The organism is Blastopirellula retiformator, from assembly GCF_007859755.1.
In the GTDB taxonomy this organism is placed as follows: Bacteria; Planctomycetota; Planctomycetia; order Pirellulales; family Pirellulaceae; genus Blastopirellula; species Blastopirellula retiformator.
On the sequence record NZ_SJPF01000001.1, the window covers coordinates 652,234 to 767,576 of the forward strand.

General features: G+C 56.1%; 72 protein-coding genes (1 of these 72 running past the window's edge). 37 read left to right on the plus strand and 35 right to left on the minus strand.

The window, feature by feature from the left end; genetic code table 11:
- Positions 1-545: 545 nt before the first annotated feature.
- Positions 546-1,304 carry a class I SAM-dependent methyltransferase gene (locus Enr8_RS02745; RefSeq protein WP_146429086.1) on the plus strand — a complete coding sequence of 253 codons (759 nt, stop codon included), beginning with the start codon at positions 546-548 and terminating at the stop codon, positions 1,302-1,304.
- Between the two features lie 604 nt (positions 1,305-1,908).
- Here Enr8_RS02745 and Enr8_RS02750 read toward each other — a convergent pair.
- The 5 genes from Enr8_RS02750 to Enr8_RS02770 form a co-directional block, all read right to left on the minus strand.
- Positions 1,909-5,034 (minus strand): plastocyanin/azurin family copper-binding protein, encoded by a 3,126-nt coding sequence (locus tag Enr8_RS02750; RefSeq protein WP_146429087.1) that lies wholly within the window; start codon positions 5,032-5,034, stop codon positions 1,909-1,911.
- A 119-nt stretch (positions 5,035-5,153) separates the two neighbouring features.
- Positions 5,154-5,513 carry a VOC family protein gene (locus Enr8_RS02755; protein WP_146429088.1) on the minus strand — a complete coding sequence of 120 codons (360 nt, stop codon included), beginning with the start codon at positions 5,511-5,513 and terminating at the stop codon, positions 5,154-5,156.
- Positions 5,514-5,583: 70 nt separating this feature from the next.
- The gene (locus Enr8_RS02760; RefSeq protein WP_146429089.1) at positions 5,584-6,399 is read right to left on the minus strand and encodes a sugar phosphate isomerase/epimerase family protein; all 816 of its coding nucleotides are present in this window, start codon (positions 6,397-6,399) and stop codon (positions 5,584-5,586) included.
- A gap of 49 nt (positions 6,400-6,448) precedes the next feature.
- Positions 6,449-6,727: a GlsB/YeaQ/YmgE family stress response membrane protein gene (locus Enr8_RS02765; RefSeq protein ID WP_146429090.1), complete on the minus strand. Its 279-nt coding sequence runs from the start codon at positions 6,725-6,727 to the stop codon at positions 6,449-6,451.
- Between the two features lie 3 nt (positions 6,728-6,730).
- On the minus strand, positions 6,731-8,074 hold the full coding sequence (locus Enr8_RS02770; protein WP_246119922.1) for a replication-associated recombination protein A: 1,344 nt from the start codon (positions 8,072-8,074) through the stop codon (positions 6,731-6,733).
- A gap of 196 nt (positions 8,075-8,270) precedes the next feature.
- Here Enr8_RS02770 and Enr8_RS02775 point away from each other — a divergent pair, with 196 nt between their 5' ends.
- The gene (locus Enr8_RS02775) at positions 8,271-8,759 is read left to right on the plus strand and encodes a DUF1499 domain-containing protein (RefSeq protein ID WP_186767399.1); all 489 of its coding nucleotides are present in this window, start codon (positions 8,271-8,273) and stop codon (positions 8,757-8,759) included.
- A gap of 65 nt (positions 8,760-8,824) precedes the next feature.
- Here the strand turns inward: Enr8_RS02775 and Enr8_RS02780 are convergent, their stop codons facing one another.
- The 4 genes from Enr8_RS02780 to Enr8_RS02795 all read right to left on the minus strand — a co-directional run bounded on the left by Enr8_RS02780 (position 8,825) and on the right by Enr8_RS02795 (position 12,199).
- Positions 8,825-9,679: a 3-keto-disaccharide hydrolase gene (locus Enr8_RS02780; protein WP_146429092.1), complete on the minus strand. Its 855-nt coding sequence runs from the start codon at positions 9,677-9,679 to the stop codon at positions 8,825-8,827.
- Between the two features lie 243 nt (positions 9,680-9,922).
- Entirely contained in the window at positions 9,923-10,207 is a 285-nt protein-coding gene (locus Enr8_RS25210; RefSeq protein WP_186767400.1) for an antitoxin Xre/MbcA/ParS toxin-binding domain-containing protein, read from the minus strand.
- A 252-nt stretch (positions 10,208-10,459) separates the two neighbouring features.
- The gene (locus Enr8_RS02790; RefSeq protein WP_146429094.1) at positions 10,460-11,068 is read right to left on the minus strand and encodes an RES family NAD+ phosphorylase; all 609 of its coding nucleotides are present in this window, start codon (positions 11,066-11,068) and stop codon (positions 10,460-10,462) included.
- Between the two features lie 117 nt (positions 11,069-11,185).
- Positions 11,186-12,199, minus strand: coding sequence for an exonuclease/endonuclease/phosphatase family protein (locus tag Enr8_RS02795; RefSeq protein ID WP_146429095.1), 1,014 nt, complete (start codon positions 12,197-12,199; stop codon positions 11,186-11,188).
- 174 nt (positions 12,200-12,373) lie between these two features.
- On the opposite strand from Enr8_RS02795, the gene Enr8_RS02800 reads away from it, so the two are divergent.
- Entirely contained in the window at positions 12,374-13,642 is a 1,269-nt protein-coding gene (locus tag Enr8_RS02800) for a hypothetical protein (RefSeq protein WP_146429096.1), read from the plus strand.
- Positions 13,643-13,734: 92 nt separating this feature from the next.
- The gene (locus Enr8_RS02805; RefSeq protein ID WP_146429097.1) at positions 13,735-14,121 is read left to right on the plus strand and encodes a CoA-binding protein; all 387 of its coding nucleotides are present in this window, start codon (positions 13,735-13,737) and stop codon (positions 14,119-14,121) included.
- 24 nt (positions 14,122-14,145) lie between these two features.
- On the opposite strand, the gene Enr8_RS02810 is transcribed toward Enr8_RS02805, so the two are convergent.
- Entirely contained in the window at positions 14,146-14,592 is a 447-nt protein-coding gene (locus Enr8_RS02810; protein WP_146429098.1) for a cyclic-phosphate processing receiver domain-containing protein, read from the minus strand.
- Between the two features lie 165 nt (positions 14,593-14,757).
- Between Enr8_RS02810 and Enr8_RS02815 the strand changes: the two genes are divergently transcribed.
- The 3 genes from Enr8_RS02815 to Enr8_RS02825 all read left to right on the plus strand — a co-directional run bounded on the left by Enr8_RS02815 (position 14,758) and on the right by Enr8_RS02825 (position 16,477).
- A complete protein-coding gene (locus tag Enr8_RS02815) occupies positions 14,758-15,819 on the plus strand; it encodes a tetratricopeptide repeat protein (protein ID WP_146429099.1) in 1,062 nt (353 codons plus the stop codon).
- A 108-nt stretch (positions 15,820-15,927) separates the two neighbouring features.
- Positions 15,928-16,107, plus strand: coding sequence for a hypothetical protein (locus Enr8_RS02820; protein WP_246119923.1), 180 nt, complete (start codon positions 15,928-15,930; stop codon positions 16,105-16,107).
- A gap of 181 nt (positions 16,108-16,288) precedes the next feature.
- Positions 16,289-16,477 (plus strand): hypothetical protein, encoded by a 189-nt coding sequence (locus Enr8_RS02825; protein ID WP_146429100.1) that lies wholly within the window; start codon positions 16,289-16,291, stop codon positions 16,475-16,477.
- Here Enr8_RS02825 and Enr8_RS02830 read toward each other — a convergent pair.
- The 7 genes from Enr8_RS02830 to Enr8_RS25215 all read right to left on the minus strand — a co-directional run bounded on the left by Enr8_RS02830 (position 16,447) and on the right by Enr8_RS25215 (position 25,412).
- Positions 16,447-18,192, minus strand: coding sequence for a TolC family protein (locus Enr8_RS02830; RefSeq protein ID WP_146429101.1), 1,746 nt, complete (start codon positions 18,190-18,192; stop codon positions 16,447-16,449). The two genes, Enr8_RS02825 and Enr8_RS02830, sit on opposite strands and share 31 nt — an antisense overlap.
- Complete coding sequence (locus tag Enr8_RS02835; protein WP_146429102.1) at positions 18,096-19,460, minus strand: HlyD family secretion protein; 1,365 nt, start codon at positions 19,458-19,460, stop codon at positions 18,096-18,098. Before Enr8_RS02835 ends, Enr8_RS02830 begins: the two co-directional genes overlap by 97 nt.
- A gap of 44 nt (positions 19,461-19,504) precedes the next feature.
- Positions 19,505-21,670, minus strand: a complete 2,166-nt coding sequence (locus Enr8_RS02840; protein ID WP_146429103.1) for a peptidase domain-containing ABC transporter — start codon at positions 21,668-21,670, stop codon at positions 19,505-19,507.
- A gap of 606 nt (positions 21,671-22,276) precedes the next feature.
- Complete coding sequence (locus Enr8_RS02850) at positions 22,277-23,335, minus strand: hypothetical protein (RefSeq protein ID WP_146429104.1); 1,059 nt, start codon at positions 23,333-23,335, stop codon at positions 22,277-22,279.
- A 100-nt stretch (positions 23,336-23,435) separates the two neighbouring features.
- Positions 23,436-23,645, minus strand: a complete 210-nt coding sequence (locus Enr8_RS02855) for a hypothetical protein (protein ID WP_146429105.1) — start codon at positions 23,643-23,645, stop codon at positions 23,436-23,438.
- A gap of 53 nt (positions 23,646-23,698) precedes the next feature.
- The gene (locus Enr8_RS02860) at positions 23,699-25,264 is read right to left on the minus strand and encodes a hypothetical protein (RefSeq protein ID WP_146429106.1); all 1,566 of its coding nucleotides are present in this window, start codon (positions 25,262-25,264) and stop codon (positions 23,699-23,701) included.
- Positions 25,257-25,412: a hypothetical protein gene (locus Enr8_RS25215; RefSeq protein ID WP_186767401.1), complete on the minus strand. Its 156-nt coding sequence runs from the start codon at positions 25,410-25,412 to the stop codon at positions 25,257-25,259. Before Enr8_RS25215 ends, Enr8_RS02860 begins: the two co-directional genes overlap by 8 nt.
- A gap of 263 nt (positions 25,413-25,675) precedes the next feature.
- Here Enr8_RS25215 and Enr8_RS02865 point away from each other — a divergent pair, with 263 nt between their 5' ends.
- A complete protein-coding gene (locus tag Enr8_RS02865; RefSeq protein ID WP_146429107.1) occupies positions 25,676-26,377 on the plus strand; it encodes a hypothetical protein in 702 nt (233 codons plus the stop codon).
- On the opposite strand, the gene Enr8_RS02870 is transcribed toward Enr8_RS02865, so the two are convergent.
- From Enr8_RS02870 to Enr8_RS02880, 3 genes are all read right to left on the minus strand, one after another.
- Positions 26,374-26,628: a hypothetical protein gene (locus Enr8_RS02870; RefSeq protein WP_146429108.1), complete on the minus strand. Its 255-nt coding sequence runs from the start codon at positions 26,626-26,628 to the stop codon at positions 26,374-26,376. The genes Enr8_RS02865 and Enr8_RS02870 overlap by 4 nt on opposite strands.
- A gap of 76 nt (positions 26,629-26,704) precedes the next feature.
- The gene (locus Enr8_RS02875) at positions 26,705-27,418 is read right to left on the minus strand and encodes a hypothetical protein (protein WP_146429109.1); all 714 of its coding nucleotides are present in this window, start codon (positions 27,416-27,418) and stop codon (positions 26,705-26,707) included.
- Between the two features lie 71 nt (positions 27,419-27,489).
- A complete protein-coding gene (locus tag Enr8_RS02880; RefSeq protein ID WP_146429110.1) occupies positions 27,490-28,653 on the minus strand; it encodes a serine hydrolase domain-containing protein in 1,164 nt (387 codons plus the stop codon).
- A gap of 226 nt (positions 28,654-28,879) precedes the next feature.
- Between Enr8_RS02880 and Enr8_RS02885 the strand changes: the two genes are divergently transcribed.
- Positions 28,880-29,275 carry a hypothetical protein gene (locus Enr8_RS02885; RefSeq protein WP_146429111.1) on the plus strand — a complete coding sequence of 132 codons (396 nt, stop codon included), beginning with the start codon at positions 28,880-28,882 and terminating at the stop codon, positions 29,273-29,275.
- A 13-nt stretch (positions 29,276-29,288) separates the two neighbouring features.
- Positions 29,289-30,350, plus strand: a complete 1,062-nt coding sequence (locus Enr8_RS02890; protein WP_246119924.1) for a DUF1559 domain-containing protein — start codon at positions 29,289-29,291, stop codon at positions 30,348-30,350.
- Between the two features lie 215 nt (positions 30,351-30,565).
- Here Enr8_RS02890 and Enr8_RS02895 read toward each other — a convergent pair whose 3' ends face one another.
- From Enr8_RS02895 to Enr8_RS02910, 4 genes are all read right to left on the minus strand, one after another.
- Positions 30,566-31,447: an alpha/beta hydrolase gene (locus Enr8_RS02895; protein WP_146429112.1), complete on the minus strand. Its 882-nt coding sequence runs from the start codon at positions 31,445-31,447 to the stop codon at positions 30,566-30,568.
- 92 nt (positions 31,448-31,539) lie between these two features.
- Complete coding sequence (locus Enr8_RS02900; protein ID WP_146429113.1) at positions 31,540-32,163, minus strand: DUF4272 domain-containing protein; 624 nt, start codon at positions 32,161-32,163, stop codon at positions 31,540-31,542.
- A gap of 13 nt (positions 32,164-32,176) precedes the next feature.
- Positions 32,177-32,728, minus strand: coding sequence for an ankyrin repeat domain-containing protein (locus Enr8_RS02905; RefSeq protein ID WP_146429114.1), 552 nt, complete (start codon positions 32,726-32,728; stop codon positions 32,177-32,179).
- A gap of 50 nt (positions 32,729-32,778) precedes the next feature.
- Positions 32,779-33,933: a site-2 protease family protein gene (locus Enr8_RS02910; RefSeq protein WP_146429115.1), complete on the minus strand. Its 1,155-nt coding sequence runs from the start codon at positions 33,931-33,933 to the stop codon at positions 32,779-32,781.
- A gap of 733 nt (positions 33,934-34,666) precedes the next feature.
- Here Enr8_RS02910 and Enr8_RS02915 point away from each other — a divergent pair.
- Complete coding sequence (locus Enr8_RS02915; protein ID WP_146429116.1) at positions 34,667-34,963, plus strand: hypothetical protein; 297 nt, start codon at positions 34,667-34,669, stop codon at positions 34,961-34,963.
- A 120-nt stretch (positions 34,964-35,083) separates the two neighbouring features.
- Here Enr8_RS02915 and Enr8_RS02920 read toward each other — a convergent pair whose 3' ends face one another.
- From Enr8_RS02920 to Enr8_RS02930, 3 genes are all read right to left on the minus strand, one after another.
- Entirely contained in the window at positions 35,084-36,529 is a 1,446-nt protein-coding gene (locus Enr8_RS02920) for a sigma-54-dependent transcriptional regulator (protein WP_146429117.1), read from the minus strand.
- A gap of 290 nt (positions 36,530-36,819) precedes the next feature.
- Positions 36,820-38,382, minus strand: coding sequence for a glycoside hydrolase family protein (locus Enr8_RS02925; RefSeq protein ID WP_146429118.1), 1,563 nt, complete (start codon positions 38,380-38,382; stop codon positions 36,820-36,822).
- Positions 38,383-38,792: 410 nt separating this feature from the next.
- On the minus strand, positions 38,793-41,225 hold the full coding sequence (locus Enr8_RS02930; protein ID WP_146429119.1) for a DUF4159 domain-containing protein: 2,433 nt from the start codon (positions 41,223-41,225) through the stop codon (positions 38,793-38,795).
- A 291-nt stretch (positions 41,226-41,516) separates the two neighbouring features.
- Here Enr8_RS02930 and Enr8_RS02935 point away from each other — a divergent pair, with 291 nt between their 5' ends.
- From Enr8_RS02935 to Enr8_RS02950, 4 genes are all read left to right on the plus strand, one after another.
- Positions 41,517-42,473, plus strand: coding sequence for an AAA family ATPase (locus tag Enr8_RS02935; protein WP_146429950.1), 957 nt, complete (start codon positions 41,517-41,519; stop codon positions 42,471-42,473).
- Positions 42,474-42,734: 261 nt separating this feature from the next.
- Positions 42,735-43,631, plus strand: a complete 897-nt coding sequence (locus Enr8_RS02940) for a DUF58 domain-containing protein (RefSeq protein ID WP_146429120.1) — start codon at positions 42,735-42,737, stop codon at positions 43,629-43,631.
- Between the two features lie 3 nt (positions 43,632-43,634).
- Entirely contained in the window at positions 43,635-45,986 is a 2,352-nt protein-coding gene (locus tag Enr8_RS02945) for a BatA domain-containing protein (RefSeq protein ID WP_146429121.1), read from the plus strand.
- Between the two features lie 2 nt (positions 45,987-45,988).
- Positions 45,989-48,256, plus strand: coding sequence for a glutamine amidotransferase (locus tag Enr8_RS02950; protein WP_146429122.1), 2,268 nt, complete (start codon positions 45,989-45,991; stop codon positions 48,254-48,256).
- A 131-nt stretch (positions 48,257-48,387) separates the two neighbouring features.
- On the opposite strand, the gene Enr8_RS25700 is transcribed toward Enr8_RS02950, so the two are convergent.
- Together Enr8_RS25700 and Enr8_RS02960 are read right to left on the minus strand one after the other, a co-directional pair.
- Entirely contained in the window at positions 48,388-49,503 is a 1,116-nt protein-coding gene (locus Enr8_RS25700) for a TlpA family protein disulfide reductase (protein WP_222434784.1), read from the minus strand.
- Between the two features lie 247 nt (positions 49,504-49,750).
- Positions 49,751-50,083 carry a hypothetical protein gene (locus tag Enr8_RS02960; protein ID WP_146429123.1) on the minus strand — a complete coding sequence of 111 codons (333 nt, stop codon included), beginning with the start codon at positions 50,081-50,083 and terminating at the stop codon, positions 49,751-49,753.
- A 240-nt stretch (positions 50,084-50,323) separates the two neighbouring features.
- Here Enr8_RS02960 and Enr8_RS02965 point away from each other — a divergent pair, with 240 nt between their 5' ends.
- Positions 50,324-51,775, plus strand: coding sequence for a catalase (locus Enr8_RS02965; RefSeq protein WP_146429124.1), 1,452 nt, complete (start codon positions 50,324-50,326; stop codon positions 51,773-51,775).
- Here the strand turns inward: Enr8_RS02965 and Enr8_RS02970 are convergent.
- Positions 51,772-52,398: a TetR/AcrR family transcriptional regulator gene (locus tag Enr8_RS02970; RefSeq protein WP_146429125.1), complete on the minus strand. Its 627-nt coding sequence runs from the start codon at positions 52,396-52,398 to the stop codon at positions 51,772-51,774. The genes Enr8_RS02965 and Enr8_RS02970 overlap by 4 nt on opposite strands.
- A 96-nt stretch (positions 52,399-52,494) precedes the next feature.
- On the opposite strand from Enr8_RS02970, the gene Enr8_RS02975 reads away from it, so the two are divergent.
- Together Enr8_RS02975 and Enr8_RS02980 are read left to right on the plus strand one after the other, a co-directional pair.
- Entirely contained in the window at positions 52,495-54,231 is a 1,737-nt protein-coding gene (locus Enr8_RS02975; RefSeq protein ID WP_146429126.1) for an HlyD family secretion protein, read from the plus strand.
- Entirely contained in the window at positions 54,228-57,551 is a 3,324-nt protein-coding gene (locus tag Enr8_RS02980) for an efflux RND transporter permease subunit (protein ID WP_146429127.1), read from the plus strand. Before Enr8_RS02975 ends, Enr8_RS02980 begins: the two co-directional genes overlap by 4 nt.
- A 181-nt stretch (positions 57,552-57,732) precedes the next feature.
- On the opposite strand, the gene Enr8_RS02985 is transcribed toward Enr8_RS02980, so the two are convergent.
- Positions 57,733-58,857 (minus strand): prenyltransferase/squalene oxidase repeat-containing protein, encoded by a 1,125-nt coding sequence (locus Enr8_RS02985; RefSeq protein ID WP_246119926.1) that lies wholly within the window; start codon positions 58,855-58,857, stop codon positions 57,733-57,735.
- 292 nt (positions 58,858-59,149) lie between these two features.
- Between Enr8_RS02985 and Enr8_RS02990 the strand changes: the two genes are divergently transcribed.
- The 13 genes from Enr8_RS02990 to Enr8_RS03050 all read left to right on the plus strand — a co-directional run bounded on the left by Enr8_RS02990 (position 59,150) and on the right by Enr8_RS03050 (position 88,715).
- Positions 59,150-59,767 carry a hypothetical protein gene (locus Enr8_RS02990; RefSeq protein ID WP_146429129.1) on the plus strand — a complete coding sequence of 206 codons (618 nt, stop codon included), beginning with the start codon at positions 59,150-59,152 and terminating at the stop codon, positions 59,765-59,767.
- Positions 59,768-59,986: 219 nt separating this feature from the next.
- Positions 59,987-61,120: a formylglycine-generating enzyme family protein gene (locus Enr8_RS02995; protein WP_146429130.1), complete on the plus strand. Its 1,134-nt coding sequence runs from the start codon at positions 59,987-59,989 to the stop codon at positions 61,118-61,120.
- A 327-nt stretch (positions 61,121-61,447) separates the two neighbouring features.
- The gene (locus Enr8_RS03000) at positions 61,448-62,854 is read left to right on the plus strand and encodes a carbohydrate porin (RefSeq protein WP_146429131.1); all 1,407 of its coding nucleotides are present in this window, start codon (positions 61,448-61,450) and stop codon (positions 62,852-62,854) included.
- A 340-nt stretch (positions 62,855-63,194) separates the two neighbouring features.
- Positions 63,195-63,326: a hypothetical protein gene (locus Enr8_RS26385; protein WP_261342413.1), complete on the plus strand. Its 132-nt coding sequence runs from the start codon at positions 63,195-63,197 to the stop codon at positions 63,324-63,326.
- Between the two features lie 362 nt (positions 63,327-63,688).
- Positions 63,689-63,916 carry an MbtH family protein gene (locus Enr8_RS26545; protein WP_146429132.1) on the plus strand — a complete coding sequence of 76 codons (228 nt, stop codon included), beginning with the start codon at positions 63,689-63,691 and terminating at the stop codon, positions 63,914-63,916.
- 146 nt (positions 63,917-64,062) lie between these two features.
- A complete protein-coding gene (locus Enr8_RS03015) occupies positions 64,063-65,190 on the plus strand; it encodes an ISAs1 family transposase (protein WP_146429134.1) in 1,128 nt (375 codons plus the stop codon).
- A 93-nt stretch (positions 65,191-65,283) separates the two neighbouring features.
- Entirely contained in the window at positions 65,284-65,574 is a 291-nt protein-coding gene (locus Enr8_RS03020) for a hypothetical protein (protein ID WP_146429135.1), read from the plus strand.
- Positions 65,575-65,601: 27 nt separating this feature from the next.
- The gene (locus Enr8_RS03025; RefSeq protein ID WP_146429136.1) at positions 65,602-65,886 is read left to right on the plus strand and encodes a hypothetical protein; all 285 of its coding nucleotides are present in this window, start codon (positions 65,602-65,604) and stop codon (positions 65,884-65,886) included.
- Between the two features lie 105 nt (positions 65,887-65,991).
- Complete coding sequence (locus Enr8_RS03030; RefSeq protein WP_146429137.1) at positions 65,992-68,541, plus strand: penicillin acylase family protein; 2,550 nt, start codon at positions 65,992-65,994, stop codon at positions 68,539-68,541.
- A 16-nt stretch (positions 68,542-68,557) separates the two neighbouring features.
- The gene (locus tag Enr8_RS03035) at positions 68,558-78,319 is read left to right on the plus strand and encodes a non-ribosomal peptide synthetase (protein ID WP_146429138.1); all 9,762 of its coding nucleotides are present in this window, start codon (positions 68,558-68,560) and stop codon (positions 78,317-78,319) included.
- Complete coding sequence (gene asnB / locus Enr8_RS03040; protein WP_146429139.1) at positions 78,319-80,163, plus strand: asparagine synthase (glutamine-hydrolyzing); 1,845 nt, start codon at positions 78,319-78,321, stop codon at positions 80,161-80,163. The genes Enr8_RS03035 and asnB overlap by 1 nt, the downstream gene beginning before the upstream one ends.
- A gap of 67 nt (positions 80,164-80,230) precedes the next feature.
- Complete coding sequence (locus Enr8_RS03045) at positions 80,231-87,724, plus strand: non-ribosomal peptide synthetase (protein WP_146429140.1); 7,494 nt, start codon at positions 80,231-80,233, stop codon at positions 87,722-87,724.
- Positions 87,708-88,715 carry a TauD/TfdA family dioxygenase gene (locus Enr8_RS03050; protein WP_186767402.1) on the plus strand — a complete coding sequence of 336 codons (1,008 nt, stop codon included), beginning with the start codon at positions 87,708-87,710 and terminating at the stop codon, positions 88,713-88,715. Before Enr8_RS03045 ends, Enr8_RS03050 begins: the two co-directional genes overlap by 17 nt.
- Before the next feature lie 7 nt (positions 88,716-88,722).
- Here Enr8_RS03050 and Enr8_RS03055 read toward each other — a convergent pair whose 3' ends face one another.
- Positions 88,723-93,276 carry a non-ribosomal peptide synthetase gene (locus Enr8_RS03055; RefSeq protein ID WP_146429142.1) on the minus strand — a complete coding sequence of 1,518 codons (4,554 nt, stop codon included), beginning with the start codon at positions 93,274-93,276 and terminating at the stop codon, positions 88,723-88,725.
- Position 93,277: 1 nt separating this feature from the next.
- Positions 93,278-93,952: a class I SAM-dependent methyltransferase gene (locus Enr8_RS03060; RefSeq protein WP_186767403.1), complete on the minus strand. Its 675-nt coding sequence runs from the start codon at positions 93,950-93,952 to the stop codon at positions 93,278-93,280.
- 638 nt (positions 93,953-94,590) lie between these two features.
- On the opposite strand from Enr8_RS03060, the gene Enr8_RS03065 reads away from it, so the two are divergent.
- The 6 genes from Enr8_RS03065 to Enr8_RS03090 all read left to right on the plus strand — a co-directional run bounded on the left by Enr8_RS03065 (position 94,591) and on the right by Enr8_RS03090 (position 104,478).
- On the plus strand, positions 94,591-96,018 hold the full coding sequence (locus tag Enr8_RS03065) for an IS1380 family transposase (RefSeq protein WP_186767404.1): 1,428 nt from the start codon (positions 94,591-94,593) through the stop codon (positions 96,016-96,018).
- Positions 96,019-96,513: 495 nt separating this feature from the next.
- On the plus strand, positions 96,514-97,161 hold the full coding sequence (locus Enr8_RS03070) for a hypothetical protein (RefSeq protein ID WP_146429145.1): 648 nt from the start codon (positions 96,514-96,516) through the stop codon (positions 97,159-97,161).
- A gap of 18 nt (positions 97,162-97,179) precedes the next feature.
- Positions 97,180-97,812, plus strand: a complete 633-nt coding sequence (locus tag Enr8_RS03075) for a hypothetical protein (protein ID WP_146429146.1) — start codon at positions 97,180-97,182, stop codon at positions 97,810-97,812.
- A gap of 901 nt (positions 97,813-98,713) precedes the next feature.
- Positions 98,714-99,355: an ankyrin repeat domain-containing protein gene (locus Enr8_RS03080; protein ID WP_146429147.1), complete on the plus strand. Its 642-nt coding sequence runs from the start codon at positions 98,714-98,716 to the stop codon at positions 99,353-99,355.
- A gap of 21 nt (positions 99,356-99,376) precedes the next feature.
- Complete coding sequence (locus Enr8_RS03085) at positions 99,377-103,321, plus strand: type I polyketide synthase (RefSeq protein WP_146429148.1); 3,945 nt, start codon at positions 99,377-99,379, stop codon at positions 103,319-103,321.
- Positions 103,318-104,478 carry a MupA/Atu3671 family FMN-dependent luciferase-like monooxygenase gene (locus tag Enr8_RS03090; protein ID WP_146429149.1) on the plus strand — a complete coding sequence of 387 codons (1,161 nt, stop codon included), beginning with the start codon at positions 103,318-103,320 and terminating at the stop codon, positions 104,476-104,478. The genes Enr8_RS03085 and Enr8_RS03090 overlap by 4 nt, the downstream gene beginning before the upstream one ends.
- On the opposite strand, the gene Enr8_RS03095 is transcribed toward Enr8_RS03090, so the two are convergent.
- Together Enr8_RS03095 and Enr8_RS03100 are read right to left on the minus strand one after the other, a co-directional pair.
- Positions 104,475-114,383, minus strand: coding sequence for a non-ribosomal peptide synthetase (locus tag Enr8_RS03095; RefSeq protein WP_146429150.1), 9,909 nt, complete (start codon positions 114,381-114,383; stop codon positions 104,475-104,477). The genes Enr8_RS03090 and Enr8_RS03095 overlap by 4 nt on opposite strands.
- An 899-nt stretch (positions 114,384-115,282) precedes the next feature.
- Positions 115,283-115,343 carry the 3' portion of a 4'-phosphopantetheinyl transferase family protein gene (locus Enr8_RS03100; protein WP_146429151.1) on the minus strand. It continues 749 nt past the right edge of the window, so 61 of the gene's 810 nt are visible here — the last part of the coding sequence; its start codon lies off the right edge, out of view; the stop codon is at positions 115,283-115,285.

Genomic DNA, 115,343 nt, shown 5'->3' on the forward strand with positions numbered 1-115,343 from the left:
GAACGGCAGCTTGCACGGTCCAGCAGCGGGGCGAAAATGCGTGAAGAGTTCGCGGCGGGATCAAATCTGTTTATGCCGACTGGGCGTGCCGAACAGTATTGCCACGAGGGCATTTTTCAACAGGCAGTTAGCCTGTTCTTCAAGACTTGCTGCTACATTGGATGAGTTTGTTGTCATAACATATGCCTTTCAAAAAGCAAGTTGCTGAAAATTGCCGGCGCCTCGAACCCACCTAATTACTGGGTACGTGCAGCCCTGCGGCATGTCGCTCAACGCCTACCGCAGGTATATTCATGGAATTTAACGAAACGCACACAGTTACATTCTGAGTGTTTGACACGTGATGAAAGTGCATTTCCAGATACAGTGTTTTCAAAGTCTTGAGAGCCGGTGAAGTGACTTGGCGACTGGGAATCGATCACTATCCCACGTGGTCAATCAGGTTCGTACAACAAGGCGGTCTGGGACAAGGGCACTACAAATGACGCCTTTCCAGCTTGGTCTCTCAAATTTTATACTCGCTCACCATCAACCCATCTCCCGACATGGCGGACCCGAACGAACCCACGATTGAGATGATGTTTTCGTTCTTTGAGGGACTCCATCGCAAGGGGCCGGGGAGCGAAGCCTCGACCTTGAAGGCGCTTGCGCTTTTGAATGACATGCCACCGAATCCCCGAGTTGTCGATTTCGGCTGTGGTACTGGCGCTGCTTCGATTCCTCTGGCACAGAATATCGACTGTGAAATTACAGCCGTTGAAATCCATCAGCCGTTTCTCAACGAACTTGATCACCTTGCAGCACAAGTCGGAGTTGGAGATCGAATCAAAACACTTCAAGTCGACATGGGCAAGCCAACCTTTTCAGAAGACTCGTTTGATGTCATCTGGTGCGAGGCTGCAATCTACAACGTCGGCTTTGAACATGCCCTGCGGATTTGGAAACCACTTCTGCGGTCTGGAGGATATGTCTCGGCGTCTGAAGTTGTGTGGCTGACACCTGAACCGCCACGCAAGGCACGAGAGTTCTGGGAAGCCGAGTATCCATCAATGGCCACCGTGGATGCCAATGTCTCGATGCTGAGTGAAGCTGGGTTTACGCCGGTCGATCACTTTGTTTTGCCATCGTCCGACTGGGAAAAATACTACGGCCCCCTGCAACAGCATGTCATTGATTATCGCTCGTCCCACGCAGATAGCCGGGCAGCGCAATCCTTGGCCGATTCTTTGCAGGAAGAGATCGACCTCTGGAAGGAATACGGCGACAGTTTCGGCTACTGCTTCTTCGTCGGCAGGGCGAATTGATCAGAGCGAAGGACAGAAGCACCAATGCGAACCGCCGTGACTGCGGCGATCCCTATCAGGCACTCGGATTTTCTGCCCGGCGATTTTTGAGATCGGATCGTCCAGAACTTTTATCAGATAGTTTCTTGTTCAACCCGTGGGCCAGATTCAGAAATTTTGCAACCAGATCGGCGGCCGGGTGGCACGGCTTTATGTTCACAATCTTGGGTGCCACTGTCGTCTGCGACAGTGCTCTTCAGCCGGTTCAAGTGATCGGATCAGCGTCGAAAGACGTTCAGTGAATTGCAATCGTGCTATTTTTTTGTCTTCCGACAGTCAATGCAATACGGTGTTGAATGGACGCTCTGGCAGAAGGTGAAGGCACGGTCGCTGGCGACCTTTGCTTTTCGAACCCGGGGGTTGATGACGCGGGCCTACCGCAGTTGAGCTGCCGGTTGCGTTTGGTTCATGAGCAAATCCGCTGAGGGGCGTCGATGCGGAAAAGTCTAGCGTCAACGATCATTCGGAGCATGCCGACCCAGGGCTAAGTCGCCGGTGGCGACACGCCCTGGGCTCGGTTAGTTAGGCCCGCTGGGTCAATAAAGAGACGTAAGAGGAGATTCGCTTACTCCACCACCAGCTCCCCATTCATTACCATCCAGTGTCCTGGGAACGTACACAGGTACGGATAACGCCCTGGCTCTTTGGGCGCCGGGAAGTAGATCGTGAACTCTTGCCCAGGGGAAACAATGTCGGTGTAGGCGAGGATGTCGTCCGACTCGGGGACGTATTGCCGCAGGACGGCGGCCGGATTGGCGACGAACTTGTTGGCCAGGTCGCCGACGGTGGAGAGCGTGTTCGGTTTGATCAGTACCCAGTTGTGTGGGACGACGTCGGGGTTTTTGAAGGTGAGGGCGATCGTCTGGCCAGGCTTCGCTTTCAGCGTCGGGGCAGAGTAGCTGAGGTTCGGGCCGGCGGCGATCGCCAACTGCTGTAGCGGCTGGTCTGCTGGTTTCTGCTGCCATGGGTTCGGCTCTTTCTTTTTCAGCAGTTCCAGGTCAGTCAGCAGCGGATGGGCGGCGATTGTTTTGGGCGTTGGCTGGTAGCCGGGGATTTTTTCGTACGGGGCGTCCAGCTGATGAACGGTGACGAAGATCTCCTGCGGCTCTTGGTTGTCGACTTGCAGCAGCAGATGCAATTGATTGACCGGCTGCAGCTCGGGGATCTCGACGAAGATTTGGTTGTCGCCGATTGGGTGCACGTCGGCGATGTTGACCGCCTCGTGGCCGACGATGCCGGGATGACTGGGGGCGAACTCGGGCGAACCGTAGCCTGGGCCGTAGCGATAGTTCCAGGCCTGGGCGAATTGGTGGGCCGATTGGCAAGCGGCGGCGTCGATCGGCTGGGCGAAGTCGATCAGCACGCCGTTTTGATGGACGTGAAACGCGGTCGGCGTTTGCAGCGGTTTGCCGGTCCAGCGAATGCGGTGCAGACAGCCATCGTCGGGCGTATAGCTGCCCCACGAGGCCATTCCGCTGATGTAGAGCTGGCCGTCATGCGGATTGTATTTGGCCCGGTGCGTTCCGCTGTGGAAGTTGCCTGGCAGCGGCACGACGGCGCCTTGCGGTTGGTCGTTTACTTTGTCTCGCAAGACCAGGAAATGCGATCCGCAGCCGAGCGAGGTGTGAATGATGTGACCGGCCAGGGGGCCGAATCGCGGATCAGGGTTGGTTGCCTGACCGCCGCTGCTGTTGTCGAGCCCGCGGGGGAGATAGACCAGCGGCAACGCAGGCGGCTGGTTGTTTCGGGGGCCAGGATAGCCGAAGTGGGGCGGCGTTTTCGCGTTCGGCTCAATCAGGCAGATCATCGACGCCGGAGTCCACGATCCTTCGCTGCATGGCGCCGTCACGGCGCCATCCGCACACAGACCGATACCGTCTGGATTGCGGAAGCCGGTCGCCAGCACGCTTACTTGTTTGCCATCGGGCGAAATGCGAATGACCCCTTGCTGACTCGAAGCGGTGTAGAAGTTTCCTTGTTTGTCGCGAACGAGATCGCAGATGAAGTCGTGCCCGCCGGCTGACGTTTTGTAGGCGTTGGAAAAGCACTCGTAGAAGTCAGCCTCGCGATCGTTGTTGAGGTCGACTAGCCGCGTGATCTGATCGCGGCCGAGGACATAGATTTGATCGTCGGCGACGACGACGCCGAGCGCTTGATGCAGGCCGGCGGCGAATCGTTTCCAGCGAACTGCTTTCAGCTGATCGTCGATGCCGGAGACGAGCCAAACGTCGCCGGTCATGGTGCTGACGACGGCGGTTCCGTCCGAGAGAAAGTCGTGCCCGCTGGGGAAGATCAGCGTGCCGTAGGGGTTGTTGGTCGGCATCGGAATGGAGTCGATCGCATAGGGGCCGTCGCTGTTGCCGAGCTTGCCTTCGACGACTAATTCCTCTGGCCATTGGGTCGGCGCCAGACGGAGCAGCCCGGCCATGGGATGATGGTCGATGGTGTTGACCTGTCGAGAGAGTTGGCCGAACTGGTCGACGGTCGGCATATCGAAGAATTTCGTTTCGCCAAGTCGATAGGCGAAGATGATCTTGGAACCGACGCGGTAGTAGCCGTAATACTCAAATGGCTGATCGGGCGCTTGGGCTTGAAAGTTGTTGGCGATTTCCCCGTCAGGACGGAGTCCATCGAGATAGCCATGCCGGACCGGCGACATCGTGACGAAGCCGCCGTTCCAGGTCGCTTCATACTTGAGCGTTTGCGGATTGAAGCAGGTCGATAGCTTGTTGGGGCCGCCGACATGCACGCAGACTCCCTTGGGAATCGCGCGGCCCGGCAAGTGGGTGACGCCGGCCAGGACCGGCGTCTTGTCGATCTTGCCCCAGCGGTCGTCGCGCCAGGTCGCTTCGGTTTGATTGCCCCAGTGTCCTTGCTGGCCCCCGTCGAGGCCGGGGAACGCCGGCAGCAGATGGGGCAGGTTGGCTTGCGCGCGAAAGTGGAGTCCCTCTTTGCGGTAGAAGTCGTAAATGCGATCGCGATTGATCGGGCGTCGCCAAAGGTCCCAGGCGACTTTGTCGAGCGGGGCGTTGTCGTAAACGAACTCGCCGGGTTGCTCAAAGTTCTTGAACCGCTGGGCCAAACCTTCCGTCTTGCCGAGCGCGGTCAGAAAGCGGACCAGATCGCGGCGCTCGGCGTCGGTCATGCTGTTGGCGACCCCGGCCGGCATCAGCGAGCCAAATGGCTTTTCCGCCGCCAGATCATCGAACGCGACTTTGGTTCCCTTTTGCGTTGTGGGATCGAAGATTTCGAGCGCATCGGCGGTTTCGTTTCGCTTGTAACCTTTCAGCACTTGCCCATCGGTCCGCTGAAACAGCCAGGTGTTGAACTCGGGCGGAACAGTGCGGCCGGGCCAGTAGATCGCCTCGACGATTTGCTGCGGCGTCAGTCGCTTGCCGACGTCCGATAGATCGGGGCCGATCGCGCCCCCGTGCCCAGCGATTTTGTGGCAAGAGACGCAGGCGAACTTCGCCGAGCGAAACGCATGAATGCCGCGATCGAGATTGCCTTGGGCTTGCGCCGACTCGACAAGTTCCGTGACCAGCTTCGCATCGAACGCCTCAGGAATCGGATCGCCCAGCGGCCCTGTGCCGGGGGCACAAACTTCGGCGGCCGGCTCTGCGGCCAGAGTGACAGATGCAGCGAAGAGCGACAGGCAGACAGCCGCCAGGCGGATTGAGGGCGCGATCATGGGGCAAGCGTCCGAGGAAGTGATGGGGCAGGGCGCAAGAGGTTATGCCCCAGGTATAGCGGGTTGGCCGGGGGGACGCAAATTTTTCACTTGGCGGCGAGCAGACGTCAGCGCCTTGCCTACGCGGTGATCTCGACGCGATGTCCGTCGGGATCGGCAACCACGGCGCGACGGCCCCAAGGAGAATCACGGGGAGAAGAAACCGAACTGCCGCCAGCTTCCAGCAGGGCGGTATAGGTCGCGTCGACATCCGCCACGGCGAAACCGACGCGGGCCGACGTGGTGGGCGAATCATCGCTGGAGAGCGGGTAGATTTCAAACACCTGGCCAGGCGTTTCGGTGGCCAGGTGGATTGGTCCGGCGCCGTGCGCGTGACGGTCAAACTGCAGGCCGAGAGCTTGATAGAAGATCTCGGCAGCGTCGAGATTGCTGGCGCGAATCACAAACAGGTTGCAGCGCGGAGGGAAGTCTGGCGGCATTCGGTTTGGTCCTTGCTCTGTTTGAATGGCCGGCCGCATTCCCTCGCTTGCGCTGCAGGCTAGTTTTGCGCTACGCGTTCAGGCAATCCTGCATGTACTTCAGGCTGCCGTCGACTAGCTTTTCGAGACCCGGCGTATAGTCGAACACTTCGACGCTGACCCAGCGGTCGTAGTTGATTTCTTTGAGGGCTGCGAAGATCGGGTGGAAGTCGATTTCGCCCATGCCGGGGCCCAGCTTGTTGGCGTCGTTGGCGTGGAAGTGGGCGATGTGGCCGGCACTCTCACGGATGATCTGCGGGATCGGTTTCGCTTCGCTCGACATCGCTTTCACGTCGAGGTGCAAGTCGACGTTCGGCGAGCCAATCAGCTCGCGCAGTTCCATGCCCTTTTCGGCGGTCAGCAGAAAGTCCCCTTCGGCCGGGCCGAGCGGCTCGAGGGCGAGCGTAACCCCGCACTCTTCGAGCGTCGGCATCGCGCGGCGGAGACAATCGGCCGCCAGCCGCATCGCTTCCGCTTCGCTGACGCCGGGCAATAGGTTCCGCTGCTGTGGACTGCCCAGCACCATCACTGTGCCGCCCAGGTCGCGGCAGAGCCGGGCCAGTTCGGCGAAGTAATCGCTGGTGCGGTTGCGGACTTCGTCGTCAGGCGTGGTGAGATAAAAGCCTTCGGTCTTGGCGAGTAGCCAGTGGAGGCCGATCACCGTGATGCCGGCCTCTTCGGCGGCGCGGCGGGTTTCTTCGCGCTGGGCTGGCGTAATGTCATACGCGCTGCTGGCCATGGTGAACGGGGCGATCTCGATGCCGGTGTAGCCAGCCTCTTGGGCGTATTGAAAACCGCGAGCCAGGGGCCAGTCGCCGAACGTCTCGTTGCAGATGCCGAATTTCATTGCACTCTTGGAAGGTTGGATAGGAACGGGGTGGGTGAGCCAGGTGTGGTTACGTTTTGGGGCTACCGGCAATTAGCCGCAGCGCGGCGACGAACAGCGCCCCGCCGATGATCGACCAGATGATCGGCAGTTGCGTATCGCCGATGGTGATCGGCAGCGGTTCGGGCATGCCGGTCAATTGGGCGAGCTTGCCGCCGAGCATCGACCCGACAAACGCGACCGCGATCGACACAAAACAGCCGCCGTTGGTGCCGCCAGCCAAGCTGCGGGCGACGCCGCCGCAGATCGCCGCAACGATCAGGAACAACAATATCTCGAAGAGGGTCATGCTTTACGGCTCCTGATCGGGCGAAGGGGATTTGGCGGTGCGCAGTTTGGCGCGAATCTTTTCTAGACGCTGTTGCAGTTCGGCCTCAAAGCCGCGGGGCACCGGGCGATAGTACTCGCGATCGATTCCCAGATAGTCTTGGGCGGCGACGCCATCCTCGGCGTTGTGGGCGTATTGGTAGTCGGCGCCATGGCCCAGTGCCTTCGCACCTTGATAATGGGCGTCTTTCAAATGGACGGGGACCGGGATCAAGCGACCTTCGCGGACGTCCGATAGCGCCTCGCCTATCGCCAGCGTGGCGGCGTTTGATTTGGGCGCACAGGCGAGATAGGCGACCGTTTGCGATAGGGTCAGCTGGCACTCGGGCAGGCCGATGAATTCGCAGGCCTGCATCGCGGCGACCGCCAGCGACAGTGCCTGGGGATCGGCGTTGCCGATATCTTCGCTGGCCGAGATGACCAGCCGCCGCGTAAGGAAGCGAACGTCTTCGCCCCCTTCCAACATGCGGGCCAGCCAATACAACGCGGCGTCCGGATCGCTGCCGCGGATGCTTTTGATCAACGCGCTGGCGGCGTCGTAGTGCGAGTCGCCATCGCGGTCGTATTGAACGGCCTTGCGCTGGACCGACTCGGCGGCCAGCTCTTGCGTGAACTCGACCGGCCGCTCTTTGCTCGACAGGACGCCGATCTCTAGTGCGTTCAGGGCGCGCCGGGCGTCGCCGTCGCTTACTTCGGCCAAGAAGTCGAGCGCCTCGTCATGGATATTGACCGGGATGGCGCCGAGCCCGACCGATTTGTCGGCTAGGGCGCGGCGGATCAGTCCCTTTACATCCTCCGGCGACAGCGGCTGAAACTGGAAGATCTGGCTACGGCTGACTAGCGCGCTATTGACGGCGAAGAAGGGATTGCTGGTCGTGGCGCCAACCAGGATGACGACGCCGTTTTCGACGTCAGGCAGCAGGGCGTCTTGCTGCGATTTGTTGAAGCGGTGGATCTCGTCGATGAACAGCAGCGTGCGCCGCCCGCCGACGGCGATTTCGTCTTTGGCCTTCTGCAGCACCTCACGCAGTTCTTTGACGCCGCTGGTGACGGCGTTCAGCTGCTCAAAGCGGCTACGGCACTCGCGGGCAAGTAGCTGCGCCAGGGTCGTTTTGCCGGTTCCGGGAGGGCCGTAAAATAAGACCGAGTTCAGCCGATCGGCCTGGATTAAGCGGCGGAGGAGCTTTCCTTCTCCCAGAAAGTGACGCTGGCCGGCGAACTCTTCGAGCGTGCGGGGGCGCATCCGCGCGGCCAAGGGCCGAATGCGATCGAAGTTTTTCGCTTCCGCTTTTTCGAATAAAGAGGACACGGTCGCCAGGCTCAGAGGAGAATGAATTCGTTCCCTTACTATTGGAATCGTCCGCCGCGATCGGGGCAACCGGGTTGGGAGGTTGTCATTCTGGGCCAGTGCGCAAGAATGAAGCGAAGAGTCGGCTAACTTTTCCGCGCTAGGCGGCTGACCTTTCGCTTTTCCTGGAAGTTTGTACCAAATGAAGATTCGCCACATGATTTGGATTGTACTGGGCGTCGTTGGGGCGATTTTCCTGTTTTTCGTCGTCGCGACCGTGATGACGGTCGACGATTGGTCGCGCGATTTGTCAACCAACGTCGCCGAAACGAAAATCAAAGCGTCTGATCCGTTGCTGCGGCCGATCTTTCGGAAGGGATCGGTCACGTGTGCCCGGTGGGTGGTCGAAAAAGAGATTGCCGAGATGCCCCGCTGGACGCTTGGCGACGTGACCGAAGGAGACGGCGAGGCGGTTCTGCACGCCACCCGCAAGACGCCGCTGTGGGGCTTTGTCGACGACATCCGCATCACGATCAAGCCAACCAACGAAGAAGGCGTATCGGTCGACGTCTACAGCAAGTCGCGGCTCGGCAAAGGAGACCTGGGGCAGAACCCGCGGAATATCAAAGAGCTGACCAGGCGACTGCAGGAAGTGGATGAGGCGGCCTGGGATTGTGATGAAGGTGGATCGCCAGAAGAAAAGTAGGTTGGGTGCAGCGAGGCGCTGCCCCAACAACGCGTCTCGCTTTACCCACCTTACGTTGATCGGTCCTACGGGATCTCTTTCGGCAACGGCCGCAGTTCCATCTTTCGCACAAACAGTTCCGCCCCTTCGGTTTGCAGCAACAACTTGCCGTGGTTGGGGAAGACCTTGTCAGCGCGATTCACGACGACGCCGTTAACGCGATAGACGAGCGAGTCTCCCTGGCAGAAGCATTCGACGGTGGTCCACTCTTGGCCGGGGCTTTCGACATCTTCTTTGCCGCGGAAGTCGACGACGTCTTTCCAGTCGGGATCGCGGCCGTACCAGTTGATGCGGCCCGCCTTGAACAGGGTTGGCTTTCCGGTCGGCGACCAAACCGCTTCGCCGTCCCGATCGCGGACGATACTGCACGTCGCTTCGGCCCGCATCACGGCGCCATCGGCGTCTTTGCCCGCCAGCACCAGGATGTCGCCGACGCCCCCTTCGATGATTTGGCACTCGAGCGACGTCATCCAGGGGCCCGGCTTTTCAGGCGTACCGCCAAAGCCGCCATCGGGACCTTGGCAGTGGAGCAGCACGCCGCTGTCGCGCGACTTCCCTTTGCGGCTCAGCAGCGTTTCGGTTCCCCAACGATACTCGAGTACCAAGTAATAGTTAGCGTACTCGTTACGGGTGATCAATCCCCCAAAGCCGTCGCCCGAGATGTGCAGGACGCCGTCTTTGCCCATGGTAAAGACGTTCCGTGGATCTTCGTGACCCCCGTCGGTCAGCCAGCTGTAAAAGTGCTGCTTCAAGTCGCCATCACCGAGCAGCGAAATTGTCTCGGTCGGTACGATCGGCTTGGCGTCAGGCTCAGCGGCCGATAGGGAACTAGCGGAAACAGCGAGAAGCAGCGCGAAGGCGCAGCGGCGGAGGGCGAACATAACCGGGCGAGACCTGTTTTAGAAGGGAAACGGCAGGGCGAACTCTCTTAATTGCGCAGAGATTTGTTGCATTTACGCGACGCGATAGGCTTAGCAGTCCGTTGATTTTCTCGACGGACTGCGTGATCGCATGGATGCGATCCCAAAATAGCGACGTAAGTCGATATTTTGCGAGCCGCGAAGAGCTACGCTCTGAGCCTGGCGAGGTTGGAAAATGCCACGATGGCATTTTTCAACAGGCAGTTAGCCAGGCATACCGCTACGCAAGCGATAGGCCATTTCCCAAAGTCGATCGATTTCTCCCCGTTCAATCACTTCGATCGGTTTTAGGCCGTCGAAGGCGGGGTTCGGATCGCTAAACCAAGATCCAAGCGCTGATGGGTCAACAACCTCGCTGAGCGTTTGATGGAGGCGATAGACTTCGTTGTAGGGGCGACGTAGCTTTTCGACCTGTTGCCCTTCCGACTCGACCTTGGCGAGCGTACGCACCGATACGTTCACGACTCGGCCGAACATGTCTCGGGACATTTTCAAACGGTCTCGAAGTTCCAATTTTGTTTCGCCGGCGAATCGTACCAGGCCAACGCCTTTGAGACCGTTGACGGAAACGACTTCGGGCTCAACTCTTTGTTTGGATCGCTTCGGCGGTGCGTGCTTCGGCGAAGGCTTCTTTTTGCTAATACGAGTTGTCATGGTATCGGTTCCTGTCCCGAGGCGGATTACTCAATTATAGCTTGCTAATCAGCAGCGTGAAGCATAAAAACATGCAAAAATGCATGACTAAGTTGGCCATTTGCTGGGATGTGGAGGGAATTCATCAGGCCTCAGAATCTGGAGCGAGCTTCCAGGATGAAGTTGGTCAGGAAAAACAACTAGGTTCGCGCCTTGTTTGTTCCGAGCAGACGGGACTCGTATCGCCTCGAAGCCTGCAAGACGGCTGCCGCGTCCGATGGCCTGCGTCCAGGACTCCTCCCCTTGGCTCTGCAGTGACTGCCAGTCCTCCTCGACAAGTTCACGCAAACTAAAGCCAATCCTTCGGCGCGTCGTCGTCGATGTAAGATCGAGGACGTTACGGAGCTTGGCTTGGATACCAGCCATGACGCGCGGCCGAACGCTCGACCCCGGTAAGCCATAGTCAAGAAAAGCCTGATACTCTTCGTGCGTCGCGGTGATCGCGTCTAGCGAGCCATAGACGGCAAGAATGCCTCGACGGTTCCAGCGGCCGCCAAAGTGCGATGCGCCGAATCCAGAAAGGAAATCTGTCGTGTTCGCATATCTAGTTCCAACGGAACGGTAGAGCGTCGCATCGATCGAATGCGCGTCAGGAAGGAGCTTTTTGATCGTGCCAAAAAGCTGCAAGACCTCAGGTGATTCTGAATGCGTCGACATGGCTGATAGGATCTCAGACCTAGAACTTGCGAGCGAAGTTCCGGGATTCTATCAGTGATTGCAGCCCGATTCACGGAATTATAGTTGCCGAACGCATAGTCGAAATTTGGGTTGCCTTTACCGCACATCCGCCGGCACGGTCGCCACTTTCCCGGGGACGCCCCCTTCGTAGATGCTGAACTCGCCCCAGACCGGTAGATGGTCCGAGATCTCCAGCGCCTCATCGATCGACAGGTTGAACTCGCGGACGAAGTCATGCACGCCGCCGCGGCCGGTGAACTCGCTGGTCGCTGGCAGCGTGAAGTAGAGGTTGTCGTACGACGCGGTGCCGCGGGTGTTGGTCATCATGCCGGTCACCGCCGCCGTCAGGCCGCTGACGGCGCCAAGTTCGCCCAGGTTGCGTTCGTCGGTGTTGAAGTCGCCCAGCAGGATGACGTCGTCTTCGCCGCGACCGTCGCCGCGCACGGCTCGCAGTACGTCGTCCATCACGTTGATTTCGGTATCGACTTCGTCGGGATCGGTGTGGACGGCGACCAGGGTGAAGGTAAACGCCTGATCGGGCTGAGGCCCGCGAACGCGGAACCAGGCGACCAGCGGCTCGCGGTGCAGCGCGTCGGCCGGGTCGTCGATCGTGTAGAGCTGCGAGCGATCGATCTCGATGCTGGCGGCGTCATAGATAAACGCGTATTGCTCTTTGCTGTCGGTGCGGCCGAGCCGGGGGCCGATCACATAGTCGTAATGCCGGCCGGCGGCGTTCACCTGGTCGATAAACTGCGGCAAGATCGACTGGTCGAGTGAACGGATCTCTTGAATCGCCACCACGTCGTATTGGCGGACGATCTGGGCCAGTCGAGCCACGACGTGCGGTTTTTCCATCTTACTGCGACCGAAGACCTGGATATTGAACGAGGCGATCCGGATCGTCTTGCCGCCGCGGGCGATCGGCACGGTGCGGTTGCTAGCCAGCATCCCGGCTCCGACGCCACCGCCGCCAGACGCATTGGTGGTCGCCGCTGCGTTGCGGGGAACGACTTTCAGCCCTTCGAGTCCTTCGATTCGATAGTTCTGAAAGAAGAACCAGCCTGCTCCACAGGCGATTGCGACCACGACTAGTCCGCTCGCTTTGTTCACCGCTTGCTCCAGGTTGGAAAAATAATCGGATCAGGCAGACTCGCCGCCCGTCAGGAAAGTCCCAGGAATTCGCCCAGAAAAAACGAAGGCCGAGCATCTCCTTTTCGTTGTATCGACCGCCGACAAGGTCTATCTTGGAAGGGCTATCGGAGGCTCTTACGTGCGGGAGAATCGATGCGGTTTACCTGGTTGCTAGCAGCGGCATGCTGGACCCTGGCGGTACAACCGGCATGGTCGGATAGGGTCGTGCTGGTGAGCGGCGGCAGCGTGAGCGGCGACTTGGAAGAGTCGCCGGGCGATCTTCATGCGCCGCGGCGGATCGTCTCGCCGCATGGCGTGATCGAACTGGCGCCAGAGGTGATCCTGGACGTCGAGCGCGAACCGCCGGCGCTGGCCGAGTATCGCGATCGGGCCCATCGCGCCGCGCTGAATCTGACCGACCAGTGGAGCCTGGTTCAGTGGTGCCGAGAGAACAGTCTGTATGACGAAGCGAACGCCCATTGCGAGCAGATCTTAAAGCTCAATCCCAATCACCTGCAGGCCCGGACTTTACTTGGGTATCAAAAGCGCAACGGCGAGTGGAAACAGCGGGAAGACTATATGCAGTCGCGGGGGTTCGTCCGCTACCAAGGTCGCTGGCGGATGCATCAGCAGGTCCAGCTGCTGGAGGAGCGGCGGCTGATCAAAGAGGCCCAGATCGAATGGTGGGTCCGACTGAAGCGGTGGCGAGAATCGCTTGGCACGCCGCACGAGCAGGAGAACGAGATCGACTTCTCGCAACTCCGCGATCCGATGGCGATGGACGGGCTGATTCGTCTATTAGGACGAGAGGGGAACCTCAAGCTGCAGCGACTTTATATCGGCACGCTTGGCAATTTAGAGCATGACGTGGCGCTCGGTTTTCTGATGAACCATTCGGTCTTTCAAAACAATCCCGATCATCGCGAGATGTGCATGCTCGAAGTGCTGCGGCACCGCCATCCGCTAATGGTCGAGCGCTATGCCCGCTTTCTCGATTGCTACGACGCCGGGATCGTCAATCGCGCGGCCGATTGCCTGGCGGCGCTTGATTATCAATCGGCAGTCATGCCGCTGGCCAGCGCGCTGAGTACGCGGTATATCGTCCGCGAGTTCCGCAACTCGGTCAGTAGAGGTCCGTACGAAGTGAACGCCGTCTATCACTATTCGCGCCAAGCGCCGTCGCCGTTCTTTGATGTGGTCGGCCCAACGCCGTCGTACCGCATGAAATCGATCGACGACGTGCTCGCGGCGTCGCAGCGCAACCACATCGTCGACTGGGGCAAGAACGAAAACGTCTACATGGCGCTCCGCAAACTGACCGGCGGGTGCGACTTCGGCTACCATACCGCCAACTGGAAAGCCTGGTACACGCAACAACAGGTCACCGCGACCCCGATCATCCAAGCCCGCCGGGGCGACTAGTTGCCTTGGCCCGGGGGATCGCGAAGAATGGAACGCGGAAGCGATCAGGCCTTCCCGTTCCAATCTGCCAGCACAACCTCAAGAGCAGCCCCATGTCCAAGCCAACCGTCGCCATCCTGGGCGCCAGCAAGAACCGCAACAAATATGGCAACAAGTCGGTCCGCGCCCACGCGGCCCAAGGTTACGAAGTCTTTCCGATCAACCCCGCCGCCGACGAGATCGAAGGGTTAACGGTTTACAAGAAACTAGCCGATATCCCGGTCGAGCGACTCGACCGCATCAGCGTCTATCTCTCGCCCGCGGTCGGCCTGCAACTGCTAGAAGAAATCGCCGCCGCGAATGCCAAAGAGGTTTTCTTCAACCCCGGCGCCGAAAGCGAAGAGCTGTTGGCGAAAGCCCGCGAACTGGGGATTGAGCCGATTCAGGCGTGTAGCATTGTGGATGTGGGGATGTTGCCGCGGGAGTTGCCGAGCGAGTAAGTGGTGCGAAAAGGCGCCGCAGGTTCATTCTTCGCGAAACGACTCGTCTTCGGGACGCTTGCCGGCGATCATTTCACTTGCGACGCCAAACCAATACGCTTCGATCCAGTCTTCGCCCAGCGGAGCGATTCGGTCGACGTTCCAGCCAGCGTCGCGGAGTGAAAACAGCATGGACTCGGCGGCTCGCGCGTTCGTCGAATGAATAAGGACGGGAGCGAGAGCAGGTTGACTGGCCAGGAACGCCGCGACGTCGCGACCATCGCCTGGGTCGGGGTCATCGACCGAGTCGGGGAATAGGTCATGGTCGAGGCAAATCAAGTCAGGCGTCGCCGTGAGGGTCTCGTAAGCGGCAATGAAGGCCGGCGCCGTGCGATGGATCGACAACTCGGCGTGCGGATAATTCTTGACGACGATCGCGAGAAATCGCTGGATGCGATCCGGATCGTCTTCTAGCATGAGAAGGCGTTTCATTCGCAGGTCTTGTCCTTCGCGCTGTTGGTCGGCTGCCTGACGATTACCACGTCGGATCCTCGATTGTATCGGACGGGGCAATAAGCCGTCCTGTTTTTGGCGCCAGAATGCACGTCGTGTCGAATCTGCGACTCCAGCGTGGCTCCAGATCGACGAAAGTAAGAGATGAAACTCCCAACCGTCTATGATGACAATATTCTGTGCCATGATGACCGCATCGCTCCGGACGGTTCGACCGTTCCCACAGCGGTCTACTCGGTCGTCTATCCGCCAATCGGCTTTTTTCCTTTCTACGATATTGGGAATGGCGACTATCACGGGCTCTATTGGCCGATCGGCAAAGAGGAGGAGCCTCCGTTGGTCGCGTTTAGCAGTCATGACGCCTGGTCCTTGATTCCCGAGTATTCGGATATGGAAGCGTTTTACGCCTGTTCGCTGGCGCGTGCGGCGGATGAAGACGACTCGTATTCGCTCGTCTCGTATCGAGAATTGGTAAAGACGGCGACCGGACGCCCGCCGGTCGAGCATGATCTACGTGGTTTGGCGGCCGATGACTATGAGCAACTGTTGTCGCTCGATTCGACTTCGCCGTTCTATTTGTGTGCCGCCGGCGACATCCATTTGGGCGGCAACGACGTCGAAGCGGCGGAGCAAAAATATCGAGCGGCCCTCGATGTTCTTCCCGAGTATGTCGCGGCCCACTTTGGCCTTGCTTCCGTCCTGCGCCGCCAACGACGACTGGAAGAGGCGACGGTTCATTTACGCTTAACGCTGATCGGGCCGATGTCCTTTTATGGAGGTTCGTTTTGGTCTGATACGGCATTGCCCGGCAATTTTCGGAACGACTGGAGCCGAAAGGCGGTCATGTGGATTCAGCGGTCCAAGACGCTGCACGAGTCGCTCGTCGACGATCCTTTCGCAACGCGCATCAATGAGTTGACGTTTGAGACAGGCCTCGCGGAAAATGCCGATATCGACGTGCTTCGGCTGATCGTGGAAAGCTATGCGGCCAGCGGATCGTTTGCCGATGCGGCTCGAATCTGGATGCTGATCGGCGAAAGAGCCGCGATGGAGACAACCAGTTTCCGCGAGCGCTATGACCTGACTCCCACGACGTATGGCGGACGGCTCGCGGAGCTGTTGGAACTTTCCGGAAACGAGCGTCGTGCGGCGCTGGTGCGAAATATGCTTGGGGCGATGAAAAAGCCCGCTGGGCTCTATCTGTAGTTGGATTGTCGGGGAGTCGGTTGCAAGGGTATTGATTCGCGAACTTGTCCCAGTATCGTGAAGCTAGCAAATTCACCCCGAGGCCTATCCCGTCCGAAAGAGCCTCTCATGCTTCGCCCCCGTTTGCTCACTCTGCTACTAATCTTCACCTCAATTCCCTTCGCCGCCGCCGCCGAGCCCGTTCCCGTCATCTTTGACACAGACATATCTGGCGACGTTGACGACGTATTAGCCTTGGCCATGTTGCACGCGCTGGCGGCGAATCTGGCGGAATCGCCCCGACGATAACTATTTTGGCCTATCTGCCTGTTGAAAAATGCCATCGTGGCATTTTTCAACCTCGCCAGGCTCAGAGCATAGCTCTTTGCGGCTCGCAAAATAACGACTTACGTCGTTATTTTGCGATCGCATCCGTGCGATCACGCAGTCCGTCGAGAAAATCAACGGACTGCTATCAGAGCCGGGCCTGGTGACGGTCGAGAAGGATGGCTTTACGCGGTTTGCACCCGCCGCCAAGGGACGAGATCGCTATCTGACGATGGACAAAAGTCAGGCGATTCGGGTGATCGAGGCGCAGCGCTGTTTGGCGAGTCAGCCCCAGTTGCGAAGTAGCCAATTCGACGCGGGCTACGGGGTGATGTTGAGCGCCGCCCGATAGTCGGCGACCGCTTTGAAGAAGTCGGCCTTCGACGAGATGTCGGTCAGTTGGGCGTCGGTCGCGGATTGCTCGAAGATGTTCAGTTCGACGACGTCGATGTCGCCGGCGTTGAATTGGATGCGGGCCAGGGCGAGCGCCTCTTCGGCCAGGCTCACGTTTTGTTCGGCCCGGTAGATTCGCTCTTTGGCGTTCTGTAGGGCCGAGATCGCATCTTGCACCGTGGCGACCGTCTTGTCGGTCGTAAATTGACGCTTGGCGTTCAATTGCTGCAGCTTGGCCTCGGTCGAGGTGATCTTGCCGAGCGCCGCCCGGCGCTGCAGGGGGACCTCGCCATAGAGGCCCAGTTCCAACTCAAAGGGGCTTTTGGTGCGATCCACGTTGGCCGGACCGCCGACATCTTTCGATGCGTAGAGCTGCGCGTCAAGCTTCGGCAGGATCGAGTTCTCGGCGTAGTCGAGTTCGATACGCAGTTGGCGGGCTTTCCATTCCAGTTCCGCCAACATCGGCGACGCGGCGATCGCGGCCGAAGGCGCCGCGTCCAGTTCTTCGACCGAAGGCAAGTGGGGCGGCGGAAAGTCGCCCGGCAACAGCGAATCGTGCGGCAACAGCGGCTCGCCGATCGGATCGCGGAAGAAGAGCGACAGCTTGATCGCGGCGCTTTGCAGTTTTCGTTCCGCCTCGATTAGCTTGGTTTCGCGCGATGCAATCAACTGCTCATTGGTGATTCGGGTGATCTGCTTCAGGTCGCCCAGTTCAATCCGCTTTTGAATGCTTTGCACCCGCTGCTCGGCCAACGACAGCAAGTCTTGTTGTGCCCGGCGAGACATTCCTGCGGCGACCCAGTCCCAGTAGTAGATCGACGCGACGCGACAGAACTCGATCACCTGAACGCGGATCTCGGGCTCGACGCGACGCCGTTCGAGTTCGGCTTGAAACAGTTCGGAGCGACGCTGATCGATCGCGCGACCTTTCAGCAGGGGAACGCCGACCCCGGCCGCGAATTCACCGCCGTCGTTGGTTTCTTCGTCACCATACCAGGGAGGAAAGTATCCGCGGCCGACGCGATAGCCGCCGTACAGATAACCGCCAGCCATCAGCGGTTTTTCGACCGACAGTTTGTTGTGATAGTTCTTGTAGTAGTTTTCTGGTTTCGAGACCGACTCGCCTTTCAGCTTCACGTCAAAGTCGCCCCACGCGGTGACGTTCTCGCCCAAGGCGACGTCGCGGCCGAGATAGGCGCTGGTGAGCAGCGGATACGACGATTGCACGGCGGTCAGCACATCTTGCATGCTGAGCGGCTTGGGCTGAATCTCTTCTAGCGGCGCTTCCAGCAGTCTGGCTGGCGCTTGAGTCGTGAGGGCGTCAGAGTCGAACGACACCGGATAGACGTCAGACTCGGTGTGGTTTGGCGCGGCGGCGTTGTTGGCGGTGGCGGTCATCTCGACTGGAGCAATCGCCGGCGACTGGCGATGCATAGACAGATGTTGTTGGGGTTGCGGAAGAGAGGCGTGAGCCCGTATTTTTTCTTCATAAACCGGGGGCGCCGGCGAAGAGGTGCGGCAACCCATTGGGGAGATGGCGGCGGCCAACGCCAGCAGCAGTAGGCCGCCGCAGCGGCTTACTTGGGAAGCTTGATCTTGGGCTTGGCCTTCTTCTTGTTGATGCCGGGCTTGCCGTCGGCGGCGGTAGGAGGAAAGCCATTGAGTTGTCGCCATATTTCGTAGCCTAGCGGAACCTGATTCAGCATGACCCAGCCGTTGGCCTGCACACCCTGTCGCAGGTGTCGGTCATCGGGCCAAGAAGATTTGTCGTCGGGCACTACGAGGACTCGAAAATTGCCCATTCCATCGTCGGTTGCGTCGACGGAGGCGACTTTGCCGCCAAAGGTGCCGACTGCGACCGAAGGCCAGCCGACGAACTGCACGGCGGGCCATCCTTCAAATTGCAAACGAACGTGATCGGCGGTTTGCACCAGCGGCACGTCGTTTCCCGAAACCCAAAGTTCCACCGCCCGTTGCGTCGTTTCCGGAACGATGGTGAACAGCGTGTCCCCTTCTTTCAGCATCTGTCCCCGTTCAAAGACCTCGACGCGGTATAAGGTCCCATCGCGGGGCGCGGTGATTTTCAGTCGCTCCAGCTCCGAGAGTTTGATCTCGATTTCGCGGCGTTCCTTGTTGGCGGTGGCGACTTGCCCTAGCGCCTCTTGTTGCATCGCTTTGGCGTAATCGACCTTGGTTTGCGCTTCGCGCTCTTTTTGGACTCGTTCGTTTTTCTTCGCTTCCAACTCGCCGAGGGCCGCATCGACTTCGAGGTGGGCCGACTCAAGTTCGGATTTGGCGACGCCGAGGTCTTTCCGCAGTTTTTCGATTTCCTTCTCCGACTGCAGGCCGCTCTCGAACAGCTCGGTCTGCCGTTCCAGGTTCAACTCGGCCTGCAGGCGTTTCGCTTCGTAGCTGGCAATCAGTTTTTGCTTGGCGTCACGTTTCGCTTGGGCGGCCTCGATCAGTTGTTCGGCGCCCAAAACGGCGGCGTTCTTCGCCTCGGTGTAGTCAATGACGTTGCGTCCATAGACCTCGACCTTGGTTTCGGCTGATTTGACCTTGGCGTCCAAGTCGCGCTTCGACGCTTCCAGTTGGCTCACCAGGTTGGCGGCGCCTGGCTCCATTTCCAGGATCAGCTCGCCTCGCTTTACTTGCGTCCCTTCGCGAAGCCCGGGTGCAATCATCGAAACGACTCCCTTGGTAGGAGCGGTTACCGTCTGCTGTCGCTCTTGGGGAGCGTAGGCGATGACCTGACCGGCGCCCCGGGCAGACTGCTGCCAGGGGACGAAGATCATTCCGAAGACGCACAGCATCAACAGGACGAACAGGGCGTTCGCCAGCCGCCAAACCCAACGAGACGACTGAACCAGCTTGAGGGCTGGCAAGCTGTCGTCGCGCGTTTTCGTCAGCATCTGCGGACTCTTCTTGATCAGTTGTCTCATCGGAACAATCTCATAAATATCGTTAGGATCGATTCGGTCGAGCGCTACTTTGTCCGAAATTTCCGCTGCGAGTTTTCCTGCTCAACGTTGAATTGCCGATTGCATTGCTCCGCCAGACGGCTACGCGACGTTGCGACGACCAGGGTCCAGTTCTTCGCCGCCTTGAGACGTGCTAGCAAGCGATCCGCCATTGCGTCGGACAGGCTGTCCAGCACCGAGTCGAGCAACAACACCCGCGGGCGGCCGACGATCGCTCTGGCGATCATCAGACGCGTCGCCTGACTACCGGTGAGGTTGCGGCCATGCGTCAGCAACTCGGTATTCAATCCATCAGGCAGTTTCTGAAAGTCTTCCATCAGTTCCACCGTCTCCAGCGCATCGCGAACATCCTTGGCGTTGATGTGAGCGCGGTTTAGGTGGATGTTCTCTTGGATCGAACCATGAAAGATTTCGATCTGTCCGGCCAACGCAATATGTTCGCGGAGCGAGTCGGGACGGAGTTCGCGAATGTCGATGCCGTCGATTTCGACGATCCCGCTGGTCGGCTGTCGCAGACCGCTCAGCAGGCTCAAAATCGACGACTTGCCTGCCCCAGAATCCCCATAGATCGCAGTCGACTCGCCTGGTTTGATCTCTAGTTCCAAACCGGAGAGGGGCGCATTCGGCCGATTGGCGACCGAGACTCCCTTCAGCCGCATATCGGCGGGCTCCCCTTCGCGAAGGTGAAACAACCGATCATGCTGTTCGATGCTCAGGTCGAATAGCTGGCCCAGTTTGTCGACCGAGGCCAGCAGGTCGTAATAACTTTCGAGGTGTTTGCCGAGCTTGGCGAACGAACCAAGCAGCATCATGACGATCAGCTCGGAAGCGACCAACTGACCAAGCGTCATTTCGCCAGAGATCACCAGCCACCCGCCCAAGCCCAACAGCGCCGTACCGGCAACCGCTTGCAAGCCGAGCACGAACAGAATCTGACGCAGAATGATCTGGAAGTGGGCTCGGCGGGCGTCGAGCCAATGCACCGCTAAATTATCGGCCCGCTCAAGGGCGTAGGCTTGGCCGCCGTTCATTTTAAAGGCGGTGGTGTGACGCGCCAGTTCCTGCAGCCAAGCGGCGACGGCGTACTTTGCTTTCGATTCCTTGATCGACGTCTTGACCGCTCCGCGCCCTAGCAAGAAGGTGGCGACGGTGATCAACAACAGCAGGACGATGTCGTAGCCCAGCAGGAAGGGATGATAGAACGCCAGGACCGACATGCCGATGATCGTCTGCAGCACAATCACCAAACCATCGAGCAAAAGCGTTGACGTCGCCTTTTGCACGGTGACGACGTCAAAGAAACGGTTGGTAAGCTCTGGGCCGTGATGGGCGTCGAACTCGGACTGCTGAACCCGCGGAAGTCGGTAAGCGAGATCTTCCACCACGCGAATAAAGATCCGCCGCTGCAGCACTTCCGCCACAAACGCAACCAAGCCGCGCATCGCCGCGGCGAAGGCGAGAAAGACAAACAGAAGCATCGCGAGAATAATGATCGGTTGCAGGTAGCGACCGAAGGCGACCGTGTTTACCAGCACTTCGACGGCGACCGGCGTCGCAAATGCCAGCAAGCCGACCAGCGACGAAAAAATAAGCAGGATCCACAGATCCTTGCGCTCGGGCATGAACAGCGAGATGACCCGTGCGAGCGGCTTCAGTCCGTTTTGCGAGGAAGGAGTGTCGGTCGGTCGCGCCGTCGACTGGCAACTGAGCGCCGGCTGTCCGACGATCCAGCGGCACTTGGCTTCTGGGTCGGTGAGGGCCAACTCTTTGCGAAGCACGCTGCGCGATACCCAACGCGTCTTCTGGGTCAGCGGCTCCATTACGAGCACTTTGGAGCCCTTGGCCTGAATCAGAACCGCCCAGGCGATTTCGTCCGCCTCGTCGCTCAGACCGTGGGCGACCGGCGTGCCATGTTCGACAAAGCCCAAGATCCGGTCCAGGCTGGAGTCGAGCATCCGCACCTTTAGGTGAATGCTCTCGCCAACTTCGACCAGGCGCCGCGACCAGGCGGCCGGATCATCTCCCGGGATCGCCCGTTTCGCCTCATGCAACAGTCGTCGGGCTTTTCCCCGATCGAACGTAACTCTCGCAGCTGTTGCGAATTGCGCCATGATCTCCATCGTGCCATGGAGCGAGCTGTCGTCTTGTGCTGGGGGCCGTCCCTGCGTCATTGGGCGGTACCTTTTTTGCGGATTACAGGTCTTCTGACGATCGCCGCGTCATCTACCCTTTATCGTAACTTAAGCGCAGCTAGATATAGTAGAAGTCTCGGCGGAAATGACCAGTTCCACGATTTGGCCAGGAAACAGGAAAGTGGCCCATTGGTTGAGCAATCGCCGCAGCCCCATAATTTTAGGCGGCTTGGGCGATTGGGGGGGCAGAATTGCCCGCTATATCATTGGCTGCAGATTGGACGCTTGGCTGGGGAGGGAATGGGCCGCCAGTAAAATCACTGCATACACGATGGCGGTTGTGTTGATTGCAGTGATTTTGGCGGGCTGGCGGGTGAAATGCCGTTCCCACGGATAGCGGTTTCCAGCGGTATTGCTGGGGGGACGACTTTCCCAGCCGTGCCGCCTCGATGGCGGCGACGTCGATCTTTTTCATGGTCATCATCGCGTTGAAAGTTCGCTGATCGCTTGCATCAGCACGGCCGGCGTGATCTACCACGCGAGGCCCCACTTGTCTTTGCAACAGTGGTTCTCGTAGAAGGGCGTAGGTCCAGCGAATGGACTATTTTGCTGTGCCAGTCAACGAGAAGCAACAGACCGCCAAGTCTACGGCGTCGCGTACTTGGCTTTCGTCGCGGCGTTAAACTTTTTGATCGCATCGTCGCAGGTGCGGTTCTCGAACTCGTAGTTCCACGGTTCGATGTAGCGCATCCTCAGCTCTTCGGCCTGCCGGAAGACGGCGGTGTAGTCGCCATTGGGAAAGCGTTGTTGCTGGTCGGAGCGGCCGATCACCTGGCCGTAGAGATCGCCTTGGTACTTCTTCAGCAGCGTGATCAGATCGCCTTGGTAGTTCGTCTTGCCCGAGATCCACCACATGGCGATGCCGACGCGGTCTTCGTATTCGGGTTTTTGGAACTCCTCGATCAAGCGAGCCGGAATCTTGGCGCTGCGGAACAGTTCGTGCACTTCAAAGGCGGCCGCTTTGTCGGGAAAGGCTTTCATGACGCTTTGAGTCGCACCGGAGGCCGCTTTCACCCACAGGTCGCCAAACTGCTGTTCGGCATTGCGATCACGCGGGTTGATGCCCGCGACCGTTAGTAGCGTTTCGGTCGCGACGCCGTTGAAATGCCCTTCGACGCCGTTGCTGGTCATCTGCGGCACGTAGACCAGTTTCAGACGTGGGTCGGCGTTGTACTTTTCGCCCACCGCTTTGAGCATCGCTTGCAGACGCTGCTGAACGACCGGATTCCAGTACTTGGGCATCTCGACCGGGTTAGCGCGAAATCTCATCGAGAAGGTTTCGACCCCGAGCTGCGAGACCAACCAGCTGGGCGACAGCGCTTCGCGTTGCGGAAAAGATCGGGGAGATCGCTCGGGCGCGACGGTCGAGGTCCAGCCGCCATGGATCGCCAAGGTCCAGTTCATGCCTGACTTCAGCATCGCGACCTGACGCTCGATCGGGGCGAAGTCAAACTTGCCGGGCTCCGGCTCGATCTCGCTCCACGTAACGCGCACCAATCCCCCTTGCATCAGCGGGTTGTCCACTGCCCGCGGCGTGATCTTGCTGGCATAGGCGCCGGTCGGTTTGTCGACCTCTTTGCCGGCAGCGGTGGTGACGGCGAACAGGGAAACGAGCAGGAGCCATAGCGAGGATGTAGTTTTCATGGTGGTTTTAATCCCGAAGTGCGCGAGAAGTTTCGGGATTTTGGATATTCAGTTCGAAAATGCCTCGCAATGTTCGCTTGGCGAACGGCATTTGAACGACTTACGGAGACTCGATTCCGTTCTTCGCACGAAATTGGCGATCGAATTCAGAGAAAGCCGTTACCTGTCCGGCGTCCATGGCGTCGATGCCAGCCTGCAACGCCAATCGTTCCCGTTCGTTCCTTATCAGTCCATTCACGAACTGTTCGACGTCGGCGTAGCCCGCTGCCAAAGAGCGCTCCAGCGCGTCATCGAGAATTTGAATTCGCATTCGACTGTTCCCCAAGCAGATCAGAACTTGCCCGGACAATCGCCCGCGCCTGCTTACGCCGCTTTCTTCTCTTCCTTCGCCACCGTCATGCGCCGCGGCAGCCAACCTTCGCCAATCACATGCAGGGCCACGCGGTCTTCCAGGTTGGGGCGGAAGACGGTCAGCAGCAGCAGCGGCATGTACCACGCCAGGTAGGTCGTACCGTCGTTGGCGTGCCAGAACTGAGCGGCCAGCATGATTGCGGCGCTGCAGCTGAGCATCGTGCCGAGGTTCTTCTGAGCCGGCCAGAACGCCAGCCCGCAGGCACAGATCACAAACGCCACCAAGATCGGAATTCGGAAGTCGTTCGAGTAGATGAAGTAATTCCAGAAGCCGGTAAAGCCTTCGCTGCGGGGACTCCACAGACCGAACATCGCGCTGAACTGGTTCAGGAAGGTCGTGACGTTGGGCGCCACAATCGCCAGCGTCAGCACCAGCAGCACCAACATCGCGGCGACGCCGAGCGCGAAGCGAACCACTCCGCGTTGCCAATAAAAGCTGACCCACAGCGGCAGCAGAAACAGCGGGTAATAAACGGTGCCGATCGCCAGGCCGAGGAAAATGCCGGCCCACATCGGGCGTCGATAACAGAGGATCGCCCAGACCAGCAGGGCGCCTGGCAAGACGTGATCGACGCGCCCCGTATAGAGGGCGGTGTACGGAAGCAGCAGATACAGGAACGCGGCGCCGATCCCCATTGAGAGATTCTCGAAGTGGCGATAGCCGATCAGCACCACGCCGACCAACAGCGCCAGATTCGACAGGATCGCGACCAGCTTGGTCAGGATGACGATGATCCGCTGGCTCTTCGCTTCTTCGTCGGTCGGCGCTTCGGCCTGGGCGAATTGCGAGGTCGGGATGCGCGGCAAGAAGCTGAGCAGGCGATAGCCGGGCCCAAAGTGCCGCAGCGACTTTTCGACTTCTTCCGAGTCGCCGCTCGCCAGCATAATCTCGGCGGCGCGAATGCCGCGGACGTCGGCGTCGCTGGGGCGACCGACGATGATGTTAGAAATCAAAAAGGTGAACAGCGCGATGCTCATGAACATCATGGCGCCGACGGTGACGTTCGGCTCCAGCATCGGCCGGCGGACCATCGTTGGATCGATGAAGAGCCGCACGACGATCAGCCCGCTGAGACAGAAGAGCCAGATGTAGCCATACTTCTCGAGTTGGCGACCTAGCTCTCGCGCCTTGATGCGATCTTCTTCCTGCTGGTCGAAGTCGGAAGGTTGTTCCGGCAGCGGCACCACTTCGGCCAGTTCCGGTTCTTTGTCGGGTTCAAGATCAAACGAGTCGGAGAGTTCGGCCGAAGGGGGAACCGGCAGTTCGCTCCCCGGGCCGTCGGGCGGCGCATCGGGATTGACCATTGCGATGACCGGCTGCGACGACTCTAGGATCTTCTGCTGGCCGAAGTGGACCATCAGCATGCCCGGTGCGAGCAGAATGATCAAAAAGATGTCGAGGTTGCGGACGCTCCAAACCCGGTTGAACTTAAAGTACAGACCAATCGCCAGCAGCGACGCGACATAAGCCCACGTCGAGGGATTGATGCTCTCGTACTGAAAGAGGATCTCACGCATCGTTACTTTCGGCGTGAGCCTGGCCGCACTTGCGCATATCGGTACCACCGCCTAGCGAAACGCGGAGGCCTTCCTGTCGGGAAAGGGAAGTCGGGTCAATCTCTTCAGCATATTCGTTTTCAGGCCAGTTGCAAGAACGAGCGGACATCTCCGCTGACCCTGGCGATGACGTAAGCCGTTATAAAAATTAGGCTTGCGCGAACAGGGCGAGCTGTGACGCCTAGCGCCTTCCGCAGCAGGATACCGCGGTACGGATCTCCCAAAAAACTGCTCCAATGGGGGCTTTGCTCGCCATCGGATCAGAAAAGCTTCATGAACCGAATGCGCCGACCTGTGCCCATTCTTCATTTTCCCCAGTTAGCCTAACGCGGTATTGCGCCAATTTGGGAACTGGGGAAAAACGGGGCCAGAATGTCGGACGAAGAGCGGATTCGCTTCAAATGCGACGCCTGTAATCAGACGCTCAAAGCGAAAATGAAGCACACCGGGCGTAGCTTTAACTGTCCGCACTGCAGCGCCAAGATCCGCGTTCCGAAGCTCGAAGGCCAGAAATCGGAGGCGGACGACAGCGGCTTACCGGTCGATTCCCAGCCGCCGGCCAGCGACAAGCAGGGCTCGCCCAAGATCAAAAGCGTGAAGCCAAAATCGCGCGATCGCTCGACCGTCATCCTCAAGCAAAGTCCCCCCGCCAAAGAAAAGCAGAAACGCTCGGCCCGCAAGTTGGGCGTTGAGTTTGAGCCCGATGTCAGCGAGCGCGAGCTGGAACAACTGATCCAGTGGGCCAAGCAGAATCGCAAAGAACGCATCAAAGCGGCGACTGACAAGTTCCAGGCGATCGTCAGCGAGATCACGCCGATTGAGTGGATGGAAGAAATGGTCGTCCGCCGCTATTCAGGATTGCTGATCCTATTTGACGAAGACGAAATGGAAGACAACGCCGACCAGGCGTCACAGGCCAACCCGCGACTCTTCACGACCGAGGATCTTTCGCCCGAAACGATCGAGCGGCTGCTCGAGCAACTGCCGCAGATTTTTGTGCGGGACGAAGAGGGGAAGTTCTCGGTCCGGCAGAGTACCTTGGCGACGTATCAGTTTGATGATGATGAGGACTAAATCGCCTTCTCATCCGGCAGCGTAATCTTCAAATCTCGCAGCATCTGCTCGTGCTTGCGACGTTGATCGTCCGAGACGGTCAACCCCAGGAAATCCTTTAGCCATTGCTCCAGTCGCGCCGTTTCCACCTGGTTGGAGCGGCAAATTTCCGTGAAACTTTGCAAGCGACTGGTCATGTGCTGCAGTTCTGCGGGGCTGGCGGTTGGCAAATGGCGTTCGTAGACCTCCAGGCCGCGATCGCAGATTCGCATTTTCGCTGCGCACTCGAAATGCATGTAGTCGTTGAGCCCGGTCCAATAGCTGAGCGCCAGTCGGTCGTTTTGGCGATCATGCGGATAGTTGTCGAGATAGAGACGCAGGATACCCTCGTTTAGCTTGTCGTTGTTGGAGTGAAGCAGATAGGTCCCCCAGTCGAATGCGATGATCTGAGGTTCCGGGGCTTTGCTCGCGGCGAGCGTCGCACCTGGCTAACATCTCGTCCGCCGCTTGCCCATGATCGGTCGTTTCGAGCAGACGCTTGATGCGATCAATTCGCTCCCGTTCGGCGCTGCTGGGGAGTTGTAGTTCTTTGCAATTCCAGGGCGTCGCTTCTTTTCGCCGGAACCGGGCGAACACCGAATCGCCCACTTTCGGCCTGCGATCGACCTCTTCCAAGTCGTAGTGTTCGATCAGCACTTCTTCGAGGTCGAGCGTATCAGCGGGCCCCTCTGGACCGAAGAGGCGTCGCGTTATCTTGAGTCGGATACGATAAATGGACTGTTGCCTGCCGGCGATTGCTCCCAACCCAAATCGAGCAACCGGAAGCTCACGCAACAATTCGACTTCGACAAGCTCTCCCTCGACCCAGGACCAATTGCGATCGGCGATGAGAACGCCGAAGAGGTTGTCGGTCACATCGATTACTTGCTTGGGAGCGGGGTCGCCAAGCCGGAATAGCGGTTGAGCCAGCGATGGCGAGGCCGTGAGCAGGATCGCGCTAAAACAGAGAATCAGCGCTGGCGTTGTAGAGAAGCTTAAGCGGAGGAGAAGACTTCGTTTCACGGGCGACAATCCTGCACGAAGCAAAGCCCTCGCCGCCGCCCATAACGCGGCGGCAAGGGGAGGTTCGCAGTTTACCGCTGCGCCGCTTCGACCGCCAACGTTTGAAACGCCTTTCGGACGTCGCTGTCATCGCCGTTGCCGAAGCCGCTGCGCTGGATCATCAGCACGAAGATCATCTTCTTTTCCGGATCGATCCAGCCTTGCGTGCCGAAGGCGCCGCCGTGGCCGAAGGCGCCGGGGCTGAGCATGCCGGTTACGCCCTGCGGCTCGCGAACCAGGTAGAAGCCGAGACCCCAACCGCAGCCGGCGGTAAAGCCGGTCTTTAGATCGCCCGTCTGTAGCTTGGTCATTTCGGCGACTGCCGATTCGGACAGATACCGCTTGCCGTCGGCTTGACCGCCGTCGAGCATCATTTGGTAGAACTTCACCAGGTCGGCGGCTGTGGTGACCAAGCCAGCGCTGGGGTTGGGGCCTTTGACTTTGCTCGGGTCGCTGTAGGCGTTGCCCGAGGCCTTAAGCGTGCCGGGCTGCTCGCCGGGCGAATAGATCTGGGCGGTCCGGGCCTGTTGCGTTTTGCTGGGGAAGAAGGTGGTGTCGTTCATCCCAAGCGGTTGGAAGAGGCGCGTTTCCAGGAACTTCTCGAGCGGTATTCCGCTCACCACTTCGACCGCGGCGCCAGCGACGGTCAGGCCCGGGCTGTACGACCATTTGCTGCCCGGCTCAAACAGCAGCGGGCGAGTGGCGACCTCTTTGGCGGCGTCGCGCAGCGAAGTCTGAAACGATTGGCTCCCCTGAAAACCGGCCGTGTGGGTCATGCAGTCGCGGAAAGTGATCGGCCGTGATGGCGACTTGCCATCTTTCAGCTTCACGTCGGCAAACTCGGGCAGGTATTTGGAGACCGGCTCGTCGAGCGATAGTTTCCCTTCGTCGACCAGCATCATCACGGCGGTGGCGGTGATCGGCTTGGTCATCGAGGCGATGGCGAACATCGTGTCGGTCGTCATTGGGCGGTCGGTCTCAAGCACCGCTTTGCCGTCGGCGGCGTGGTGGATGATCTGGCCATCCTTGGCGACCAGGGTGACCGCTCCGGCGATCTTGCCTTCGTCGGCGAACTTTTGCATCGCAGCCGAGATGGGGGCGATGTTGGGGGCAGTGGCTTTGGGGGGGGCGGCCTGGGCGAGCGGCGCCAGCAGCAGAACGCTGACCAGGGAGAGCAGGGTGGTGGGGCGACGCATCAGGGGGCTCCTGGGGGTGGAATATTTGGCTGGGAAACACCCAATTTAACTGAAAACTATGCGGTTTTCCTCCTTCTGAGGGCAGAATGCATGGTTTCGACGAGAAGTCCGTGAAGAATTGACGTTTGCCGTTGCCTTTGCGGCGGATCGGGTTAGGATAACTAGCAGCTTGAGTGCAACTGAGTTGCAAGTTTGGTCCGGATTTCAAATTCCCATGCAGAGCCTGATGGCCAAATTCGTCTTCCTCGCCTACGTCGCTTCGGTGACGCTGGCTCCGGGACTGCACGAACTGTCTGGCTGCCAGCATGCCCACGCACATTCGCACGCTCATGACCATTCGCACACTGGTCACGATCATCACCATCACGGGTATGATCATGACCATGTTCACTCGCACGCGGCCGGTTCGCCGCGGACGGTAGTCTGGGCCGATGTCGAACTACAGGGCGATTCGCACGAATGTGCGATCTGTCGTTTTCTGGATCAGAACCTGACGCACGCGTCGACCCCGCTGGTCGACGTGGCGGAAGGAGTCGCTCTGACCCGGGAGTCCTCGACTCCCGCTTCGCCGCAACTGGCGATTTTCTCTCCGGTTAGCCCTCGAGCTCCGCCGGTCGCGTAAGTAGTGCACAGCCATGGGCTGCGCACGCCAATCTTGCGACCTGATCTTGGGTTGCGGCGACAGCGCCGTGATCTTCCGCTCCGATCCCTGTTTCGATCGGGCCGGGACCTCGAGCCTATCCATCTTCACCGGAGAGCAGAACGTGCAGAAGCGCGACGCATTTACGTTGGTAGAACTGTTGGTTGTGATTGCGATTATCGGCATTTTGATCGCCCTGTTGTTGCCGGCGGTGCAGCAAGCCCGCGAGGCGGCTCGGCGCATGTCGTGCACCAACAACCTGAAACAGATCGGCCTGGCCAGCCACAACTATCACGACACGTTCAAGACGTTTCCGTCGGGCTGGATCGCGACGGTCGAAGGAACCAACACGCCGTTCGCTCATGGCGAGCCTGGCTGGGGTTGGGCGGCGCAGCTGTTGCCGATGATGGAACAGCAAAATCTCGTCGACAGCATGATCGATTTCCGGTTGTCGATTCGCGATTCGGCGCATGCGACGGTTCGCGTTCATCATGTGCAAGGCTATTCGTGTCCGTCCGATCGGGCGCCCTATACGTTCGAGGCGCATGAAGAAGACCACGGCCACGCCGACACCGGCAGCGGTTCGCACGACGAGTTAGAACTGGCTTCGGCCAGCTACATTGGCGTGTTCGGGTCGACCGACAATGGCGCCACGACGATCGAAGATTGCGAATCATTTGGCGCCGGCACGAAGTGCGCCGGCAACGGGGTCTTCCATCACAACAGCGGCACGAAGTTCGCCGCGATCACCGACGGCACGTCAAACACCTTCTTCTGCGGCGAGCGGAAGTTTACCGAAGAATCGCCGTCGACCTGGCTCGGTTCGCTCAGCGAATCGGAGTACGCGATCGAACGGATCTTGGGGATCGTCGACGATCACGCGCCGAACGACGACCACAACCATCCCGAAGATTTTCGCAGCCAACACCCGGCCGGCACCAACTTCGCCTTCTGCGACGGTTCGGTCCACTTGATCGTCGAGACGATCGACCTGCAGGTTTATCGCAACCAGGCCAATCGTCAGGACGGCCAGGTGATTCCGTCTGACGCTTTCTAGGCGATTGCGGAGATAGACAAACGAAAAGGGGAACCGATCGTTCGGTCCCCCTTTTCGTTTCTTGGGCGCCATTGCCAAGTCTTCGTGGCAATGAATGGATGCTGCTATTGGGGGTAGGATTGCTTGGCAATGCCACGCCGACAACGGGATGGAACCGCATTCCTTCGGCTTGCGACTCGGGCTACGATTGCCACCCGCGACCGATATTTTGGCGGCTACTTCTTCGCTTCCAGCACGCCTTGCTTTTCCATGAAGGTCGTCACCACCTTCGGCCAGTTGGTGACTTCATGCTCGGTCGGTCGCAATCCGTAGCCATGTCCGCCGGTCGGGTAGACGTGCAGTTCGGCCGGGGTCTTCAGACGCTTCAGGCCCATAAAGAAGGCGACGCTGTTGTTGCAGGGGACCGGATCGTTGGCGGCGTGGATCATGATCGCCGGCGGCGTGGTTTCGGTCACTTCGGCCCGGTCGTTCAGCTCGACGCTGTCGGGCTCGGTCGTCAGGTAAGCGGGATAGACCAGCACCAGGAAGTCGGGGCGAGCGCTTTGCTTGTCGGCTTCGTCGATTTCGTCGTACGTCTTCAGGTCGTGACCGACGCCAGTGATCGCGGTCAGATTGCCGCCGGCCGAAAAGCCGAGCAGGCCAATCCGATCAGGATCGATGCCCCACGCTTTGGCATTCTGGCGGGTCAGGCGAATCGCCCGCTGGGCGTCTTGCATCGGACCGGTTTGGTAGTCCCCCTTGGCCCGGGGAACGCGATAGTGAAGCACGACCGCGGTGACGCCGATGTCGTTGAGCCACTTGGCGACTTCGGTCCCTTCCAGGTCGTAGGCCAAGATGTTGTAACCGCCGCCGGGGCAGACGACGACCGCGGCGCCATTCTTTTTGTCGGCTGCCGGCTGATAGACGGTGATCATCGGCTTGGTGACCTTGGTCACTTTGCGGCCGCTCCGCTGATCGATCTCTTCGACGATTTCTTCTTTGACGCTCGGGTCTTGGCCAGGAACCTGGCCGGCCGGCCAGAGAATGACTTCGACATTCTCAGCAAACGCCGGAGCGGCGATCAGCGCCAACAGAGCGGCGGCAAGCAGCGATTTCATAGCAGAGTCCTTCAGAATGGGGCGGGGGGGATGCAGTGGCGAGAATAGTCGACGCCGCGCCGGGATGCAACTTGGGGAAGTCTCGCTTGCCGCTACGTATCGACCGTCACGTCATCCCAATGATCAGCGTCATAGATCCACTCAAACGCGTAGCAGCGTTGCCACAAGACCGGGTATTGCAGATCGCGCGGCAGCGGGCTGCGCCCTTTCACCGCTTGGCGAACGTAGCAATGCAAATTGTAGTGGCGATCGTGCTCGGCCAGGATCTCGCCGGCGGGGCGCAGCTGCGCCGATTGGACGAACGCGTCGATCGAACCTCCCAGCGGCGGGATCAGTTCGTCGACCAGCTTAGCCGTGTCGCATGTCTTGGTCGGCAAGCCGAGGGTCGTGATCTTGCCAATTGTCCAGAGCAACGCCCAGGCCGCTTCGGGGCGCCAGACGGCGATTGAGCAATTGCGCTCGGACGGTTCGTCCGCTTTCAGCAGCGCCAGTTCCCAGGGAGAAATGTCGCCGGTCAGACCTTGCGAGTCGAGCCATTCGAACACTTCGCCGCCGTCGACGCCATAACCGACCGCCGCGACGCCGTGCAAGATCAGGATGCGGCGGGCGATCTCGACCGCCGTTTCGGGCAACGCTTCTTCGCAGTCGGGAATCGCCGGCACGACCTCTTCGCTCCAGACCTTGTGAGCGATGGCGAACTGTTTGGTCGTCGTCATGAGGAACGCCTACTTAGACTTCTTCCCGCTCCGCTTCCAGTTCGTAGGCGGTTTTCGCCCCATGCTGGCGGAGCAACTCGATCACCGCCGGATCGTCGGTCCAGTCGATCGCGGCCAGGCGGCAGCCGGGGTCGTCGTACAGATTGTAGAGCCGGTTCAGTTCGACGCCGGCTTCGACCAGCAAAGTGGCGTACCGCAGGCGACGCTCTGGCGTCAGCTTCCAGTTCAGCGCCGAGACGAGCGAGCGATCGAGATTGGGATTGGCGCCGCGGGCGATCAGCAGTTCGACCACTTCGTCCTTTTCCGACAAGATCGCCGCATGCAACGGAGTATCGCTGGTCGGAATCGTCTGAACGTCGATATTGTAGCCAGCGTCGAGCATCGCCGCGACGATCTCGGCGCTGCCATGTTTGACGGCGACGCTTAGCCACGGACGCTTGAGGTCCTCGGTGGTGACGAAGTCTCGGACCAGCGAGGGGTTGGCGGCCAGGACTGCTTGAACCTGCTCTAGGTCTTGGGCGTAAATGGCGCGGCCCAAGGCTTGATTGGCGGACTTATCGAACAACGGACGACGCTTTCCTGCGAGCGGAACGGAAGGGGGGGAAAGCGTCTATTCTAACCCTGACTTTGCCGCAGCGCCGACCGGATGGCGATAAACTCGCCGACGTTTTCCAGGTCGAGCACGCCCACAATCTGGCCATTGGCGACGATCGGCATCGAGTTACAGGCGCCTTTTTGCAGCCGTTCGTAGGCGATTTGCAGCATTTCGCTGGGCGTAGCGACCTGAAAATCGGTCCGCATCACGCCGCTGATGGGCGCCTGATTGCCGTTCTCGGCCAGGGCTTTCAGCAGATCGTGCTTGGTCAGCATGCCAACCACTTGGCCGCCGTCGACCACCGGAAAGTCTTGCTGAAAGCCGGCCAGCACGTGACTGGCGGCGACGCCCAAGGTTTCGTCGGGGCGAACCGTCTCGAAATGGGTAATCATCACGCTGCGGATTGGGATGCCGGTTAGCGCGAATTTCCGCTGCACCATCGACGCTTCGGCGGTCGCTCCCATCCAGACGAACAGCGCAATAAAGACCAGGAGCGGATTGTAAAACAGGCCGAAGAAGCCGAACAGAAACGCCATCAACTGCCCGACGCCGGCGGCGACCTGCGTGGCCTGAACGTAGTCCATATTCATCGCCAGAAAGGCCCGCAGCACCCGTCCCCCGTCCATCGGAAAGGCGGGGAGCAAGTTGAAAATGACCATCACCACGTTAAAGCCGAACAGGATGAAGCAGACGGCCGCCGTCTGTTGCCAGAAGGTCAGGTCGGTCATCGTCTTCATCGACGCGTTCTCACCAAAAGCCGAACCAAGATACTGCAGGGCGAGATTGCGATCGGTGGCTAGGCTGCCGATTAGCAGCGCCAGGACGAAGAACAGAATTGCCAAGACCACGTTGACCATCGGGCCGGCGAGCGCCACGACCAGCTCTTGTTTCGGGTCTTCCGGCATCCGTTCCAGCCGAGCGACGCCGCCGATCGGCAGCAGCGTGATGTCTTTCGTACCGATTCCGTAGCGCCGCGCGGCCAGGGCGTGTCCCAACTCGTGCAGCACAACGATAAAAAAGATCGCTGCGACCATCGCCAGGCCAAACAGGGTATCGCTCAGATCATCGCCGCGCGTCCAATGGAGCGCCGCGAACCAGACCAGAATGATCAGGAAGGTGAAGTGGACGTACACGCCGATGCCGAACAGGGTGCCGATCCGTAACGACCATTTCATACTTCAAACGCCTTTCGATCCCAGGTTGCAAAAACTAGTTGAATTGTAGAGCAGAAACGACGCGGCGAACCAGATTGCGCATAAAAAAACGCCGCACCCAAATTTGGGTGCGGCATCTTGCTGAGCTTCAGCTATATCAATTTGTTACGACGCGGAACTAGTTGCCTGTTGAAAAATGCCACGAGGGCATTTTTCAACAGGCAGCTAGGGTTAGCCCCGATAGCGAGAGCTATCACGGCTGACCAGTTGTTGAAAGGTTCTGTAGAAGTGCGGAAGAAGATCGACCCAAGTGCGAAAGAGTTCGCGAGCAAGAAATAAAAAAGCCCGGCGCGCGATTGTTAGGAGTCATCGCGCGTCGGGTTCACGCTACGGGGTGCTTACCTAACGCTCCGTGTAGCGTCCCTGTCCGACCGCGGTCATCTGGAGCCAGATCACCGAAAGGGCCCATCAGCCGGACATTTGTAATCTAGGACGCAATTCCGAAAGACGCAAATTTATTTTTTGCGGCGTATTCGGCGCGCTAGAGCGGTTTTCCTTCATCTGTATCGTTCTGGCTGGTTGCGGCCGCGCTGGTCGGCGTTGACCTGCATCGACGAATCTTGAGGATTCGCCTGCTTCGGTCGCCTGGACCAGCTTGCCTCACTAACGCCAGAAACGCTACAGCTATCAGAAAAACGCTCAAGGGCCACCGCTAACCTCGCAGCACTTTAAATTGCTGCGCAATGAACATGACGTGCGCGCTCTCGCCCCACGTGTCGCTCTGCTGTCGGATCAGGCGAAACCTCGGATGTTTGGGGGTGCGGCGATCGGCGGCGGAATCGGAGCAATTGTCGCCGTCAGCTCGGCCTTGATCGTCGGAGGAGAAATGGCTGCCAGTACCGCTCCGCTCGGCTTGGCCCTTACCGGCGCCATTGTCGGGACGCTGCTCGGCGGTTTTACCGGTTGGGGAATTCCCCGTGACCAAGAGGCGGACGTGATGCGAATGTTAGCTGGCCGCCGTGGCAGTTCATTGCTTTGCCGAGTCGTCTGACCCGACCGATCGAATTGCCGAAGGGGTGAATATGGCCGAAGAAAGCCGACTCCATCATGCCAGCTGAGCTGGTTCGCTTCTTGCCAGCGGCGAATCGAAGCCAAGCGAAAGGGGACGAATCTACTCGTCCCCTTTGACCACCTGTTCGACCGTGATGCCAAGCGCCCGCATCTTGTGGCGAAGGCTGCCGCGGGTGATCCCCAACAGCGCCGCCGCTTTCGACTGATTGCCGGCCGTCTTGTCGAGCACGAACGACAGCAATCGCTGTTCCATCCATTCGAGCGATTCGGCGTACATATTTTCAGAGCCGCGCGATTCCAGTTGGGTGAGGAAGACGTCAAACGCATCTTCGTCGCTCCCCTGCGATTCGCCGCTCGGGCGAATCGGCGCCGCCCCACCAAACAGTTCCGGCGGCAGCCACTCTGGCGCAAGGACGGTCGACGTCGCCATCAGCATCGACTTCCGCAAAACTTCTTGCAGCTCGCGGATATTGCCGGGCCAGTCATACGCCTTCAACCGAGCCAGCGACTCGGCCGAAAGACCGGTGATCTCTTTGCCCAACTGCTTGTTGAACTGCTTCAGGAAGTACTGAACAAGTTGCTCCAGATCGCCGTCCCGATCGCGCAGCGGCGGGATCGCAATCTCAAACGACTTGAGCCGGTGGAATAGGTCCAAGCGGAAGTCGCCGTCGGCGATCATTTCTTCCAGGTCGCGGTTGGTGGCGGAGATGATCCGCACGTCGGTGGTGATCGTTTCGGCGCCGCCGAGCCGCTCCAACCGCTGATCCTGCAGCAAGCGCAGCACCTTGGCCTGGATCGTCAGGGACATGTCCCCCACTTCGTCCAGGAAGATCGTGCCGCCGTTGCACTGCTCGAACTTACCAATTCGCCGCGAGTCGGCCCCGGTGAAGGCGCCTTTTTCGTGACCGAACAATTCGCTTTCGAGCAACGTCTCGCGGAGGGCTGCACAGTTGACCGCCAGGAACGGTTCGCTGTTGCGATTGCTGTGTTGGTAAATTGCCCGGGCGATCAGCTCTTTGCCGCTGCCGCTTTCGCCCCGGACCAGGACGTTGACGTTCTGGGCGGCGACGCGGCCCACTTCTTTGTAGACCGCCAGCATCTGCGGGCTGCGACCAATCAGCAGGTCGCCGCTTTCGTTCTCTTCGGCTTGCTGCGACGTCAGGACGACCGGCTCGTGCATCAGGCGGCGGTTCTCGATCGCCCGCTCGACCAGTTCCTGGACCATGCCGACATCGAGCGGCTTAACCAGGTAGTCGTACGCGCCGAGCTTCATCGCCTCGATCGTCGTCTCGCTGTCATCGCGACCGGTGACGAAAATGATCGGCAGCTTGGAGTCGATCTGGCGGATCTGCCGAGCCAGGTCGAGACCATTGATCTCCGGCAGCATGATGTCGAGCAACAGCACGTCGATCGTGTGTTTTTCGATCAGGGGGATGACTTCGGCCGCGCGCTGCGAGGTTAGTACATCAACCTCGCTTCCTTCGAAGCAACGCTGGACTAAGCGCGCTACGGCACGATCGTCGTCAACGACAAGAATCTGCGTCATAGATGTCTTAGAGATGTGCGGGTCTTCCGCGTCCCTCCTCAAAGGTAAGTCCCGGCTATCGAAGTTTATAATGCAACGTATTGATCAGTCTAGCTGCCTGTTGAAAAATGCACTCGTGGCATTTTCCAACCTCGCCAGGCTCAGAGCGCATCCCTGCGATCACGCAGTCCGTCGAGAAAATCAACGGACTGCTAGTTGCGTCACGGCAAGACGAGGGGATTGGGCGAAAGTTCGCGACTCGCCCGCAATTCGTGGGGAATCTTCGGCAAGTTAGGTTAGAGGAATTGCGGTTATTGTGCGAGCGTCTCATCCGTCGACACCGGTCGATGCATCCGTTCGAGATGAATTTGATCGATATCCAGGCAGGCGCTTTCGACGTAAACGCCGATTTTACCCTCAGAAAAGGTCTGATCGGCCAGCGAAATCACGATGCGATGATCAATGGAAAACTCGATGTAACTGCCGTAGGCGACCAGGCGAATCTCGCACGGACGGTCCAAACGGCTCCGCCAATAGCCGGCCTGTAGCGTGTCAAAGCTCATCATATGCTCGCCGGTAGCCCCATTATCGGTCCGCCAAGAGCGCAATTGTGCGACGCCTCGATACATGTCGAGTGATAGAAAGTAGCCATCCTGCGAATCGGGATCGATCCGGAACACCAGCCCGCATTTGCCGTTGCCCTGCATGTCGAGCCGGGCCCTAAGGCGAAAACAGTTGACCGTCGCGCCGAATAGAAACGCCTGAAACCCATAGTCGTTGCGGAGACGAATCGAGCCGGCGTCATGGTTCACCTCGGCCGAGCCATCTTTGTCGGTCAGCATCTTCGAGATCTGAAACATCTGCGGCGTCGCATCGGCCTTGATCTCCTGATCGAAACCTTCAAACGACGCGACCTGCAATTGTCCATCCGAAAGCTGTCTGATTCGCTTCGGCGGCGGCAGCAGGTTTTTGACCGTGCGGCGGGTGATGTCGTGCGAGTAGAAGTTCCAGATCATCGGGCCATGGTCGTCAAAACAGATCCGCCCGGCGTAGTTCCCCTTCGGTAGCAGCACGTTGTCAAAGAAGTTCGCCCACGGCTTTTCGAGATCGGCGGCGTGCCAGTAGCGGATCTTGGCGTCTTCCCGAATACTGCCGATCAAGTAGCGTTCGCCCCGCAGTTTCATAAGGTTGGGGACTTCGATGTCGTCGTACAGGCCTGGGTGAAACAGGCTGGGGTGCGCTTCAAATTGGTTCTCGGCCGTCTCTTCCATCAGCGAGACGCAGCCCCGTCGGCAGACCGGGCCATCGGGAACCCGCGCCGCCGCCATCAACCAGCCGCGCCCTTCGTCGTAATAGTAGAAAGGATCGCGGAAACTGATCCAGCGGCGACCTTCCGACAGTTTGCTTTCGTAATAGGGCGCCGGGGACTCGAGCGGGAAATGGCTCTCTTCGTCGTACGGCGCATTGATCAGACTCGGCGGGGCGTCGGTGATGCGACAACGCTTGCACTGATTGACCCAGCGGACCGGCGATTTGACCCATTGGTAGAGGTCGTCGCTGGTCGCCATGCCCAGTCGCTGCACCAGGCCGTTGTCATGCTGCGACAGCCCGGTGTAGAACATCCGCCACGAGCCTGGCTTGTACGGATTGGGGGAGACGTGCATCGTCCACAGCATCGAGTCGTCCCACGCCCCGGGGTGCCCGATGAACAGCGCGTTTTCGACCCGATGCCACGCTAGCCCGTCATCGCTGACCGCATGGGCGATAAAGTCGTGATTCGGCAAAACGAGATGAAACAGATGGTACATCCCGTCGTGATACACGACGTCAACGTCCCCCATCGTTTTTCGGCCGCTATCCGACTCATGGTACATACGCGTTTTCGCTCCAGCTGCGAGATCAAGGATTTGCCTTCAATCTAGCATGTTTTGGCTTGCGTTCCGACCGCAATCCCCCCGGAGTAGCCGCCACGCAAGCTAAGGAATGCGGCCGCAAGCAAAATGACGAATGTCTAATGCCAAGAAGCGAAGTCTCTTTCTTCGATTAGACATTGGTGATTAGTCATTAGCAGTCCGTTGATTTTCTCATCGGGCTGCTGGATCGCAGGGATGCGATCCCAAAATAGCGACGTAAGTCGTTATTTTGCGAGCCGCGAAGAGCTATGCTCTGAGCCTGGCGAGGTTGGAAAATGCCACGAGGGCATTTTTCAACAGGCAGTTAGACATTTCCGGCCGCACTGCCTCGGTTCGCGCCTCGCGCTTCGTGTCAGACATGCGGCTGGATGCTATTGCTGCATCGCGTACAGCAAGATGTTGGCGGCGATCCGGGCGGCGTCTTCGCGGATGTAGCCTTCGCACTGCAGCGACGAGCCGTTCTCCATCGCGCAGCTCAAGTCGAGCGGTGAGAAGACCGCGACCAGGCGATCGTCGATCCACAGCCCCTCCAGTTTGGGCGACTGCCGGGTTTGCGTCGCCTGCAGGCCTTCTCCCTCTTGGCGTTCCTGTGGATCGTTGACCGAAACGGTGGTGATGTCGAAACCGTTGTACGCTTCGGAGAAGATCGGATGATCGAGCGGAATCTCTTTTAATTCGGCATCGGGAAACATCATTTTCATTTCGCGACGGAACGCCGTCGTGAAGGGAACGCTGGCGCAGATCGCGTCGGCGAACAGGAACCCGCCGCGATTCAAGTGATCATAGATCGCGGTTCGCTCTTTCGGCGTGAACTTGAAATCGCGACGACCATGCATGAACAGGATCGGAAATTCGTACAGCTTTTCGTTGCTCGCCGGAATCAAATGAGGCGACGCGTCAAAGCGGAAATCCAATTGACGCCCGGCTACCTTGACCATGTTCGAAAGCGCCGCCGGAGCGTCATCGGCCCCGCCGGTGTGTCGCACTTTGCCGACGATTAGCGTGTTGCGGGTCTGGCCATCTTCAACCCCCAACGAGTCGTCAATTTCGACTTCCTGCAGTTTTTCTTTCAGCTTGCGGCCGGTCGCGTAGGCCAGCACGTTGGCCCCGATCAAGTTGCCGGCTTCGATCCTGGCTCGCACTTTTTCGGGGTACTTGGCGACCGCTTCGCTGCGGTTCAGTTCCCAGAAGCAGCCGAGATCTTCGGGGCAATAGACGACGCTGGTGCGGCAGCAAGCGTCGATCCCCAACAGCGGCTTGGCATACTCGGCCTCGACCGGCGCTTCGGCAAACCAGATCGGATGGTCCGGCGGCAACAGCCGCAGCGGCGCTTCGGGGAAAAGCCGTTTCATCAGCGCGCGGAAGTCGGCGTCAAACTGGGCGCCGCCACACGCCGCTTCGGCAAAGACGAAACCTCCTTGCTCGATGTACAGCTTCAGGCTCTTTTCCTGTTCCGCCGTTAGCTTCAGGCCATCGCTGCCGCTGATCCACAAGACCGGCGTTTGCAGCAGGTCTTCGGTCGTCGCATGCTTGGCGTCGATTACCTGCCAGGTCATCCGCTGGTTGCCCCACCGCGGCTCGATGAAGTGGGTCAAGTTGGCGATGTCGCTGCGATGGCGATTCCAGTCGTGGCTGACGGTCCGGCGGGGGCCGTCGGCGTCATGCTTGTACTTGGCGATCAACACCGGGCGGCGTCCCTTGGCCAAAAACAGCAGGGCCAGCGAGGTCGCGACCGCCGGGTGCGAGACTTCGGCGTTGCCCGTCCCACGCCACGATCCGCTCAGCGAGTCCTGATTGTTGACCAGCATTTCGGCGCCTTCGCGATACCAATCGTGATCACCGATAAAGCGGCGACCGCCTAAGCGTCCTACGCGTTCGACTGCGTAGAGATAGTAAAGCAGATTGAGCGAATCGCCCCCGTCGGCCGGGTTGGTGTAGACGGTAAAGTTGCGGCCCAGCCAGTTGTAGCCATCCTCGATGGCGTCGTTGGGCGTTTGCTGGCCGCAGCACTGGATCGACTCGCCATTGACGACGGCGTCTCCCTCGGCCAGACGTTTGGTGGTGATGATCATCGACGAGATCCCGGCTGCGGTCATACTGCCGCGCCCCGGCGAGTTGGGCAAATAACCCCACGATCCATTCGGGTTCTGCGCTTTCTCCCAATAGTCGTGCGAAACCCGCCAGGTCGGTTCGTCGACTTTCGCCCCCACATGGGCCGCTTCGTCGAGGGCCAAAATGGCGAATTGCGTGTTCGAGTTATCGCCGCCGCCGCCGCCGCGCGGGTCGGAATAGGTCCACATGCCGCTGCGATCGCCGCCCCGAATTTGAATGCCCGACAGTTTTTGGGCGTCGGCGACGATCTTCGCCTTGCGACCGACGGGATCGGCCAGGCCATACGCCATGATCTGCAGACTAAGGGCGTAGGTGTGCTCGGGCTGGCCAATTTTCGCTTCGAGATAGCCGAGGGCTTTGACGATCGCCGGATCATCGGGGTCGACGCCACTTTCGATCATCGCCAACATCACCAGACTGGTGACGCCGCCAGGTTGACCTGGGTATTCGGCCCAACCTCCATCGGGTTGTTGTTGCTTGCGGAGGAAGTTGATGCCGCGGGAGATCGACTCGTTGACCAGCTGCGGCGTAACCGCCTGACCGCCGCGGCGCACGTGTTGCGCTGCAGCCGATGGCAAATTGATCGACAAAGTCGCCGCAATCGCCACAATCGCCAAGGGTGCATAGGCAAACTGCGTAAGCTTTTCAGAGATCGAAAACAGGCTAGCTGCGTCGCGACTGTTGGTCGACATAAATATCTAACTTTTCAATAGTTAACGCAGTTGATGAAGCGCCCGTACACGTTGCCGCCGACGGCTGGGATTTCTAGAATCACGCTGTCTGGACGCATCATCCCCATATTTTAGAGCCATTCGGCGTTTGGGGGCGACAAAATTGCAAATTCCATTCGCACTCCGAGTAATCGGCTTCGCCTCGACAACCCGTAGCCGGCCAGTGATTTCAGCCCAGTAGAGGATCGCTTCGTGGCAAAAACCCGCAACCTTGGCGAAGTACTACAAGAGTTTAAGCAACAGCGGCTGGTGATGCAGCAAGAGTTGCAGAAGGTCATCGTCGGCCAGGAAGACGTTATCGAGCAATTGTTCGCCGCCATCTTTACTCGCGGACATTGCCTGTTGGAAGGGGTGCCGGGCTTGGCCAAGACGTTGATGGTCAGCACTTTGGCCCGCGTTCTCGACATGCAGTTCAAGCGGGTGCAGTTTACGCCTGACCTGATGCCGTCCGACATTACCGGCACCAATGTGTTGGAAGAAGACGAGCATGGCCGCCGTAACTTCCGCTTTGTCGAAGGGCCGGTCTTCACCAACATTCTCTTGGCGGACGAAATCAATCGTACGCCTCCCAAGACGCAGGCCTCGCTGTTGCAAGCGATGCAGGAGCGCGAGGTGACCGTCGGCCGCGAGACGTACGATCTGCCTGATCCCTTCTTCACGATCGCCACCCAAAACCCGATCGAACAAGAAGGAACCTACCCGCTGCCGGAAGCGCAGCTCGACCGCTTCATGTTCAACATCATCATCGGCTATCCCACGCTCAATGAAGAAGAGCGAATCTTGTCGACCACTACGCGGCAAGAGAAGGTCGAAGTGCGCAAGATCTTCTCGGCCCGGGCGATCCTCAACATTCAAAAGCTGGTGCAGTCGGTCGCCGTCAGCGAGTACGTGGTGAAGTATGTCGCCCGACTGGTTCGCGCGACCCGGCCGAAAGATCCGGAGACGCCGAAGTTCGTCAAAGAACTGGTCGACTGGGGCGCTGGTCCCCGTGCCGGACAAAACCTGATCAACGGCGGCAAAGCGATCGCCGCGATGGAAGGCCGGTTCTCGGTCGCGATCGAAGACGTCAAGAAGATCGCGATCCCGGTACTCCGTCACCGCATCAGCACCAACTTTCAAGCCCAAGCCGAAGGAATGACCAACGAAGACGTCATCCGCAAACTGCTGGAAGAAATCCGCGAACCGGAAGTGGAGAAATTCGAGAAGTAAGTAGGTCAGGCCTCGGCCTGACGCCACCCCGCAAACCAACAATACGCGAGCCCGCAGCGCCAGCGAGGGAATGGAATCGGAAATGTCTAATGACTAGTCACTAATGTTTAATGCCAAGAAGCGAAGTCCTCTCCCTCATTAGGCATTAGTGATTAGGCATTAGTGATTAGGCATTAGTCATTTTGCTTGCAGCCACATTCCCTCGCTGGCGCTGCGGGCTCGTGTAAAGCTTGGCCATCCATCAACGCCCTACAAGATCCTATGTCCACCGTCGAGAGCTACCTCAAGCCTGAAGTGATCCGCCAGATATCGCGGCTCGACTTGCGCGCTCAGTTCGTCGTGCGGGGGTTCTTTCAGGGGTTGCACGCCAGTCCGTATCACGGCTTCTCGGTCGAGTTCAGCGAGCATCGTCGCTACGAACATGGCGATGATCCCAAAGACATCGACTGGCTCGTCTACGCCAAGACCGATCGCTACTACATCAAAAAGTTTGAAGCCGAAACCAATATCACCGGCTACCTGGCGATGGATCTCTCGAAGTCGATGGGCTACACCTATCGCCAAGAGATGACCAAGTTCGACTACTCGATCTCGCTGGCGGCGGCGCTATGCTACTTGATGGTGCATCAGCAAGACCCGGTTGGGTTGGTGACGTTCGATACCAAGATCCGCCAGAGTCTGCCGCCCAAGTCGAAGCGGAAGCATCTGGGGGACGTCCTTTCGTTGTTGGCCAACTTGCAGCCGACCGGCGAAACCGACATCGCCCACAGCTTGTCCCAACTGGCCGCGATGCTCAAACACCGGAGCGTCGTGATGATCTTCAGCGATCTGTTGTCGGATCCCGAAGAGGTATTCAAGGCGCTCTATCAACTTCGCCATCGCCAGCACGACGTGATCTTGTTTCACGTGCTGGACGAAGCGGAGGTGACGTTTCCGTTTGATGGGATGGTCGAACTGGAAGACCCCGAGTCGAACGAGACGCTCAAGCTGGACGCCAATAGCTATCGCGCCGACTATCGTAAAGAGGTGGAAGCGTTTCGCGAGCGCTATCGCCGCGACTGCGCCAAGGCGGGCGTCGACTACGTCGAGCTCGACACCAGCATGCCGTTTGACAAGGCGCTGACCGAATACCTGATTAACCGCCGCACGAGGTTTTAAGCCATGCAGTTGGCCAACCTCAGTTTGCTTGTCGGCGGCCTGTTGATCGGCGTGCCGATTCTGCTGCATCTGGTGATGCGGCAACAACCGAAGCGGATCGAGTTCCCCGCTTTGCGGTTCGTCCGTGCGCGGCAAGTGCAAAACCAACGCCGGCTCGAGCTGAAACATTGGATCCTGCTGCTGCTCCGCTGCTGCATCATCTTGCTGTTGGCGCTGGCGCTAGCTCGACCGAGCGTCAGTTCGGCCTCGGTTAGCAGCTGGGTGATGGTTGGGATCTTGGCGTTTGGCGCGGCGATCGCCGGCATTATTGCGGCGGCGACCTGGACGGTTGGCGCCAGTCGCGGTTTGGCGATCGGCATGACTGGACTGGCCGTGGCGCTGCTCATCGGTTTGGGGATCGTGACGCCGATGGCGCTGTCGGCCGGCGGCGGCGGTTCGCTGGGGGATCAAGAGGCGCCGGTGTCTGCGGTGTTCGTTTTCGACACTTCGCCGCGACTTCTCTATCAGCATGAGAATCAGACGCGGCTCGAAAAGGCGCAAGAGATGGCGGTTTGGCTGACCGGCCAGTTGCCGCCCGAGAGCGAAGTGGCGGTCGCCGATCGTCGCACCGGGGCGTCGATCTTTGCGGCCGATATTGGCGCCGCTCGCCAGGCGATTCAGCGGCTGGAAGTTTCGGCCGGCGGCGAGAGTATCGACCGCGTCGTGTCGCAGGCGATCGATCTGGCCGACTCGAGCGAGAAGAAGCGGAAAGAGATTTACGTTTTTACCGACCTGAGCGAGCCTGCCTGGAAAGGGGCCGCGCAGAGCGACTTGAAGCGGAAGCTGGCCGATCATCCCGACTATCCGCTCTACTTGATTGACGTCAGTGCGGTCGACGTTCGCAACACGGCGGTCGCCGATTTGCAACTGTCCGCCGATAGCGTCTCGAAGAACAGCGACGTGTTGCTGCAAGTCGACGTCGCTCATGATGGGCCGGAGGCTTCGCAGACGTTGGAGCTCTATCTGGAGCAACCGGATGACACGCTGCCGATCGTCGAAGATGGCAAGCTGCTATTGCCGAAGGCGGACCGCCGCGATCGCCGCAATCTACAGTTGGCCGATGGCGAGACGATGTCGGTCCAGTTTCGACTGGCCGATTTGCCGGTTGGCGTCCATAACGGCTGGGTCAGTTTGGCGGCGGTCGACGGGCTCGACGCCGACGACAAGCGGTGGTTTACGCTGGAAGTGCGGGAACCTTGGCCGCTGTTGATCGTCGAGTCGAAGCCTGGCGCTGGGCGAGACTTAATCAACGCCATCGCTCCGCCGGCGTTTCAAGAGTCAGGCCGGGCGCCCTTTGCCGTTGATGTGGTGACGCCGGACACGCTCGAGCGGCAAGAGCTGGACGGTTATCGCGGCGTCGTGCTGATCGACCCCGGCGCCTATACGAACAGCGTCTGGCGAAAGCTCGATGCGTATGTAGAGCGGGGCGGGGGACTGGCGATCTTTTTGGGGCCGAGCGCTACGCCAGCGCTGGCGCAGCTGAACGCTGAAGAGCCGCAGAAGCTGCTGCCGGGCAAACTGGCGCGACAATGGCGAGCCGGCGAACGACTCTGGTATCTCGAACCGAAAGACTATCAGCACAGCTTGCTGGCGCCATTTCGCGAGATCGGCGATAGCGTGCCGTGGCGTAGTTTTCCGATTGATCGCCACTGGTCGCTGGAAGACCTGGAGCCGGACGCCAACGTCGTGATTCCGTACAGCGACGGAATGCCGACCTTGATCGAACAGCGAGTCGGCGAGGGATTGGTGCTGACCTTTACTACGTCGATCGCGTCGGATGAGTCGCCGGCCTGGAACAACCTGTTCACCGGCTTCGACTCGTGGCCCTTCTTTGTGCTGTCGAATCAGATGGCCCGCTACGTGGTGCGGAGCGGCGAAGAGCGGTTGAACTATTTTGTCGGCGAACGAGCGTCGCTATTGACCGGCCCGCAGCAAGCTGAGCAGACGCATTTGCTGTTCACGCCGCGCGGAGGGGACCCACAAGAGGTGATACCGGATCGCGGCTTGATTTTGATTCCGTTCACCGATCAGATCGGCACGTATCGCTTGCGTCCGCTGGGTGGCGGTCCGCTGCTTGGTTTCAGCGTCAATTTGCCGCCATTTGCAACGCAGCTTTCGCCGCTGCCGCCGGAAGAGCTGAACGAGATCTTCGGCGCCGAACGCTATCAGCTGGCGAAAGAGCAGAGTGAGATCGAGCGCGAGCAAGGCAAAGCTCGCGTCGGCCGCGAGTTTTACTCGCCGTTGATCCTGCTGGTCGCCCTGATGCTGGCGATGGAATTCGCCTTGTCGCAGCGCTTCTATCGGCAGGAGGCGTAGCGATGTCGAGCTGGTACTTGCAACCGACATTCGGCAGCCTGGCCGTCGTCTTTATCACGGCGCTGGTCCTGGTCGCGCTGCTAGCGATCGCCCCGTCCTTCGCTTCGACCAGCGAACGGCGCCGCGGACTGATCGCGCTCTTACGATTTGGCGCGATCCTGCTACTGGTGCTGACGATGTTGCGGCCTACCTGGCTGACGACCACGACCCGGCCGCAGACGGCGACGCTGGTGGTGCTGTTCGACGCCAGTCAAAGCATGTCGATACCCGACTCCTCTAGCGGTAAGACGCGGTACGAGGCGGTCAAGGACGCGCTGCAAGGGGTGCAGTCCGATCTCGCTGCGCTCGGCCAGAACATCGAAGTCGCCGTTTACTCGTTTGACGACAAGGCGGAGCGGGCCGCGTTTGAGCGCGGCGCGATCACCTTTCCGCCCAAAGCGGACGGCCGCTTTACCGACATCGGGTCTTCTATGGACGATGTGCTGCGGCAGATGGCGGGGAAAAAGCTCGCGGGGGTCGTGCTGTTGTCGGACGGCGCCCAGCGGGTGTTTACTCCGCGGGTAGAGCTGCAGCGAGCCGCTCGCGACTTGGCTCGCTTGGATGTGCCGCTGCATACGCTCACCTTCGGCCAGGCGATCGATCCGTCGCAGGCTCGCGACGTGGCGGTCAAAACGCTGGCCGATCAGTTCACCGTCTTCGTTAAGAACGAATTGGTCGTTCAGGCGGCGGTCCACATTCAAGGGATGGCCAATCGCCCGGTTCCGGTCCAGTTGATCCTGGAGAACGAAAAGGGAGAAGCGACCGTCATCGAGACGAAGCGGATCCAGACCAGCAAAGACCAAGAGACGCTTGACGTCGGCTTTCGCTACACGCCGCAGACGCCAGGGCAATACAAGCTGACGGTCGCCGTCGAGCCGCAAGAGGGAGAGTTGATCTCGAAGAACAATCGGCTCGACGCCTATCTGAACGTGCTTTCGGGCGGGCTGAAGGTGCTTTACCTGGAAGGCCGCGTGCTCGATCGCCACGAGCAGAAGTTCCTCCGCCGCGCGATCGCCACTTCGGCCGACATGCAGATCGATTTCCAATGGATCGATCGTCGCCGCCGCAGCCAATGGCCGATCGACCTGACCAAGCAGATCGAAGCAGGGAAGTACGACGTCTTTTTGATCGGCGACCTCGACTCGACCGCCCTGACCGACGAAACCTGGACGCTGATCGCCAAGCAGGTTGAAGAGGGAAAAGGGCTGATGATGCAAGGCGGCTTCCATTCGTTTGGCGCTGGGCGTTATCAGCGGACGGCGCTGGCCGACGTGTTGCCGATCACGATCAACCGGTTTGAAGGGCAAGATTTCGACGCGCCGATTCGGGAAGACTTGCATATCTCGGGGCCTTTCTCGCTGAGGCCGGCCAAGCCGCACTACTTGACGACGATCGCGGTACTGAACGAGAACGACAACGTCTGGCGAACCTTGCCGCCGATGCATGGCGCCAATCACTTTGAAGCGGTGAAGCCGCGAGCGCAAGTCTTGCTAGAGTCGGACCGCAATGAGCCGATCTTGATTGCCGGCGAGTATGGCTTAGGCCGCGTGTTGGCCTTCGCCGTCGACGGCACGTGGCAATGGGCGATGCTGGGCAAGGCCGATCTGCACAAGCGTTTTTGGCGGCAGGCAATTCTTTGGCTCGCCAAGAAAGAAGAGCTCGAGCGCCGGGACGTCTACGTCGAACTGCCACAGCGACGCTTTCCGCCCCAGTCCGACTTCACCTTTAACGCCGGAGCACGCGACGCCGCAGGCGACGTGATTGCCGACGCCACCTTCCAGGCGTCGCTTATCGCACCGGACGGCAGCAAGAGCAGTCTGCGTCTCTCGCCGGGGGACGAAGGGGTGATTGGCGCCGTCGAGACGGGAGAAGCGGCCGGCGATTATCTGATCGAAGTGACGGCGCTGCGCGACGGCAAACCGCTGGGGACCGGCAAAGGACGCTTCTTTGTCGCCGATCAAGACTTGGAGCTGGCCGACCCCTCGGCCAAGCCATCACAAATGGCGAGCCTGGCCGCGATCACCTCGGCCGCCGGTGGACGAGCGTGGGCGGCGGAGCAATTGCCGGAGCTGATCGAACTGGTCAAGAAGTCGCCGCCCGAAACCGAAGTCGAGGTCCAAACCAAATGGACCTGGCCCGAGTCGACCCGCGACGCGTGGCTGAACCTGATCCTGGTCGTCGCGCTGTTAGGCGGCGAATGGTATCTGCGGAAGAAGTGGGGGATGGTTTAATCCGGGACACTAACCCCAGACGCAAGCCAAGGGAATGCGGCCGCAAGCAGAAGCAACAGAGCCGCAGCGCAAAAAAAACCATGCCGATAAATCGGCATGGCTCTTTAGTTTTCGATCTGTAATCGGGGAACTTAACCTTCGCCCAGCAGCTCTTTGACCTTGGCTTCGATCGCTTTGGCGTTGGCTTCGCCCGAGCCGACCTTCACCAGTTGGACGATTCCCGTTTGGTCGATCACGACGACTTGGGGAATGCCGCTGACGCCGTAGTACTTGAAGATGTCCTTCGACTCGTTGACGATCAGCGGGTAGGTCAGTTCGTGCGACTTGGCGAATTTGCCTAGCATCGCGACTTCGGCTTCGTGCGAAACGTCTTCGCCGCGGGCCGGCTTTTCGGTTTCTTCGTTCCAGTCGTAGCCGTAGTAGCTGGTGACGCCGATCACTTGTACCCCTTTGTCAGCCAAGTCGGCGTTCCAGTGGCGAACGTGCGGGAACGACGCAATGCAGGGACCGCACCAGATGGCGAAAAAGTCGAGCACAACCACTTTGCCTTTCACGTCGGCGTCGGTCAGCGACTCCGCGTTCACGCAGGTGTCGGCCGACAGCGGCATCGCCGGCTTGCCGATCAGCGCCGCCAATTTCTTCTGCGACTCGATCGAGCGCTGCAGACGACCGAGCTGCGACGCGGCTCGCTTAACCGCCGTCTGATAGGCTTCGTCTTCGCTCTCCTCCGCTAGTTTCTCGAGATAGGCCACCCCGGCATCGACCGGCTCTTTCGCCTTTTGCCAATCGCTGCGGACGAGCACCGCGTTGTCGGCGTACAGTTTCATCGTGTAGCGGTTCACCCAAGCCGGATCGGTCGGCGATTCGGCGATCTTGGCTTTCATGTCTTCCAGCGACCACAGCGAGTTCGCCAGATTGCGTTCGGTCATGCCGACTTGATTGCGAACGATCATCAGGGCGACCACCGCGGGGCGTTCGGTTGGCTTCACTTCGGCCAGGCCCGCTTGCAGTTTGGACAGCATTTCGACGGCGGCTTCGGGCTCTTTTTCACTCAGGGCCTTTGCTGCTTCCAACTGTTTTTCGCCAAAAGCCTTGATCGCGTCGGCGTCATCCGGGCTGGCTTGCAAGGTTTCGAGCGTCACCGATTCCGCCGGAGCGGTTTCGCTGGGCGTTTCTTCCGCACGAAGTAGGGCCGGAGCGATGATCGCCGAAGTCAGTAAGATGGCGGTCATCAGGGTCTTGGTCATTCTCATTAGGGCTCCTAGTAGTCCGTCTTGGTTGTTGGCGATCGCACGCGCAGGGCATGTAAAGACAAAGAGGCGCAGCGTTCAGCGCGACCTGCCGGCAAGCAAAGAGCACGAATGTTACGCTCGCAAAGAATGTTCTAGGAATTGAGCCTACCAGCCATGAGCAGGCGCACAAGATTCCTCAAGAAGTTTTCAAGGAATAGGCAACTGTCAGAGATTCTGACTTCTTCTTGGGAAAATCTCGCGGCTATTCGTCTTCGTCCTCATCCTCGTCGTTCCAAGTCACCATCTCCCCAAAGCAGACCTCGCCGGTATTGATCGCTTTCTGGCGTAGCTTGGTGTGAACGGTCTGATCCTCCGGCGTCCAGTCGAACGAGTCGTACAGCAGGCACCACTCGATGTTGATCAGTTCCAGATTCTGCGCGGCGATCGCCCCTTCAAACATCGTGACCGCTTCGTAGAAGTTGCCGCTCGGCACAAAGCAGTGAGTGAAGATGCCGGAGACTTCCGCAGGATTATATGCGCTCTCGGCGGTCGGCTTTAGTTCGACCATCAAAAAGTAGGTGGCAGGCTCAGACAACGGGCGGTTCCTAACAGAGATTGACGGGGTAATTTCGTCGCCGTCATCGTAGCAGCCAGCTGGGTGGTCTGCCTATCCGGCGTCGCACCGGCGCAACTGTCGCGCGAGGGGAAAAATCGTTCCCCCCCGCCTTTCTGCGAGAGAGACGCTCGTCTCGGTGACGACGATCCGCGGGAGACCTACAATAACGGTTTCCATACATGCCGGGCGACGAGACAACAAGCGAAGGGCCGCAAAAATATGAGTGACAAGAAACCGAAGCCAACCACCACCGACGCCGGCATTCCGGTCGCCAGTGACGAACATTCGCTGACCGTCGGCGCCGATGGGCCGATCTTGCTGCACGATAATTACCTGATCGAGCAGATGGCGAACTTCAATCGCGAGCGAATCGCCGAGCGACAGCCGCACGCCAAAGGCTCCGGCGCGTTCGGGCAATTTGAAGTGACCCACGACGTCAGCGCCTATACCAAGGCGGCCGTCTTTCAGCCTGGGACGAAGACTGACGCCCTGATGCGCTTTTCGACCGTAGCCGGAGAGCGTGGCAGCCCCGACACATGGCGCGATCCGCGGGGCTTTGCGCTGAAGCTCTACACCACCGAAGGCAACTACGACATGGTGGGGAACAACACGCCGGTCTTCTTCATCCGCGATCCAATGAAGTTTCAGCACTTCATCCGCTCGCAAAAGCGTCGCGCCGACAACGGCCTGCGTGATCATGATATGCAATGGGATTTCTGGACGCTCTCGCCTGAGTCGGCGCATCAGGTCACCTGGCTGATGGGCGATCGCGGCATTCCCAAAACCTGGCGAAACATGAACGGCTATTCGAGCCATACCTACATGTGGGTCAACGCCAAGGGAGAGCGGTTCTGGGTGAAGTATCACTTCAAGACCGATCAGGGAATCGAATGCCTGACGCAGGACGAAGCGGTTCGCATCGCCGGCGAAGACTCCGACTATCATCGCCGCGACTTGTTCAATTCGATTCAGCAGGGAGACTATCCCAGCTGGACGCTGCAGATGCAGATCATGCCGTACGAAGAGGCCGAAACCTACCGCTTCAATCCGTTCGACCTGACCAAGGTTTGGCCGCACAGCGACTATCCGCTGCAAGAGGTCGGCAAGCTGACGCTCAACCGCAACCCAACCGATTTCCATACCGAAATCGAACAGGCCGCCTTCGAGCCGAACAACCTGGTCCCCGGCATTGGCGCCAGTCCCGACAAGATGCTGCTCGGTCGAATGTTCGCCTATGCCGATGCCCACCGTGCCCGGATGGGAGTCAACTACAAGCAGATTCCGGTCAATCGTCCGCAGTGCCCCTTCCATAGCTATAGCAAGGATGGCGCCATGCGGACCGAGAACGTGACGGATCCAGTTTACGCGCCCAACTCCAAAGGAGGCCCGCAGGCCGATCCCGATCGATATCCGCAGAACGACGTCTGGGACGCCGGCGGCAGCTTCGTTCGCGAGGCCTACACGCTGCGAAAGGATGACGACGACTGGGGCCAGGCCGGCACGCTGGTTCGTGAAGTGATGGACGACGCGGCCCGTGATCGCCTGGTGTCGAACGTTGTCGGCCACTTAAGCGATGGCGTCTCGTCGCCGGTGCTCGAGCGAGCGATTCAATACTGGCGCAACATCGACAAGAAGATTGGCGATCGAATTGCGGAAGGGATCAAGAGTTAACTCGAGACTCCATACCGGCTCAGGAACATCTCCACCGTCGAGCGAACGATTCTGTCAAGTTCCGTTTTCGACGGTGGCGGTTCCAACCGGAACGCCTGCGGCCAAAAAGTGAACGTCTGCAACATGCCGCAGAACTGAGCCGCGGCGAATTCACAGTCGTCGATCTTCAGTTGTCCGGCGGCGACCACTTCTTCTAGCCAGCGAACCAGCCGCACGCGGAACCGCTTTTGATCGCCGATCGTTTGTTCGGCCAGTTGCGGCGCCATCAAGAATCGTGAAAGCGTTACCCGGACGACGCTTTGAAAGCTGTCAGAGGTAAACAGCTCGATGATCCGATTCGCCTTTTCAATCAGTTGCTCATCCAGCGGCTCGTCTGGCGCGTAGGGAGCGTCGGGCATCGCCTCGGTCGTGTCGAGCAGCTCCTGGACGATCGCCAGAAAGAGGGCGTCTTTGCTCTCAAAGTGGTTGTAGACCGTCCGTTTGCTTACCTCGGCCGTCTCCGCGATCTTGTTCATTCTGGTGTTGTCGAAGCCGCAGGCCTCGAATTCTTTCACCGCAGCCGCGACGATCGCCGCCCGTTTTCGATCGGTGAGACGGGACTCCGCAGGAAGCTCGACAGACAAAATTACACCTTGGGGTTTACTTTCGGGTGGGGTCGCCTAAACTGTACCGAGCGGTTTACTTTTCGGCAAGTTCTCTTTGCAGTCAAAGGCGTGGCTATGGCCTTTATCCGCATGTTATTGCATTTTCCGGCTTTCGTCGCCGTCGCTGGTCTCTTGGCTGGCGGGGTTTTCGGCTGTTCCCAACAGGCGGAAGTTGCGGATGTCCGCAAGCCGCCGCGGCCGGTCTCGACCATGACCCTGACTACGACGCGTCCTGGGGTCGGTTCCGAGGTAACCGGATCGGTCGTTTCTTGGAAAACGGAGCAAATTGGCTTCGAGGTCCCGGGTCGAGTCCGCCAGGTGATCGAGCCAAACGAGCAGATCGAAGGGCGAATCGTCGCCGAAAATGGTGAAACGCATCTGCTGTCGGAGGGGACTCCGCTGGCTCGGCTCGATGACGAGCGGCTGCGGATCGCGGTCGGATCGGCCAAGGCGGCTGTTGAAGTGAGCCGCCGTCAGATTGATGCGGTTCACGTCGATATCGAGCAGCGGATTCCGGCCAGCATCGCCGCCGCCGAAGCGGAAAAGAAACTGGCCGCGATCGAACTGGCTCGGACCGAAAAGCTGTTCAACAAGTCGGCCAGCACCCAGGCCAATCTTGATCAGGCGACCACCAACATGGCGACCGCCGAAGCGAACCTGGCCCGATCGAAGGCGGAGCTTGCCGCTCGGCAGGCAGAACTCCGTTCGCTCGAAGCGCAGACGCTGCAGGCCGAACAGCAACTGGCCGACGCCGAACGCGATCTGCAAGACGCGGTCCTCTACAGTTCTTTCCGCGGGCAGGTCGCCCAGACACATGTTTTGCCAGGCAGTTATGTCGGCGCCGGCGACCCAGTCGTGACGGTCCAGCTGATGGATCCGGTCTCGATCGAGTTTGAACTGTCGGCCGCCGCGTCACGCAAGTTTCAACATGGCGACTCGCTCCGCGTTTACACGATCAATCCGGCTCGACAGCGCAAGGACCTGTGTGGTTTCGTCTATCTGACCGACGCGGTCGCCGATCCGCAAACGCGAACCTTTACGGTTAGGTTGCTGGCGCGAAACGAAGAAGTGCAGATGACCCCGCCGAGCGAATTGCAGGGATATCCGATCGCCCGGACGATTGACCTGTGGCCGCTGAACATCGGCCCGGTTCTCAGCGGCGACGAGCGACTGTTTGTCGAGGAAGAGTCGATCCACTACGACGCCCAAGGCGCCTTCGTCTGGAAAGCGACCAATCGGCACATGGGCGAAATCTCCGACAACAAGAATCGCGTCTTGTCGGTCAAGAAGATCCGCGTATTGGCCCAGCCGGTTAAAGTGCCGTTTCTGGGCAATTGGCATTTTGTGCCGGTCACGATTCAAAGCGATCAAGACTTTGATCCCGAGCGTGATCTGATCGCCGGCAAGCTGATTGTTGAAGGACAACAGCCCGATGACTGGGACGGCGACAAATTGCTGTACGACCGGGGCGGCTGGCTATTGCGGCCAGGCGATCTGGTACGGGTCGAACTGTCGGATGAGTCGAACGAGGCGGGGCTCTACGTCCCGATGAAAGCTTTGCGGCACGCTGGCGAAGAGGCCTCGGTATTTGTCGTGGATCGCAGCAATCCCGATCAGCCGATCGCCCGCAAGGTGCTGGTCAACATCTTGACCGACGACGCCGCGCTGCGACAAGAAGCGACGCTGCAGCGAATTGAACCGATCGATCCGGAGAGTCTGGCGTCGGGCGCCGAGCTTGTCGTCGAAGGTACCCATTACCTGGTCGATGGAGATGAAATCGTCATCATCAAAAAGCCAGGAGCCGCCGAGTGAAATACCTGCCTGAATTCGCCGTACAGCGACCGACGGTGGTCGTTTCGATCGTGTTGATGACGGTCGCCTGGGGGCTCGTCAGCTTCATGACGATGCCGCGCCGGGAAGATCCCGAGTTCACGATCAAGGTCTGCGTCGTCGCCACTCGTTGGGACGGCGCGTCGGCCCAGAAAGTCGAAGAGCTGATTACCGATCCTCTGGAAGAAACGATCGACGGCCTGGAAGAGGTCAAGCTGATTCGCTCTACCTCTAGCAACGGGTTGTCGACGATCTTTGTCGAGCTGGAAGATGCGCTGCCGAGCGACAAGGTTGACGACATCTGGGACAAGGTCCGGGCTCGCGTGCGGAACGTGCAGATGCCGGAGCCGAACGTCACGCCGTACGTCAACGACGAGTTCACCGACACCAACATCATCCTGTTTGCGGTGCATCAGAAGCCGCTGGATGGCGCCAAGGTGATTGACCCGGCGTTCGCCTACACGCCGCGTGAGATCGATCTCTTTTCCGAGCAGATTCGTGACGAGTTGCGGCTCTTGCCGGGCGTCGCCAAGGTCGATCGCTTTGGCGTGCTGGAAGAGGCGATCTATATCGAAACCGATGCGGGCACCTGGTCGAAGTTGGGACTTACTTCGACGCAACTGCAGCAGTTGGTGGCTGCTCGTAATATCGTCGCCCCCGGCGGAACGATTGACGCTGATGACGGCCGTTTCTACGTGAAGCCAGGGGGCGAAATTGACGCGGTGCAAGAGCTCGATTCGATCATCGCCGGGCTCTCGCCGACCGATAGCGCCGCCAATCACGTCTATCTCGATAGCTTGGGGCTGAACGTGCGTCGCGACTATCTCGATCCGCCGCCGCTCATTTGTCGCTATGGCGATACCGAGCTCGAACAGCGGGCCGTGATCGTTGCCGTGACGATGAAGTCCGGCTCCAACATTATCGACATCTGCGATTCGGCCAAGGCGAAGGTCAACCAGATGCAGAACGTCACCGGCGTGTTGCCGCCCGACTTGGGCGTGACGATCATTTCGGACCAGTCCGATAGCGTCAAAGGCCGCATTCGCGACGTGCTCGTCAACATCATTGAGGCGATCCTGATCGTGATCGTCGTGGTCTACCTAGTGGTCGGCTTTCGCACGGCGACGGTGATGGCGGCCAACATTCCCTTCGTCGTGCTAGCGTCGATCGGCGTCATCACGCTGTTCAATGTGCAGCTCGAGCAGATGTCGTTGGCCTCGATGATCATCGCGCTGGGCCTCTTGGTCGACAACGCAGTGCAGATCTGCGACCAGGCCCGCACCAATCAGGCGGCCGGGATGTCGCCAACCGAAGCGGCGGTCTCCGGGGCCCAGATGCTGGGAGCGTCGATGCTCAACGGCACGCTCACCACCATCGCCGCCTTTGTGCCGATGCTGATCGCCCTGGATGGCGCCAATCGCGAGTTCATCTACGGCCTGCCGATCACGTTGTCGGTGATGCTGGCGATCAGTTGGATCTTGGCGATGACGTTTTGCGTCATCTTGGCGGCCGCGTTCATCCGGGCGCCTAAAGACCCGGCCAAGCCGACCGCGCCAATTCCATGGCTGATGGCCTGGTGCGCCAAGCGATTTCGTCGGGGAGGAAAGCCGCATGGCGAAGGGCACGGGTTCATCTACGAAACTTACGCGTTATTTGGGCGCGTGGCGCTGCGGTTCAAGTTCGCCACGATCGCCCTGGCAGTCTTGGTGTTGATCTTGGCGATGCGATTGCCGGTCGGTAGCGAGTTCTTTCCGCTTACCGAACGCGATCAATTTGTGGTCGAAGTCTGGTTGCCGGAGATCGCCACGATTGATCAGACCGACGAAGTCGCCAAACGGGTCGAAGAAATGATCCGTAAGCTTTCCCCCTACGTCGACGACGAAGGGAACCAGCGGCAGCGCCTGGCCGCGATGCGAACCTTGGTCGGCGGCGGCGGTTCGCGGTGGTACCTGTCTTGGGAACCAGAGCCGCGCAAGCCCAACTACGCCGAGATCCTGATTCACACGACTGATGGAAAACTAACGCACGAGTTTGCCGAAGAGCTGCGGGCCGTCGCGCAGCAAGGGGACGAGTCGCTGGGACTGCAGCCGATCGTGGGCGCCCGCGTCGTGCCGATCGAAATGTTCCTGGGTCCGCCGGCCGATCCGGTCGTGATGCGGGTTGTGGGAGATGGTTTCGCCGATATGAAACGTCTGCACGCGACGGCTGATCGCGTGAAGGCGATGGTCGAGGCCGATCCAGAAACGTGGGACGTCAACGACTCGTGGGGCGTCGAAGGCTATCAGCTGCGGGTCAATGTTGATCCCGACAAAGCGAGTTTGTCGCAGGTCGGCAACTCGCAGATCGCCGAAACGCTGAACGCCTATTATTCGGGTCGGCTGCTGACCATCTTCCGTGAAGGGGATCACCAGGTGCCGGTCTATTTCCGGCTCCGTCCAGAAGGACGACGGTCGATCGCCGACATTGAATCGGCCTACGTCGAGGGAGACATCGGCAAGATTCCGCTTTCGGCGGTGGCGAGCGTCTCGGCCACTTGGGAGCCCGCCATCATCGATCGCCGCGACATGAACCGCACGATCGAAGTTCGCTCACGCGTCGAGCCTGGCGCCTCGGGCAACGACATCACGATGAAAGTGATGAACTCGCCGGAGATGAAAGAGCTGCAAGAGCATCTGCCGCCCGGCTTCCGTGTGGAGATCGGGGGCGCCTTGGAAGAGTCGCTCAAGGCGCAAGGGAATATGATGAAGTCGTTCGGGCTGTCGTTCATCGTGATCATCTTGCTGCTGATCATTCAGTTCAACAGTCTCTCCAAAATGATGGTGATCGTCGGCACGTTGCCGTTGGCGATGATCGGATCGATCTTCGGGTTGTGGGTGACGTCCAATCCGCTTGGCTTTATGCCGCAGCTGGGTGTGTTGTCGCTGTTTGGCATCGTGCTGAACGCGGGCATTATCTACATGGAGTTCGCCGACATCGTGCTGCGAGAGCGGGCCGAAAAGAAGCAGGGGGACGGGCCGATTTTGGGCTTGTCGAAAGCAGAATTTCGCGCCGCCCTGGTCGAAGCGGGGCGCCAGCGACTGATGCCGATCTTCTTGACCACGGCGACCACGGTGGGCGGTTTATTCCCGTTGGCTTTGGCCGGCGGTCCGCTGTGGGAAGGGATGGCGTGGCTGATGATTTATGGGTTGATGGTGGCGACGCTGCTGACGTTGTTCGTAATACCCGCACTTTACGCCGTAGTTATCGAAACCTTCGGGATCAGACCATTTTCGATCAACGGAATTTCTGAGCCGGTCGAATAGCCAATCAGAACGAAGAAGGCGGAAGTTCGTCGTAAGACGAACCAAGCGAAAGAAGGCCCAAGTCACTGCCTCGGCGCGGGCCTTCTTTTTTCGAAACGGGCTTGCATTGGCATACCGCGCACAAAGAAACGCAACGAGTTAAACCCGTTGCGCCTCTTTGCAGCGTCAGCTTGGGGCAGCGCTAGTTGCTCTCTTTACAGTCGGCCAAGGCCAGCAGGGCGAATGCGGTCGCCAGGTTAGCGTCGCCTTCCATCCACTGAGTGTTGCTGTTGACCCACGAGCCATCTTCCTGTTGGCGTTTGGCCAGTTCGGCGATCAGTTCCTTGCGCCAATCATGGGCGACGCCGGCGGCATCGGTGATCGTCGGCTCGCCAAAGGCGTCGAGCGCCTTAGCGAACGTTTGGTAATAGTAGAAGACGCCGGCCTGGCCCATGCCGGGATTGGCCGAGACGTCAAAGTTGTCGCGGACGTACTTGAGGACCGCTTCGACCCGCGGATCGTCTTTGTCGACGCCGGCGTAGATCATGCTCTTCAGCCCAGCGTAGCCCATCGAACCATAGCTGCGCAAGCCGCCGTTGGGGGTGCCGCGGTCTCCCTGGTCGCCGCTGACGGCCGGGGTGTAGTAGAAGCCGCCGTCTTCCACCTTGTCCGCGAACTTGGTGGTGTTGTACTTGCTTTCGAGGTTCTGGCAGCGGCCGACGAAGATCAGCGCTTTTTGGATCGCTTCGTCATCTTCTTTGGCGCCGCTAGAAACGAGAGCGTCGACCATGAAGGCGGTGTTCGACAGGTCGGGACGCGTCTTGCCGCTATACCCAGAGCCGCCGTAGTTGACGTCTTCTTCCCCCACGCCGTCGGTGTCGGTGATCTGCACGCCGCGGACGAACTGCTCGGCGTTCTTCACCACTTCGTCGTACTTGCCGTCTTTGTTCGCCTTGTTGAAGCAGATCAGCGCGATGCAGGTTTCGTAGTTTTTCAGGCGACCGTTGGCGGCGTAAATGCCCCCGTCGTCCCGAACCGCTTTCTCTAGGTAAGCCAGGCTCTTGGCGACTTGCGGATCGTTGACGCCGCGGCCATGTTCCAGCAGGGCGAGCGTCGCCAGCGCGGTCGGACCGATGCCGATCTGTGCGCTGTACGAGCCGTCGGCCGCTTGCTTGCCGGCCAGGTAGTTCACCCCTTTGGAGACGACCGCCTCGTAATCGGCGTCAGCCGCAGCGGCGGTTTGCGGTAAGTGGCAGGCCAGCGTCAAAGCGACCAGCGGCAGTGCGGCCGCGAGAAACTTACGCCGATGGGTGGGGTTAAGCGTCATGAAGGTCTCCAGGTTCGTTCCAGGGGTGAGAGCAAGCCGGACTAGTTAGCAATTGCTGCGCCAGGCCGGATATTCGTTACAAAATGGCGGAAGCTCGATATAGCCTCTATTTATTAATACCGCGCTTACGGCGGTTGGTAACGGTTGTCGATGAAAACGACATTGCTGTTGCCTCATTCGACAGCCTCCCAGAGGCGTTTTTCCGTTTTTAGCGCCGGTCATGACCTAGACTAGAAGACCCCCTGGGGAAGTTTGTGCGCGTTTAACTGTCGCCGCTGAGGAAGAAAGAACCATGTCGCGTTACGTATTGGCCGTCGCTTTGATCGTCTCTGGTTTCGGCGTATGTCCCGTGTCGGCCGCGCAGCCGGTGGACGACGAAGTCGAACTGGTCGACGTCGATGAGCTGTACGAGTTTGGACAGTTGGCCGCGACGCTGGCGACCTATCGTCCCAATCCGTATCTCTATCGCGACGAAGCGATCAAGCTGCAGCAGATCGCCAACGAGCTGGTCGGGCGCGAAGTCGAGTTCACTGCGGGCGTCCGCAGCTTCAAATGCGACGAAGTGCTGATCAACGTTTCGTGGACCGGTCGCACCAACATTGCGATGCAACACAATTACGCGCCGATGTTCGGCAATAACGAGACCCTGGTCTACGAGCCGATGCCGCGCCGCAACCTGTTTGTGCAGCCGGTCGGACTTCGCATTGGCGAAGAGATTCCGCTGTCGCTGGTTCGCAAGTTGAACGTCGGCGATGGGCTGGTGTTCCGCGGCACGATCATCGCCGCCCCGACCTGGCTGACGTGCGACATGTTCGCCCCGCGGGTCGGCGTGGTGGTCGCCGATTGGAAGATTGTCGCGGCGAACAATAACGTCGTCGAGATTGATCTGGAAACCAGCAATCCGAACTAACGACTTCCCTTTCTTACCAAACCGCCCTCCGCCAAATCGCGCAATTATTTGCCGAGAGGGCGCGAAAAAGGGGGGATCGGTGCGCAATTTTGCGGATCTTTCGGCAACGCGTCGGTCGTTCCTGCCGCGGTCGTAGTGTAAAATGAAGAGCTTGGGCGGCCCTTGCGGACGCCCCATATACCAAGAAGAATTGTTCACTCTCAACCGGAACTGAGATTCATGCGTATTGCGTCCGCCTGTTTAGTTGCGCTGCTGATGGCCGTTTCGACCGCAGCGGCCGCCGACACGCTCGGCATCTCGAAGACCAAGCCGGCCGAAGGGCCTTTCGTCGAAATCGACGGCGGCTTTATGGTCCCCTACGAAATCACCGTCCCCGGCGCCGAAGTCAAACTGTCGATGGTTCCCGTCCCCGGCGGGACGCGCGTGATGGGCGAAGGCGACTCGGCCTACACCGTCAAGGTCGAACCGTTTTGGATGCAAAAAACCGAAACGACCTGGGCTCAGTACAAAGAGTTCATGGCGCTCTACGACCAGCTGAAAAAGATCGAAGGCGCCGGCGTCCGTCCGGTCACCGACGACAACAAGGTCGACGCGGTCACGATTCCGACGCCGCTGTACGAACCGAGTTTCACGTTTGAAAATGGTGAAGATCCGCAACAAGCGGCCGTCACCATGACGCAGTACTCGGCGATGCAGTACAGCAAGTGGATCAGCGGCGTGACCGGCGATCAGTATCGTCTGCCGAGCGAGGCCGAATGGGAATTCGCCGCCGCCGGTGGAGAGAAAGGTCCTTACTCGTTTGGCGACGTCGACAAGATTGGCGATTACGCTTGGTACGTCGACAACGCGGACGGCGCTCAAGCCAAGGTTGGCGAAAAGAAGCCGAATCAATATGGCCTGTACGACATGAACGGCAACGTCTGGGAATGGGTGCTGGACGCCTATACCGAAGAGACGCCTGAGGCGCTGGCCGGCAAGACGGTCACCGTCGCCGAAGCGATCCAATGGCCGACCGAACCGTTCCCGCTGTGCTCGAAGGGCGGATCGTGGGATGACGACGCCGAGAACTGCAAAGTCACCTCGAAGCTCGGTTCGCACGACGACGACTGGAAAGCGTCCGACCCCAACTTCCCGCTTAGCCCGTGGTGGTTCACCGAGTACCCGTCGACTTGCGTCGGGTTCCGCTTGATCCGTCCGCTGACCGAATTGCCGAAGACCGAAATGCGGAAGTACTGGGACTCGCTCCCCGAATCGCTGCAGTTTGACGTGACCGATCGTCTCGGCGGCGGCCGCGGAGTGTTGGGTCTGGTCGACGAAAAGTTGCCCGAAGCGATCAAGCAGGTTCAGGACTAATTGTCCGGCTGCCACGAATCGACAAATCAAGAAACGCCGAGGTATCGCGCCTCGGCGTTTTTTTGTGCACGTTGCGTGAAGAGGCGTGCTAGCACTCGCGCTGGGCGCCTCCGTACAACTGGCGCACCTTGAATATTGCGCACTTCGCCGGCCGCCATCAAGCCATCCACGCCAAGTAGCGGTAAACACGTTCCACTTGGGCGGACGATACGACGAAAGACGCTTTCGCGTCAGGAAGGTGCGGCAGGGCGTCAACGGCAAACGCGACCCGGATGGCGGATTCGGCGTCGCCCAGGTACGGATACCTCTTTCTGGAAAACCAAAGACATGAAGTTGATCGCCTCACTCGGTTTGTTCGTGATTGCGGCGGCATCGCTGTCTAGCGTCGTGCTCGCCGCAGCTCCTACGCCTGGTGCGATGGTCATTGACAGCGCCTGGCCAGCTGGCGACGTCGGGTTCGAGATGACCGATCCGCAAGTGGCGCCGGTCGGCTACTACGCCGATCATGGCGCTTCCCAGATGGGCGGCGGTCATGGCGCGGCGCGCGATTGTCTCTGCTGCCGCCCGACGCTTACCAATGGTCTATGGGGTTACGGCTATTGCCTGGCCGATCACGGCATCGGCATCAAGAGCTCGCTGACGCAGTTCTACCAAGGACCTTCCAGCGGCGGCGCTCAGCAGAACTTCAGCTACGGCGCCAAGTTCGATCTGTACGTCGACTTCAACACCGAGAAGATGGGGCTATGGGAAGGGGGCGACATCCTGATTCACGCCTCGGAATGGCAGTTTGGCGAGAACGCCAACGCCGACGCCGTCTTCGCTTCGCCGGTCAACGCCAACCTATTGTATCCGACCAACCAACCTTCGTACTCCGTCTCGCACTTGCTGTTGACGCAACAACTCGGCGGCGGACACTTGGCGATGGTGGGCCGCTACAGCATGCTCGACTTGTGGGAAGGTTTTTATCCGGACTATGGGCATGGTCTCGACGGCTTCATGAACGTCTCGATGATCATTCCCTTGAACATTATCGTGCCGACCGTCGCGCCGACCTCAAACATGGCCGGCCTGGTGAAAGCAGGCGAACGCGGTCTGGAGCGCGGCGTGATCGTCACCGAGACCACCAATCATGCGACCAACGTCGGTCTCGACTTCCAAAACGGGGTTACGATCCTTGGGTTTGATCGGCTCTATACCGACATCGGCGGGCTGGCCGGTTCGCATACTGTCGTCGCGACCTACGCCACCGGCACGTTCCGCGACTTCAATCCCAACGGCTGGATCACCGGTCCGGCTGGCCTGGTGCAAATTCCGATCTTGGGAGAGCAGAAAGGATCGTGGTCAGCCGGCTACATCGCCGAGCAACGACTGTGGCAAGATCCCTGTAGCGCCAATCGCTACGCCAAGGCGATGCTCACTCTGGGCGTCGCTGATCACGACACCAGTCCGTATGGCTTTGGCGCCAACGTTTCTTCCGAAGCGTTCGGCTGGTTCGCTTCTCGCCCAAGCGATCGCATGGGGATCGGTTACTTCTACTACGATTTGTCCAATGGCTTCCAGGAAGCGATCCAGGCCCTCGGCCCCGCGCAGAACGTCCAAGGTGGCGAAATCTACTACAATGCAGCGATCACGCCGTGGTTCCATCTGACCGCCGACATCCAGGCGATTCGCCCGATCTTCGAGGCGAACGACACGGCGATCGTGCTGGGCCTCCGCGGCCGGATCGACTTCTAGTCGTAAGTCGATTTGTCCCTGGTACATTAACCCGAGGCGCGAGCCGAGGGAATGTGTGCGCAAGTCTGGGCGCTGTTGCCACGTCTTCGTGGCAATGATTGCGTTCGCCAGTTCGTTGCGGCGCCGTCTGCCCGAAAACCGGGAGTCGCATTTAGCAGCTCCCCAATCAACCGGCAACCTCGCGTACATTCGTTGCCACGAAGACGTGGCAACGGCGCCCATCTATTAAGAACTTCACGATCCAACGAAAAGTTGACGCGCCCCTGCCGGTGGTTGATACTAGGGCCACACTCCATGCCCTCCCAGCTTGCGCCTCCACCCCCGACAGAAGGCCCTTCTCATGCACCTATTCCGCTCGTTTCGCAACTTGCTGACGGTCGCCGCTTGTTTGCTGCTGATTGGCTCCCCGGCCCTGGCCGCCGAAGAGGCGAAGCGCCCCAACGTCATCTTCATTCTGGCCGATGACAAGTAACAGCCTGTACGTGGGATACCGAAGAAACACAAGGAAAACGCAGAGAAGACAGCGTTTCCGATGGTAGTTGGGAATCACGGAGGATCGTGCCAAATTCAGGTGGATTCAACGGGATTAACTACACTTTGCTACAGCAGGGCAGAATTCGTGATGTGAAGGAAGATTCACCGAAACGGCGCAGAAGTAGAGGTGCACGCGGTTAAACGGACGAGCAACGTGAATTCGCGCGGGTGTTGGGTTACACTCTTCTCGCCCCCCGCACGATACTGATTGCGTTACGTCTTACGCGTTTGGTACAATCACGTAAACGTCATTCCAGACTAGGTTGGTTGAGAACGAGAGAATAGTCGGAGGAACACCGTATGTCGCAGGCTCACCCTGACGAATCGACTACCTACAAAGTTGTTGTCAATCACGAGGAACAATACTCGATCTGGCCATCTCATCGAGTAATTCCGCTTGGTTGGTCTGAGGAGGGGTTTGAGGGTCCAAAGCAAAACTGCCTTGAGCACATTAAAGTTGTATGGACCGACATGCGCCCGCTAAGTTTGCGAAAGGAAATGGAAAACTCCGAAGAGCACAACAATTGAATTGCGGCGTTGTTTTGGCGAGCAGGGTAGATGACACGGCGATTGCGCCATGATGGGCAATCTGCAATAATCCGGCAAGTACGTCTTGGCGTTTTTGCGACATTCGTTTCGCCGCCAGGCGTTCGCTTTGCAGGGAGGTCTTCCGCATGTCTTCTTCGGCCGCTTCGATTCAACAGCACTTTGCCGACCTGACCGATCCGCGCACGCGGAAGGTGACTTATCCGCTGGTCAACATCGTCACGATGTCGCTCTGCGCCGTGCTCGGCGGGGCGGATGATTTCGTCGCCATCGCCGATTGGGCGGAGGATAAGAAGGAGTGGCTTTCGAAGTTTCTCGACATGAGCACCGGCGTCCCTTCGCACGATCGATTCAACGCGATTCTCGGCGCGCTGAAGCCGGCAGAATTCGAGAAGTGTTTGCTCAGTTGGATCACTTCGCTGCAAGAGATCACCGACGGACAAATCATCGCGATCGACGGCAAGACGTTGCGGCGCAGTTTCGACGCCGCCAGCAGCAAGGCGGCCATTCACATGGTCAGCGCTTGGGCGACCGCCAACCATGTCAGCCTCGGTCAAGTCGCGACCGACGCCAAGAGTAACGAGATCACGGCGATTCCGAAATTGCTCGAAATCATCGAGGTTTCCGGCTGTTTGGTGACGATCGACGCGATGGGCTGTCAAAAGGAGATCGCTGCAAAGATCGTCGACGCAGGGGGCGATTATTGCCTGGCGATCAAGGGAAATCAGCGTTACCTGCACCAGTCGATTCGCGATCACTTCGTCGCCGCGATGGAAGTCGACTTCAAGAAGCTGAAAGTTCACCGTCACGAAACGCATGAGAAAGGGCATGGCCGCGAAGAGTCGCGTTACTATTATCTCTGCCCGATCGATGCGGATGACTTTCCGTACGCGAGCAAGTGGAAGAGCCTGAAGGCGATCGGCATGACGATCAACATCGTGACGCAAAACGGCAAAGAGACAAGCGACGTGCGTTACTATATTGTGAGCAAATACCTCACGGGCAAACGCTTCGCCGAAGCGGTCCGCGGTCACTGGAGCATCGAGAACAGTTTGCATTGGCAACTCGACGTAACGTTCGGCGAGGACCAAAGCCGCATCCGCAAAGGAGACGCAGATATCAACTTCAGCCTGCTGCGAAGAACGAGCTTGAGTCTCTTGAAGAACAACAAAACGGCGAAGGTGGGTGTGAAGAACAAGCGGCTAAAAGCGGGGCGGAACGACGCCTATCTGCTGGAAGTGTTGCTGGGGACGTGATATATGGTGCGATCGCCGTGGGGTAGATGAACTGCCTGCTGCTTCGCCTGATTGTGTAGATTTGAGACTAGCCCTTTCGATCAGGAGGTACCCATGGCGAAAGTTCCATTCGCATCATTTCCATCAGGTGACGTATCCGCTCCCGTCATACAAGTCAACAAGACAGATCGGCGTAAGAGCGTTTTTGGTTCCCCTCAATCACGTAGTGGATTTATGTCCATAATCGCAACTTCCCTGCCGGCTAAGGAAGTGAAAAGCCTGACCGTTGAAGAGTTTGAAGCCTTGGTCTTGGCAATGGCTAGCGAAGTGATCGCAAATCCGGAGATTCGTAAGATCTTGCAGGACGCGGTTGAGGATTCCTTGTCCGATCTCAATTCTGACTAATCAAATTTGCATGACGGAGGCATACTCATGGCAAAAGTTCCATTTGCTGTTACACCAACACGTTCTGTTGAATCCGTTGTCGTGGACTCTTCTGGTGATCCCAGGTCAAAGGTAATGGATACACCTGCGTCGAGCAGTCCCTTTACAACCGTACTTGCTTCACTTTTGAAAGCTAACCAATTACGGGATTTATCTGTTGCCGAGTATGACGTGTTGGTTGCACGGCTTTCTGGAGAGATTTTCACGAACGATAAGGTTCGCGAGATCCTCAAGGAGCGAGCAAAGAAGGCCATGAAAGAACTACGGGAGTGAAACCGTTGGTAATGGCTTGCCTACGAAAAGATGTTCGCGATTCCCATCGAAAGCTCGTCCAGTGGTTTCGATTCTGAATAGTTCCGCATGGAATCAACGTAGGGGATGGCTGTGTTCTGGAGAAGAAAACTCGAGCTTTTTCAGTCGTTGCTTCATAAGCAAGAGGGATTACAAACGCGGAATAACATCGACAGTTTTCTAGCGATTTCGGGACATCATCCCGATTTGGCCGATGTTGAAAAGAAGCTCAACAAGGAGACCCATAAGCGAATTAGTGAACTAGGACCTTCAGAGAGTCTTGTTCTTGACGAGATACCTCTTGACGAGGTACCGATAGATACTCCGCTACCACAAGTCGACGTTTCTCCCCCGTCGAAGACATCAAACACTTACGCATGTGAAATCTTGTGGGATCATTTCGGCGTTCCGCATGTATACAGCGAATCACCGACCTCTCTTTTTTTCGCGTTCGGGTGGTGCCAAGCCCATAGTCATGGAGATCTCTTGTTGGAGCTGTATGGGAGATCGCGCGGGAGAAACGCGGAGTACTGGGGAGCAGGCGAAGACGACTGGCGCATCACAACGGATCGTCACATCCGCCAGTTAGATGTCGTTGGGAATGCAACACGTTGGTACAACTCTCTTTTCAGAGATATCCGCGAAAACCTTGAAGCATTCTGCGATGGAATCAACCACTATGCGGACAAGTACGCGGATCGTCTAAGCGAGCGAGTTCGGCAAGTGCTTCCCGTCACACCTGTAGACGTTTTGGCTCACTTGCAAAACGCAATCCACTATCACTTCGTGTTTCGACCTGAACTTTTGTCTTTTGGATCCAACGCTTGGGCGGTTGCGCCAAGTCGGACCAAACACGGAAACTCACTGCTACTAATCAACCCTCATACACCATGGTCTGATTCGTACACATGGTACGAAGCCCATCTAACCGCTGAAGAAGCGGGAATCGATTGCTATGGGGCAACGCTTGTTGGATTGCCATTCTTGTCGGTTGGGTTCAACAAGTTTCTCGGCTGGGCGCATACGGTCAACACGATGGATGGCGCTGATCTGTACGCGTTAAAGCCGGTTAGCGGTGGATATGCCTGGGACAATGAAGCGGGTTTTCTTCCATGGGATGAATCGCGGCACACAATCAAGGTCAGGGAGTCCGATGGCTCTTTTCGTGAAGAGAGCTATACGGTGCGACGATCGATCCACGGTCCCGTAATCATTGAAGATCCAGACTTGCCGATAGCGCTGAGAGTCGTAGGTACGGATCAGCCGTACGTGATCAATCAATACTGGGACATGATGCGGTCTCGCGACATTACCGAGTTTGAAAACGCAGTGCAGCATCTGCAGAATCCCACCTTCATGATTCTCTATGCGGATCGTGATGGAAAGATATTGTCGTCGTTTAGTGGTCAAGTTCCCAAAAAACCTGTTAACGATTGGGCGTTTTGGGGAGGCGTAGTTCCCGGCAACTCCTCAAAGTTCTTGTGGACGGAAACATACGACTTTGCGGACCTGCCGCATGTTGTGAATCCACCGAGTGGTTGGCTTCAGAATGCTAACGATCCGCCCTGGAATACGACGATTCCAGGTGGTCCGTCATCAGAGGAGTTCCCGCTACATCTTGCTCCCAACTTCATGCACCTTCGCGCACAGTATTCCGCTCTGGCCTTGAAGGAGAATGACAATCTTACCCTCGAGGACTTCGTCAAGCTAAAGCATAATACAAGAGTGGAGCTTGCAGAACGTGTGTTGGAGGACTTGATTGTGGCTGCGCGCAATGTGAATTCACCACTCCTTAAGTCTGCTGCAAACGTGCTTGAGAACTGGGACCGTCGTGTTGAATCACATAGCCGAGGAGCCGTCTTGTTTAAACGCTGGGCCCAGTTGATGCCGTGGGATTCTGATGGATTTGCAGTGCCATGGGACCCCAATCGTCCGTTAGAAACCCCAAAGGGCCTTCGATCGCCCGAGGTGGCTATGGTTGCCTTGGAATCGGCTTCGCTTGATCTTATCAATACATACAAAGACATTGCCGATACATGTCCAAAATCGTTGGATTTAGAAGAGCCACATTACGCATTAGCCATCAAGTGGGGTACGGTGCATCGGCTACGTGTTGGTAGTTTTGATCATCCGGCATCCGGCGGAGGAGAGAATCTAGGCGTTTTTCGCACGATCGAGTTCCGGCCGATCGGCGGCGACAATGCTGGCAGGTTTGAAGCGGTTAGCGGCGAGTGTTTCGTAGCGGCGATTGAATTTGGCGACCGCGTACGGGCAAAAGTGGTATTGGGTTATGGGAATTCGTCGCAGCGTGGTTCCAAGCATGTGGGGGATCAACTCGCCCTTCTCGCAGCCAACCAACTCCGTGACGCTTTACTGACTCGTGCGGATGTCGAAGCGAATTTGCAGCATCGCGAAGTCCTTTCATTGAATGCTGGCCAATCCGCAGGTAAAGCAAATGTGCAAGACATGTTTGTGTCCGCTTTGCTGTCGCACCTTTCATCCTCCGATCTCTTGTCCTTAAACGAGGAAGAGCGTGACTGTATGATTGCAATACTGTCCGGCGAAGTGCGTACCAACTCAGACATTCACGAATTGTTGCGTGATTGTGCACTTGAGACTCTGAGCGAGCTTTCCTGATTCAGAAATCGATACCGTGGATAAAGAACTGTCAAGTGAAGATACTCTCGCTTCTCTAATTTGCGACGCGTCGAATCGATATCCCGATCGCGACGCTCTGATTTTTCTTGCTGATGGCCGACTTGAACAAGATCGCTGGACCTACCGAGAGCTCTATCTTCGGTCGGCGGTAGTAGCTGGCGCGATTCAGAGTTTTGGCGCACGGCCAGGTGATCGAGTCATGATTGCCTGCCCAAACAATTTGCATTTTGTCTCTTCGCTTTTTGGGTGCGCTCTCGCAGGCACGGTCGCTGTGCCCGTCGGTCAGCGACGCACATCATTGGCAAATGATTTTGCAACTGAGATTCAACGCGAGACCGCTGCGACGTGTGTGCTCACGACGAGCGATATCGATCCCAGTTTTATTTCAGGCCCCGCAAAGCGGGCAGCATGTATATTCGTAGATGAACTGCCCGAGTGCGGGCCTGCTCATTACGTCGAAACGTATGTAGCGTCCGGCGACCGTGCAATCATCCAATACACATCCGGGTCGACCATAGCTCCTCGCGGAGTCGTCTTAACACATGAGAACTTGTTCGAGAATCAACGCACGATCAAGCATGCCTTTGGTCATGATCACGAATCAACTTTCGTAAGTTGGCTTCCGCTATTTCACGATATGGGCTTGATGGGTAGCGTCCTGCAACCGATTTTTCTTGGTGCTCACGCAGTCATCATGCCACCGTCGGTTTTCATGACCACACCTCTTCTCTGGTTAAAGGCAATTGATCGATATGGCGGCAAGACCGCTGGCTCGCCGAATTTCGGCTACCAATGGTGTGTAGCAAGATATCACAGAGAATCCTGTGAAGATCTCGATTTGAGTGGTTGGCGAATTGCGTTTAATGGAGCGGAATCCGTTCGTTCCGAGACGCTTACCAGTTTCTGCGAGACATTTGCCCCTCATGGTTTTAAGGCCGAGTCCTTTTATCCTTGCTACGGACTCGCCGAGTCTACATTGTTCGTCACGGGAGGAGATATTGCCCATCGTCCTCGTGTCATTTCACTTTCCACCCAGCATATGAAGAAGAACTCTGCGAGAATTGCGGTCGGTAAAGAACATGCCACTTCTGTTGTGAGTTGTGGATTTCCTCACCGGAAGACCGCCATCTCTATCGTCAAGCCAGAGTCGAGTGCTTGTTGTCCCGAGGGTGAGATTGGTGAGATATGGGTCTCAAGTTCCGCATGTGCCAGCGAATACTGGCGTAATCCCGAGGCTACAAGAGAGGTGTTTGGTGCCGCGTTAACATCTCTCGATAGTCAAGATTACGTGAGGACAGGTGACCTAGGGTTCCTGCTCGACAACCATCTATATGTCGTTGGAAGACTGAAGGATGTCATCCTTCGAGCGGGAAACAACTACTACGCGGAAGACATTGAATGGGCCGCCTGCGCGAGTCACCCACTGATTCGTCCAAACGGATGTGCTGCATTTTCTGACAATGACAAGACTGTGATTGCGGCGGAATTGAAGCGAAATCCGAAGGATTTCGACGAAGTTATCCAGGCAATTTGGAGTGGCGTTCGAAAGGATACCGGAATCGCACCAGACCGAATCCAATTGTTCTTAAAGGAGCGCCTACCAAAAACATCCAGCGGCAAGATTCAACGATCGTTGTGCCGCAAACGGATCGCCCAATCTGTCTTGAATCCGGTTTGTACGTGGCATCCGAAAGTGCAAACGGAAGACGTTACCCCAGACGCAGACGGACAAGATATTCAAGAATGGCTACAGCAGCGATTAGCTGATTACAAAAACACTTCGGCGGACCAAGTAGCTATTGATGTTTCGATTTTTGATCTGGGCTTTGATTCACTGAAACTGATGGAGTTGTTGCATCAGCTTGAGCAGCGTTTCCAAGTTGTTATTCCTTTGTCGAATGCTATCGCAAATCCGTCAATCAAGGAAATCTCGGGAATGCTATTGCCGAATTCCGCCGCTACGACGATGGTGAATCAGCCGACGGAGGATTCCCTATTAACACCCGGTGAAAAGGCGCTCTGGATTGAATGTCATAAGAGTGGCGAATCTGCGCGTCACAACGTCGCATTCATGGTCGACATACCCACTGAGGTCGAGTTCCGAACGCTGGTACGAGCGATCAATCGTGTCGTGCGGCGGCATGACTCGTTAAGGTCTTCCTTTCTGCGATCCAGTCAGGGGCCAGTCCGAGTTACGTGCAGTGACTACGCGGTCGAAGTCGGATATGTGGACGCTGGCGGGTGGACCGAAGAAGATCTTGGTGCACGCTATCAAGAACTTACAGCGACTCCGTTTGATCTTGAGAAAGGCTCACTGTTTCGAGCGACTTATTTCGCTGGCGACCGACCGACCCTCTTGATTGTCGCTCACCATCTAATTTGCGATGCGTGGTCAAAGGACTGCTTTCTTCGCGAGTTGCAGGAGATTTGCGAATCAGAGGCTCGGAACGTTGCACCAAGTCTACCGGCGATCACGAAAGACTCGACAATGGCGTCTATCGCCATGCGTCAAATCAACGCTTTGGCCAGCCAGAGAAAGAGACTTGAGGAGTATTGGGCACGACAAGTGGATGGTGTGCCGACGACGTTGCAAATACCAACACGTCGTCCGTCTACCACTTCAAATCATCGACCTAATGGCCGTCATCAGCTCACGCTCCGAAGGAGCTTCTTGCGCGACGTTGAGCGACTAGCGCTCGAGTTGAGAGTCTCGGTGTCCTGCCTATTCCTTTCTGCATATCAGGCCTCCGTGCGAGCCGTTTGTGCGCAAGATTCATTCTTCGTTGGAGTTTCAATGGCTTGCCGTTTGGATTCCGTAACGGCCAACACGATCGGCTATTTGGTAAACATGCTGCCGATCAAAGCCGAGATTGATGACCAAGATGAGTTCGTAGCCCTTGTTCGAATGACACACAAAAGGTTGTGTGAGGGGATCCAGCACAGCGAGTTGCCGTTTCATGAAATCGCAAAGTTAGCGAACGCAAGACGCGATCAATCCCGTCCGTTGCTTGCACAAGCTGCGTACACAAACCACACTTCGCCAACGACGCGCATTTGGAAACATGTCGAGGTTTCTGCGCCGCAGTCGGATTTTGAGCTGCAGCTAACGACATTCTGCATGCCAGACAGAGTGGATTGCCAATTTCTGTTCGACGAGGGCGTATTCGATTCTCGCACAGTAACTTCGCTTGGACGGCTATTCCAAAGACAGCTTGAATGTGCCGTTGGCGACCCGACAATACGATTTGGAGCACTAAAAAATCGTGAAGATGGGATAGTGACGAGACCGTTTGTAAGTAATGAGTCCGGTTCTCCTAAGGTTTCTGCCGCCACATTTTCAAGCAATCATGCCCGCAGCTCTTGCACCATTCCCACGACAACAATTGGGGACAAATCATTCGCGACGCTGACAACGAGGTTTCAGTCCATCGCGCGTCGATTTCCGGAAAGAGTCGCAGTCGCAGACCAGTGTGAATCATTATCCTACACACAGCTCGACCGTCGCTCCAATCGTATTGCCGCGAAGCTTGCTGGAATTGGTTGTCGCCCGGAAACGCTCGTGGGCTTGCAGCTTGATCATTCGGTTAATGCAATCGCGGGCATCTTAGGCGTCTTAAAGACAGGGGCTGGTTACGTGCCGATTTCAGCAGACCTCCCCAATGCTCGCGTCAAGCACGTTCTGTCTCAATTGAATGTCACTCGAGTCATTGGGCATGCCGACAAGAATGTCGATTTTCGGAGTATTGAATTTGTTGACTTAGATTCAGCTAGTCGTTTTGAATCCAGCTCTTTTCCGGCAGCAGGAATCCACCCGGCGAATATCGCATATGTCATTTCGACATCAGGTTCCAGCGGGGAACCGAAGTTTGTTGGTGTCGAGCACCGTCAAGTATGTGCCTTACTGCAAGGACTATTTCATCTTAACGACGTCAGCGAGAACGATGTTTGGTGCAAGTTTCATTCTGTGTCTTTCGACTTCTCCGTCTGGGAGATATTCGGAGCTATTTGCAGTGGCGGAAAGCTTGTCATCGCAGACAAAGAGATTGTTCGTTGTCCGGCAAAGACCATTGATCTAATCAATGAGCAGAGAGTGACGGTGTTCAGCCAAGTGCCCTCCGCATTTAGTAATCTCGTCTCTGTTGCGAGTGAACCAAAACGCCTCGATAGCTTGAAGATGATCGTTTTGGGTGGCGAGAGAATCGATTCTTCATCAATTGAGGCTTGGGCAAGAACCTTTGGACTCACCGCTCCCAAGCTCATCAACATGTACGGGATCACTGAGACTACCGTTCACGTAACGCAAAAGGCACTTGCGCGCGACGACATTTTCCGACTCTCGCAGCAACCAATCGGAGTGCCGTTACCATCTGCGCGTGTTTACTTGCTGGACTCGGAACTTAATCCCCAAGCGGTTGGTCAGGAAGGCGAGATCTATGTCGGTGGTGAATGTATTAGCCGAGGTTATCTCTTTGATCCGGCTCGTACCGCGGAAAGGTTTGTACCCGATCATCTGTCAGCCAAGCCGGGTGCAAGGCTATATCGAACGGGGGACTTGGCGCGACAGGACGATTCCGGCGATCTGTATTACGCTGGCCGAATCGATAGACAGTTAAAGATTCGTGGGCATCGGATAGAGCCGGTCGAGATCGAGCAAAAATTGAAACAAATGTCCCACGTTCGCGACGCTGTCGTCTTTGCAAAAAACATCGACGACGAAAGCCCCCTCGCCAGAATGATCGCCGTTCTGGAGTGTGATCATGAATTTCGTTTGACTGTAGATGAAATTCGCGGAAACCTTTCGCTGCATCTTCCAGCATTTATGATTCCCGCCGTATTCAAGTTTGTAACCACATTCCCACGAACCGCGGGAGGAAAGATTGACAGGGGGGCGTTGGAAAGAGCGTTGGACTCCGGTCGTGAAAATCCAGTCCTGGTTAAGACTTTCAAAGACGATATCGAGGCAATGGTCGGCAGAGCGGTGATGGACGTATTGCGCTGTGATTTGGCACGCCCGGACGATGATTTCTTTTCGTTGGGCGGTGACTCCATGCTTGCGCTCAGGCTGGTTGCCCGGTGCCATGAAGAGGGGTACGAATTGCCGCTCGAACAGATCTTTCGGTCGCCCAAGATAAGCGACCTCGCGCGATGCGTTTCGGAAATCGGATCAGGCCAAACAGCGTTGGTGAAACGATTTAGCCTTATTTCACCGCAGCAACGGGCCCTGTTTTCAAGCGATGTTGAAGATGCGTATCCGGCGAGTGCGCTCCAGAGTGTATTAATTGAGCAACGACAACAGCGTCTCAACGAGTCGTACGTATCGGCGATCACTCTGCGAAGTCGCTTCGATGAGTCGATGCTGCGAAACGCTGTCGAATTCGTTGTGCAGCGACATCCGATGCTGAGAACCGGCTATCGCTTTGCGGACAGTGATCAATTGGTACAGGTTGTTCACCGCTCAAGCAGTCCGCCAATCCGTTTCTACGATTTACGACAGATGCAACCGGACACGCAGAAAGCGAAGCTTGAGGAGTTGCGAAATGAATTGAGATCACATGATGTTGAATTGACATCATGTGAGCAGGTTTCGTTCCATGTGATTCATCTTGGCCCCAATCTTTTTCAGATCATGGTGGCGGAGTCGATTCTGGATGGTTGGAGTGTTGCCATCGCCATTTCCGAAATGCTTCGGTACTACCATTCAGCCATCAACATGCTCGCGATTCCCTCGTTTACACACCCACTTCCGATTGCAGAATTCATCCAGCAGGAAATCACCCTCGTTGATTCTTCGAGTTACTGGAAGGAGCAACTTGCCAATATCGAGCACCAACCGATACCGTTCAGGAGAAAAGAATCCAGGTCGAATCGCGATCGTGAACGACTTACGCAGAGGCATTATTTTCAGTTGGGTTCGGACGCCACATCATCTCTGATCGATGTGGCGGAAAGACTTGGCGTTGGTCTGAAGTCTGTCTTGTTGGCAACGCATCTCCGAGCGATCAGCTGCATTACCGGTAAGAGTGCGGTCTTGACCGGTGTCATGACGCACGGAAGGCCGGGTCGCTGCGGGGCTGATCGCACGGTGGGTATGTTCCTCAATACACTGCCGTTTGTTCATGAAATCGGGACGGAGACTTGGGCCGAATTAGCACGAGTCTGTCAGTCATGGGAATCCCAAGCCTTTTCTCACCGGGCCTATCCGTTTGCCAAGATCCAGCGAGATCACGGTTCACGGATAACGGATTTCGCATTTAACTTCACGCGTTTTCACCCTTTGCGGGAACTGCAATCACTCGATCGAATGGAGATCGTGGATTGGACCGCATCGGATCAAACTCATTTTCCAGTGAATATCCAGATGAATTTGGATGACATTTCTGGTTCACTTCGAGTTGCTGTTGAGTTTGATCCAACAAGGCTTGACGAAGATGATGCGGAAGTCACGCTGCAAGTGCACGAGAGAGCGATTGGACAGTTTATCCGGAACCCGCAAACGCGTGTTCTGGCATCGTCGCTCTTGGCGGAAAGCCACTCGCAGTCGTGTGATGGACCCATCCAAAAAATTGATCAGGGTCTTAATGTTCCCGAGAGATTTCTAGCGACTGCACGCCGGCATCCCAACCTGGTCGCGGTCGTTTCGGGCGAAACGCGGCTTACGTACGGTGAGCTTGAGAAGTGGGCCGAAGCCATTGCTTCCAATCTGGGGTCAAATGGTGTTCGTGCGGAGTCTCGTGTCATGATCGCTTTGCCGCGATCGCCTGAAATGGTTGCTGCGATGTTGGGGACGATGATTGCGGGAGGTTGTGCAATCCCTGTTGACATTGAATTGCCGGCGAGCCGCCTGAGTCAAATGGCGTCTGTGACGCAAGCTGAATTTGTTGTCGGAATCGACCGCGCGTTAGGAGGGCAAATCTCTCCGGGAGCTCGATTCCTGCATATACAGGACATTCTGCAAGCGAGGGCTGCCGATCATCCGACCGTTCCAATGATTCATAGCGAGAAACAGCTTTCGTATATCATTTGCACGTCAGGTTCATCGGGAGAACCGAAGGCCGTTATGGCCACTCATCTAGCGCTAACAAACCGGCTGCTGTGGATGGAGCAGTATTTTCCCCATTCATCACAGGACGTTGTTGCCGCCAAGACATCCGTCGCATTTGTTGACTTTATCGCGGAAGTTCTTGGTCCGCTTTGTTCAGGAGCCTCGATCGTCATGCTGGACTATAAGGACGTCATCGACACTGAACGACTTGTTTCCCTGTTTGCGCGTTTTCGCATTTCTCGGATCACGGTCGTGCCGTCGCTATTGAGGGTGTTGATTGACCAAGTGTCATCTCCGGGGGAGGCCATGCCAAGATTTTGGATTTCGAGTGGCGAGCCCTTGCCGACAACACTCGTGCGTGATTTTAAGACGTGGCTTCCCGATGCAACGTTGATAAACCTCTATGGATCATCGGAGACCGGTGCTGATGTGACTTACCATGAATGTCAGCCAAGTGATGCCCAATCACTCGTGCAATGCGGCATGCCGATTTCGAACAATCGAGTATTTGTCATAGGTGATGATTTGTTCCCCGTGCCGTATCGGGTTTCCGGCGAAATATGCGTGTCCGGCTTCGGATTATCACTCGGTTACGCTGGGCAGCCCGATTTTACAGCCAGCCGATTCCTTCCTTGCCCGTTCGAATCGTTCGGCGAAGTGATGTTTCGGACGGGTGATCGCGGTTTTATTTCGGAAGATGGATCGCTTTGGTTTCAAGGCCGAAGCGACGATCAAATCAAGTTGCGGGGGCAACGCCTCGAGCTAGCCGATTTGTTGATCGCGCTCGAAAAACACCATTCGGTCTTGGAAGCCGCGTGCCGCGTTTGGCCTGGTTCCAATGGCGACGAGTTGCATGCTTACGTTGCATTAAGAACGGGGCATGCCGCGACCAGCAAAGAGCTGATGCGGCACCTGCGTGATTTGTTGCCGCAGGCAATCATCCCCACCGCAATTCATCAATTGTCGACGCTGCCTAAGACGGATACTGGCAAAGTATCGAAGCTGGACTTGCCGGCTCCGCACCGGAATCACCGTCTTGCTGGATTCAAATCTCCAATTACGGATACGCAGAAGCGACTGGCCGCTATTTGGAGCGAGATTCTTGAAGTCGAGGAAATCAGTCTCGACGAGTCGTTCATACAACTCGGTGGACACTCTTTGCTTGTCACGATGTTGGCGGGACGAATCGAGAGGGAGTTTGGTGTTGCCATTTCTCCCATGGATATCCTCGATTCGGAAGATCTGGAAGCGCTCGCTGCTGCTATCGATAGCGCGATGTCAAGTTCCTTCGTTGGAGTTCGTGAAATCGAGCCGGAGTTGTCGCCTCAAACAACCGAGATGTCGAGTACTCAACGCGCGCTATGGTTAGTGGATAAGATCTCACCCGGTTGGTCCGCTTACAACATGTCGGCGTCCGTGCTCTTGATAGGTAATGTGAATCTTGATGCTATCCGGGAATCGATCTCGGAAATTACGGCTCGCCACGAGTCATTAAGAACTGTCTTCATTGAAGGTTCCACATCACCCAAAGCACACATTAATCCAGACGGTTTGGCGACTGACCAGATAAGTGTGACGGACTCGCTCGATGCTAGTGACAAAGAAATTCGGGAGATCGTTGAAAAGGAAACCGCAAGGCCGTTCGATCTGGCCAATGGTCCGCTAGCCCGTTTCAATCTAGTCCAATTGCGAGAAGATAAAACTCTGTTGCTTTCAACCATTCACCACATTGTGTGCGACGAATGGTCGTTGGGAATCCTTGTCGACGAATTGAATCGTCTTTATGCCTCTCGCGTCAGCGGCAGCAGTCTGTACATGCCGCAACCCAAGCAAATGCGGGAGTATATAGCGAGCGAAATTAGACACACCGAGTCGACGAGATGGAAGAACAAGGTTGCGTACTGGGCCGATTACTTGGCGGGGAGTTCTCCCACACAATTTCCCCATCTTCAGCCTTGCACGGGATATCGAATCAGGTCAGGGCAACGAGCCGAAATGATCATCGACTCGACGACATCCGCGCGGGCGCGCGAGTATGCTCGGTCCCAGCAGGCAACTCCGTTTATGGTGCTTCTAGGCTGCTTTCAATTGGCATTGCGGTTGATCGCAGACGAACGTGAAATAGTCATTGGCACTGACTTTGCACAACGCGATTCATCCAATCATTCAATAGTCGGTCCTCTTGTTAACGAGGTGGTTCTTCGACAACGGATTGAAGATGATCGATCCTTCAGCGAACTCGTATCCGAAGTGCGCAAAAGCGTTGCAAACGCCTTGGCAAACCAAGGGGTGTCGTTATTGGATGTCAGAGAGCGTATGCGCGCAAAGGGCGACACGTTGAACTTGCCGTTCTTCTCGATAAAATTCGTTCTTCAAACGGCACCGCTACCCGCGTGGAACTTTGCCGATATTGACGTCATCCAATTTTCGCCAACTGCGATTGCTTCGCCATTTGATCTGCTCGTCAATACTCGGGACACTCCTGCGGGTTTTCACTGTACCGTTGACTTCAATCAGGAGGTTTACGACGAGTCGGTGGTAAACGAAATCATGGCGATGTTCGAGTCTGCCCTTAACGTCTTGACTGCTGCAAACGACGAACCAATACGCAATGCCTTCGAACGCATTGGAACGGAAGCGAATCGAAAGAAGAGTGATCGAGCAAGAATTGCCCTTCGGAATGCGAGACCTGGGAACTGTGGGGATGATTCTTGATGTGTGGAATATGTGCAGTATTCTCGAAAGACGCCGACGCATCGAACGAGCTCGTTAGCAAAGGCATTTCGGCGATACGACATCGAGGCACGGACGGAATCGGGATCTGGTCGTCAGATGATCAGGCGATCGCAATGGGGCATGTTCGGTTGAGCTTGATGGATCTGGCAAATGGTGCCCAGCCCTTGTTTAACGAAACCGGAGAGATTGCATCGGTCGTTTCCGGCGAATTTTACGACAGCGCGCTGTTGCGTGACCGACTGATCGCGACGGGGCATCACCTGCGAACATCTTCTGACAGTGAGATATTGATCCATCTGTACGAAGATCTCGGTACAAATTGCTTGGAGCATTTGGATGGTGAATTCGCATTTGTCTTGTGGGATTCGAAAAGGAAACGCATATTCGCAGCCCGCGATCGATTTGGTGTAAAGCCACTGTATTACGCTGAATCGAATAATCGCTTGTATCTCGCCTCCGAAGCTAAAGCACTCTTCGCCATGGGAATCAAACCTGCCTGGGACGAGCAATCGGTGTTTCAGCATCTCTTGGCGTGCATGGATAACGATCGAAGCTTGTTTCATTCGGTCAGGCAAGTACGACCAGGATCATATTTGACCGATTCCGGTGCGGGCATCGATCGCAAGTCCTACTGGGAACTCTCGTTTGACGCTGCGGAGACAGAAAGCGATCGCAGCGAAGCGGAGCTCTTGAACGAAGTGAGAACCGAGCTCCGAAGTTCGGTGTCAAGCCGGATGGTCGCAGATGTTCCAGTCGGATTCATGCTAAGCGGAGGGCTTGACTCCTCGATCGTTACAAGTCTCGGAATGCAGTCGAGACCGATCGGATCGTCCGCGTTTACGGTTCGCTTTGAGCATGCCGCGTACGATGAGTCCTTGCGCGCGAGGGCGGTTGCGGATCATTGCGGTACACCTCTTGTGGAAATCCGCGTCGGCTTGCGCGAAATCGCAGACCATTTTGCGAAGGCAGTTTGGCATGGTGAGACCGTTTGTTTCAATGGTCATGCTCAAGCACGATTCTTGCTTTCTCAGCAGATTTCCCGCCACGGGTTCAAGGCCGTTGTCGGCGGTGAAGGCGCCGACGAGCTTTTCGCGGGGTACCATTTTTTTGACAGCCCAAACCCTGAGCGAGGCGTCGACAAAACGAAGGTCAACGAACTCGCATCCGTCATTGATCAGCTTGGCTGCTTGCCTTCAATGATCCAAGGGTTTTGGCAGGCTCGTAAGCCGATCCGTGAATTACTTTCGCAAGACTGGAAAGCTCGTTCCCGCAATCCATTCGAATCGATGTTGGAGAATTTAGATATCAAAGAGATCTCAAAGTACCAGCCATTGACGCAATCGCAATCCATCTGGATACAGACGTTTCTTCCCAACTACGTATTGGCCGCCGAGAGACTGGATATGGCGCACAGCGTCGAAGTTCGCCAGCCTTTTCTGAGCCACAAGCTTTTTGACGTTGTCAAACATGTGCCGGCAAACCTGCTTAGAAACCGATTCGCTGACAAGCCTTTGTTGCGAAAGGCATCTTCGGATTGGCTGCCACACGAAATCTTGAAGTGTCCCAAGCATCCGTTCACAGCTCCGCCGGCGACGTTGAACGACAATCCACTTATGGAGTTCTTTTTCGATGTTTTTCACAGTAGGGACTTTCAGGACTTGCCGTTCTTTGACTGCGAAAAGGTGATACGATTGGTCGATGGCTTAGAGTCAATGACACCCAGCCAACGCATCGCTATGGATCAACCATTGTCCATCATCGCCTCATTGTGCGTGCTGCAACGCGAATTCATATCTGGATCCAAGCCCATTGCACTACACTAAATTCGCGACATACCGCATCTCACCGCAACAAAGACACCTCGCCGAGTTGTTACTTGGAGACGTGCCGATGCGTATGCGCATATTGGTTAACGGATTGCTTGATGGTGCTCGGCTAGAGGCGGCGGTTGACGCCGTTTGCCAGCGTCACGAGATTCTGACGTCAAGGTTTGACCTCGCCGAGTCTTCGGGATGGCCGCTGCAGACAGTCACGCAAGAACACCGTTGTATTACACTCACTTACCAGGAAGCAGAGTCTCACGACGGGATACACCGTGTGGATCTCGAGCTACCGGCGATCTGCTGTGACGCTGCCTCGCTGCGTGTTCTGTTTTCAGAGATTGTCGACGAATACGAGAGCCCAGGCCCCATTCCTCCTCCTGCCCTGCAGTACGCCCAATTCGCAGAGTGGCAGCTTGGAGGCGATCGGAAGGAATTCAGCAAATCATCTCGACGCACATTTCGCTTGCCGTTCGAAATAGAATCAAAGGGTGTGGGCGACGATCCGCAAACTTATTCGATCGGACTTGTTTGTCGTCGCGAAGATATCCAACATGTCGACGTCGAGGATATCCTTGTCTCGGCTTGGTGCGCAGCACTTTCAAGATTTGTCGAGACCGACCCGCTGATTTGTTCTGTATTTGATGATGGTCGGATATTTCCGGAGCTATTGGGCTGTGTTGGGCCGATAGCGCGCTACCTTAACGTGTCGGTTTCTTCTCCCGACAGCGATTTCTCTGATTATGTTGAGCGAGTGGCTCTTCAGCTTCAGAAGAAGTTCGACAATCCCATCTTTGAACTCCCCGGAAGCGATATCGGCTTTGCTTACCGAGAACGGACAGGAGAGGAAGTCGTCAAGTCGCGCAGGTGGCAACTTGAAGAATTGTCCGACTCGCCATCGCAATTCAAGATTGCTTTAAAGTGTGCCCAAAGCGAAAGCGGGATACTTGGCGCGATCCAATTCGATCGATCCAAGCTGGACGTTGGGCTGGTTGCATCAATTTCAGGTGTGTTTAAGACGTTCCTCGGAGCCAGTTTGAAATCACCGCTTCGCGCCGTGCAATCCATCGGCCTTTGCTCGCCCAATCAGTTCGATCAAGAGCATGCCCACCTAACCTCGAGCGACGGCGTCTCTTTGGGCGGACAATTTGTCACGAATGTCTACGACGCCTTTCATGCGCAAGTGCAACTTGGGGGACAACGTGTTGCATTGTCATCTGGCGATCAATCCATCAGCTTTGAGGAACTTGATGTTCGCGTGCGCTGTATCGCTGGGTGGTTAGTCGACAATGGATTGTGTTTGGAACAGTTTGTCGTACTTTGTCATTTGGATAGCGCGGAATTTGTTACCGCAGCCCTTGCTGTGATGTGTGCAGGTGGAGCATTTGTTCCGATATCTGACGAGTCACCGCCGAGCTTCATCAATGCGATCGAAAAACAACTCAAGCCTGCGTTCATCTTGACAAGCGATTCGGCATACGAGGGATTTTCTAACGCAGCAACGATTGTCCAATGTTTAAGTGACATTCCCAGCAGCGTCTTAGTGCGCGAGGTCGAGCAGAATGCAAAAGGAAGAAACCTGGCCTATTGTCTGTTCACCTCGGGATCGTCTGGTCGACCAAAAGGAGTTGGGGTCTCGCATCGAAGTCTGTTGCAGTACCTCGGAAACGCTGAACGCCATTACTTTGGTCACTCGAACAAGAGCTCCGTTCTCCATACATCGATATCCGCGGACCTGACCATTACCTCGTACCTAGGACCTTTGGTTACCGGAGGGTCAGTAGAGTGCCTGCCGAGTGGAACGGGGATCGATCGCTTAAACGCTCTCACTCGCTGTAAATCTAAATTCGGCGTTTTGAAAATGACCCCCAGTCATCTCCGAGCACTCACCGGAGCAATCGCAAACTGCCCTGCCTTCAAGTCGGTCCACACTTTGATACTTGGCGGTGAAGGGTTGCTTGGGGCAGATATCTCGGAGTGGCGGGCCGAGTATCCCAAATGCAAGATCATCAATGAGTATGGTCCTACCGAATCGACCGTTGGTTGTTCGCTCTTTGAGGTTTCGGCTCGACTCGAGAAAATACCAATCGGCACGGCGATGGATGGTTGCGAGATCTTCATTTTGGATCAGGATCTCAATCCACTTCCAGTGGGGATAACGGGAGACCTGTACATTGCCGGCAATGCGCTCGCGCGAGGGTACTTAGGAGATCCTGCGCTAACTGCGATTCGATTTGTACCGCACCCCAGGCGTAGCGGCCAGCGGATCTACAAGTCCGGCGACCTGGCTCGCAAGCGTCCTGACGGGCAGATCGAGTTTTGCGGTCGAATCGACGATCAGATGAAGGTGCGAGGGCATCGCGTCAGTGTTTCCGATGTTGAGTATTCAATTCGCCAACTCGATGCGATTGCAGATGTTGCAGTCGTTGCCAAAGGCAATGGAGAATCTGAAGTTTCATTGGCAGCCTACGTTGTTCTCAAACATCGTGAGGTCCATCGGGATGCGAAGCTTCGCGAGTTGCTCGGAGAAGTTCTGCTCGATTTCATGATTCCGAACGAATTGCACGTTGTTGATTCGATTCCTTACACCGTCAGTGGCAAAGTGAATCGGGCTCAACTCATCGAGCAGTCGGGTTCCGATGCACAGCGAAGCCATCCGCCGCGAGGTGTCGAAGAGGTACTTGCTTCTCTGTGGGCGCAAGTCCTGGGAACAGAAGAGATCGACTCTGGCGCGGACTTCTTTCGTCTGGGTGGTGACTCGATTCGCGCAGTACAGGTCGCGACACTCGCACGTAAACGCGGTCTAAGTCTTTCCACCGAAAACTTGTACCAAACGCCGGTCCTCCGTGAACTTGCGAGAACGCTACGAGCGGGGAACGAGCAAATTGAGTCGACGTTGCCGTTTGACCTGATCGACGCAAACGAGCATCCAAATTTGCCGGAGGAAATCGAGGATGCCTTTCCTGCCTCGTTCACTCAACAGGGAATGGTTTTTCACAATCGACTCGATCGCGACGAAGCCGTTTATCATGATATTTTTAGCTTTCACCTTGCCGCACCGTTTGACGAGCCAACATTTCGTCAGGCGCTCAACGGATTGATCTCGCGGCATCCGATATTGCGTGCTTCGTTTGACTTCGGCAACCACAATGCGCCGCTAGTGCTCATCCACAAAAACTCTCCTGACTCGCTTACTGTCGAAGACATTCGCTCTATTTCGCCCCAAAAGCAAGGTGTTGTCATCGACGGAGCCATCGCCGAAGAGAGAAAGACCGGCTTTGATGTCGATAAGTTGCCACTCATCCGTTTCAAGATTCATCGTCGAGGGGAGGATCAGTTTCAGTTCTTGCTCAGCTTCCATCATGCAATCATCGATGGTTGGAGCGATGCGACAATGCTGACGGAGTTGTTTTCCGATTATCTGAATCGACTGGAAGGCAAGCCACTTCGAATCTCGTCACCAGTATGTTCGTTTCGCGACTTTGTGAAGTTGGAGCTGGAAGCATCGAGGTCCGATACTGCGTTGGGCTACTGGAAAGGAGTCGTTGACGGTTGCGAGTACTTTCAGCTCAACCAGTACCATTTCATGCGTCCCCCAGCGGGTCGCAGATCCATCACGCGCAATTCGAAGTTGCCACGACAGCATACTATTCGACTTCGATCAATCGCCCGCGAAATGGCCGTTCCATTGAAGTCCGTGTTACTTAGCGCGCATTTTCGAGCCATGTCCGAGCTGTCGGGAAAGCGTGACGTCACGACCTTTGTGGTCGCTAGTGGACGTCAGGAGGTCGAAGACGGCGACCGTGTCCTGGGGCTCTTCATCAATAGCGTTCCCGTTCGATTGCAAGTCGATCGGTCTTGGAAACGGTTGATCGAGCAGGTCTATCGTGCCGAGTGCGACTTTCTTCCGCATCGTCGATGTCCAAACTCAATTATCAGGCAGTTCTGTCAGCATCCCATCTCGGACGTGCTATTCTATTTCACCGACTATCACATTTATCAACAGAGCCAATCTCTAAACCGCGTTGAACTCCTGGACTATAAGCCGCATGAAGTGACAAGCTTCCCATTGACCATCAGCTTTTCCGTTGATCCTAGATCTGATGACATTGAACTCGAGATCAATGCCAATGGATTCCAATTCAGTGAGTCGACGGTTCTTGAGATCGAATCATTGCTGCTGGCGAGTATCGAATCGGTTTCGCATTTTAAGGAGGGCCACCAGCCACCTCTTTCATGGACGTGTGAACCCGTGATTGATACAGGTGCCAACACCAGGTTTGATGGCTCCGACTTGTCGGTTGTTGAGCTGTTCGAGTCTCAGGCGGATCAAATCCCGCAGCATACTGCCGTCACGTGCGGGAATGCTACTCAGACGTTTGCGGACGTTCGGGAGATGGCAAATCACGTTTCTTCCAACTTGATTTCCTTGGAATTGAATCGCGAAGATCCTGTGATCGTGTGTATCCAGAGATGCCTGGAATTGCCGGCGATCATTCTTGGAATCATGCGAGCTGGTGGAGTCTACGTTCCGGTCAGCCCGGACACGCCTCCAGCTCGACTGCGCGAAATCGCATGTCGTCTGCGCCCGAGATTACTCGTCACTAACGCACAGGACGAGTTGTGCGGTATGAACTTGCATGATGGCAGCTTATCACCGGAAACCAAGATTATTGAGTTGGCAGACCTGTTGGCAGAGGGTGGAGCTTTCACGAAATCAACTACGATCACGCAGCAGTCACTTGCTTACACAATATTTACATCAGGCACGACCGGTCAGCCTAAGGGCGTCATGATCAACCATGAATCATTGACAAACCGCCTGCTGTGGATGAAGGCAGAGTACGTGGTCACAAGAGATGATCATATATTGCACAAGACACCCATGACGTTCGACGTATCCGTGTGGGAATTGCTTTTGCCGTTGATTAGCGGTGCGAGGTTAGTCATCGCATTGCCCGATGCGCACAAGAATCCTCGCGAACTCTGTTCTCTGATAGAGGCACAAGCCGTCTCGATTGTGCACTTTGTCCCTACACTTCTATCCGAGTTTCTCCACGACATTCCGGCTAGTTGTCGCTTGCCAAGGCTTCGCGTCCTGATCTGTAGTGGAGAAGAATTAACTAATCGAGCGTGTGAGTTGCTTCACGAAAGACTTCCAAGCGTCGACATCGTAAACTTGTATGGGCCAACCGAAGCTACTATTGACGTGTCTGCCCATCGCTATGTGTTTCCCGAACAACCGCCCATTCCGATCGGGCGCGCCATCGACAATGTAACCCTTTGCGTTCTGGACGATTTGGTTCCCGTCGCTCCGGGGGGCCATGGGGAACTGTGCATTGGCGGTGTTGCTGTTGCGCGTGGCTACTTCAACCAGCCCGATTTGACGGCTGAGCGATTCGTTCCCGATCCCTTCGGACGGCCCGGCTCTCGGATGTATCGAACCGGCGACATCGCTCGAACCTTGCCCAGCGGCGAGATTGCTTACCTTGGAAGGTCGGACCGGCAGGTGAAGGTCCTAGGTGTTCGAATCGAGCTCGAGGAGGTCGAACGAGTTTTGCGAAGTCACGTGGGCGTTTCGGATGTTGCGGCAGTCCTTTATCAAAACAAGGCCGGCGAACACCAGCAGATCGTCGTCTTTGTTGTGAAATCCGATCCATCATTATCGGTCAACGCAATCAACCATCACTATCGCGAGCACCTTACGTCGGTCGTACCCGCAGTCATCTTTCTCGATCAACTTCCAAGGCTTGCATCGGGGAAAATTGATCGTAGCAATCTACCGGACCCAACTAAGTTGTTGTCCGAGCGAACCGTTGCGCAGCCGGCGTCGGGGACTGAGCAGGTGGTGGCGCGCATCTGGAAAGAGGTGTTGGGACTTGAATTTGTGGGTCGTGAGGACAACTTCTTTCAACTCGGCGGTAATTCGCTCGAGTTGATGCGTGTGTCTGCTAGGTTGAAATCGGAATTGGGAGCCGACGTATCGATCAAAGACTTGTATGGGTGCAACGATCTTGCAGAATGCGCCTCCATTACACAGAAATCGGATAACTGGGATCAATATGATCCAGGGCATCAGATTCAAACGAAAGAGGGCGGGCGTTTTGAGGCCTCGTTGTCGCAAGAGGGAATTTGGATCGCCATCAATTCTGGGCGGGCCTCGAACAGCGGTTTTCAGATACCCGTGTTGTTGGAGTGCGAGGGTGAGTTGGACCTCACCTCCCTAGAACGTAGCGTGCAGCATCTTGACCGGCTTTATCCTGCGTTGCGTTCGCGCTTTTGCAATGATTCGGGCAGTCTTTCGTTTGAGATTATCGACAACCCAACTCCGAATCGAATTGTGATGTGTCGCGGTGAGGAGGTTGATTTTCGAGGATGGATCGACAACCAATTGGAAAGTCTGAATGATCTGGAGACAGGATGCCTGTTTGGTGTCTCGGTCGTTCAACATTCGCCCTCACGGTTTGACGTTCTGATCGTCGTGCATCACATCGTTGCTGACGGATGGTCGATGCAAGTGCTACTCAACGATCTCTGCGAAACGTATGAGTGTATAGTCAATGGCAGATCCACCCGAGCAACCTGCGAGCCCAACTACTGCGAGTTGGATCGATTGGCCGCTGATCGCAGGAAGTTTGAAAGAGGTGATTGGAATTCCGACCTAAATTGGTGGCAACAGAGACTAAGTGAATTTCGAGATATTCCGTTGGCGAAGAATCCGTGTCTGGCGGCGACGAATCGCGTTAGTGCCGAAACACAAGAAAGGCACGCTGATGCGGAATCGAACGGGGAGTATCGAACGCAAGAATTGAGTCTTTCGCTTAGTGCTCGCGCGACAGAATACGCTCAAGCAAATCACGCTTCTTCCTTCGCCGTGATGTTACACAGTTTCTTTCAACTACTTTCATTCTACACAGAAGAACGTGATCTTGTCGTAGGGACGGATGTTGCTCGTCAGCCGGGCAACCAGGATACAGTTGGATGTTTCACCAATCAGATGCCGATTCGACACGAGCTAGATTGGGAAGATACTTACGAGGATTCGTTCGGCAAGTTTCGGCGTTCATTGTCGAAGAGTATCGAACACGCGGAGGTTCCCTATGAATTGGTGCTCAGACACGTTGCTGCGTCGAGACCACAGGGCGCAACGCTCTTCAACGTCAAGTTCGTACAACAACCAATATCGATGTCGGTCCGACACGCTGCGGGAGTCTCGTTTCATCCTCGATTCGTATGCGTTGAACCGAAGTGGGACTTGCTCGTCGATGTATTCGACAATGGCGGTCAAACTCAACTGGTGGCAACATTCGACGCAGAGTTCCTTGAAGGCGATTTGGTCAGCGAATTGCTGGAGTCCTTTCGCTTCTTGTTGGAAACGAGTCTAGCCGATGTGGCGGCGACCGGTGAACGCCTTCGAAGTCTTGTGCTGGGTCATGTGCGCCGGCGAGAGCAGAAATCACTCGAACGTCTGGATTCTTGTGCTCGTGCCTTGTTACAAAAGCATGTTCAAAAGAGAGCCGGCGCCCCTCAATCCTCTGGTGCTGATCATGAAGAAGAACGTTAATCAAAGTCTCGCCTCGCCTGACGCTTTCCGACGACGTCCCTCGCAAGCTGAGCCAACCGAGCATCATTATCAGGAGTGCGACAGCCAGGGCTTCGTTTTCGTCGTCGAGTCCACGTTTCCCGGCGGTCTCGAGTGGTTTGCTTCGAATCGAAATTGGATTCATGCGAAATTGAAAGAACATGGTGCAATCATCTTTCGCGGCTTTACAAATCAGGCTGCTTCCGAATTTCATGATTGGATGATCACGGTTTGCAGTAGGACACTCAAGTATGAAGGCAGGTCATCCCCTCGAACGAAAGTATTTGAAAACGTCTACACGTCGACTGACTATCCGCCGGATCGACGCATTCCTTTCCACAACGAAAGCTCTTATCGAAGAGAGTTTCCAACGTTTATCGCATTTTATTGTGCGAGACCAGCCGAAGGCGGCGGACAGACGGGGCTCGTGCGTACCGACCAAATGTTAGGCCGAATACCGGAGTCAATCCGTTTGAGATTTGAAGAACGTAAATGGATGTACGTGCGAAACTTTCAGCCGGGGGTTGGGATGTCCTGGCAAGAGTCATTTTGTACGGACGACAAAGCGCAAATCGAAGCGCATTGCCGTCGCGAATCGATGACGTTTCAATGGTTGTCGAACGTGCATCTTCAAACAAGAGCGATTCGCGATCCAATCATTGTGCACCCAGTTACCGGCGAAAAGTGCTGGTTCAATCACGCGTGCTTTTTCCACAGGACAAGTCTTGATCCTGATATACGCGCAATGCTGGAGGAACAGTTGGGCGTCGAGTATCTTCCAACCAATTCGTTTTATGGCGATGGCGGTGAGATTGATGCGAAGACCATCGATCAGATTCGCCAGGCATATCTGGTCAACAGTGTTAACATCGAGTGGCAAACAGGCGACCTATTGCTTGTCGACAACATCATGACAGCCCACTGCAGAGCACCTTACCAGGGAAATCGGCTGATCTATGCTGCAATGGCGTGAGCGGTGGTTACGAATTTGGTATATTGCCTATCTCCGCGAGCAAATCTTCCAAGGAATGCTCCAGTGATTCCACAATTCGGCGTACACGAGAGTTCTCTAAATCGGCCGTTTTGTAGTCAACGATCAATTGAAGATCCGGTTTGAGATCGAGCACTTCAAACCAAATTTTTGTAAAAGTAGGCACGTAGCTTGGGACGTCGAGCGATTGGCCAGCCCATTCAGCATGCAACGATTCTTCTCGGAGTCCTCTTTCCCAATGCTCGAAACTTTGAAACACAAACATGATCGGAGCTAAGTTCTGTAAATCGAATCCCGCACTACCCTCCAAGCTCGAAGCAACCAAGCCAATTGGCGCAAGTTGATGCTCCTCCGCGCTCAGCATCTCCTCCCGAGTTCGCAAAACCAATTCGGAAGGGCCGCAATCATTAGTGTCAACCCGAAGGATGACTGGATTGGAGAATGGGCCGATAACGCGGTCTAATCCGGGAATCGTTCTGCCATCCATTACTGTTCCCACTGTGACAATTCCTTCTTCGGTGTAGTCACGTGTCGCGTGGCAGATGCCGGCGACAATCATCTGCGCCACCGTCCAACGTTTGCTCTTTGCTGTTCGTTGAATTCGGTCCGTCAATCCAGTACACAGCGAATGCACATGCCTGGAAACGGAAAACTGTTCGGCGACGTCAGATGGAACTCGGTTTCCAAATCGCATCGTGCAGAGGTTGTTTTCGAGCTTGTCGCGCCACCAGGATACATTTGGGAAAATGACCGTGTCAAAGTGTTCATGTTCCCAGGACGCGTAATCCGCATATTGGAAGGGAATTTTCGGAAGACGAACGCGTTCGTGATTCACCAAGGCCAGGTATGAATCGATCAGTTCCTGGCCGATGACGTTCAGTGACCAACCATCTGCCACGAAATGATGGACAACGAGGATAAATACATGCGTAATAGCGTCAATTTTGAGCAGGACAAACCGTATGGGCAACGAGTCCGTCACATCGATGGCCTGTTCCGAGTACCACTGAATGGTGCGGTTGCATTCCATCTCGCGTATCGAAGGCGGGAACAAAGATAGGTCGATGAACTCCACGGGGGTATCCGGTACTCCGGAAAGTTGCAGCTTGGGTGCGTCGTCTTTGTTGATAACTCGGCTTCTCAGAATGTCGTGCCTTTGGAGAATGGACTTGCAACTCTCGGAAACCACGTCGTACTCGATTGGCCCGGACAGCTTGACGATGGCGTTGATGTTGCAAAAACACGGTTCGGAAAACGCTTCGACTGCACGCAAGAGTTCCTGTTGATTAAATGAAAGGTCGCGCAGCGTATCCCAGCGTCTTCGTGGACTGCTGGGGCTGTCTTCTTTGACTCCAATACTCTCCAGCTCATTTGCCAGCGACTGAATCGTTGGGAAATCAAAGAGAACTCGAACCGGGACCTTCAGCCCGAGCGTGGCCTGAATGCGAGTCATGATGCGGGCGGCTAACAACGAATGCCCGCCCATCATGAAAAAGTTGTCGTGAATTCCCAGCGAAGAGACCTTCAAGACATCAGTCCAAATTTCGCACAACAACTTTTCCGTCGACGTGGCTGGTGGAGAAGCAGACTCACCCTCTCTCTCGGTCCATTTTGAGAGTTCCTTTCGATCGATTTTTCCATGAGTCGTCAATGGAAATCTGGAGACCGTTTGGATCCGGCTGGGAACCATATACTGTGGAAGGATTGTTGAAATGTGCTCTTGCAACTGCTTTGCCGAGGCCGATGAAGTGACGTACGCAACGAGTGCGGGAAGTTCAGAGGCGTCAACGTAAGTCAAGACAACCGCAGTTTCGACGTCATGATGGGATTCGAGTGCGGCTTCGATCTCTCGCAACTCAATGCGATATCCTCTCACCTTCACCTGGCTATCGGATCGCCCCAGCACCACAATTCTGTTGTTTGCATCGCGTCTTGCGAGATCCCCGGTTCGGTACAGCCTTTGTCCGGCAAACTCTGGATTCGGATCTGGAACGAAAGCTGCGGCGGTCAAGTCGGGTCTGTCGAAATAACCACGTGCCAGCCCAACGCCGCCAATGCACAGCTCTCCGATCGTTCCGTTAGCGCATTCTTGCAAGTCGTCGTTGACCACGATCAGCCGAGTGTCGTGGAGTGGGCAACCGATGGAAACATCGTCGCCCACATCCGTCGTGAGGTCGGAGTAACTTGTCCAAACGGTTGCCTCGGTCGGTCCATAAACATTCCAAGCCGTTCCGGCGCCGGCAAGCGTTTTGGCGAGATCGACCGAAAGTGCATCGCCGCCACAGAGAATTCGCAAGCCGTCAGGGAGGCGTTGTTCTCCCTCAATCAAAAGACGCCATCCGACCGGTGTGGCTTGGACGATCGTGACTCTTTTGGTGTGTATTAGATCAATGAGCCGGGCCGAGTCGGCTCGGTCGGTTGATGGAGCGATCACCACTCGTGCCCCCGCCCACAGTGGCAAGAAGTACTCGAGAAGTGAGATGTCAAAACTTGCCGGGCTTATCGCGAGTACTGCGTCGCTGGGTTTCGGTAGCACGAATTTCGCAATGGATTTGAGTAGATTGCTAATCGCACCGTGTGTGACCATCACGCCCTTCGAATCACCGGTCGATCCGGACGTAAACATCAGAAACGCGACCTGCCCCGGCAGCGTAATGGAGTGTATCAATTCACGCGAGCATCTTTCATCATCGGAACAGAATCTTGGTTCAATGATTTCGCTCGGGTCAATTAGTTTCAGGCCTTTTGTAACCGACGACAGCAGGTCATCACGCGCGGCGACAATGAATTTGGCGTCGGACGCCTCGATGTGCTTTCTTAGACGTTGAGGAGGATCCTCGTGATTTAAGGGAACTGCCGTTCCACCAGCTACGATGACACCGAGCAAAGCAATCGGCAAAGCCTCGCAAGGAGGGAGGCACACGGCAACAGCCTCTTCCGCCTGAATTCTCTCTCGCGACAGGGCACCTGCGATTCGTCCAATTCGTGCCCTGAGGTCGCGATATTCTAGTTGGCTCCGCGGTGTTTCGATCGCGACTTCGTCACCACGGTCTTGCGCTTGACGGAGGATTTGATCGTGGAATCCTTGAAAGAAGAACGTTTTGTCGCTCTTGACGACGCGTTCGTTGTGATGAACAAGAACGCTGGACGAATATGCGCGTTTGGTTTGACTCGTAAGCAATCGCTCGATCATGCAACGCATATCGTGTTCAATTTGAGTGACATCGTGAACCGAAAACAGCGATTCGTTGTGTTGCAACACAATTCTGAATTGATCGAGTCCCGTGACGAGTGAGCCTTGCAAATCGGCGGTTGTGAAGGGATTCTCTACTTCGCGAATCTCCATGTTCATGGATGCAAAACGATCAGTGGCCGACCTGACTTCACGCTGCAGAAACAGCAATCGCATCCAGGAAAGATCGCTCAGGAGCTGTGGGACGTCTTCAACCACTGCTTCAATGGGAACATCACGAAGATGCGCGGCAGATAGCAAGGAATCGCGAATCTGTCTTACGACGGATTGAAAATCAACCTTAGGGTGATTCTGAACGCGAACGCGAATGGGAATCAGGTTGTGAAAGCAGCCAACCAGTCCTTCGGTTTGGGCATTGCGGTTCGATATTAGCGTTCCAATTAGGCGATCTTGGCGTCCGCTAACCGAGGAAAGGGCGACTGCGAAGGAAGATAAGGCAATAATGAAAGGAGTTGTCGAGAGCTCCCGTGCCAAGTCGCGGATTTGATTCGATTGGGCAATGGAGAATTCAAACTCTCGGCGGCAGAATTCCTTGACCCGTTGTCCGAGTTGCTCTGTTTGGGGCGCATACCCGTTGAGTTCTGATCGCCAGAACTTCGTTGCGTCGTCCGCACGATGCGAGGTAACGTTGTCGCGTTCCCACAAAGTAAAGTCTGCAAATTGAATTGGAAGCTGTGGGAGCGATTCCTGTTTCTTGCTTGAGTGAGCCTCATACAAATGGCTTAGTTCACCAAGGGCGATGACCATCGATATCTCATCGGATACAAGGTGGTGAATCACGATAACAATTTCAAACTCGTCAGGACCCAGCCGAATCGCTGACATGCGAACTGTTTCTCCATTCTCCAAATCGAATGGGCGGTCGATCTCCTCGGCACAAAAGCCGTCCAGACGTTCGGAGTCCTCGGAGCCAAGTCCGGAAAAATCTTCCCAACGCACGGTTTCGGGCGATTCGGCGAGCGGGACTTGAATAGGATCGATACCCCGGCACAGAATCGCTGTTCTCAAGACTTCGTGTCGCTGAGTCCATTGGCGGAACGCAACCTCAAGAGATTCTCGGTTCAGCGCTCCGCGAACCTGGGCGCGGCACGCTAAATGGAGGGCTCGCTCGCTCTCGGTGTTCAATCCCAATGTCCACAGTCGCTGCTGAGCGAATGACAAGGGAATTGATTGGCCCGGGTCTCGCGGACGAACCGAAGTCTGCTGAACGGACAATTGGTGTAAGCGTTTGAAATACAACGCGCGTTTTTCAGGAGTAAGCTTCGATAACCTCTGTGCAATCTCGTCCACACTAATTACTTCCCTTCATCGCACGAACTTGAAACGCAAAGATCTTGTGCACACGAAACTCCGGCGCGTTGTCATATGCGGCACAACTTTCGCGAAAGAACTCGACCGAAGCAAAGCCCGCCTGCCGTAAATAGGATTCGATTTGGTCGGGAGTGAAGTACTCGAATTGCAGGGGATTGTTCGGTATCTCGCCCCAATTTGCGACAATTCGCCTGTCAAATTGCGTCGACCCCAAAAGACACATGACGAGAACGCCTCGCGGACGCAAGATATCGTGAATTCGTTGTGTCGTTGCTGCCGCTAGGGAAGGTGGTACGTGGTGGAATACCCCATATCCGAATACTCCGTCACAAGAATTCTCATTCAGGCCAATCTTGGTAACATCCATCCTTGTCGTGTTTAGATCGGGGTATTGCATTTGCGCAATGTTAAGGAGAGGTTGGCAGTAGTCGGTCGCCAATACGTTCATCCCCGTACGTCTCATCTTTTCAGCATCGTGACCGGGACCGCATCCGATCTCCACGATGTCAGAACCTTTGACGCTCGTGAGTAGCAGTCGCCTACAAAAGTCCCTGACATCATCGTCAAATAGTTCTTTCGTTCCTGCAAAATAGTTGTCCGCAGCTTTTTCATACGCCACGCGGTTGCAGGTGGTTATTCTTTTTTCATCATCCATCATTTGCCAACTTGGAATTCGGACTCGAGCGGCCTACTGGAACGTCTAGATAGTGTTCTTTCGCAGTTCACTCTGCCATTAGGTAAAAGTGTACCGAAGCAGCAATGCCCAAGCCCACTGAAATTGGACACCTGACGGGTTAGACGATCCCACTTGCTTCAGATGAAAATTCTGCTCGAACAGTTCGGATCCATGGATGCGAGTGCGTTGTGGACGTTCTCAATGTAGCAGAACACATCGAGGCGTGCTTCTTCAAGTCTTGCGAATTTCTTTTAGCGTTCGTGCTTCAGTAAGCAGAAGAACCGCTCTATCCGAAAGTCTTAAGCGTTTGTTGCTAGTCGCGGCTTGTGTACTGGCAACCTCTGTCACTACGTAGGTACCCAGAAGGGGTGCAGTCAGCCTAGTCCTCGATCAAGCGAGAGCCTGACTTAGGAAATCAAAAGAAACTCGAAAACCCTCGGCGTTTTGCAGGTGTATTGGAGGTTACTAAGACTTCAAGACACTCACTCAACGGAGGGTTTCGAGTGAACGCCAAAGTACGTCGGCAACTGCGAAAACGCAAACGCAAACTGCTACGCCGGATTTCAGTTCAGCATGGGAAGTGGCAGTCTCCCATGATTCGGCCGCTGAATACGAAGATGGAACTCGCCCAGAAGCAGCAGGGCATCGCTTGCGGTGGACTCGCGGCAATCATCCAACTCATCAAAACGCTCAGGTTGCGTGACGAACTCAACCGCGCGGCAAGTGTGCTCAAGCTTCACCTGCCCTACGACGAAGCAGATCACATCTTCAATATTGCGCTCAACTTGCTTGCAGGTGGGACATGCCTCGATCACATCGAACACCGACGCAACGATGAAGCCTATCTCGATGCTCTTGGGGCACAACGCATCCCTGATCCGACGACCGCTGGCGACTTCTGTCGTCGGTTCAGCCACGTGCAGTTGATTGAGGTGATGCAAGCGATCAACCGCGTCCGCCAAACGGTGTGGAAGCAGCAAGATGAGGACTTCTTCGATTGCGCGACGATCGAAGCGGACGGCACGATCGTGGAAACTGCCGCAGAGAAGAAAGAGGGCATCGGAATCAGTTACAAAGGGAAGTGGGGCTATCATCCGCTGGTTGTCACGCTCGCCGAAACCCAAGAACTGCTTTACATCCACAATCGCCCTGGCAACCAAGTCAGCGAACAAGACTCGGCGTTCTTCTACGACCTCGCGATCGAACAATTCAAGAAGGCGGGCTTCCGAAAGATCGTTCTTCGTGGCGACACGGCATTCTCTTCCACTGAACAATTGGATCGCTGGGATGAATCGGGAGTGAAGTTCGTCCTTGGTTACTCGGCCCATCCGAATCTTTGCAAGATCGCCGATTCCTTGCCGAAAAACGCATGGAAACGACTGAATCGGTCCTCGGCAGCGGCGCCGGATAAAACGACACGGGCCAATCGTCCGAAAGTCAAAGAAGCCATCGTGATCGCAAATGGCTACAAGAACAAGCGACTCTGCGGTGAGAGCTACGCCGAGTTCGAGTATCGGCCCACGGCGTGCGAACAATCGTACCGGATGGTTGTCGTTCGGAAAGACATCGATGTAACCAGCGGCCAGCAACTGCTGTTCTCCGAAGAGAAGTACTTCTTTTACATCAGCAATGAATCGTCCAGCGCGGCGCCGGCTCGCGAGATCATCCGTGCGAGCAACAAACGCTGTGATCAAGAGAACACGATCAGCCAGCTTAAAGCCAGCGGCGCACTGAGTGCTCCCCTGGACAGCCTCGAGAGCAATCTCGCGTACATGGTGTTCGCGTCGTTGGCCTGGACATTGAAACTGTGGAGCGGGATGCTGATCCAGGTGAAGGGGAACGAAAGTCAGCGACGAATCCGCCGCGAAACGCGTCACCAAATCATGCGAATGGAGTTCTGGACGTACTTGAACTCGTTGATGCTGATCCCTGCTCAGGTCATCCGCTCCTCACGACGTCGCATCTTTCGACTATTGACGTATCGACCGAGCGTGGAACTGCTGATGACGCTGCACGACCACGTTCGCCGACCACTGCGTTGTTGACGAACCACCCTCGAAGCCGAAGTCTGGATGCTTCGGTCCGCCGCAACGCCTAACCCAAAAGCACACGTGCCATGCGAACCACCATCACGAGCAAGCGACAAACCGGGCCACCGGTCCGTCCCGATGCAGCCGCGAAAATAGTTCAAAAGCGCAATTCACCCTCGCTTGATTGAGGCCTAGTAGCACGACATTTGCGTGGCCACTTCAGTTACGCTGGATCGGGATTGGTGAAAAGTGGCGTCCGTGGCCAAATGCGGGTTTTGGCTTAAACATTTCACGCACTTGGAACGGACGCCATGCTTCAGTCTATCGAAACAGCCGCCACGCTCAATCGGATCATGCGACTTTGCCAGCCAGCCGTACTGGCTCTCTTGCTCAAGCTCAGCTGGCGACTCGCCGCCGCGGTAAGATCGTTTTTCCACGCAGGAGCTTTCACCTCGCTCGACCGATCGCTTCGAACGGCGACTGGAGCGCATTCTGCGGGAGATCGGCCGCGTGATTCTGCAAGTCGCCATACGAGACATCGAATCGGACCGGGCCGCCGATGCGCCAACCAGGATCGTCTGGCAAGGACAATCCTACCGCCGCAACCGGATGACCCAGAAGACGATCGACACTCGCTTCGGCCAGATCACCTTCCGCCGCTGGTTCTTCCAGAATGTCGAGTCGGGCGAGGCGGGGATCGCGCCGCTGGACTTGCGCTTGGGATTGTTCGCCGGCCGCATGACTCCCGCGGCGGCCGAATTCGCCGGACGACTGGCGGCCGACATGCCGCAGCAAGCGGCGCTCGAGGTCCTCCTCGAACGCTTCGCGATTAAGCCCGGCGTGGGCACGCTGCGGCGGGTCGTCGCTGATCTGGCGGAGCGGGTTCGCACGCATCATGACCAGGCGGCGATCGAACGCCTGATCGAGTTGATCGAACAAGCACGTCAAAGCGAGGGAAAACACGAGCCACTGTTGCAAGTCGGCCGCGACGGCGTATTGGTGCAAACCCGGCCCTGCTGGGAGGAGGCGAGTTGCGGCACGCTGGCCGTGTACGATCGCTCGCGAAATCGATTGGGCACGGTTTACCTGGGCGAGATGCCCGAAGCCGACCAGCCCACCATGACTGCTCGGCTGACGCATGTGATCCGCGGCGTATAGACGGGCCTGGGCGATGATGTGCCGAAGCTGCGCTATGTCACCGATGCCGGTTGTCATCCGCAAGCTTACTTTCGCGAGGTGCTCGCGCCGATGGTGCATCCCGTTAGCGGCAAGCGGCTGGAGTGGAGTTGGGGCGTCGATTTCTATCACGCCTGCGAGTATGTCACTAAGTTGGCATGTGCCTTGTTTGGCTCGGGGGAAGAGGCCTCGGCGTGGGCGGCCAAGCAGCGGCGAGTGCTCCGCGAGAAGCTCGGCGGCGTGACGCGGGTGATTCAGAGCGCGGCCCAGCAGAAGCGGCGACGCGGTTTGACGGGAACCAAGAAAGACTACGACTCGGCGATCGGTTACTTGAAGAACTATCGTGAACACATGGACTTCGCGACGTGCCGCCGTGCCGGCGAGCCGATCGGAAGCGGGATCACCGAGGCGGGCTGCAAAGTGATCTTCAACCAGCGGATGAAGCAATCCGGCATGCGGTGGAACCGCTCGACAGGACAGCACATCGTGGACTTGCGGACGGCGTTGCGGGGCGGGTTGTGGAGTTCAATTTGGGATCGGCAATTCAGGGCGTCCGACGATCATGGGCCAATAACCCAGCGACTGACGGATCAACATCGCAAAAACAACCGTGAAACCCTGCTACTTGGATGACTGCACCCCCCAGAAGTGTTGTGACAGGATTCGCGCCTCGGTGCTGGTTTGTTTTGGAGTGATTTCTTGCAGGGCTGTCAGCACTGTATTGGCGTCCGCGAAGTCGTCGGGATGGCGGTTGCAGAGGATTGTCCCTTCTAATCATCTCCGGATGTCCTCTACTGGATTCAACTCCGCGCACGCCGTGGGCAGCCAACCAATTCAATGTTCAGATCCATAGCCAGCGCTCGACTCGCTTTGGCGGTGTGGGGTGAACCGCGGTCAATGAACAACACGAAGTTCCAGCCTCGCCAAGTACGAACCGTTTCCAAGTGCCTGCTCCAAGACTCACCGTTTCAGCGAGTGACGGCCACGGCAATGCAACGGCCCGTACCGACATGGACTGCCGTACAGCGCGGACTTTCGGCGGCTGCCACTGACGGACATCTTGGCCGGTTTGCCGACATTCGACCAGAAGGCTCGCAGCGGGCGTTTAGGTCAGAATCGCGGTATCGCTGAACAACACTGCCGTGCGGCGCCGCCCTTTCAGTCCGCGATATAGCTCCCTTTGGATTGACGCCATATTGGGGCACGGCGTCGCAATACGTATCGCGGACGTTCCTCTACGGTTGTCCGCCGCGGGGTGCTGGATCGGGTGCCAACGTGGCATGCCAGCGACTGAGGCTGTTGACATTGACGCCCACCACTCTCACAATCTGCACAATGGATATCTTTCTACCACAACCCGCAGCGCATCTCGCAGAAACTCTCCACTGTAAGATGGCTTGCGGCTACCGCTATTCTTTTCGCTCATTCGCCTACTGAGAAATTTGTGATCATTTTCTCAGCTGTCCGCAAGTGATGGGACAGGGCAACAATGATACAATGTCAAGAATTGTCCATGTTACGAAGTTGAACAAGAATGATGACTGAAGACTTCCTCATTTCAATTGCCGCAGGTGACTTGGAAAGCGTCAAGATAACGGCGGTCGAGAATCCGAGCTTACTGACTGAAAAGTCATCGGGTGTATCGCCCGTCCGTACGGCTGTTTATAACGGCCAAGTCAAAGTTCTGGAGTGGCTTCTAGGCCAGTTGGAGGAGTTGGACGTTTTTGACGCAGCCGCGACAGGAAGGCTTATCGACTTGGAGTCAAAGGCATCCGAAGATGTGAATGTGTGGTCTGACGACGGTTGGACGCCTCTTCACCTGGCCGCATTCTTTGGTCACGACGAAGTTGTTGAGCACCTGATCAAGCGAGGTGCCAATGTAGACGTTCGATCAAAGAATGATCACGGCAATACCCCGCTGCATGCCGCAATCGCCGGCAAAAAATATGGTGCCGCAGAAATCCTGCTTCAACATGGTGCCCCGATTAATCTGGCCGAGATCACCGGCCTCTTTCCAATTCATCTAGCGGTCCAGGAAAACGATTTGCGCGGCGTTCAACTGCTGCTAAGTTACGACGCCGATCCGGCTGCCTTAACAGGCAATGGACAATCGATGGCGGAGTTCTGTAGCGAATCGCAGCCGTCGCATGAAATAGCTGCTTTGCTTGGAACCTGAATCACCGATAGGAGGTGCGCGATGTCCGGTCAGGGCACAGAGGTTGCGATCATCGGGATGGCAGGGCGTTTCCCGGGCGCATCCGATGTAGAGTCGCTTTGGAGAATCATCGAAGAGGGTCGAGACAGCAGTACGCAGTTGTCCGAAAGCGACCTTATCGACATCGGAGAGCCGCTGAAAAGAATCCGCCCGCAAAATTACGTCCGAAGAGTCTTTTTGCTCGACGACTTTGATTGCTTCGATGCGAACGCATTTGGGATATCGCCTACCGAAGCCCAAATAATGGATCCGCATCACCGTATATTTCTTCAGTCAGTGCAAACGGCTCTTGAGTCCGCTGGATATGACCCTTTTCAATTTGATGGAACGGTTGGAATCTATGGCGGCATGGGCCCGAGCACTTATTTTAGAGGTCGTGTTCCGACGAGTCTTCAGGAAAAAGTCGATGGTCTTCAATTCCTGGTTGCCAATGACAAGGACTACTTGACCGCCCGGGTTGCGTACTTGCTCGGATTAAATGGTCCCTGTGTTACCGTTCAAACGGCTTGCGCGACATCACTAACTGCGGCCCATCTCGCCTGCCGATCGCTTCTTGAGTTTGAGTGTGACTTGGCGCTCGCTGGCGGAGTCTCGATTCGACTACCGCAGCGCGCCGGTTACGTCCCCAAGGAAGGCGGAATCCTCTCGAATGACGGGCGGTGCCGAGCTTTTGATGCCTCGTCCTCAGGCACTGCCTACGGAAGCGGTTGCGGCGTGGTCGTGCTCAAGAGGTTGGATGAAGCGCTTCGAGATGGCGACAACGTCCTGGCCGTCGTGCTGAGCTCGGCAGTCAGCAACGATGGCGCCAACAAGGTCGGCTTTACCGCGCCCGGGGTGGATGGACATATACGTGTAATTCGTGAGGCGATCGAAATCGCCGACATTGATGTTTCGTCAATCGACTATATCGAAACACATGGAACAGGTACTCAATTGGGCGATCCAATCGAGATCGCCGCGCTGGCTCAAACTTACGGAAAATCACAGACTGCAATTCGGCTTGGCAGCCTCAAAAGCAATATTGGGCATCTGGACGCCGCCGCTGGCGTAGCAAGCCTAGTGAAGACGATTCTCGCATTGTGCAAACGGCAGCTTCCTCGATGCGCCAATTACTCACAGCCAAATCCAGAACTCAAGCTGTCCCAAACTCCATTTCGTATTGAGACCGAACCGGTTGAGTGGACCGAATCGACCAGTACGCCGCGGCGGGCCGCCGTTTGCTCACTTGGAATGGGTGGAACGAATGTGCACATGATCGTTCAAGAAGCACCCTGCAGGGAGGTGCAGTCAAGCAGTGCGCGACCAACCCAGCTCATACCTATTTCTGCCGCGTCAGAAGATCAATTAACCTTGGCACAAAACCAATTGGCAGATTGGTTAAGCGATCATCCCAGCACAGATTTAGCCGACGTTGCATTCACGCTGCAGGTCGGACGCAGAGTCCAGGCGTTCAGAAATGTTGTCGTTTGTGATAGTGTCACCGATGCAATCGCAAAACTGACATCACCGGCTTCACCCAACAAAGTCGACCGTCCGACAGAACATGTCGTCTATTCGCTGTCACAGAAAGATGATGTATCGCTGGTTGCCGATGCGCATCTAATGCGGGAACCGTCGATCCGACAATCTCTCGAGGAAGTCCAGCATGCGAGTCAGGCAATCGGAGTTTCGGACTGGCGGGATTCCGAGCGACTTCTGAGCTTCGTTTCGCTGTGGAGTCTTGCTCGACTCTGGGATTCGTGGTCGGTCAACGCCTCTCACTTTGAAGCGGACGGAACGGGTGTCGTTGCGGCGAAGGTCTTGACAGGCGAATTTTCATTGGTGGATGGCGTTAGCAGAATTGTTCAAGGCGAATCGTTTCCTCCCATTACCTGTTGCGCCGCAAGTCCATTGAGACTTGCTGTGGCGGGGATTCAACCCGGCGGTGACGCATTTGACAACCTGCTCAACACGTTGGGAGTACTTTGGAAGTCGGGTTTGGTTGTCAATTGGAGCATGTTTAACAAAGGTCATTCACGACGACGAATTCCACTACCTACTTATCCGTTCAAAAAGCAAAGGTTTTGGATCGAACCCGTCAAGGATCTTTCGGAATCCCCCGCCCAGATCGATCCGCCTCGTTCGTCGAGTCCATCGAGCCGTGAAAGAGCTCGGGATCTTGATGAGGAAGAACCGGCGGAATTGAAGGTCCGTGTTCCAGCTTGGCAACAAGAGTGTAGCAACCGTTGGTTTGCACTGGATTTGTCTGACGCTGACACTTTTGAATGGTTTCTTGTCTCGCCTGCCGAGAATGAAACACTTGTCAGCCAGATTCAAGAACTCGAAGTCTCCGCGACCGTCCTACGGTCACTGGACGAAGAAGGGCTTTCCCGGCTTAGCAACTCATCAGTCCAAAAGCCGTTAATGATCGTATTTGATTGGAGCCGAGAAGATTTTCGGTCGACTGACCAAGGATTCGTGAGTCTTGTTCGAGCTGCAAAAGCACTTGATGGTTTTTCCAACCAAGTTCGGATTTGCGTGATTGCGTCAAACACGTTCAAGGTTGTTGGCACGGAAGCCTGCCGCCCTTGGAACGTTCTTATGGAAGGCGTTGGTCGAGTGCTTCCTCAGGAAGACAAACGGTTCCGTTGCGTGTTTGTGGATGTGACGGACATTACGACATCGGATTGTTGCAAACGCGCGATTGCAATCGCACTGAATCCGCCCGAGGATCGCGTAGTGGCAATTCGTGGAACACAAGTTTTTCGACGTTCTTTTTTCACGATCGATGGTGCTTCCAATTCAAATGGTGAAGTCTTCCGTCGAGAAGGTGCCTATCTCATCACGGGTGGCTTTGGGACGGTTGGATATTCGATCGCGAAGTACCTCGCCGAGAATTTTCAAGCTAGGCTGCTGCTTGCAAGTCGGCACATCGCGGATGCGGAACAACGTTGTGAAGAACTTGCTTTATTGGGCGGCCAAGCTTCTGCCGTGGTCGCCGATGTCAATAATCTTGACTCTCTCGAAACCGCTTTTTCCACCGGATTTTCGAAGTACGGTTCGGTGGATGGTGTGTTTCACTGTGCGGCAACACCTGCTGGAGGTTTCGTTCAAAGAAAATCGATACGATCGATGCTAAGTGTCCTTGAGCCAAAAGTGACCGGGGCACTGAATGTGATCAAAGCCGCACGCAGATTCTCGGCCAAAGACTTCGTAGCGCTGTTTTCTTCCAGCGTCGCAATCTATGGCGGAATTGGTGCGGCCGATTATTGCGCTGCCAACGCGTTTCTTGGAGCGCTTGCTGAGCGCGAAAATCAACCCGCCGATACACCGGTCTGCTGCATCCATTGGGATGCCTGGCAAGAAGAGTCATGGTTGGACGAGGGGCTAAAGCAACACCCGGAGCTTCTCCGTGAACTGAAGCAGCGCCGTGGCACCCATGGGATTTCAACCGAAGAAGCGATTCAGATGATCGAGATCGCAATTAGTGGTCGATTTTCGCAATCGCTCGTGACACGTCAGGACCCAATTCAAGCTGCAAAATGGTATGACGAAGCACTGACAAGGCTTGGCCCGAGCCGCGACGATGAGGTTTCTGCGGTGAGGCCAACACCCAGGCTGGGGACGCGGCAATTAAGTTCAACATTGTGTGAGCTTTATGCGGATACGCTTTCGCTTGATTCGATTCTGGACGATCAGGATGTTTTTCAACTTGGAATGAATTCACTGCTGGCGCTTGATCTCGTGTCACGCATTCGCGACACGACCCAGTCGGACATCCCGATTGGTTGGGTCTTCGAGCACCGAACCGTACGTGATCTTTGTTCTCAGATAGAACAGAATCGCATCGAAAAAGAACTAGCGTTAATGGACGAAATCGAGAGCATGTCTGCGGAAGATGTTCAGGCTGAATTGGGTTCGATCGAGAAGAAGGGGAGTCATAGGTGAACCTTGATGAACGTCTTGCTCGACTCTCCCCAGAAAAACGGCGACTCTATCTAGCCAAACTTGGCAAAGCTCCTGAGCCCGATGATTCGTTAAGCCCGAGATTGGTAGACGACCACACAAGGAAATTGGAATTTAGCGTTTTCCTGTTCGGTGCCGAGAATAGCCAATCCAGTTCGCTCGACTACGATCAAATCTTAAAACTCGGGCAGTTTGCGGATCGAAACGGGTTCCGCGCCATCTGGACACCCGAGCGGCATTTCCACTCCTTTGGTGCTTCCTATCCCAATCCAGCCGTCCTTGCTGCGGCGCTGGCGGGTTGCACTACCCGAATCGAATTGCGCGGCGGAAGCGTTGTGGTACCGCTGCATGATACGTTGCGCATCGCGGAAGATTGGGCGCTAGTAGACCGAATCTCCAATGGAAGGGCAGCGCTGGCGTGCGCTTCGGGTTGGCATTCAAAAGATTTCGTGCTCGCCCCTGAGAATTACAAAGAACGGCGCCACATCGCTTACGACGCGATCAACCAATTACGGAGTCTTTGGAAGGGGCAATCCGTAATTCGAAACGGTGTGGACGGTCAAGAGACGGAGGTCAGAGTTTACCCGAGACCAAAACAGGAAATGATTCCAATTTGGTTGACGTCCGCGGGCACCGTACAAACCTTCCGTAAAGCGGGTGAGTTGGGGGTTAACGTGCTGACATCGCTCATCGGGCAGAGTGTCGACGAACTGGGTAAAAAGATTCAGTTGTACCGAGAGGTACGAGCGAAAAATGCTATTTCCGGTCCCGGCATCGTCACGGTAATGCTGCATTGCCTTCTGTCAACTAATGCAACGGATGCGTTGCGGACAGCAAGAAATGAGCTGCAGAATTATCTGCTGTCGAGTCTGGAATTGGGTGCATCTCCAGATCATGACCTTTCGGCGCGATTGAGCGAGGCGTCGCCTCACGATGTGCAGCCAATTTTGGATCGGGCAATCGACAATTTTTTTGCAGACGCCTCGCTTATTGGATCGATCGATTCTTGTGGCAAAGTCCTTCAAACGCTGGAAGATGTTGGTGTCGACGAAATCGCTTGTCTTGTTGACTTTGGCCCACCATTGGAAAGCATTATTGACAGCCTTCGCATGCTTTGCGAACTCATCGCCGAGCTTTAGGATTTGCGTTTGTTGTTCTCCAATGCGCGCTGTTTCCTGTACTGTGCTCGACGGCCGACTCGATGTTGCGATCTTTCTTCCTCGCTCGATCCCAAATCGGACAAGCCTAATTCTGAAAGCCTCTTGGCTAATTGCCGAATGCTGGGGTTGCTGAACATTTCGGCGACGGAGAAATCGATCCCCATAGCGTGACGAATTTCGCGATGAATCCGGACAAGTGTCAATGAATCGGCGCCCGCTTCAAAAAAGTTCCTTGTCCAATCGAGGGATGACGTTCCAAGATGCTTGTTCACAATATCTGAAATCATTTGGTGGTGGAAATCCGCGCGTTGGAAATCCGTGTTGGAGTCGGTGGTGTCCAACGTGGAATAGAAACGGTCGTCGAAATCGCTGGGGATCGGCAGTGTGGACCTGTCGATTTTGCCATTGGCAGTCACGGGAAACGAACTCATCTGAAGCACGCAAGCTGGCCTCATGTAATCGGGTAGCGTTTCGCGCAAGTAGCGGGAGACTTCTTCCGATACGTCGTTGAAAAGTTCGCTTTTGGTGACAACAGATGTTGTCGGTTTGGTCGCATGCGAGTTGGGCATTCCGGAAAATACGGAATGAAGAAACGCCTCGCCGTCGTTTAGACGGAAATCACTGCGAATTACTTCGAAGTCGACGCTCGCGACTTGGCAAGTTCCTAGTCCCGATTTCTCAGCGGCCAAGTCGACCAGCTGTGTCATCAATCCAGCTTCAAGTAGCGCAAAGTCTCGAGCCGCGTCCCGATATTTTGCACGGAGTCGATTCATATCGGCGACAAAGTAGATCGTCATCGCTGCTGAATCAAAGGCCGGTCGATTTTCGGGCCAATGGATGCTCGAAGAAATCGACGAGCCACTGCTCCGCCAGCAGAGCTGGTGTTGTTTGGGGTCGTACAAATACACTCCATCGGTCAGAGTGTCCGATTGCTGGCCGTTCAGATGGATAAATATACTTACCGCATACAGTCCGCTTGCCGACGCATAGCGATACTTCCAATGTCCATCTTGCTTGTTACACGCAAGTGGTTCCAGCAGCGAACAGACTTGCTTTAACGTCAAAGGTGACGAGTCGAAAGTACGGTGACTTCGCCGGCAAATCCTATTGTCTTGACGGTGACTGCCCGTATCGGCGTGGAGCGAGATCGGCGGTCGGTCAGAAATGCTCAACCCATCAATCGGCTTGTCGGCCAAGGTGCTAGCAGTGATATAGCCGACGATCGATTTTCGGGAGTTCCTCTCGACAACGCGTGCGATCGCGCTTGTCACACCTGGAATCCTTTGAAGAGCCAGTTCGATCTCGCCGAGTTCGATTCGGTGGCCGCCTATCTTCACCTGATCATCTTCACGTCCAATGATCTCGATCGTGCCATCGGCGTGGTATCTCCCCAAGTCTCCTGTCCGGTAGATGGTTCGTTGATGGTCAGAAGACGTGATGAAACTGCGTTCGGTGGCGACAGGGTCATTCCAATACCCAGACGATAAACTAGCACCGCTTATGTAAATCATTCCACTAACCCACGGTGGGCAAGGCTTCAGGTCTTCATCCAATACCTCGACGACTTGCCCTTCGAGCGAAGTTCCGTAGGGTATGCTTACCCACTTGGAATCGATGTCTCCAATCTCGAAGAAGATGGACCAGATACCGGCTTCGGTTGCGCCTCCCAAAGAAATCACCCGTGCTGACGCGTTGTGACACTTGATGCGATCGGGCAATGACAGTGGAATCCAATCACCGCTCAAAAACACTAGTCGGAGGCTGGAATCCAACGCAAACTCGTCGTCGCATTCGAGAAGCATCTCCATCATCGCTGGAACCGTATTCCAGACCGTCACGCCTAATTGATTGATCAAGTCGCGCCAATGCGCGGGGTCTTTGCGACGATCTGCATTTGGGTACACCAATGTACCGCCTGCCCCAAGTATCCCAAAAATGTCAAACACCGACAGATCAAAACTCGCCGACGACAGTGCCAAGACGCGGTCGTTCGATGAAATACCAAACTGCTTTACAATCGTGTTGACGGTGTTCAGCGCCGCCCGATGATCCATCATGACGCCCTTTGGCGTACCCGTTGATCCCGACGTAAACATCACGTAGGCAACATCGAAGTCCGATGTTTTCGCAACGAAGTTGGCCTTGCTCGCGGGTTTGTCTTGAATTTGCACAAGGCGAACGTCCGCCGGCATCCAATGTAGATCATCCGGCTCAGACATCGTGACCAGCGTATCCACCTCTCCTATCTGAAGTATCTTTTTGATTCGCTCCTTGGGTTGTGTGCTGTCAATTGGAAGGTAGGCGAAACCCGCTCGAAGAATCCCGATGATTGCAACGACCTGCTTCCAACCGGGCTTGCAAAGAACGCCAACCAGTTTGCTATTGGTCGTGTGAGTTGACGTGACGCTTTGGGCAATCGAATCGGCAAACGCCAGCAACTCCCCGTAAGTTAACGATCGATCTTGCGCAATCACCGCTGTTGCGTCTGGGGTGCGTCGCGCCCAATCAACAATCGGTTCCTCAAGCCTTCCCGTCGCAGCATCGTCACATTGATTCGCTTGCAGTGCAAATCCCGGAATCAGTTCCGCCGCCGTCAAGTCCCAAGCACTTTCGTCTTCCGCCAGTCGTTTAAGCGAACGGATGTACTCCTCAAACATCTTATCGATCATCCCAGCAGGAAACGCCTCGACGAGATGGTCCCATCTTATTCCCAGCCCGCGATCATCCTCTGATACTTGGTGATCCAAAAGCGTCTGCGGACTTTGAGTGATTCCGTGAATCAAATTTCCGATCGGCGATCGATCAGGGTATTGCTCTCTGGAGTGCAGCGGAAGCGTGCTGGTAAATACAAATGGAATGGGCTCATACTTGCCAAGCATGGCAGCACGCGCTCGCATGACTTCGACGCCGTTAAACAGATTGTGATCAAGATCATCGAGGAAAGATTGTTGGATGGATTGCGCCTCGGAACGGAAACTTTGTTCCTGATTTGAAATAGCAACGAGGGTCAAGCAGGTGAAATCCCCTACCAGGTTTTCCAACTCCGAGTGAAGTGGAAGGCAGTTGTACGTCGTGACATTGATGGTGAATGACTGACTTTCACTCCATCGCGAAAGCACCATCGCGTACACCGAAAGCAAGAATCCCGAAGGCGTTAGGCCTGATAGCGCAGCTCGCTTCTTCAGTGCGATCCAGAGGTCATGATCTAACGTGTGATTACGTCTCTGGAAAGCTGTCGAACTAAGATTTTCAAGATCACCGGCCAGCGGCAGCTTTGGCGCCGAGGGAAGGTTTGGAAGCTTCTTCAGCCAATAGTCACGTGAAGATTGAAAGAACGGAGTTTGCCGTAAGGCGCGTTCGGCCAAAACGTAGTCTCGAAACGATACGGATGGTCGTCGCGGTTTGCGTGTTTCATCAAGGTAGAAGGCCTCCAAATCCCTTCCTAGGATCGCAAGGCTGTCGGCATCAACAATGAGTAGGTCAATGCTGAGATGGATGTGGCAGATTCTGTCGGAAAGCCGCGTGATTCGGACTTCAAATAGAGGCCACTGGGCTGTATCGAAACTTTGCTGGCCAATTTCTTGGCGAGTCGATTCAAGGAACTTTTGGGCCTCGTTCTCGGAGAGACTTGAGCAGTCTGTGACTCTAATTTCGTACTTGGGAACTTCTGCAAGAATCTTCTGACTTCCGTTGGGCAGAATGATTGCTCTCAACATTCCGTGTTGTTCAATTAGCGAGTTGACCGCCGACTGCAGGCGAATGGTCTTCAAATCGGTAGATTGAAACTCGAGGTAGGCATGCGCAGGAAGGTTTCCAAGCAACATACCTTTCTCGCGTCCTACCCAATAGGCTTGCTGGATGTCGGTCAGAGGGAACGGATCGAACTGGCGCTCTACGTCGGGTGTAATCAACGGCAACGAATCGAATTCGACGGAATTGGAGTCTTTTAGGTGGTCGATTTTGCCTGCAAACTCTCGAACCGATTGGTTCTCAAAGAGCATTCGCAGCGGAACGTCCACCTTGAGTGCGCGTCGGATGCGTGCAATGGCACGCGCTGCGAGAATGGAATGACCTCCGATTTCGAAAAACCGAGACTGTGCTGTCAGGTTTGAAACGCTTAAGACGTCTTGCCAAATACCGGCAACGATTTCTTCGGTCGCGGACAGTTTTTCATTCGTGCCAAGATCTTCGTTCTGTAGGTGAGCAGAGAACTGAGCCAATGAATTGCGATTCGGTTTGCCGCCTGAGGTGCGCGGTATCGCGGGTAGATGTGAAAACGCCGAAGGGATCATATAGGGCGGTAACGAAGCCGCCAACTCTTCCCTCAGATACTTGCCGGGGATCGGCGCCTGGTCCTTGGTTTCGTAAAACGCGACGAGAGTCGAATCTTCGGCATTGACTTGGGCGGTGCGCACGACAGAGGCAAGCACATTTGGGATTTGTTCGATCGCTCGTTCGACTTCTTGCGGTTCAATTCTGTATCCGTTTACTTTGATCTGCAAATCACTCCGGCCGTGATACAGAAGGCTCCCGTCGGATAATCTCGATGCAAGATCTCCGGTTTTGTACAACCGTCCGCCGGGTTCGTTGCAAAATGGGTCCGGTACGAACGCGCTGGCCGTCAAGTCGGGACGGCCAAGATACCCCAGAGAAACACCCAGACCTGAAACGTATAACTCACCAACCGCGCCAACGGGAAGTTCCATTCCTTCGTCAGACAAAACGTAGCAGCAAAGACCCTTGATGGGGCACCCAATTCTTGTTCCCCACTGGCGAAAAGAATCGCTTTCATCTGTTTCATGAAAGGTGACATGGACCGTCGTCTCAGTGATTCCATACATATTAATGACTCGCGCACGATTGGGTCTCGCGAGCTTGAACCACTTCGCCAATGAGTGGACTTTTAGCGTCTCTCCTCCCAGGATGGTGTACCGAAGCGAGGTGATTGCCTCGCTTCCTTCGGCGTGTAAGTGGCTGACCAAAGATTCAAAAGCCGATGGAGTCAGATTGAGAACGGTGATTTGTTGGTCTGAAATTGACTTTGCCAGCAAGTCGGGTGAACGAGCCTTCCAACGCGACGTCACCAACAACCGGGCACCGGAAATCAACGCGCCCCATATTTCCCAAACGGAGAAATCGAAGCTCAATGAATGACATAGCGTCCAGCGGTCATCGGTGCCCACATCAAACTGTTCAAGTGCGGATAGAACAAGGCTTGAAAGATTTTGATGGGTTGTCAGCGAGCCTTTGGGCCGACCCGATGTTCCCGACGTGTAGATGATGTAAGCAAGCGAATGCGGGTGTATCGTGGGTTTGAAGCCACTGGCGGGACGAGCCGAATCAAAACGGTCAAAATCACCTGCGTATATCAATTCGATTTCCAGATTCGATTCAAAAGCCGACGCAGACGTATCGTCAACTACGACATGTTGGCACCCCGCATCGTCCAGGATGAAACTCTTTCTTGCGGGGGATTCGTCTGGATTGATCGGTACGTATGCGGCTCCCACCTTCCAAATTGCCAAGATTGCAACGATTGCATCCTTTGTGGGCTGAAGGCACAAACCGACTCGGCCTTCGGGACCGATTTTTGCCAGCGTCAATTGTCGTGCAAACTGGCACGCCTGCCGTTCGATTTCTGAATACGTCACCTCATGTTCAGTCTCCGAAACTACGGCGATGTTGTCCGGATGCTGCAATGCCAGACAACGAAATCGTTCATGAATGGGTTGGAATTCATGACCGGATCCACTGTTGGAATCATCATGAACTTTCGGAAGCAGCCCGCACTCGGCCGGTCCGATCGAACGGTGCGGACCGATTGGGTCGTTGGCGGCTGCCTCTACAATCGATCGGTAAGTTTCAGCTAACGCATTGATTTCCGAGTCAGCGATCTTTGACCTGTCATAGGTAAGTAGAAGTCGAATCCGATGCTCGTCGATATCTTTGCGAAAGCTAACGACAAGCTTAAAACTCGTTGTCTCCTTGGTTTCGTTGGACAATACCTCTAATTCGGGAAATCGATCTAATCGCTGATAAACGTGATAGTGCGTGAAGTAAAAGATGACATCCGAAAGAGGCGAGTCGGGAAACATCTTTTTGATATCGGCGATTGGAAACAGGCTATGCGAAAGCGCCTCCTGTTCGCCGTCAAATGCCCGTTTGGCGAGATCCGCCCACGAACAATTTGAAAGATCAAGCGAAATGGGCACCGAGTTAAGAAAGAGCCCAGCTACCGCGTCACCGCCTGGAATCGTCCAGCGACCACTTCCTGTTACGCAAGAACTAACTCGGTTCATGCCCGATAGCACCGACAAAGCTTTGAAGTGCAATGCCAGAAGCGTGCTCTTCATCGGAGTCTTGATTTGTTCACTCAGTGATTCAAGCTTCTCCGAAATTAGCCTTGGAATATCAACTTCGACAGTGTGGTGTTGCCCCTCGGCGACGAGGGCGTGTCCCATTCGCCATCGCGATCGCGGCAGCCTCGCGAACGGAGCGTCAGAGATCTTTTGTCGCCAAAACTCCTCGGAGTCTTGACGCTTACGCGCAACCATTTCTTCCTTGACAAAATCGGCGAATCGATGGCTTGTGCATTTGTGTGTATGCAACTGCTCGCCACGCATTCCAGAGAGGTACGATTCCGCCAATTCGGTGATCAGTGTTGCGTCGCTCCAACCGTCAAGGATGGCGTGATGGAAACTAAATGTAAGGTGAAACCGACTAGAATCACAAATGTGAACGATGATGCGTGCCAACGGAGGAACGTTGATGTTAAAACCTCGTTCACGCTCGCGGTCCAATGCTTCCAAGACGACTTGCTGTTGTCGGTCCGAGCTCTCGTCTCGTAGATCGAACACTTCAAATGGACAATCAATCGATTTGTGAATCCGTTGCGTGGGAGGATCGGAACTCATGTCGAATGAGGATCGCAACACTTCGTGACGCTCAAACAACTTGATGACTTCAAGCTCCATCGATTCCACGTCGATTGGTGCTTGCAAGTGGTAGCTCACAACATCGTGGTAGATTGGATCACTTCGGTCGAGTTCACGGTGATAAAGCATGCCTTCCTGCATCGAGGTCAGCGGGTAAACGTCCTCGAACTCTCCCAGGCGAAGATGTGGAACAAGTTCGCCCGGCCCGACCGCTTGTTGTGCCGTTGAATCGATCGTCGCTTGCGCCGCTAATTCATTCAATACGGGAAACTGCATCAACTGCGCTAACGAGAATTGGATACCTTGTCTTGCAGATCGCGAAACAACTTGAAGAGCGCGAATGGAGTCGCCACCGATTGCGAAAAAGTCGGAATCGGCAAAAACGAGACTGGTATCCAGAACCTCTTTCCAAATCTCGATTAGTTCTTCTTCGAGTTCGCTGACAGGTTCTGCTCCGCCCTTGGAGGGTGCACACATTTCGGCGAGCTGGTTTCGATCACTTTTTCCTGACTTGGTAAGGGGAACTCGTGCAATGACACGAAAGTTCGTCGGAATCATGTAGTGCGGAAGACGCTCGCTCAAGAAACGAACCACCTCCTCTTGAGTAATTTGAAATTCCGTGTCTTGGTTCTTCGGAACGAGGAACGCTTCGATTCGGGTGATTCCTGCCGCATCGTTTACAGCAACATTCACAGCATCGACAAATGGGGGCATCTGTCGAAGCGCCGAGTCGATTTCCTCCAACTCAATACGATAGCCTCGAACCTTGACTTGGTTGTCAGCTCTTCCGCAGTACTCGATTTCGCCGGAGGGGGAACGTTGGACCAAATCTCCCGTCCGATACATCCTCACCCCAGCCTCTCCTCGAAACGGATCGGGAAGAAATGATTCCGCCGTCCGCGCCGGATCTGCCAAGTACCCGCGAGCGACACATAAGCCTCCGACATACAACTCGCCCAAAACACCAGGAGGCACGGGGTAACCCATCGAATCGAGTATGTAGATCGACGTGTTTGCGATTGCGTCCCCAATGGGTATTCGTCCTTCACTTGTCCCCTGAATCGATTGGCTGCTGCAGCCAACGGTCGCTTCGGTGGGGCCATATTCATTGACGATTTTTAGCTGTTTGTTGAGTTGAACCAAATCGCGAACGTGATGCCAATGGAGCGGCTCGCCACCCAAAACGAAATGGTTCGTGTTGCAGGCCAGTGTTTTCGCCGGGGTTAGCGACAAGAGGGCGCACAGATGACTAGGCGTCATCTTGATGAAACGAAAGTTGCGATTTCCAAGCGTCTCGGCGATGCATTCGATTGAATCGATGCGAGTCGGAATGGTGACTGGTTCACCTGTGATCAGTGGTACAAATAGAGAAGTGACGGTAAGATCAAATCCTAAAGAGCCAACCAATATTGACCCGTGTCCCGAAGTACCTTGGCACTCGTTTTGAAACCATCGCAAATAGTTGGCCACTGCCCCATGCGAAATCATGACGGGTTTTGGAGTGCCACTTGACCCGGAAGTAAGCAAGACATACGCCAAATGATTAGGCGAAATTAGCTGATTCGGTCGATCCAACCGAGGTTCGGAATGCGTCCACTGAAAAACATGCGTTTTCGAGATCTTGAGAACCGACGGAATCGTTGAAGATGTGGGTTGACCAATCCTGCGGCAATTTGCGGCAGCAAGGCTTCGGGCGATTCGCTCGGTTGGAAGGGAATCGTCGATCGGCATGTAAGCACCGCCGGCCTTCATCACCCCCAGCATCATCGCAATTGCCGTCGCCGGATTCGATAAGGAAACACCAACACATTCCTCCGTCTGTAATCCGTCATCAATGAGTTCGCGCGCAATTGAATTGGCGAATGCTTCGAGCTCTTCAAACGTGATTTGACGATCACCCTGGATGATCGCAATTTCATTGCCAAATTTATCTGCTGCACCTTCAAAAAGCTCGTGCAAAAGCTTCGTCTCTTCTTTGGTAGCCAATCCGTGCCTGATCGAGCAGGCCTCTACTCCCGCGAAGACCTCGAACTGAGATCGATTTGAATCGGCGAAATTGATGCTATGTGAAAGAGCTTGTTCAAATTGAACCAGTAGTCGGTCTAAGTCGTTTTGCGAGGCAAGATCATTCGCACCAGTGACTTCTAGCCGAAATGAACTCTCGAAGTGAAGCACTGTGAGACGTAAATCGAACTTGTCTATGATTCCACAAAGATTCAATACAAAATCGGCATCTTCACGACAATCATGATACTCGAAAACGTACGGCAAGTATCTTGATCCCGTTCCATCGAGAACTCTGTCCATGTCGAAGAAGTGTTGAAGATTCTTCGACCGGTTTAGTTCCAACTCACAAGTCTGAAGCCACTCTCTGAATTCGATTGACTTCGCGTTGCACGACCGAACCGGAATATACTTTGAAAGAGGACCAATAACGCTGTTTAGTTCCTTGTAGGTTCGCCCGTTGGCCAGAAGTCCAACCTCACCGACACCATATACTTGCGAAACCAGAAAACTCCAAATGCCGAAAAACAGTGTTTCGTGGGTTATCCGAATCTTTGTAACTGCGGAACCAAGCTGAGAGTCGAGTTGACCGTCAATAACATGCTCTGCATGTCGGATCTGGCTAGCTGAAGCGATCTCTGATCGGGTAGGAGTGAGATTGCCTTGCTCGCGTTCATGGAAAAGCGGCAAGTTGAACCAATCCCATGATCTCCTGCCCGTTTCGGATCCCTCTAGTTGATTAAGTTGCTTCCGCCATTCAACAAAATCAGAGTACTGTAGACCGTTTTGCTCCAGAACCTCACCTCTGAAGATCGCACAAATCTCCTTGGCAATTAGTCTGACTGTCTGAAAATCGCCTTTTGCACTTGGCAACGAAATAGAGAGCTCCCAATGCGAAGAAAGTATAGATTGAGAAAAATAGACTTCGAAACTCTGATGCTCCATTGCTACCCCTGGTGGAGTAGGTCGGGAGCGGGGCAATTCGCTGACGAAGGCCGAATCAGTAACACACTGATCTCGACTATCTGCTCGCCCACGGCCAGTATTCCGTGAGATCAGAATGGGGTACCGTGAGGCGACAGTTTGAACAGCGCGTTCGAGTCGACAGCGATCAAATTCGTCTAGAACACGAAACACACCTACAATAGGGGGCGAGGTATTCTCTGAGGCCCAACATTCAAGGAGCGAGTGCTTTTCTTCCTCTGCCACGAGAGTCTCCGATGGCCGCTTGGGGTGATATTTGAGTTGTCCACATAAGGCTGTGTTTTAGGGCTAACTGCAGGCGGTGTTCGTCAATCCGCCAAAACGCCGCGAGTGGTGCGAATGGTCTCGACGTTTTGCACTCGTGAGCGTGCCAAGCTGACTCGACAGAAGTCCACTCGCAACATCTTGCTAGCGATTGCGTCTGTTGGACGGCGAGTCGAATTGTCCCATGGTACGTTGCGGTAATCAACCGACAACTCGTCGGCATTTGCATCCCAACTTCGAAATGCGACAACGTAAGCCGGATGTGGAGATGATGGAATGCAAGCAGCTGATGTTCGACCAAACGTTGCGCATCTGTGGCTTCTGGTGTGCCAGACGTCATGCACGTGACTCTTAGGACGAAACATCCAGTCACCAATCTGTTTGGTCGCGAGAAACGATTTGAGGCGACTCGTCGTAGCAACACTCCGGGATTTGTATATCATCGTCTTCCGGTCGTGACACCGGGATGCGCGAATGGCTGGCCCAGTCGGTTTTTCGACAGATACGTAGACGCCTACGCTCACCCTTCAGTTTGGCCTGCGCCCCACATCACGGCCGTAGATGCTTGACATCTGGACAACCCAGGACGCGCAGGATCATCCGTTTGACACGGCAAACCAAAGGTTATTGCTACAGCATTCGATCGTGGTAGATAGA

Excerpts from the sequence above, each read along its gene's own strand:
- Enr8_RS02865 (WP_146429107.1), top strand. The coding sequence starts at position 25,676 with ATGTCGGACGAAGAGCGGATTCGCTTCAAATGCGACGCCTGTAATCAG.
- Enr8_RS02920 (WP_146429117.1), bottom strand. The coding sequence starts at position 36,529 with ATGACGCAGATTCTTGTCGTTGACGACGATCGTGCCGTAGCGCGCTTA.
- Enr8_RS02900 (WP_146429113.1), bottom strand. The coding sequence starts at position 32,163 with ATGACGACGACCAAACAGTTCGCCATCGCTCACAAGGTCTGGAGCGAA.
- Enr8_RS02940 (WP_146429120.1), top strand. The coding sequence starts at position 42,735 with ATGTCCACCGTCGAGAGCTACCTCAAGCCTGAAGTGATCCGCCAGATA.
- Enr8_RS26545 (WP_146429132.1), top strand. The coding sequence starts at position 63,689 with ATGTCGCAGGCTCACCCTGACGAATCGACTACCTACAAAGTTGTTGTC.
- Enr8_RS03015 (WP_146429134.1), top strand. The coding sequence starts at position 64,063 with ATGTCTTCTTCGGCCGCTTCGATTCAACAGCACTTTGCCGACCTGACC.
- Enr8_RS03060 (WP_186767403.1), bottom strand. The coding sequence starts at position 93,952 with ATGGATGATGAAAAAAGAATAACCACCTGCAACCGCGTGGCGTATGAA.
- Enr8_RS25210 (WP_186767400.1), bottom strand. The coding sequence starts at position 10,207 with ATGTCCCGAGACATGTTCGGCCGAGTCGTGAACGTATCGGTGCGTACG.
- Enr8_RS02815 (WP_146429099.1), top strand. The coding sequence starts at position 14,758 with ATGAAACTCCCAACCGTCTATGATGACAATATTCTGTGCCATGATGAC.
- Enr8_RS02800 (WP_146429096.1), top strand. The coding sequence starts at position 12,374 with ATGCGGTTTACCTGGTTGCTAGCAGCGGCATGCTGGACCCTGGCGGTA.
- Enr8_RS02935 (WP_146429950.1), top strand. The coding sequence starts at position 41,517 with ATGCAGCAAGAGTTGCAGAAGGTCATCGTCGGCCAGGAAGACGTTATC.
- Enr8_RS03020 (WP_146429135.1), top strand. The coding sequence starts at position 65,284 with ATGGCGAAAGTTCCATTCGCATCATTTCCATCAGGTGACGTATCCGCT.
- asnB (WP_146429139.1), top strand. The coding sequence starts at position 78,319 with ATGTGTGGAATATGTGCAGTATTCTCGAAAGACGCCGACGCATCGAAC.
- Enr8_RS03065 (WP_186767404.1), top strand. The coding sequence starts at position 94,591 with ATGGAACTCGCCCAGAAGCAGCAGGGCATCGCTTGCGGTGGACTCGCG.
- Enr8_RS03085 (WP_146429148.1), top strand. The coding sequence starts at position 99,377 with ATGTCCGGTCAGGGCACAGAGGTTGCGATCATCGGGATGGCAGGGCGT.
- Enr8_RS02930 (WP_146429119.1), bottom strand. The coding sequence starts at position 41,225 with ATGTCGACCAACAGTCGCGACGCAGCTAGCCTGTTTTCGATCTCTGAA.
- Enr8_RS02820 (WP_246119923.1), top strand. The coding sequence starts at position 15,928 with ATGCTTCGCCCCCGTTTGCTCACTCTGCTACTAATCTTCACCTCAATT.
- Enr8_RS02860 (WP_146429106.1), bottom strand. The coding sequence starts at position 25,264 with ATGCGTGAGATCCTCTTTCAGTACGAGAGCATCAATCCCTCGACGTGG.
- Enr8_RS02755 (WP_146429088.1), bottom strand. The coding sequence starts at position 5,513 with ATGCCGCCAGACTTCCCTCCGCGCTGCAACCTGTTTGTGATTCGCGCC.
- Enr8_RS02790 (WP_146429094.1), bottom strand. The coding sequence starts at position 11,068 with ATGTCGACGCATTCAGAATCACCTGAGGTCTTGCAGCTTTTTGGCACG.
- Enr8_RS02835 (WP_146429102.1), bottom strand. The coding sequence starts at position 19,460 with ATGAGACAACTGATCAAGAAGAGTCCGCAGATGCTGACGAAAACGCGC.
- Enr8_RS02890 (WP_246119924.1), top strand. The coding sequence starts at position 29,289 with ATGGGCTGCGCACGCCAATCTTGCGACCTGATCTTGGGTTGCGGCGAC.
- Enr8_RS02945 (WP_146429121.1), top strand. The coding sequence starts at position 43,635 with ATGCAGTTGGCCAACCTCAGTTTGCTTGTCGGCGGCCTGTTGATCGGC.
- Enr8_RS02895 (WP_146429112.1), bottom strand. The coding sequence starts at position 31,447 with ATGAAATCGCTGCTTGCCGCCGCTCTGTTGGCGCTGATCGCCGCTCCG.
- Enr8_RS02750 (WP_146429087.1), bottom strand. The coding sequence starts at position 5,034 with ATGATCGCGCCCTCAATCCGCCTGGCGGCTGTCTGCCTGTCGCTCTTC.
- Enr8_RS02830 (WP_146429101.1), bottom strand. The coding sequence starts at position 18,192 with ATGGCGACAACTCAATGGCTTTCCTCCTACCGCCGCCGACGGCAAGCC.
- Enr8_RS03025 (WP_146429136.1), top strand. The coding sequence starts at position 65,602 with ATGGCAAAAGTTCCATTTGCTGTTACACCAACACGTTCTGTTGAATCC.
- Enr8_RS02805 (WP_146429097.1), top strand. The coding sequence starts at position 13,735 with ATGTCCAAGCCAACCGTCGCCATCCTGGGCGCCAGCAAGAACCGCAAC.
- Enr8_RS03030 (WP_146429137.1), top strand. The coding sequence starts at position 65,992 with ATGGCTGTGTTCTGGAGAAGAAAACTCGAGCTTTTTCAGTCGTTGCTT.
- Enr8_RS02870 (WP_146429108.1), bottom strand. The coding sequence starts at position 26,628 with ATGCGAATCTGCGATCGCGGCCTGGAGGTCTACGAACGCCATTTGCCA.
- Enr8_RS02780 (WP_146429092.1), bottom strand. The coding sequence starts at position 9,679 with ATGTTCGCCCTCCGCCGCTGCGCCTTCGCGCTGCTTCTCGCTGTTTCC.
- Enr8_RS02975 (WP_146429126.1), top strand. The coding sequence starts at position 52,495 with ATGGCCTTTATCCGCATGTTATTGCATTTTCCGGCTTTCGTCGCCGTC.
- Enr8_RS03000 (WP_146429131.1), top strand. The coding sequence starts at position 61,448 with ATGAAGTTGATCGCCTCACTCGGTTTGTTCGTGATTGCGGCGGCATCG.
- Enr8_RS03095 (WP_146429150.1), bottom strand. The coding sequence starts at position 114,383 with ATGGAGCATCAGAGTTTCGAAGTCTATTTTTCTCAATCTATACTTTCT.
- Enr8_RS02995 (WP_146429130.1), top strand. The coding sequence starts at position 59,987 with ATGCGTATTGCGTCCGCCTGTTTAGTTGCGCTGCTGATGGCCGTTTCG.
- Enr8_RS02765 (WP_146429090.1), bottom strand. The coding sequence starts at position 6,727 with ATGACCCTCTTCGAGATATTGTTGTTCCTGATCGTTGCGGCGATCTGC.
- Enr8_RS03050 (WP_186767402.1), top strand. The coding sequence starts at position 87,708 with ATGAAGAAGAACGTTAATCAAAGTCTCGCCTCGCCTGACGCTTTCCGA.
- Enr8_RS25215 (WP_186767401.1), bottom strand. The coding sequence starts at position 25,412 with ATGTCCGCTCGTTCTTGCAACTGGCCTGAAAACGAATATGCTGAAGAG.
- Enr8_RS03045 (WP_146429140.1), top strand. The coding sequence starts at position 80,231 with ATGCGTATGCGCATATTGGTTAACGGATTGCTTGATGGTGCTCGGCTA.
- Enr8_RS02925 (WP_146429118.1), bottom strand. The coding sequence starts at position 38,382 with ATGTACCATGAGTCGGATAGCGGCCGAAAAACGATGGGGGACGTTGAC.
- Enr8_RS02880 (WP_146429110.1), bottom strand. The coding sequence starts at position 28,653 with ATGCGTCGCCCCACCACCCTGCTCTCCCTGGTCAGCGTTCTGCTGCTG.
- Enr8_RS02910 (WP_146429115.1), bottom strand. The coding sequence starts at position 33,933 with ATGAAATGGTCGTTACGGATCGGCACCCTGTTCGGCATCGGCGTGTAC.
- Enr8_RS03080 (WP_146429147.1), top strand. The coding sequence starts at position 98,714 with ATGATGACTGAAGACTTCCTCATTTCAATTGCCGCAGGTGACTTGGAA.
- Enr8_RS02985 (WP_246119926.1), bottom strand. The coding sequence starts at position 58,857 with ATGACGCTTAACCCCACCCATCGGCGTAAGTTTCTCGCGGCCGCACTG.
- Enr8_RS25700 (WP_222434784.1), bottom strand. The coding sequence starts at position 49,503 with ATGACCAAGACCCTGATGACCGCCATCTTACTGACTTCGGCGATCATC.
- Enr8_RS02760 (WP_146429089.1), bottom strand. The coding sequence starts at position 6,399 with ATGAAATTCGGCATCTGCAACGAGACGTTCGGCGACTGGCCCCTGGCT.
- Enr8_RS26385 (WP_261342413.1), top strand. The coding sequence starts at position 63,195 with ATGCACCTATTCCGCTCGTTTCGCAACTTGCTGACGGTCGCCGCTTGT.
- Enr8_RS02885 (WP_146429111.1), top strand. The coding sequence starts at position 28,880 with ATGGCCAAATTCGTCTTCCTCGCCTACGTCGCTTCGGTGACGCTGGCT.
- Enr8_RS02855 (WP_146429105.1), bottom strand. The coding sequence starts at position 23,645 with ATGCGAATTCAAATTCTCGATGACGCGCTGGAGCGCTCTTTGGCAGCG.
- Enr8_RS02850 (WP_146429104.1), bottom strand. The coding sequence starts at position 23,335 with ATGAAAACTACATCCTCGCTATGGCTCCTGCTCGTTTCCCTGTTCGCC.
- Enr8_RS02990 (WP_146429129.1), top strand. The coding sequence starts at position 59,150 with ATGTCGCGTTACGTATTGGCCGTCGCTTTGATCGTCTCTGGTTTCGGC.
- Enr8_RS02840 (WP_146429103.1), bottom strand. The coding sequence starts at position 21,670 with ATGACGCAGGGACGGCCCCCAGCACAAGACGACAGCTCGCTCCATGGC.
- Enr8_RS02775 (WP_186767399.1), top strand. The coding sequence starts at position 8,271 with ATGATTTGGATTGTACTGGGCGTCGTTGGGGCGATTTTCCTGTTTTTC.
- Enr8_RS02965 (WP_146429124.1), top strand. The coding sequence starts at position 50,324 with ATGAGTGACAAGAAACCGAAGCCAACCACCACCGACGCCGGCATTCCG.
- Enr8_RS02950 (WP_146429122.1), top strand. The coding sequence starts at position 45,989 with ATGTCGAGCTGGTACTTGCAACCGACATTCGGCAGCCTGGCCGTCGTC.
- Enr8_RS02810 (WP_146429098.1), bottom strand. The coding sequence starts at position 14,592 with ATGAAACGCCTTCTCATGCTAGAAGACGATCCGGATCGCATCCAGCGA.
- Enr8_RS02745 (WP_146429086.1), top strand. The coding sequence starts at position 546 with ATGGCGGACCCGAACGAACCCACGATTGAGATGATGTTTTCGTTCTTT.